Source organism: Stenotrophomonas rhizophila (assembly GCF_001704155.1).
Classification (GTDB): Bacteria; Pseudomonadota; Gammaproteobacteria; order Xanthomonadales; family Xanthomonadaceae; genus Stenotrophomonas; species Stenotrophomonas rhizophila_A.
This window is the reverse complement of sequence record NZ_CP016294.1, coordinates 3,339,555-3,454,897: the sequence shown is the minus strand read 5'-3', so window position 1 is coordinate 3,454,897 and position 115,343 is coordinate 3,339,555. Positions and strand designations below refer to the sequence as shown.

101 protein-coding genes, 1 tRNA gene and 1 pseudogene (1 of these 103 only partly in view) are annotated in these 115,343 nt (G+C 65.6%); 78 read left to right on the top strand and 25 right to left on the bottom strand.

The genetic code is table 11. From position 1 onward, the window contains the following. From BAY15_RS15380 to BAY15_RS15345, 8 genes are all read left to right on the top strand, one after another. Positions 1–777, top strand: the 3' portion of a protein-coding gene (locus BAY15_RS15380) for a nucleoside hydrolase (protein WP_068853880.1). It extends 162 nt beyond the left edge of the window; 777 of the gene's 939 nt are visible here — the last part of the coding sequence; the start codon falls outside the window, past its left edge; it ends in the stop codon at positions 775–777. Between the two features lie 113 nt (positions 778–890). After that, positions 891–1,157 carry a type B 50S ribosomal protein L31 gene (locus tag BAY15_RS15375; protein WP_068853879.1) on the top strand — a complete coding sequence of 89 codons (267 nt, stop codon included), beginning with the start codon at positions 891–893 and terminating at the stop codon, positions 1,155–1,157. Positions 1,158–1,481: 324 nt separating this feature from the next. After that, complete coding sequence (locus tag BAY15_RS15370; RefSeq protein ID WP_068853878.1) at positions 1,482–2,759, top strand: citrate synthase; 1,278 nt, start codon at positions 1,482–1,484, stop codon at positions 2,757–2,759. Between the two features lie 551 nt (positions 2,760–3,310). Then, positions 3,311–3,823, top strand: coding sequence for a CS1 type fimbrial major subunit (locus BAY15_RS15365; RefSeq protein ID WP_068853877.1), 513 nt, complete (start codon positions 3,311–3,313; stop codon positions 3,821–3,823). A 51-nt stretch (positions 3,824–3,874) separates the two neighbouring features. Next, complete coding sequence (locus tag BAY15_RS15360; RefSeq protein ID WP_068853876.1) at positions 3,875–6,475, top strand: CS1-pili formation C-terminal domain-containing protein; 2,601 nt, start codon at positions 3,875–3,877, stop codon at positions 6,473–6,475. After that, complete coding sequence (locus BAY15_RS19265) at positions 6,475–7,593, top strand: CfaE/CblD family pilus tip adhesin (protein WP_237334276.1); 1,119 nt, start codon at positions 6,475–6,477, stop codon at positions 7,591–7,593. The genes BAY15_RS15360 and BAY15_RS19265 overlap by 1 nt, the downstream gene beginning before the upstream one ends. 17 nt (positions 7,594–7,610) lie before the next feature. Further along, the gene (locus BAY15_RS15350) at positions 7,611–8,309 is read left to right on the top strand and encodes a fimbria/pilus periplasmic chaperone (protein ID WP_099047415.1); all 699 of its coding nucleotides are present in this window, start codon (positions 7,611–7,613) and stop codon (positions 8,307–8,309) included. A gap of 11 nt (positions 8,310–8,320) precedes the next feature. Further along, positions 8,321–9,970, top strand: coding sequence for a YadA-like family protein (locus BAY15_RS15345; RefSeq protein ID WP_083214203.1), 1,650 nt, complete (start codon positions 8,321–8,323; stop codon positions 9,968–9,970). Between the two features lie 18 nt (positions 9,971–9,988). On the opposite strand, the gene BAY15_RS15340 is transcribed toward BAY15_RS15345, so the two are convergent. Then, entirely contained in the window at positions 9,989–10,636 is a 648-nt protein-coding gene (locus BAY15_RS15340; RefSeq protein WP_068853874.1) for a hypothetical protein, read from the bottom strand. Positions 10,637–10,729: 93 nt separating this feature from the next. Continuing rightward, positions 10,730–13,150: a penicillin-binding protein 1A gene (locus BAY15_RS15335; RefSeq protein ID WP_068853873.1), complete on the bottom strand. Its 2,421-nt coding sequence runs from the start codon at positions 13,148–13,150 to the stop codon at positions 10,730–10,732. A 225-nt stretch (positions 13,151–13,375) separates the two neighbouring features. On the opposite strand from BAY15_RS15335, the gene BAY15_RS15330 reads away from it, so the two are divergent. From BAY15_RS15330 to tkt, 15 genes are all read left to right on the top strand, one after another. Beyond that, positions 13,376–14,434, top strand: coding sequence for a pilus assembly protein PilM (locus BAY15_RS15330; RefSeq protein ID WP_038686523.1), 1,059 nt, complete (start codon positions 13,376–13,378; stop codon positions 14,432–14,434). Continuing rightward, the gene (locus tag BAY15_RS15325) at positions 14,434–15,273 is read left to right on the top strand and encodes a PilN domain-containing protein (RefSeq protein ID WP_068853872.1); all 840 of its coding nucleotides are present in this window, start codon (positions 14,434–14,436) and stop codon (positions 15,271–15,273) included. The genes BAY15_RS15330 and BAY15_RS15325 overlap by 1 nt, the downstream gene beginning before the upstream one ends. Continuing rightward, positions 15,270–15,944 carry a type 4a pilus biogenesis protein PilO gene (locus tag BAY15_RS15320; RefSeq protein ID WP_068853871.1) on the top strand — a complete coding sequence of 225 codons (675 nt, stop codon included), beginning with the start codon at positions 15,270–15,272 and terminating at the stop codon, positions 15,942–15,944. The genes BAY15_RS15325 and BAY15_RS15320 overlap by 4 nt, the downstream gene beginning before the upstream one ends. A gap of 35 nt (positions 15,945–15,979) precedes the next feature. After that, complete coding sequence (locus BAY15_RS15315) at positions 15,980–16,477, top strand: pilus assembly protein PilP (protein ID WP_237334367.1); 498 nt, start codon at positions 15,980–15,982, stop codon at positions 16,475–16,477. Positions 16,478–16,497: 20 nt separating this feature from the next. Then, positions 16,498–18,480: a type IV pilus secretin PilQ gene (locus BAY15_RS15310; RefSeq protein ID WP_068853869.1), complete on the top strand. Its 1,983-nt coding sequence runs from the start codon at positions 16,498–16,500 to the stop codon at positions 18,478–18,480. A 180-nt stretch (positions 18,481–18,660) separates the two neighbouring features. Continuing rightward, positions 18,661–18,876 (top strand): YkgJ family cysteine cluster protein, encoded by a 216-nt coding sequence (locus tag BAY15_RS15305; protein WP_237334275.1) that lies wholly within the window; start codon positions 18,661–18,663, stop codon positions 18,874–18,876. Between the two features lie 92 nt (positions 18,877–18,968). Then, entirely contained in the window at positions 18,969–20,000 is a 1,032-nt protein-coding gene (locus BAY15_RS15300) for an AAA family ATPase (RefSeq protein ID WP_068854757.1), read from the top strand. 7 nt (positions 20,001–20,007) lie between these two features. Next, positions 20,008–20,934, top strand: coding sequence for a DUF58 domain-containing protein (locus BAY15_RS15295; protein WP_068853867.1), 927 nt, complete (start codon positions 20,008–20,010; stop codon positions 20,932–20,934). After that, positions 20,931–21,392 carry a DUF4381 family protein gene (locus BAY15_RS15290; RefSeq protein ID WP_068853866.1) on the top strand — a complete coding sequence of 154 codons (462 nt, stop codon included), beginning with the start codon at positions 20,931–20,933 and terminating at the stop codon, positions 21,390–21,392. Before BAY15_RS15295 ends, BAY15_RS15290 begins: the two co-directional genes overlap by 4 nt. Continuing rightward, a complete protein-coding gene (locus tag BAY15_RS15285) occupies positions 21,389–22,393 on the top strand; it encodes a vWA domain-containing protein (RefSeq protein ID WP_068853865.1) in 1,005 nt (334 codons plus the stop codon). The genes BAY15_RS15290 and BAY15_RS15285 overlap by 4 nt, the downstream gene beginning before the upstream one ends. Further along, a complete protein-coding gene (locus tag BAY15_RS15280; protein ID WP_068853864.1) occupies positions 22,390–24,111 on the top strand; it encodes a tetratricopeptide repeat protein in 1,722 nt (573 codons plus the stop codon). Before BAY15_RS15285 ends, BAY15_RS15280 begins: the two co-directional genes overlap by 4 nt. Then, positions 24,108–25,793, top strand: coding sequence for a BatD family protein (locus BAY15_RS15275; protein ID WP_068853863.1), 1,686 nt, complete (start codon positions 24,108–24,110; stop codon positions 25,791–25,793). Before BAY15_RS15280 ends, BAY15_RS15275 begins: the two co-directional genes overlap by 4 nt. A gap of 67 nt (positions 25,794–25,860) precedes the next feature. Beyond that, positions 25,861–27,186, top strand: coding sequence for a dicarboxylate/amino acid:cation symporter (locus BAY15_RS15270; RefSeq protein ID WP_083214202.1), 1,326 nt, complete (start codon positions 25,861–25,863; stop codon positions 27,184–27,186). A gap of 83 nt (positions 27,187–27,269) precedes the next feature. Further along, positions 27,270–27,689 (top strand): hypothetical protein, encoded by a 420-nt coding sequence (locus BAY15_RS15265; RefSeq protein ID WP_237334274.1) that lies wholly within the window; start codon positions 27,270–27,272, stop codon positions 27,687–27,689. Positions 27,690–27,845: 156 nt separating this feature from the next. Then, the gene (gene tkt / locus BAY15_RS15260; protein ID WP_068853861.1) at positions 27,846–29,855 is read left to right on the top strand and encodes a transketolase; all 2,010 of its coding nucleotides are present in this window, start codon (positions 27,846–27,848) and stop codon (positions 29,853–29,855) included. 72 nt (positions 29,856–29,927) lie between these two features. On the opposite strand, the gene BAY15_RS15255 is transcribed toward tkt, so the two are convergent. Beyond that, positions 29,928–31,877: an acetyl-CoA hydrolase/transferase C-terminal domain-containing protein gene (locus BAY15_RS15255; protein ID WP_068853860.1), complete on the bottom strand. Its 1,950-nt coding sequence runs from the start codon at positions 31,875–31,877 to the stop codon at positions 29,928–29,930. Positions 31,878–32,001: 124 nt separating this feature from the next. Here BAY15_RS15255 and BAY15_RS15250 point away from each other — a divergent pair, with 124 nt between their 5' ends. Genes BAY15_RS15250 through BAY15_RS15240 form a run of 3 tightly spaced genes read left to right on the top strand, consistent with a single transcriptional unit; the run spans position 32,002 to position 34,158 of the window. Beyond that, complete coding sequence (locus BAY15_RS15250; RefSeq protein ID WP_068854753.1) at positions 32,002–32,367, top strand: BlaI/MecI/CopY family transcriptional regulator; 366 nt, start codon at positions 32,002–32,004, stop codon at positions 32,365–32,367. After that, positions 32,360–33,598, top strand: a complete 1,239-nt coding sequence (locus BAY15_RS15245) for a M56 family metallopeptidase (protein WP_068853859.1) — start codon at positions 32,360–32,362, stop codon at positions 33,596–33,598. The genes BAY15_RS15250 and BAY15_RS15245 overlap by 8 nt, the downstream gene beginning before the upstream one ends. 38 nt (positions 33,599–33,636) lie before the next feature. Then, positions 33,637–34,158: an energy transducer TonB gene (locus tag BAY15_RS15240; protein ID WP_237334273.1), complete on the top strand. Its 522-nt coding sequence runs from the start codon at positions 33,637–33,639 to the stop codon at positions 34,156–34,158. A 20-nt stretch (positions 34,159–34,178) separates the two neighbouring features. On the opposite strand, the gene BAY15_RS15235 is transcribed toward BAY15_RS15240, so the two are convergent. The 4 genes from BAY15_RS15235 to BAY15_RS15215 form a co-directional block, all read right to left on the bottom strand. Continuing rightward, positions 34,179–34,979, bottom strand: coding sequence for an MBL fold metallo-hydrolase (locus BAY15_RS15235; RefSeq protein ID WP_068853857.1), 801 nt, complete (start codon positions 34,977–34,979; stop codon positions 34,179–34,181). A 9-nt stretch (positions 34,980–34,988) separates the two neighbouring features. After that, positions 34,989–35,804, bottom strand: coding sequence for a S1/P1 nuclease (locus tag BAY15_RS15230; RefSeq protein ID WP_068853856.1), 816 nt, complete (start codon positions 35,802–35,804; stop codon positions 34,989–34,991). Between the two features lie 118 nt (positions 35,805–35,922). Next, positions 35,923–37,785, bottom strand: a complete 1,863-nt coding sequence (locus BAY15_RS15225) for an ankyrin repeat domain-containing protein (protein ID WP_099047413.1) — start codon at positions 37,783–37,785, stop codon at positions 35,923–35,925. Between the two features lie 337 nt (positions 37,786–38,122). Next, positions 38,123–38,749, bottom strand: a complete 627-nt coding sequence (locus BAY15_RS15215; protein ID WP_068853853.1) for an OmpW/AlkL family protein — start codon at positions 38,747–38,749, stop codon at positions 38,123–38,125. 200 nt (positions 38,750–38,949) lie between these two features. Here BAY15_RS15215 and gap point away from each other — a divergent pair, with 200 nt between their 5' ends. The 8 genes from gap (at position 38,950) to BAY15_RS15175 (ending at position 50,540) form a co-directional block, all read left to right on the top strand. Continuing rightward, positions 38,950–39,954: a type I glyceraldehyde-3-phosphate dehydrogenase gene (gene gap / locus BAY15_RS15210; protein ID WP_068854751.1), complete on the top strand. Its 1,005-nt coding sequence runs from the start codon at positions 38,950–38,952 to the stop codon at positions 39,952–39,954. Between the two features lie 393 nt (positions 39,955–40,347). After that, positions 40,348–42,993 carry a DUF2339 domain-containing protein gene (locus tag BAY15_RS15205; protein ID WP_068853852.1) on the top strand — a complete coding sequence of 882 codons (2,646 nt, stop codon included), beginning with the start codon at positions 40,348–40,350 and terminating at the stop codon, positions 42,991–42,993. Further along, the gene (locus BAY15_RS15200; protein WP_068853851.1) at positions 42,990–44,351 is read left to right on the top strand and encodes a DUF3999 domain-containing protein; all 1,362 of its coding nucleotides are present in this window, start codon (positions 42,990–42,992) and stop codon (positions 44,349–44,351) included. The genes BAY15_RS15205 and BAY15_RS15200 overlap by 4 nt, the downstream gene beginning before the upstream one ends. A 92-nt stretch (positions 44,352–44,443) precedes the next feature. Then, entirely contained in the window at positions 44,444–45,619 is a 1,176-nt protein-coding gene (locus tag BAY15_RS15195; RefSeq protein WP_068853850.1) for a phosphoglycerate kinase, read from the top strand. Beyond that, positions 45,616–46,254: an HAD hydrolase-like protein gene (locus BAY15_RS15190; RefSeq protein WP_068853849.1), complete on the top strand. Its 639-nt coding sequence runs from the start codon at positions 45,616–45,618 to the stop codon at positions 46,252–46,254. Before BAY15_RS15195 ends, BAY15_RS15190 begins: the two co-directional genes overlap by 4 nt. A 180-nt stretch (positions 46,255–46,434) precedes the next feature. Then, positions 46,435–47,901, top strand: coding sequence for a pyruvate kinase (gene pyk / locus BAY15_RS15185; protein ID WP_068853848.1), 1,467 nt, complete (start codon positions 46,435–46,437; stop codon positions 47,899–47,901). A gap of 140 nt (positions 47,902–48,041) precedes the next feature. Then, complete coding sequence (locus BAY15_RS15180; protein ID WP_068853847.1) at positions 48,042–49,046, top strand: class I fructose-bisphosphate aldolase; 1,005 nt, start codon at positions 48,042–48,044, stop codon at positions 49,044–49,046. Positions 49,047–49,124: 78 nt separating this feature from the next. Then, entirely contained in the window at positions 49,125–50,540 is a 1,416-nt protein-coding gene (locus tag BAY15_RS15175) for a M1 family metallopeptidase (RefSeq protein ID WP_083214284.1), read from the top strand. Here the strand turns inward: BAY15_RS15175 and BAY15_RS15170 are convergent. Further along, positions 50,434–51,030: an O-acetyl-ADP-ribose deacetylase gene (locus BAY15_RS15170; RefSeq protein ID WP_068853846.1), complete on the bottom strand. Its 597-nt coding sequence runs from the start codon at positions 51,028–51,030 to the stop codon at positions 50,434–50,436. The two genes, BAY15_RS15175 and BAY15_RS15170, sit on opposite strands and share 107 nt — an antisense overlap. 230 nt (positions 51,031–51,260) lie before the next feature. Beyond that, positions 51,261–52,220, bottom strand: a complete 960-nt coding sequence (cysK, locus tag BAY15_RS15165) for a cysteine synthase A (RefSeq protein ID WP_068853845.1) — start codon at positions 52,218–52,220, stop codon at positions 51,261–51,263. A gap of 169 nt (positions 52,221–52,389) precedes the next feature. Between cysK and BAY15_RS15160 the strand changes: the two genes are divergently transcribed. The 10 genes and pseudogenes from BAY15_RS15160 (at position 52,390) to BAY15_RS15115 (ending at position 66,956) form a co-directional block, all read left to right on the top strand. Beyond that, complete coding sequence (locus tag BAY15_RS15160; RefSeq protein ID WP_068853844.1) at positions 52,390–53,373, top strand: LysR family transcriptional regulator; 984 nt, start codon at positions 52,390–52,392, stop codon at positions 53,371–53,373. Positions 53,374–53,634: 261 nt separating this feature from the next. Further along, positions 53,635–54,156 carry a DUF2946 family protein gene (locus BAY15_RS15155; RefSeq protein WP_068853843.1) on the top strand — a complete coding sequence of 174 codons (522 nt, stop codon included), beginning with the start codon at positions 53,635–53,637 and terminating at the stop codon, positions 54,154–54,156. Between the two features lie 74 nt (positions 54,157–54,230). Further along, on the top strand, positions 54,231–56,291 hold the full coding sequence (locus BAY15_RS15150) for a TonB-dependent copper receptor (RefSeq protein WP_068853842.1): 2,061 nt from the start codon (positions 54,231–54,233) through the stop codon (positions 56,289–56,291). A 411-nt stretch (positions 56,292–56,702) separates the two neighbouring features. Beyond that, complete coding sequence (locus tag BAY15_RS15145; RefSeq protein WP_083214201.1) at positions 56,703–57,881, top strand: efflux RND transporter periplasmic adaptor subunit; 1,179 nt, start codon at positions 56,703–56,705, stop codon at positions 57,879–57,881. Next, the gene (locus BAY15_RS15140; RefSeq protein WP_068853841.1) at positions 57,878–61,003 is read left to right on the top strand and encodes an efflux RND transporter permease subunit; all 3,126 of its coding nucleotides are present in this window, start codon (positions 57,878–57,880) and stop codon (positions 61,001–61,003) included. Before BAY15_RS15145 ends, BAY15_RS15140 begins: the two co-directional genes overlap by 4 nt. Next, positions 60,996–61,528, top strand: a pseudogene (locus BAY15_RS15135) (GNAT family N-acetyltransferase). The gene BAY15_RS15140 and the pseudogene BAY15_RS15135 overlap by 8 nt, the downstream one beginning before the upstream one ends. A gap of 96 nt (positions 61,529–61,624) precedes the next feature. Continuing rightward, complete coding sequence (locus BAY15_RS15130) at positions 61,625–63,142, top strand: alanine/glycine:cation symporter family protein (RefSeq protein WP_068853840.1); 1,518 nt, start codon at positions 61,625–61,627, stop codon at positions 63,140–63,142. Continuing rightward, positions 63,135–63,968 (top strand): TrmH family RNA methyltransferase, encoded by an 834-nt coding sequence (locus tag BAY15_RS15125; protein ID WP_068853839.1) that lies wholly within the window; start codon positions 63,135–63,137, stop codon positions 63,966–63,968. Before BAY15_RS15130 ends, BAY15_RS15125 begins: the two co-directional genes overlap by 8 nt. A 556-nt stretch (positions 63,969–64,524) precedes the next feature. Further along, a complete protein-coding gene (locus BAY15_RS15120; protein ID WP_068853838.1) occupies positions 64,525–65,517 on the top strand; it encodes a hypothetical protein in 993 nt (330 codons plus the stop codon). After that, positions 65,517–66,956: an alanine/glycine:cation symporter family protein gene (locus BAY15_RS15115; RefSeq protein WP_068853837.1), complete on the top strand. Its 1,440-nt coding sequence runs from the start codon at positions 65,517–65,519 to the stop codon at positions 66,954–66,956. Before BAY15_RS15120 ends, BAY15_RS15115 begins: the two co-directional genes overlap by 1 nt. A gap of 48 nt (positions 66,957–67,004) precedes the next feature. On the opposite strand, the gene BAY15_RS15110 is transcribed toward BAY15_RS15115, so the two are convergent. The 4 genes from BAY15_RS15110 to BAY15_RS15095 all read right to left on the bottom strand — a co-directional run bounded on the left by BAY15_RS15110 (position 67,005) and on the right by BAY15_RS15095 (position 70,103). Further along, positions 67,005–68,426 (bottom strand): M28 family peptidase, encoded by a 1,422-nt coding sequence (locus BAY15_RS15110; RefSeq protein WP_068853836.1) that lies wholly within the window; start codon positions 68,424–68,426, stop codon positions 67,005–67,007. A gap of 143 nt (positions 68,427–68,569) precedes the next feature. Continuing rightward, positions 68,570–68,974: a large-conductance mechanosensitive channel protein MscL gene (gene mscL, locus BAY15_RS15105; RefSeq protein ID WP_068853835.1), complete on the bottom strand. Its 405-nt coding sequence runs from the start codon at positions 68,972–68,974 to the stop codon at positions 68,570–68,572. A gap of 58 nt (positions 68,975–69,032) precedes the next feature. After that, positions 69,033–69,740, bottom strand: a complete 708-nt coding sequence (locus BAY15_RS15100; protein WP_068853834.1) for a fumarylacetoacetate hydrolase family protein — start codon at positions 69,738–69,740, stop codon at positions 69,033–69,035. 87 nt (positions 69,741–69,827) lie between these two features. Continuing rightward, positions 69,828–70,103 (bottom strand): hypothetical protein, encoded by a 276-nt coding sequence (locus BAY15_RS15095; RefSeq protein ID WP_068853833.1) that lies wholly within the window; start codon positions 70,101–70,103, stop codon positions 69,828–69,830. Positions 70,104–70,280: 177 nt separating this feature from the next. On the opposite strand from BAY15_RS15095, the gene BAY15_RS15090 reads away from it, so the two are divergent. Next, entirely contained in the window at positions 70,281–70,637 is a 357-nt protein-coding gene (locus BAY15_RS15090) for a Rieske (2Fe-2S) protein (protein WP_068853832.1), read from the top strand. Here BAY15_RS15090 and BAY15_RS15085 read toward each other — a convergent pair. The 4 genes from BAY15_RS15085 to thiS form a co-directional block, all read right to left on the bottom strand. Then, positions 70,621–72,468 carry an SLC13 family permease gene (locus BAY15_RS15085; RefSeq protein WP_068853831.1) on the bottom strand — a complete coding sequence of 616 codons (1,848 nt, stop codon included), beginning with the start codon at positions 72,466–72,468 and terminating at the stop codon, positions 70,621–70,623. The two genes, BAY15_RS15090 and BAY15_RS15085, sit on opposite strands and share 17 nt — an antisense overlap. 27 nt (positions 72,469–72,495) lie before the next feature. Next, a complete protein-coding gene (trmB, locus tag BAY15_RS15080; protein ID WP_068853830.1) occupies positions 72,496–73,230 on the bottom strand; it encodes a tRNA (guanosine(46)-N7)-methyltransferase TrmB in 735 nt (244 codons plus the stop codon). Then, on the bottom strand, positions 73,230–74,024 hold the full coding sequence (locus tag BAY15_RS15075; protein ID WP_068853829.1) for a thiazole synthase: 795 nt from the start codon (positions 74,022–74,024) through the stop codon (positions 73,230–73,232). The genes trmB and BAY15_RS15075 overlap by 1 nt, the downstream gene beginning before the upstream one ends. 79 nt (positions 74,025–74,103) lie before the next feature. Beyond that, a complete protein-coding gene (gene thiS, locus BAY15_RS15070) occupies positions 74,104–74,313 on the bottom strand; it encodes a sulfur carrier protein ThiS (protein WP_068853828.1) in 210 nt (69 codons plus the stop codon). Between the two features lie 203 nt (positions 74,314–74,516). Here thiS and BAY15_RS15065 point away from each other — a divergent pair, with 203 nt between their 5' ends. From BAY15_RS15065 to BAY15_RS15055, 3 genes are all read left to right on the top strand, one after another. Continuing rightward, positions 74,517–76,346, top strand: a complete 1,830-nt coding sequence (locus tag BAY15_RS15065) for an autotransporter domain-containing esterase (RefSeq protein WP_068853827.1) — start codon at positions 74,517–74,519, stop codon at positions 76,344–76,346. 143 nt (positions 76,347–76,489) lie between these two features. Beyond that, positions 76,490–76,563, top strand: a tRNA-Gly gene (locus tag BAY15_RS15060). Positions 76,564–76,833: 270 nt separating this feature from the next. Continuing rightward, a complete protein-coding gene (locus tag BAY15_RS15055) occupies positions 76,834–77,187 on the top strand; it encodes a nuclear transport factor 2 family protein (RefSeq protein ID WP_068853826.1) in 354 nt (117 codons plus the stop codon). Between the two features lie 6 nt (positions 77,188–77,193). Here BAY15_RS15055 and BAY15_RS15050 read toward each other — a convergent pair whose 3' ends face one another. Then, on the bottom strand, positions 77,194–78,165 hold the full coding sequence (locus BAY15_RS15050; protein ID WP_068853825.1) for an RES family NAD+ phosphorylase: 972 nt from the start codon (positions 78,163–78,165) through the stop codon (positions 77,194–77,196). A 3-nt stretch (positions 78,166–78,168) separates the two neighbouring features. Next, a complete protein-coding gene (locus BAY15_RS15045) occupies positions 78,169–78,555 on the bottom strand; it encodes a hypothetical protein (RefSeq protein WP_208856107.1) in 387 nt (128 codons plus the stop codon). Positions 78,556–78,812: 257 nt separating this feature from the next. Here BAY15_RS15045 and rimK point away from each other — a divergent pair, with 257 nt between their 5' ends. The 6 genes from rimK to BAY15_RS15010 all read left to right on the top strand — a co-directional run bounded on the left by rimK (position 78,813) and on the right by BAY15_RS15010 (position 83,935). Continuing rightward, a complete protein-coding gene (gene rimK / locus BAY15_RS15040; RefSeq protein WP_068853823.1) occupies positions 78,813–79,718 on the top strand; it encodes a 30S ribosomal protein S6--L-glutamate ligase in 906 nt (301 codons plus the stop codon). Between the two features lie 232 nt (positions 79,719–79,950). Further along, positions 79,951–80,424: a hypothetical protein gene (locus BAY15_RS15035; RefSeq protein ID WP_068853822.1), complete on the top strand. Its 474-nt coding sequence runs from the start codon at positions 79,951–79,953 to the stop codon at positions 80,422–80,424. An 8-nt stretch (positions 80,425–80,432) separates the two neighbouring features. Further along, on the top strand, positions 80,433–81,110 hold the full coding sequence (locus BAY15_RS15030) for a response regulator transcription factor (protein WP_017356179.1): 678 nt from the start codon (positions 80,433–80,435) through the stop codon (positions 81,108–81,110). Beyond that, positions 81,073–82,440 (top strand): sensor histidine kinase, encoded by a 1,368-nt coding sequence (locus tag BAY15_RS15025; protein ID WP_068853821.1) that lies wholly within the window; start codon positions 81,073–81,075, stop codon positions 82,438–82,440. The genes BAY15_RS15030 and BAY15_RS15025 overlap by 38 nt, the downstream gene beginning before the upstream one ends. Before the next feature lie 199 nt (positions 82,441–82,639). Continuing rightward, positions 82,640–83,125 carry a hypothetical protein gene (locus BAY15_RS15020; RefSeq protein ID WP_068853820.1) on the top strand — a complete coding sequence of 162 codons (486 nt, stop codon included), beginning with the start codon at positions 82,640–82,642 and terminating at the stop codon, positions 83,123–83,125. 468 nt (positions 83,126–83,593) lie between these two features. Beyond that, complete coding sequence (locus BAY15_RS15010; RefSeq protein WP_237334272.1) at positions 83,594–83,935, top strand: hypothetical protein; 342 nt, start codon at positions 83,594–83,596, stop codon at positions 83,933–83,935. On the opposite strand, the gene coaE is transcribed toward BAY15_RS15010, so the two are convergent. Genes coaE through BAY15_RS14995 form a run of 3 tightly spaced genes read right to left on the bottom strand, consistent with a single transcriptional unit; the run spans position 83,932 to position 86,683 of the window. After that, positions 83,932–84,549, bottom strand: coding sequence for a dephospho-CoA kinase (gene coaE, locus BAY15_RS15005; protein ID WP_068853818.1), 618 nt, complete (start codon positions 84,547–84,549; stop codon positions 83,932–83,934). The genes BAY15_RS15010 and coaE overlap by 4 nt on opposite strands. Positions 84,550–84,556: 7 nt before the next feature. Next, positions 84,557–85,420, bottom strand: a complete 864-nt coding sequence (locus BAY15_RS15000) for a prepilin peptidase (RefSeq protein WP_068853817.1) — start codon at positions 85,418–85,420, stop codon at positions 84,557–84,559. Positions 85,421–85,426: 6 nt separating this feature from the next. Further along, positions 85,427–86,683: a type II secretion system F family protein gene (locus BAY15_RS14995; protein WP_068853816.1), complete on the bottom strand. Its 1,257-nt coding sequence runs from the start codon at positions 86,681–86,683 to the stop codon at positions 85,427–85,429. A 356-nt stretch (positions 86,684–87,039) separates the two neighbouring features. Between BAY15_RS14995 and BAY15_RS14990 the strand changes: the two genes are divergently transcribed. The 21 genes from BAY15_RS14990 to BAY15_RS14905 all read left to right on the top strand — a co-directional run bounded on the left by BAY15_RS14990 (position 87,040) and on the right by BAY15_RS14905 (position 106,855). Then, entirely contained in the window at positions 87,040–87,447 is a 408-nt protein-coding gene (locus BAY15_RS14990) for a pilin (protein WP_068853815.1), read from the top strand. Between the two features lie 118 nt (positions 87,448–87,565). Then, positions 87,566–87,976, top strand: coding sequence for a pilin (locus BAY15_RS14985; RefSeq protein ID WP_068853814.1), 411 nt, complete (start codon positions 87,566–87,568; stop codon positions 87,974–87,976). Between the two features lie 56 nt (positions 87,977–88,032). Next, positions 88,033–89,766, top strand: coding sequence for a type IV-A pilus assembly ATPase PilB (gene pilB, locus BAY15_RS14980; protein ID WP_068853813.1), 1,734 nt, complete (start codon positions 88,033–88,035; stop codon positions 89,764–89,766). A 283-nt stretch (positions 89,767–90,049) separates the two neighbouring features. Further along, the gene (locus tag BAY15_RS14975; RefSeq protein ID WP_068853812.1) at positions 90,050–93,088 is read left to right on the top strand and encodes a hypothetical protein; all 3,039 of its coding nucleotides are present in this window, start codon (positions 90,050–90,052) and stop codon (positions 93,086–93,088) included. A 972-nt stretch (positions 93,089–94,060) separates the two neighbouring features. Further along, on the top strand, positions 94,061–94,591 hold the full coding sequence (locus tag BAY15_RS14965) for a hypothetical protein (RefSeq protein ID WP_157771765.1): 531 nt from the start codon (positions 94,061–94,063) through the stop codon (positions 94,589–94,591). Between the two features lie 483 nt (positions 94,592–95,074). After that, entirely contained in the window at positions 95,075–95,455 is a 381-nt protein-coding gene (locus BAY15_RS19260) for a hypothetical protein (RefSeq protein WP_157771764.1), read from the top strand. 21 nt (positions 95,456–95,476) lie between these two features. After that, on the top strand, positions 95,477–96,256 hold the full coding sequence (locus tag BAY15_RS14960) for a hypothetical protein (RefSeq protein ID WP_068853809.1): 780 nt from the start codon (positions 95,477–95,479) through the stop codon (positions 96,254–96,256). A gap of 93 nt (positions 96,257–96,349) precedes the next feature. After that, on the top strand, positions 96,350–97,054 hold the full coding sequence (locus tag BAY15_RS14955; protein WP_157771763.1) for a hypothetical protein: 705 nt from the start codon (positions 96,350–96,352) through the stop codon (positions 97,052–97,054). A 458-nt stretch (positions 97,055–97,512) separates the two neighbouring features. Then, entirely contained in the window at positions 97,513–97,887 is a 375-nt protein-coding gene (locus tag BAY15_RS14950) for a DUF6869 domain-containing protein (protein WP_157771762.1), read from the top strand. A gap of 973 nt (positions 97,888–98,860) precedes the next feature. Next, entirely contained in the window at positions 98,861–99,079 is a 219-nt protein-coding gene (locus BAY15_RS14945; RefSeq protein ID WP_157771761.1) for a hypothetical protein, read from the top strand. 111 nt (positions 99,080–99,190) lie between these two features. Next, a complete protein-coding gene (locus BAY15_RS19255; RefSeq protein WP_157771760.1) occupies positions 99,191–99,547 on the top strand; it encodes a hypothetical protein in 357 nt (118 codons plus the stop codon). 383 nt (positions 99,548–99,930) lie between these two features. Then, on the top strand, positions 99,931–100,149 hold the full coding sequence (locus BAY15_RS19250; RefSeq protein WP_157771759.1) for a hypothetical protein: 219 nt from the start codon (positions 99,931–99,933) through the stop codon (positions 100,147–100,149). Beyond that, on the top strand, positions 100,149–100,445 hold the full coding sequence (locus BAY15_RS14935) for a hypothetical protein (RefSeq protein ID WP_157771758.1): 297 nt from the start codon (positions 100,149–100,151) through the stop codon (positions 100,443–100,445). Before BAY15_RS19250 ends, BAY15_RS14935 begins: the two co-directional genes overlap by 1 nt. 963 nt (positions 100,446–101,408) lie before the next feature. After that, a complete protein-coding gene (locus BAY15_RS19245; protein WP_157771757.1) occupies positions 101,409–101,681 on the top strand; it encodes a hypothetical protein in 273 nt (90 codons plus the stop codon). A 645-nt stretch (positions 101,682–102,326) separates the two neighbouring features. Further along, complete coding sequence (locus BAY15_RS14930) at positions 102,327–102,689, top strand: hypothetical protein (protein WP_157771756.1); 363 nt, start codon at positions 102,327–102,329, stop codon at positions 102,687–102,689. 208 nt (positions 102,690–102,897) lie between these two features. Then, positions 102,898–103,380, top strand: coding sequence for a hypothetical protein (locus BAY15_RS14925; RefSeq protein ID WP_068853802.1), 483 nt, complete (start codon positions 102,898–102,900; stop codon positions 103,378–103,380). Positions 103,381–103,771: 391 nt separating this feature from the next. Beyond that, positions 103,772–104,248 carry a hypothetical protein gene (locus tag BAY15_RS14920; protein ID WP_157771755.1) on the top strand — a complete coding sequence of 159 codons (477 nt, stop codon included), beginning with the start codon at positions 103,772–103,774 and terminating at the stop codon, positions 104,246–104,248. A gap of 197 nt (positions 104,249–104,445) precedes the next feature. Next, entirely contained in the window at positions 104,446–104,853 is a 408-nt protein-coding gene (locus BAY15_RS14915; RefSeq protein WP_068853800.1) for a hypothetical protein, read from the top strand. Continuing rightward, a complete protein-coding gene (locus tag BAY15_RS14910; protein WP_157771754.1) occupies positions 104,846–105,175 on the top strand; it encodes a hypothetical protein in 330 nt (109 codons plus the stop codon). Before BAY15_RS14915 ends, BAY15_RS14910 begins: the two co-directional genes overlap by 8 nt. Positions 105,176–105,401: 226 nt before the next feature. Then, positions 105,402–105,629 carry a hypothetical protein gene (locus tag BAY15_RS18945; RefSeq protein WP_083214200.1) on the top strand — a complete coding sequence of 76 codons (228 nt, stop codon included), beginning with the start codon at positions 105,402–105,404 and terminating at the stop codon, positions 105,627–105,629. Between the two features lie 524 nt (positions 105,630–106,153). Beyond that, on the top strand, positions 106,154–106,855 hold the full coding sequence (locus BAY15_RS14905) for a hypothetical protein (protein WP_167693304.1): 702 nt from the start codon (positions 106,154–106,156) through the stop codon (positions 106,853–106,855). Between the two features lie 191 nt (positions 106,856–107,046). Here BAY15_RS14905 and BAY15_RS14900 read toward each other — a convergent pair whose 3' ends face one another. The 3 genes from BAY15_RS14900 to BAY15_RS14890 all read right to left on the bottom strand — a co-directional run bounded on the left by BAY15_RS14900 (position 107,047) and on the right by BAY15_RS14890 (position 111,243). Next, complete coding sequence (locus BAY15_RS14900; RefSeq protein ID WP_068853797.1) at positions 107,047–107,595, bottom strand: SymE family type I addiction module toxin; 549 nt, start codon at positions 107,593–107,595, stop codon at positions 107,047–107,049. A 584-nt stretch (positions 107,596–108,179) separates the two neighbouring features. Next, complete coding sequence (locus BAY15_RS14895; RefSeq protein WP_068853796.1) at positions 108,180–109,565, bottom strand: sigma-54-dependent transcriptional regulator; 1,386 nt, start codon at positions 109,563–109,565, stop codon at positions 108,180–108,182. A gap of 64 nt (positions 109,566–109,629) precedes the next feature. Beyond that, positions 109,630–111,243, bottom strand: a complete 1,614-nt coding sequence (locus tag BAY15_RS14890; protein WP_068853795.1) for a sensor histidine kinase — start codon at positions 111,241–111,243, stop codon at positions 109,630–109,632. A gap of 243 nt (positions 111,244–111,486) precedes the next feature. Between BAY15_RS14890 and sucC the strand changes: the two genes are divergently transcribed. The 3 genes from sucC to BAY15_RS14875 all read left to right on the top strand — a co-directional run bounded on the left by sucC (position 111,487) and on the right by BAY15_RS14875 (position 115,336). Beyond that, complete coding sequence (gene sucC / locus BAY15_RS14885) at positions 111,487–112,656, top strand: ADP-forming succinate--CoA ligase subunit beta (protein WP_068853794.1); 1,170 nt, start codon at positions 111,487–111,489, stop codon at positions 112,654–112,656. A gap of 21 nt (positions 112,657–112,677) precedes the next feature. Further along, a complete protein-coding gene (gene sucD, locus BAY15_RS14880; RefSeq protein ID WP_017356169.1) occupies positions 112,678–113,553 on the top strand; it encodes a succinate--CoA ligase subunit alpha in 876 nt (291 codons plus the stop codon). Positions 113,554–113,701: 148 nt separating this feature from the next. Beyond that, the gene (locus tag BAY15_RS14875) at positions 113,702–115,336 is read left to right on the top strand and encodes an NAD+ synthase (RefSeq protein ID WP_068853793.1); all 1,635 of its coding nucleotides are present in this window, start codon (positions 113,702–113,704) and stop codon (positions 115,334–115,336) included. Positions 115,337–115,343: the final 7 nt, after the last annotated feature.

Genomic DNA, 115,343 nt, shown 5'->3' with positions numbered 1-115,343 from the left:
TGTGAAGTGGCCGGGCGTGAAGACGTGCCGGTGTTCGCCGGTACCCCCGAACCGCTGGTGCACCCGTCGGTGGATGCGGCCCACGTTCATGGCGCCGACGGCTTCGGCGACGTCAACCTGCCGGCCGCCCAGCGCCAGGCCGAAGCCGAACACGCCGCGCTGGCCATCCTGCGCCTGTCGCATGAGTACGCCGGCGAGCTGTTCCTGGTCGCCCTCGGCCCGCTGACCAACCTGGCCCTGGCGCTCAAGCTCGACCCGACCCTGCCGCAGCGCGTGAAGCGCTTCCTGGTCATGGGCGGGGCGGTCACCTGCCACGGCAACATCACTCCGGCGGCCGAGTTCAACATCGCCTTCGATCCCGAAGCGGCGCACGTGGTGTTCACCGGTTTCCCGCACATCGAAGTGGCCGACTGGGAAGCCACCGTCGCCCACGGCCTGCTGCACAAGGATGTCGAGCAGTGGCTGGCCTTCGACAGCGACAAGGCACGCTTCTACGAGCTGATCTCGCGCCAGACCCGCCTGTGGTCCGAAGACAGCCGCGGCGAGCGCTGGTTCGCCGCCGACGCCCTGGCCATGGCCTGGGCGCTGCAGCCGGAAGGCGCGCTGCGGGTTGAATCGCGCCCGCTGAACATCGAACTGGCCGGCACCTTCAGCCGGGGTGCTACCATTGTCGACTGGAACCGCCAGACGGGGCAGCCGGACAACACCGAGCTGCTGATGGCCTACGACCAGGGGCGCTTTGAAGCCCAGGTCCGGAGTGCGCTCGGCGTCGCCTGACGCCGCAGTGGCGGTATCTTCACGCGGAACGTGGCCATGGGTTGCCCTAGGGAGCGGCCCCGGCTATAATGCCGCTCTTGCGTTTCCCTGACCTTATTTACGGTGTGTGCCCCATGAAGGACGATATCCATCCGAACTACCGTGACGTCGTGTTTCAGGACGTTACCTCCGATTTCAAGATCCTGACCCGTTCCACCATGGCGACGAAAGAAACCGTGAAGTGGGAAGACGGCAACGAGTACCCGCTCGTCAAGATCGAAATCTCCTCTGCTTCGCACCCGTTCTACACGGGCAAGCACAAGGTGATCGACACCAGCGGCCGTATCGACAAGTTCCAGAAGCGTTTTGGCAAGCCGGCTCCGGCTGCTGCTGCCGAATAAGCGTTTCGAAGCTGCTGCACGCAAACAACGGTCGCCTCGGCGGCCGTTGTTTTTTTATGCCTGGAGGAAAGCCTGCTGGCGGATGAACGACGGTTCATAAATTCCCCCGCCGCGCGGAACGCAGTGTCCATTCCAGCCCGCCTGGCGCTTGCCGGTGCTTGTGCGGCAAGGGCGAGCGGGGTGTGCGTCTACGACTTCCGTCCTAGGGCGTGGCAAATGTTGCTGTGCGATAATGACGTGATCCACAGCACAGGCTGTGGACTTACTTTCACGTGCCTGCCCCACGCGCTTGGGTGGGCGCCTTCCCCTTGAGGAGCGCACACAGTGTCCGATCTTGATCAGGTCACGCTGAATGCCGGCGACAAGTCGGTTGTTCTGCCTGTCATCAAACCCACGCTCGGCAACGATTGCGTCGATATTTCGAAGCTGACCAAGGAAACCGGTCTCTTCACCTACGACTCCGGCTTCACCGCCACCGCCAGCTGCAAGTCCGCCATCACCTACATCGACGGTGACAAGGGCGTGCTGCTGTATCGCGGCTACCCCATCGAGCAGCTGTCGGAAAAGTCCAGCTACGTCGAAGTGGCTTACCTGCTGATCAACGGCGAGCGTCCGAGCGCCGAGCAGCTGAAGGCCTTCACCGATGAGCTGGCTGCCGAAGCCAACGTCGATGCCTCGATCAATGCCCTGATCGCCAGCTTCGACAAGGATGCCCACCCGATGGCCATCCTGACCGCTGCCATCGCGCAGCTGTCGGCGAAGTACCACGCCTCGCTGGACCTGTCCGACGCCGAGCAGCGCCGCCAGTCCGCCGTCCGCCTGATCGCCAAGGTGCCAACCCTGTCGGCGCTGATCTACCGCCACGGCAAGGGCCTGCCGGCCAACACGCCGGACACCTCGCTGGATTACGTCAGCCGCTTCCTGAAGCAGACCTTCGAGTCGGCCGATGGCCAGTACGAGCTGAACCCGGACGTGGTCAAGGCGCTGGACCTGCTCTTCATCCTGCATGCCGACCACGAGCAGAACGCCTCCACCTCGACGGTGCGCCTGGTCGGTTCGACCGGTGCCAACCCGTATGCGTCGGTCGCCGCTGGCGTCACCGCGCTGTGGGGTCCGGCCCACGGCGGTGCCAACGAAGCCGTGTTGAAGATGCTGGAAGAAATCGGTTCGGCGGACAACGTTGAATCGGCCGTGCTCAAGGCCAAGGACAAGACCTCGGGCTTCCGCCTGATGGGCTTCGGCCACCGCGTGTACAAGAACTTCGACCCGCGCGCGAAGGTCATCGGCGAGATGACCGGCAAGGTGCTCAAGCAGCTGGGCGTGCAGGATCCGCTGCTGGACGTTGCCGTGAAGCTGGAACAGGCCGCGCTGCAGGACGACTACTTCGTCGCCCGCAAGCTGTACCCGAACGTCGATTTCTACAGCGGCATCATCTACAAGGCGCTGCAGATCCCGACCGAAATGTTCACCGTCATGTTCGCCCTGGGCCGCACCTCCGGCTGGGTCGCGCACTGGCTCGAACAGCAGGTTGACCCGGAAATGAAGATCGGCCGCCCGCGCCAGGTCTACACCGGTAGCGACGTGCGTGACTACCAGGGCTGATCAGCTCCCGTAGTGCATGAAAAGACGCCTCCGCAAGGGGGCGTTTTTTTATTGCTGTCGCCTGTGCATTTCCCTGGCCACCGACAGTTCGTCGGAGGGTCGGCGGGTACGGGGGTACGGGGGCTTTACGAAACATGGATGTTTCGTAAGAGCCCCCAAGGATGGGTTTACGGCGCCCCCCGTACCCCCGTACCCGCCGGCCCTGCACGCAGCATCGTGCAAACGACGGCTTTGGCTTTGGCTCTGGCTCTGGCTCTGGCTCTGGCTTCAGCTTTGCGCCTTTCGCTTTCAGCCTCCGGCAACACCACGCCGTGCGGCGGCGAGCATAAAGCAGCAATCCGCAACATGCGCACGCGCACGCGTCGGAATGCTTGCGTTGCTTCCGGTTCGCGCGCGCTGTCGCAGAACGTGCGCGTGCGTGGCGGGTTTAAGAATGGTTGCGTGGGGAGACGTCGCGCACAGAACTAACGTGATCGTGTCGCCGACACTGCACAGCGCAGCGTGGGTGATCGCCTCGAGCGAGGCGTTTTTCAATCATGGGAGAGAACCACATGTACCGCACCCTGAAGCAGGCCGCGTTGGGCCTGGCGATCTTTACCGCCGCACTGTCCGCCCACGCCGTTGAGGCGCACATCACCGTCTGGGCGAACGTCGACCCGACCCTGTCGCTGCTCCGGGCTGATGGCAGCGCGCTTCCCGCTGACGTCGAGATGCCGTACCGCGCCGGGCAGGGACTGAGCAGCTGGAGCGAACGCGTGCGCGTGTTCTCCAACGACACCAGCCTGGATGTCGATGTCCGCCTGGCCGAGCCGGCCGTGCTGATGCCCAAGGTGACCGCTGCCGGTGCGGTCGACATCCCGCTCTCGGTTACCTTGAACGGCCGCGAGCTTGGCCTGGCCCCGATCGCGTTCACCGCCGACCAGCTGTTCCAGGGCGCCATTCCCGGTGCCTCCATCGAAATGCCGCTGACCGTGGCCCAGGCCGCGCCCGGTCCCATCACCGCCGCCGGCCTCTACGACGGCCCGGTCAGCCTGGTCCTGGTGCAGAAGGCAAGCAGCCTCTAAGCCATTGCGCGGACGCCGGCCCTGCGGGGCCGGCGTTCCTGCGCCCCTGCCATGCGCATTCCTGCTCCCGCCCTTGTCCGGCTGGCGGTGGCGCTTGTCCTGGTGCTGGCCTGCGTGGCCGTCCAGGCAAGCCCGGTGCCGGCCGGTTTCGAAGATCTTGTCAGTGGCCAGCGCGAGCGCGTGGAAGTGCGCGCGTTCGGCCGTTCCGCCGGCCTCTGGCCGGCCTGGGTGACGCTGGAGCACGTCCAGCTGGAACAGCCCGCGCAGGTGTTGGCCGCGCTGGGCGTGACCACCTCCGCGCAGCAGGCACTGCTGCCGGCGCTGTCCCTGCCGCTGCCGCGCAACAGCCACCTGGCCTGCGTCCATGGCCAGCCACAGCCGGACTGCGGCTGGCGCCCCCCGTCCGAGGATCCGACCCACATGCATGCCATCTTTGACGAAGGCAACGGCGCGCTGCTGCTGTTTCCCGCATTGCGCTGGCTGCCGCGCGCGTCGCCCGGTGCCGACGGGCTGCATGCGCCCAGCGAGCACGCCGAAAATGCGTTGCTGCACCAGCAGACGCTCGCGCTCAGTGGCAGTGGCAGCCAGTACGCCCTCAACGCGCATGGCAGCGCCACGCTGGGCGTCCTGCGCGCCGGCCATGTCGGCGGCAACTGGAACTACGCGCGCCACGCCTGGCCCGGCCAGCGCGCCCGTACGCACTTCCAGTTCGACGACCTGTACTACCGGCATGACCTGGCCAGGCGCCACTACCTGCAGGTCGGGCGCATGGACCGGCGCAACCTTGCCAGCACCCAGGGCGGACAGTTCGGCTTCGGCATGTTGCCGCTCGACCGCTTCGACGGCGTCCGCGCCGGTACCACCCAGGCCTACGTCGATGCCGGCGCCGATATCGGCGCCGCGCCCCTGACCGTGCTGCTGTCGCGGCAGGCGCGCGTGGATGCCTACGACGGCGAGCGACTGCTGCAGACGTTCTACCTGCCCGCTGGCGTCACCGACCTCGATACCCGCCGGTTTCCACCGGGCAGCTATGACGTGACCCTGCGGATCCACGAAGACGGGCGCCTGCTGCGGACCGAGACACTGCCGTTTGCCCGCACCCAGGACTGGGGCGAACCGGGCGTGCAATGGTTTGTGCAGGGCGGGCGAAGCCGCGCGCGCGATGTCCGCCTGGACGCCGGCGACCGCGTCCTGCAGGCCGGCCTGCGCATGCCACTTGCCCGCCAGCTTGGCCTGAGCCTGGGCGTGGCACGCGTTGCCGAGGCCAGCCACGCCGAGCTGCGTACCGGAGTCCGCCATCGCCTGGGCAGGCACGACCTGCACGCCGAAGTCGGCGCCCTGGTCGGCAGCGACGGCAGGCGTGGCAGCCAGCAACAGCTCAGTGTGCGCAACACCGTTTCCTGGAACCTGTACCGGCAGCGCCTGCGCGGCAGCCGTTGTCGCGTGGACTGCGCTGATTCCCTCAGCGCATCGCTGACCGTTCCGTTGTCCGGCGGCAGTCTTTACCTGGGACACAGCCGCAGGCGCACGCTGGTACCCGGCGGCTGGCCCGGTGGCAGCGCCCGCAGCCTGCAGGCCGCCTACGGTCTTACCCGGCAGTGGCGCAGCGTCAGCATCGGCACCCGTCTCGGCGCTTGGCGTCAGACCGGGAGTTTCTCCGACCAGGGCCTGCAGCTCTCGGTCACGCTCTCGCGGTTGCAGCACGCCGCAGGCGCCAGCCAGCTGCGCCGCATCGGTGCCGAAGCACGGCGCACGCAGTCCGGTGATGCCGGTCAGCGCCTGCTGCTCGCGCAGTCCTGGCGCCGCGAACAGGACGCGACCGCGCGCGAGGTGGTCACCGAGGTCAGCGTGCAGGACGCCGCCGACGTCGATGCGCTGCTGGCGCTGCGCACCGCCACGCCGCTTGGCCAGACCAGTGCCGTGCTGTCGCACCACCGGCAGGCGCATGCCAGTGAGACCGGGTACAGCCTCAGCCATGGATCGGCGCTGGCGCTGTCGCCGCGCGGCCTGTTCTGGGGCGGCGCGCCCGGTGCCGACGCGGGCGTCGCCGTCAGCGTCGAGCATGCCGCTGCCAGCGGGTTCGACGGCGCGGCCGCCGAGGTGAAAGCCGGGGCCAGCCGCCGCCAGGTGCTGCGCTCCGGTCAACGCCGCCTGCTGCCGCTGAGCGGCTATCAGCGCCATCAGGTGGAGGTCCAGGATGCGCCCGGGCACGCACACGACGCCAGCGTGCGGGTGACCCATCCCGGCCCTGCCCAGCAGCCCTTCCTGTTGCCGGGCAGGGTGATCGCATTGCCGGTGGGCGTGGAAGCCACCTTCACCTATATCGGCAGCGCCGTGGACAGGGCCGGTGCCGCGCTGGCCGGTGCGCGCATCCTCAACGCCGCGGTTCCCCGGCTCGGGGCCGACGGCGGGTTCATCGCCGAATTCCCGCAGCGCGAAGCGGTCCTGTACCTGTTGCAGGCAGGTCGCCTGCTGCACTGCCCGCTGCAGGTGCGCGAGCAGCGCAGCGTGGTGCTGCTGGTAGGGCAGGTGGCGTGCACGCCCCTGGCGCGCGACGCGCTGCCCGCCCGCATCGCCCTTCAGCCGCGTGTGCAGCAGTTGCTGGAGGATGCAGCGCCGATCGCGCAGGAGGGGCGATGGAGCGGGCCCTGATGCGCGCCGTCATGCTGGTACCGGCCTTGTGGGTCGCCCAACCCGCGGCGGCGCAGCGGCCCCCGGTCACCACGCCGGCCGCAGGCACCACCGTGACCGCGCTGAGCCACGCCTTCGACCGTGCCGCGCCGCAGTCGCTGTCGTTATGGGCGCCACGCACCATGCTGGGGTTCGACGAGGTGGTGCACGGCCATGGCCGCCTGCATGTCACCTGCACCGATGACCCCGCGCGCGGGCGCTGCCCGCGCAGCGACACCGGCGAAGGACCGACCGGGCGCCAGCCGATCCTGCTGGAATTCCACGAACCGCGCAGCGGCCAGCGCCGCGACATCGGGGTCAGCGGATGGATGGAACGGGTCGAGTGGGAGCGCAGCTGCAGCGACGACTACTGGGACAAATCCGAGTACCCGCTGTGGACATCGGCAACCCGGGAGTGTCACGTCGCCCCGGCCGGCACCGCCGCGACGTTGCAGGTGGCGGCAACGGACATCGGCGCGCTGGTGGCCGGGCGCTGGCGGGCCGAGCTGCACCTGGACGTGCGCGGCGGCGTGGGCGGCGCGGTACTCGGCCGGCACGTATTCGTGCTGGAGGTCACGGTGACCGATACCGAGCGGGCGGCCATCCACCTGCCCGAGCACGGCGGCTCGGCCGCGCCGATGGACCTGCAGTTGCAGTTGCGGGCCGTACCACCGCCGGCCAGCGTCGGCGGCGAGGCCGTGCTGGACATGTGCCTGTACGACGGGCTGGGTTCCCACAGCAGCCAGCTGGTGCTGGTGGCGCGCGATCGCGGACCAGACGTGCCGGGGCGGCCACGCGATGCCTTTTCGGTGTGGCACCACGCAGGCGGCCGCGCGCCGCACGAGCGCATCGATTACCGCCTGCAACTGCTGCATGCGGGCACCACGATCGAGCTGCACCGCGAGGCGCACACGGTGCTGGCCGGCATCCACAGCGCCGAACTGCGGCCGGTGCTGCTGCCCGGCATGGACCAGCCCGTGCACTGCGTGCCGACCCCGCTCACCTTCATCACGCCCCGGGTGCCAGCGGCCGAAAAGCGCGACGGACGCTACCAGGGCGATCTCACGCTTGAAATGCGCCTGCCCACCCGACGCCCCTGACGCCGACCGAGACTTCCATGCGCCTGCATCGCCTTTCCCTGCTGCTGTTGCTGCTTCCCGCCCTGCCGGTGTCGGCCAGCCTGGACGTGCACCCCATGCGTGTCCATGTCGACGCGGGCAGCACCACCAGCATCCGCGTGCAGGCGCAGTCGCCGCGCACCCAGTACGTCAGGGCCACGGTCAAGCGCGTGGTTGCCCCCGCCACCGAAGACGAAAGCGAAGTGGATGAGCCGACCGGCGACGCCGCGGCGATCGCCGTGACGCCGGGCATGTTCGCGCTCGCCGGCGGCGGCACCCGGCTGGTGCGGGTGATCGCCCTGGCCCCGGTCAAGGAAGAAACCGCGTTCCGGGTGTACTTCGAAGGGGTGCGCGGAGACGACCCGGAGGCGCGCCCCGATGCCCTGGAGACCCCCGGTGCCACCCTTGGGGTCAGCCTGGTATGGGGCGTGCTGGTCAACGTGCTGCCTGCCGATGGACGGGTGGCGATGCAGGTTGCCGGGGGCCGCCTGCATAACCACGGCACGCTCCGGCTGGGCATCCGCCGGGTCGAGCACTGCGTTGCGGCCGCCTGCATCACCCACGACATCGAACGCAGCGTCTACCCCGGCGCCACGCTGGCGTTGCCCTTCGAGCCGGTGCCCGGCGCGCGGCTGCGCGTGGATTACCGGCTCAGCCGCGACGGCTACCGCGAACACCAGCAGATCCTGCTGCCTTGAGAGGAAACACCATGCATGTTCTCTACCGATCCTTGTTGTTGATGGTGCCTGGCACCGCGTTCGCGACCGCGTTGCCGCCGCCCGGCGAGGCGGCCCCGGCACCACGCGAAGACAGCACGTCCGAGGCGACGCACAGCGTGGCCTTCGCCAGCGGGCTCGGCGTCGGCGTGGGCGTGGCCGGCGTGTTCGGCCGCGACCAGGTCCGCGACCGCCTGGTGTACTGCGAAGCGCCCGCGGTGCCGCCGGCGGAGGTTCCGATCGCACCGCCGGGGTGGGCCGATGCGCTGTGGCAGGTCAATCACAACCATGAGCGGATCGCGCGCAACCGGCTGGACATCGACCTGCTGCGCGACGGCGTGCAGGGCGTCAGCGCCGACCTCAGCGATGTGGTGCGTTTCGACAAGGACGCCATCGTGCACCTGCGCGGTTCGCGCCTGGTGGCGCTGGGCGCCGGCGAGGTCAGCGCCAGCAGCGCCCACGCGGTCAACGGCGCGCAGCTGTTTGCCGCCGAAGCGCGGGTGGCTGCACTGGAATATGTGCAACGGTATTTCAAGGTCGGATCGGACGAACTGAGCCTGCCCGCGCATGCCGGGTTCCTGGCCACCGCGATGGGCGCCGATGCCCGCGCCGTTGCCAGCGGCTCCACCGCGTACGGCAGCTACGCCACGGCATTGGGCAGCAACTCGGTGGCGCTGGGCCGTGCGGCGATCGTCCTGGAAGGGGCCGCAGACGGTTTCGCGCTCGGCACGCGCTCGCGCGTGTTGGCCGAGAACGGCATGGCGCTCGGCGGCTCCACCCAGGTGTGGGCCGACGCCCATGACAGCGTGGCGCTGGGCTTTGGCTCGATCGTACAGCGTCCCTGGGAGGTCTCGGTGGGCGGGCAGGGCCTGCGCCGACGCATCACCAACGTCCTGCCGGGCATCGCCGCCGATGACGTGGTGTCGCTGCGGCAGCTGTCGGACATGGCCAGCGTGCTCGGTACCAGCATCAACGCCGAAGGCGGCGTGCGCGGCATGCGTTTCGCGGTGCAGGGCAAGTGGCACGGCACCGTGGCCGGAGCGCTGGATGCGCTGGATTACGCGGTAAGCGCGGCACACCGGGCGCTGGACGACATGGGCGAGCAGGTCGACGCGCTCGCGGCGCAGGACGGAGCCCGTCCGCCCTCCAGCGTGGCCGACGCCGCCGAGTCGACCGCGGCGTCGGCGGACACGGCCCACGCCGCAGGCCCGCAGGCCGCTGCCACCGGGACCGCCGTCGCGGCCGACGCGCATTCGGTCGAGCCGGCCGCTGCGACACCGCCGTCGGCAGCGGCACTGCCGCCGGTCGACACCCGCGCCGTGGACGACGCGGTGCAGCGCGCCAACGCGTACACCGATCAGGCCTTGGCCGGCATCGACCGCCGGTTCGACCGCCTCGACCAGCGCATGAACCGCATGGCGGCGATGAGCAGTGCGCAGGCCGCCATGGCCATGAACACTGCGGGCCTGCCCACCTGGAACCGGCTGGGCGCGGGCGTCGGCCATGCCGACGGCGAATCGGCCCTGGCGGTGGGTTACCAGCGCGTACTGGACCGTCGCGCCACCACCAGCGTCAGTCTCAGTGGCGCCTTCAGCCAGGGCGGCGAAAGCAGCGTGGCGATGGGCGTGGGCATCGGCTGGTAGATCCTGCGCGGCGCGTGCTCAGGGGCCGTCCAGATAGCCCCTGATCTCATCCTCGGCCAGCAGGCTGCGCAGCTGCGCGGCCGAGGCCCGTCGCATCGGTTTCTCGTCGATGCTCGACAGCGGCGGCTGGCGCAGCGCGTCGTAGGGCAGCACCGCCACGTCGAAGGTCAGCCCTTCGGCGGAGAACACCCACACCGGCACGTCCATCGTGCGTTCGCGGTCCAGGCGCAGGCGGCGCATTCGCGACTCGGCCGGGATGCGGTGTTCTTCCAGGAACCGCTGCACGGCATCGGCATCGTCGCTGTGCAGCTGCAGCTGCACCGGACTGTTGGCGTCGGCGGTGCCGTCCAGCACCGGTCCGCACAGGCGTGGTGCGAAGCCGTGCAGGAATTCCAGCGCACGCAGGCCGGCTTCGCGGCGTTGTCGCAGCTGCGTGCCATGCCCGGGGCCGGCGAACAGGCGCTGGTACTCGCGCAGGGCGTCTTCGATCTCGGTATTGCGCGGCAGCGAGGCATCGTCGTGGATGCCCAGTCGCCCGGCGGCTTTCAGCTTGGCCTGGTGGTAATCGCGGATTCCGCCTTCGGCCATCAACCGCGCCGCCTCGTGGGCAAGCCGGTGGCGGCGTTCGCGGGTCTGGCTCTCGGCATGCTGACGGGCCCGATGCATGAGCGATGCTCCCCTGTTACGACCTGCCCACGAATGTACACCGATCATGTGACATCGATGTGGTGCCGGCCATCGGCCGGCACCCTTGTGCCATCAAAAAATATCGAACGCCGCGTCGTCGGCCTGCGGGGTCTGGGTGTTGAAGTCGTACTCGGCCAGCTTCTCCATGTCCTCGACCTTGACCCACTCGGTAGCGCCATTGAGCGTCGCCTGGACCATCCCGGTCGGCGGCTCGTTCTGCGCGATCGGGGTGTCCTTCAGCGCCACCCGCATGTAGTCGATCCAGATCGGCAGCGCGGCGCGGCCGCCGTACTCGCGGTAGCCCAGCGAACGGAAATCGTCGCGGCCCACCCATACGGTGGTGGCGTACGGGCCGCCGAAGCCGGAGAACCACGCATCGCGGTGGTCATTGGTGGAGCCGGTCTTGCCGCCCACGTCCTCGCGACCGAGCACCTTGGCCGCCGTGCCGGTGCCGCGCTGGACCACGTCGCGCATCATCGAGACCAGCTGGTAGGCGGTGCGCGCGTCGATCGCACGCGGCGCGGTGCGCGCGTTCGGGTCTACCGGCACGGCCGGCTCCGCCGCCTGCTGCGGCTTGGCCGGGCCGGCCGGTGCAGGTGCGGCGGCGGCACCAAAGTTGAAGCCGTCCACGACCTGGCTCACCGGCGCCCCGCCACTGGTGCCCACGCATTCGCGGCAGGCCCGGGCCGGGTTTTCCTTGAACACCAGGTTGCCGTCGCGGTCGCTGACCTGGTCGATCAGCCAGGTGTCCACGCGCGAGCCGCCGTTGGCGAACACAGCATAGCCACGCGCCACCGACAGCGGGGTCAGCGAAGCGGTACCCAGCGACATCGACAGGTTCGGCGGCAGCTCGGCTTCGGCAAAGCCGAATTCGCTGATGTACTTGCGCGCGTACTCCACGCCCATGCCGTCCAGCAGGCGCACCGACACCAGGTTGCGCGACTGCACCAGCGCTTCGCGCAGGCGCATCGGGCCACGGAAGCCGCCGCCGTCGTTCTGCGGCTGCCAGGTCTTGCCGCGGCGGTCGCGGAACACCACCGGCGCATCGAGCACGATCGAGGCCGGGTTGAAGCCCTTGTCGAACGCGGCGGCGTAGATGAACGGCTTGAAGCTCGAACCGGGCTGGCGACGCGCCTGGGTGGCGCGGTTGAACTTGTTGCCGGAGAAGCTGAAACCGCCCACCAGGGCCTTCAGCGCACCGGTTTGAGCATCCAGCGAGACCAGCGCGGACTGGCCGCGCGGGATCTGGTCCAGCAACCACTCGCCTTCCTTCTCGCCAGCGCGCACGCGGACGATGTCACCGCGCTGGACCAGCTTGGCCGGGCTCTTGCCGGTCCACTTCGCTGCCGAGGCGGGCAGCACCACCTCGGTGCGGTTGGCCAGCACCACCGTGGCGCTGCCATCGGCGCCGGTGCCGGCCACGATGGCCGGCAACAGCCCGGACTGGCCATTGATACCGCGCAGGTGCGCGGCCAGTGCGGCCGCATCATCGCCCGCGCCCAGCGCCACCTGCTGCTCCACCCCGTGCCAGCCGTGGCGGTGGTCGTAGGCCAGCAGGCCGTCGCGCACGGCCAGGTTGGCGGCGGTCTGCATCTCGGCGTTGATGGTGGTGGTGACGTGGTAGCCCTTGTTGAGCACGTCGCCGCCGAACCGGGCGATCATCTCCTGGCGGACCAGTTCGGCCACGTAGGGGGCCTCGACCTGCAGCGGCGGCTCATGCGCGCTGGCGTGCATCGGCACCGCCTTGGCTGCGTCGGCCTCGGCCTGGCTGATGAAGCCCAGGTTGGCCATGCGCTGCAGCACGTAGTAGTCGCGGCGCTCGCGGGCGCGCTCGGGGTTGCTGATCGGGTTGCCGCTGGAGGGGAACTTGGGGATGCCGGCCAGCGAGGCCATCTCGTCCAGGCTCAGCTCGCCCAGCTTCTTGCCGTAGTAGAACTCGGCCGCCGCAGCCACGCCGTAGGCGCGGTTGCCGAAGAAGCTCTTGTTGAGATACAGCTCGAAGATCTCGTCCTTGCTCAGTTCCTGCTCGATCTTGCGCGCCAGCAGGATCTCGGCCAGCTTGCGGGTGTAGCTGTACTCGGAGCTGAGGAAGAACTGGCGGGCGACCTGTTGGGTGATGGTCGACCCACCCGGGACCCGCTTGTCGTTGGTGGTGGCCAGCAGCCAGACCGCGCGGCCGATGCCCTTGTAGTCCACGCCCCCGTGTTCATAGAAGCGGGCGTCCTCGGTAGCCAGGAAGGCCTGCTTCAGGCGCTCGGGGACCTCCTTCATGGTGATCGGGGTGCGACGGGACTCGCCGAACACTGCCATGAGCTTGCCGTCGGCCGCATAGACGTACATGGGCTCCTGCATCTCGATGTCGCGCAGGGTCTGGACGTCGGGAAGACGGGAGGAAATGGCGTAGTACAGGCCCCCGGCGACCGCGGCGCCGATCAGTGCCAGGACCAGGAAGGCGACCAGCAACCAGCGCAGCCAGCGGCGAAGGCGAGTCATCAGTGTCAGATTCCGATTGCGAATTTCGTGGCCGCAGAGTATAGATTACGCAAGGGAACGGCTGGGGTTGTTCCCGGGGAGAGCATTTCGGTCACCGTCAGGGGACGGGTGAAACGTGTCGTAAGTACACGTTTTGCACGTTGATGGTTGCGAATTGCAAAAAAAACGTTATTAATGCGCGGGCGCAAGTTTTGCGTCCAAGTGCCCGTCGGCAGGGGAGAAACCGTGGGGCTTATCCCAAAAAGCCAGTCGCCGCTTATTGGCGTCGACATCAGCTCGACTGCAGTAAAGCTCTTGCAGCTTTCCCGCAGTGGCAATCGTTTCCGCGTGGAACATTACGCTGTGGAACCACTACCGCCGAATGCGGTGGTGGAAAAGAACATCGTGGAAGTGGAGGCCGTGGGTGAGGCCATCCGCCGCGCGGTGAACCGTTCAGGCACCAAGGCCCGGCATGCCGCCGCAGCCGTGGCCGGCTCTGCGGTCATCACCAAGCTCATCCCGATGCCCGCTGACCTGGACGAGAACGACATGGAAGCCCAGGTCGAGCTCGAAGCGGTCAACTACATCCCGTACCCGATCGAGGAAGTGAACCTCGATTTCGAGGTGCTGGGTGCGATTCCCAACAACCCGGAAATGGTCCAGGTGCTGTTGGCGGCGTCGCGGTCGGAGAACGTGGAGCTGCGCCAATCGGCGCTGGAGCTCGGTGGCCTGACCGCCCGGGTGATGGACGTGGAGGCCTTCGCGGTCGAAAACGCCTTCGCGCTGGTGGCCAGTGAACTGCCAATCGCCAGCGATGGCGTGGTCGCGCTGGTCGACATCGGTGCCACCATGACCACCCTGAACGTGCTTCGTGGCGGGCGCAGCCTCTACAGCCGCGAACAGGTGTTCGGTGGCAAGCAGCTGACCGACGAGGTCATGCGCCGCTACGGCCTGACCTACGAGGAAGCGGGCCTGGCCAAGCGCCAGGGTGGGTTGCCGGAAAGCTACGAGATGGAAGTGCTCGAGCCGTTCAAGGAAGCCACGGTCCAGCAGATCAGCCGCCTGCTGCAGTTCTTCTATGCAGGCAGTGAGTTCAACCGGGTCGACCACATCGTGCTGGCCGGCGGTTGCGCGGCGCTGGCCGGTCTGCCGGAGATGGTGGAGGAACAGCTGGGCGTGGCCACCGTGGTGGCCAATCCGCTGGCGCAGATGACGCTGGGTCCGAAGGTGCAGGCGCATGCCCTGGCCCAGGACGCCCCGGCGCTGATGATTGCCACCGGTCTGGCGCTGAGGAGCTTCGACTGATGGCAAGAATCAATCTATTGCCCTGGCGCGCCGAGCGGCGCAAGCAACGCCAGCGCGAGTTCATGACCATGCTCGGCTTTGCGGCTATCGCAGGCGTGGTGCTGTCGGCGCTGATCTGGTTCTACTACGACCGCCAGCTCAGTGGCCAGGAGGACCGCAACGCGTTCCTCACGGCCGAGATCGCACGGGTCAAGGAGCAGAACAAGGAAATCGACCGCCTCGATCGCCAGAAGGACCGCCTGCTGGCGCGCAAGAAGGTGATCGAACAGCTGCAGGCCAAGCGCTCGCAGATGGTGCACCTGTTCGATGCGCTGGTCCGGACCATCCCTGATGGGCTGGTGCTGACCGCGTTGAAGCAGGAAGGCGACATCCTCACCCTGGAAGGGCGCACCCAGTCCAACGCCCGGGTCAGCGCCTACATGCGCAACCTGGAAAGCTCGGGCTGGATGACCAAGCCGGAACTGTCGGTGATCGAAGCCAGGAAGCCGGAAGAAGAGAAGGACAAGCCGATCGGCCCTGTCTCGGACATTTCCGCGCTGCCGTACGTGTTCGTGGTCAAGGTGACGCTGCCCGCGCAGAGCGAAGCGGTCGACGGTATCGCGCCGGATGGCACCGTGGAGGCACCGGGCACCGACCCGAATGCCGCGCCTGCCGCTGCCCCCGCCGTTGCCCCGCTCGCGCCGGCGCCCGCAGGAACTGGCGCACCGGCACCTGCGCCGGGCACTGCTCCGGCACCGGCCGCTGACCCGGCTGCACCGGCGCCTTCGGGCAGCCGTATCGTTCCCGCCCCGGCAACGCAACCGGCGGCGTCCAGCACGCCGCAGAAGGGGGCCGCATGAGCCAGAAGAAAGTCAACCTGAAGGACCTGGACTTCAACAACATCGGGAGCTGGCCACAGCAGGCGAAGATCGTCTTCTGCGCCCTGTTGACCGTGCTGATCGTCGTGCTCTCGTGGTTCCTGCTGATCAGTGGCAAGAGCGACGAACTGGCATCGCTGGAGCAGACCGAAGTCTCGCTGCGCGCCGATTTCGAGAAAGAGCAGGGCCGCGCGGTCAACCTGGAGCCGCTCAAGCAGCAGCTGGCCCAGATGGAGCAGGTGCTGCAGCAGATGCTGCGCCAGCTGCCCAGCAAGACCGAAATGCCGGACCTGATCATCGACATCTCGCAGACCGCGCTGTCCAGCGGCCTGGTCAACGAGCTGTTCCAGCCCGGTGAGGAAGTGCCCAAGGAGTTCTACGCCGAAAAGCCGATCGCCCTGCGCATGGTGGGCAGCTACCACCAGTTCGGTGCGTTCGTCAGCGGCGTGGCTTCGCTGCCGCGCGTGGTCATCCTGACCATGCACGACATCAACCTCAAGCCCAAGGACCCCAAGACCGGCATCACCGCGCGCAGCGGCGCGCTGGAACTGTCGGGCACGGTCAAGACCTACCGTTACCTGGACGACGTGGAAATGGAAGCGCAGGAGAAAGCGGCCGCACAGGCAGCAGGCCCGAACGGAGGCAAGCCATGAACCTGGCCAGCACCGCACGGGTATGTGGCCTGCTGATGCTGGTCCTGTTGGCGGGCTGCGCACGCAGCATCTCCAGCACGCCCGGTGACGCGCCCAACCTGGAAAAGTGGGTCGCCGACGTGCGCGCCCGCCCGGCACCGCCGCTCGAACCGCTGCCTGTCATGCAGCAGTTCGAGACCTTTGAGTACTCCGCGCAGGGGATGCGTGATCCGTTCACCGACGCCTGGGCCAACCCCCAGGCCGGCGGCTCGGGCCTGCGCCCGGATCCGAACCGCCGCAAGGAGCCGCTGGAAGCCTTCCCGCTGGACTCCCTGGACATGGTCGGTTCAATCGGCAAGGGCAGCGCACTGGTCGCGCTGGTGATGGCGCCGGACAAGGTCACCTATCGGGTGCGTCCGGCCGTCTACATGGGGCAGAGCGACGGCCGCGTGACCGGGGTCTTCGAAGACCGGATCGAACTGATTGAACTGGTGCCGGATGGCGCGGGCGGCTGGCTGGAACGGCCTGCATCGCTTGCGCTTGAAGATCAATGAATGATTATGGGGATAGCACGATGACCTTTTCCAACGCCATGCTGCAGCGTCCCGACCGGCGCCCGAAGCTGATCCACCTGTGCGCGCTGGGAGTCGCGCTCATGGTGGCCAATGGCACCCTGATGGCGGCCACGCCGGCCGCTGCAGCCACGACCCAGGGGGTCGGCCCCGCGCCGGCCGCCGCACCGGCCTCGCTGGCGGTGTCCAAGATCGATTTCAAGCGCGGTGAAGACGGCAGCGGCCGGCTGATCCTGCAGTTCGATGGAAAGGGCGCCAACCCGGACCTGCGCAGCCAGGGCAACAGCGTCGTGATCGACGTGGGCAACGCGACCCTGCCGGCGAACCTGCAGAAGTCGATCAACGTGGTCGACTTCGCCACGCCGGTGCAGCGCATCGATCCCAAGCCGTATGGCGGTGGCACCCAGCTGGTGCTGGACACCAACACGGCCTTCGAGTCGCTGGCCTACCAGACCGGCAACGAGTACGTGGTCGAGATCAGCGCCCGCAAGAGCGCCCCGGCCACCGGTGCGATCAACGCCACCACGGTGACCCAGGCGGCCACCGCGGTCGCGCAGCGTGGCTACAGCGGCAAGCCGGTGACCTTCAACTTCCAGGACGTGCCGGTGCGCACCGTGCTGCAGTTGATCGCCGAGGAGTCCAACCTGAACATCGTTGCTTCCGACACCGTCGAAGGCAACGTCACCCTGCGCCTGGTCAACGTGCCGTGGGACCAGGCACTGGACATCGTGCTGCGGGCCAAGGGCCTGGACAAGCGTCGTGACGGTGGCGTGGTGTGGGTGGCCCCGCAGCCGGAGCTGGCCAAGTTCGAGCAGGAGAAGGAAGACGCACGCATCGCGATCGAGAACCGCCAGGACCTGATCACCGATTACGTCCAGATCAACTACCACAACGCCGCGCAGATCTTCAAAGCGCTGACCGAAGCCAAGGGTATCGGCGGCAGCGGTGGTGGCGGTGGCAGCGGTGGCGGTTCCGGCGGCAGCTCGCAGGAAGACAGCGGCTTCCTGTCCTCGCGTGGCCGTCTGGTGGCCGACGAGCGCACCAACACGCTGATGATCAGCGACATCCCGAAGAAGGTCGCGCGCATGCGCGAGCTGATCAACGTGATCGACCGCCCGGTTGACCAGGTGCTGATCGAAAGCCGCATCGTGATCGCCACCGATACCTTCGCGCGTGAACTGGGTGCCAAGTTCGGCATCACCGGCAGCCGCGACAACGTGTACTTCAGTGGCAACACCAGCACCAACCACGAAAACGTCACCAGCGACGGCGAGAACGCGACCGAGTACCAGGAAGCGCTCAACGAGTGGGCTGCCGGTGGCGGTACCGGTCCGATCCCGGTGCGTCCGCCCCGTACCATCAACACCGGTGGCCTGAACTGGAACCTGCCGGTGGCCGCGGCCAGCAACCCGGGTTCGCTGGCACTGTCGATCCTCAACGCCGGCTACCTGCTGGACGTGGAGCTGTCGGCGATGCAGCAGGAATCGCGTGGTGAAGTGATCTCCAACCCGCGCGTGGTCACCACCAACCAGCGCGAAGCGGTGATCAAGCAGGGTAAGGAAATCGGCTACGTCACCATCACCGGCGGCACTGCCGGCCAGGCGGCCACGCCCAACGTGCAGTTCAAGGAAGTGCTGCTCGAGCTGAAGGTCACCCCGACCATCACCAACGACAACCGCGTGTTCCTGAACATGGCGGTCAAGAAGGATGAAGTCGAAAGCTACATCGTGCTGGAAGGCTACGGCCAGGTTCCCTCGATCAACCGCCGCGAAGTCAACACCGCCGTGCTGGTGGATGATGGCCAGACCGTGGTGATCGGTGGCGTGTACGAGTTCACCGACCGCAACAGCGTCAACAAGGTGCCGTTCCTGGGCGACGTGCCCTTCCTGGGCAACCTGTTCAAGAAGCGCAGCCGCAACAAGGACAAGGCCGAACTGCTGGTCTTCGTCACCCCGAAGGTGCTGCGCGTGGCCAAGACCAACTGAGCCGCTGATCCAGCACACGGTGGTAAGCAAGGATCCGGTGCCCGCAAGGGCGCCGGATTTTTTTTTTGGTGTTCGTTCCCCGGGAGCGGTTCAGGGCAGGGCAAGGGCGCCGCGCTATCCTGCCCCATGGCCCAGGCACACTGCTCCGGTTGCACCGCGCAATGCTGCCGGCTTACTGCCGTGCTGGCGCCGTCGGAGTGCGTCCCCTCGAACCTGACCACCGAGATTGCCGATGGCGTGCTGGCCATGGCCAAAAGCGCGGACGGCTGGTGCGTGGCGCTTGACCGGGAATCCATGTCCTGCGGCATCTATGCCGAACGGCCCATGGTCTGCAGGCGCTTTGAAATGGCCGGCCCCTATTGCAGCGCCATCTTCGACGGTGCAGGACGGGCGTAGCCGCGTTCAGGCAATCTTGATCCCGCTGCGTGGCCAGCCCTGCCATCATGTGCGCGGAACCTTACGCGTGTTGCGTGGGTCAGATGGACGCCATGAACCTGCCACCCCCCATGCCCGCAATCGACCCCACGCCCTTCGTCGACACCCCCGAACACGACCGCCTGCATGCCGGCTTCCGCGCGCTGCGGGACTCGCTCGCGGCCGAGATCGTCGGCCAGGACGCGCTGGTCGAGCGCCTGCTGACCGCACTGCTGGCCGATGGCCACCTGCTGGTGGAAGGCGCCCCCGGTCTGGCCAAGACCACCGCCATCCGCGCACTGGCTGCGCGCCTGGAGGCCGACTTCTCGCGGGTGCAGTTCACCCCGGACCTGCTGCCCGCCGACCTGACCGGCACCGAGATCTGGCGGCCGCAGGAAGGCCGCTTCGAATTCGTGCCCGGTCCGATCTTCCACCCCATCCTGCTGGCCGACGAGATCAACCGGGCCCCGGCCAAGGTGCAGTCGGCGCTGCTGGAGGCCATGGGCGAGCGCCAGGTCACCGTGGGCCGGCATACCTATCCGCTGCCGGCGCTGTTCCTGGTGATGGCCACCCAGAACCCGATCGAGCAGGAGGGCACCTTCCCGTTGCCCGAAGCCCAGCTGGACCGGTTCCTGATGCACGTGCGGATCGGCTATCCCGATTCCAACGCCGAAGCCGAGATCCTGCGCCTGGCCCGCGAGCGCGCACGTGATGCGCTCGGCACCGCGCCGGCGGCGCCGGCGCGCATGCCGCTGGTCGACGTGTTCGCCGCCCGTCGCGCGGTGCTGTCGCTGCACATGGCGCCGGCGCTGGAGCGTTACCTGATTGAACTGGTGCTGGCCACCCGCGACCCGGGCCGCTATGACCCGGCGCTGGGAAAGCGCATCGCCTGGGGTGCCAGCCCGCGCGGTTCGATCGCGCTGGAGCGCTGCGCGCGTGCACGCGCCTGGCTGGCCGGACGCGACTTCGTGACCCCCGAGGACGTGCGCAGCGTCGCGCCCGACGTGCTGCGCCACCGCGTGCTGCCCAGCTATGAAGCCACCGCCGAAGGCTGGGATGGCGAGCGGCTGGTGGCCGAGTTGCTGGCCCGCATCCCGGTGCCTTGAGATCCGCATGACTGCCCCGGATGACACTGCTGCCGATGCGCTGGCGGGCAACGGCGTGCAGCCGACCCTGGCCGAACTGGTTGCCTTGCGGCGCAGCGCGCACCGGCTGGAACCGGCGCGACGCGGGCGGCTGGCGCATGCGGGGCAGGCGCCCTCGCCGATGCGCGGGCGCGGCATGGAGTACGCGGAATCGCGCGAGTACGTCGCCGGCGATGACGCGCGGCACATCGACTGGCGGGTGACGGCCCGCACCGGGCGTGCGCATACCAAGCTGTTCCAGGCTGAACGCGAACGCCAGACATTGCTGGTGGCCGATACCGACCCGGTGCTGTACTTCGGCACCCGGGTGCGCTTCAAGTCGGTACAGGCCGCGCGGGTAGGTGCCGTGGCGGCGTGGCTGGCACAACGCCAGGGCGACCGCCTGTCCGCACTGCGCGGCAGCCGCAGCGAAGCACCGATCCCACCGGCCGGCGGTACGCGGGGCGTGCTCCGCGTACTCGATGCACTGACCCGCTGGTACGCCGCGCCCCTGCCCGACGACGCCGGCCTCGACCACGCACTGCAGCAGGCCGCGCGCGTGCTGCGCCCCGGCGCGCGCGTGGTGGTGCTGGCCGATCCGGCCCGCGCGGCCGCCATCGACGTTCCACGCTGGACCGCGCTGGCCATGCACCATGAAGTGCAGCTGATGCTGCTGGCCGATCCGCTGGAGCTGGCGCCGCCGGATGGCGTGCTGCCGTTCCTGTCGCAGGGCCGGCAGGTGGTGCTGGACCTGCACGATCGCGCCGTGCGCGAACACTGGCACGCCCGCTTCGTCGAACCGCTGGAAGCGCTGCAGCGCAGCCTCGGCGCCCGCCGCATCCAGGTGCACGTGGTCAGTACCGACGATGCCAGCGACTGCTGGTTGGGCCCGCTGCCGTCGGCGGTGGTTGCATGAGCGCGGCCACTTCGCTGCCGCTGCGCGATGTGCACCTGCCGCCCATCCCGTCCTGGTGGCCGCTGCCGTTGGGCTGGTGGCTGGTGCTGGCGGCGCTGGCGCTGGTCATGCTGTTGGCCTGGGCGTGGCGCGCGCATCGACGGCGCCAGCAGCGGCGCTGGCTGCGGCTCTTCGACACGACGGTCGATGCGGCGCAGCATGGCACTGCCCAGGTAGCCGCAATGGCTGAACTGCTGCGCCGCGCCGCGCGCCGCCGCCAACCGGGCGCGGAACTGCTGCAGGGCCAGGCCTGGCTGGAATTCCTGGATGCCCCCGGCAGCCGCGCCTTCTCCGACGGCGATGGACGCCTGCTGCTGGACGGGGGCTACCGTCGCAGCCTCGACGCTGCCGACGTGCAGCGCGTGCGCGACCTCGCGCGCGCACGCTTCCTTGAGCTGATCAGCAGGCGCGGCCGATGATCCCGGGCCTGTCTTCCGTGCTGCCGTGGCTGGGTGCCCTGGCCTGGCCGTGGGCATTGTTGGCATTGCCGCTGCCGTGGCTGATGCGCTGGTGGCCGCGCCGCAACGCAGCGGCGCCCGCGCTGCGCGTGCCGTATGCCGCCGGTGCGCTGGCCGAACTCGGCCAGGCCGGTGGCGTGGCCGGTTGGCGGATCGGGCGCCTGCTGCTGTGGCTGGCCTGGGCCTGCCTGTGCGTGGCCATGGCCCGGCCGCAGCAACTCGGCGAACCGGTCACCCCGCCGCAGCAGGGCCGGCAGATGATGCTCGCCGTGGACGTGTCAGGCAGCATGAGCGAACCGGACATGATGCTGGGCAACCAGGTCGTGCAGCGATTGTCCGCGGCCAAAGCAGTGCTGGCCGATTTCCTCGACCGCCGTGCCGGCGACCGGGTAGGGCTGCTCATCTTCGGCGAACGTGCCTACACCTTGACCCCGATCACCGCCGACCTCACCACCGTGCGCAACCAGCTCACGGACAGCGAAGTCGGCCTGGCCGGCCGCGACACTGCCATCGGCGATGCCATCGCACTGGCGGTCAAGCGCCTGCGCGAACAGCCCGAGGGCCAACGCGTGCTGATCCTGCTGACCGACGGCGTCAGCAACGCCGGCGTGCTGCAGCCGCTGCGCGCGGCCGAACTAGCCAAGGCCGAAGGCGTGCGCGTGTATCCGGTGGCCTTCGGCGGCGACGGTGGCATGAGCCTGTTCGGCGTGCAGATCGCCGCCGGCGACGACCCGGTGGACGAGGCCACGCTGCGCCGCATCGCCGAACTCACCGGCGGCCGTGCGTTCCGCGCGCGCAACACCGACGAACTGGCCGGCATCTATGCCGAGCTGGACCGGCTGGAGCCGATCACCGCCGCAGGCGCGGCGGTGCGCCCCTATATCGAGCGCTATGCGTGGCCGCTGGCGCTGGCCATGCTGCTGGGTGGGCTGGGCTGGCTGCTGCCGAGGCGCTGGGCATGAATACCCTCTTGAACCACGTGCATCTGGCGCGCCCGGCACTGCTCTGGGCGCTGGCCGCACTGCCGCTGATCGCGCTGCTCTGGACCTGGCGCCGCCGGCGCAGCAGCGTCTGGCGGCAGAACGTGGATGCGCACCTGCTGCCGCACCTGCTGGTGGCCGGCGGGCGCCGCGCCTGGAGCGGGCTGGCGCTGCTGTTGCTGGGCTGGACACTGGCGGTGGTGGCCCTGGCCGGACCGGGTTGGCGACAACTGCCGCAGCCGCTGTGGCAGGCACCGGCGCCGCTGGTGGTGGCGCTGGACCTTTCCTCGCGCACCACCGCCACCGACCTGCCGCCGTCGCGCCTGCTGCAGGCGCGGGCCAAGCTGGCCACGCTGCTGCGCGAGCGCAGCGGCGGGGAAGTGGCGTTGCTGGCCTACGCCGACGATGCGTTCACCGTTGCACCGTTGACCGGCGACGCCGCCAACGTGGCGCTGTACCTGGATGCGCTGGCCCCGGACGTGATGCCACGCGACGGCCAACGCGCCGACCGTGCGATTGAAGCGGCGGTGCTGTTGCTGCAGCAGTCCGGCGCCAAGGGCGGCGATATCCTGCTGCTGACCGACCGTGCCGATGACCCCGCACGTGCTGCCGCCGCTGCCGCCAAGGCGCAGAACATCCACGTCTCGGTACTCGGACTCGGCACTGCGGCCGGTGCGGCCTACCGCAGCGGCGATGGCCAGATCGCGCGCGCGCAGCTGGAGCCGGACACGCTGCGCGCGGTGGCCGATGCCGGCGGGGGTCGCTACGCGCCGGTGGCCGACGACGAGGGTGACCTGAAATCACTGGACGTGCTGACCCCGCGCGCCAGCGCAGGCGAGCAGCAACACCGCGAAGGCGAAGGCCTGGCCTGGCGCGATGAGGGCTTCTGGCTGCTGCCGCCGCTGATGCTGCTCTCGCTGTGGGCGTTCCGCCGCCGTGGCGTGGTGGCCGCGGCCCTGGTCTGCGTGATGCTGCCGCTGGCCATGCCCGCGCCCGCGCAGGCCGCCGAACGCAACTGGTGGCAGCGCGCCGACCAGCGCGACCAGCAGCGCGTGGCCGAGGGGGTGGAAGCCTACCGGCGCGGCGATTTCCAGACAGCACAACAGCAGTTCGAGGGCGTGAACGACGCCGAGGCCCGCTACAACCTCGGCAACGCGCTGGCCCGGCAGGGCCAGTACGACGCCGCAATTGCCGCCTACGACCAGGCGCTGGCCCTGCGCCCGGGCATGCCCGACGCGGTGGCCAACCGTGCCGCCGTGGATGCCGCGCGCAACCGCAAGCCGCCACCGGGTGGCGGACAGCAACCGCAGCAGCAACAGCAGAAGCAGAATCAGTCGCAGCAGTCCCAGCAGCAACAACAGCAACAGAAACAGGACGCTTCTGAGAAGGGGGAGCAGGGTCAGCCCAAGCCGGGGCAGGGCACGCCGCCGCAGGATCCGCAGGCGGGCAAGCCGGATCCGGCCGAACAGGCGCGGGCCGATGCGGCCCAGCGCGAGCGCATGCGCCAGGCGTTGGAGAAACAACAGGCCGACGCCGGCAAGACGCCGGCGCAGCGCCGCGAGGCGAACGAGACACCGCAGCAGCGCGAGCAGCGCCAGGCGGTCGAAGCGTGGATGCGGCGGGTGCCCGATGAACCGGGCAACCTGCTGCGGCAGAAATTCCAACTGGAAAGCGAACGCAGGAAACGGGACGGACAATGAGCGCAGCACCCCCCACGCAACGTTGGTGGCGCGCCTGCGCCTGGCTGCTGCTGGGCGTGAGCAGCCTGGCCCAGGCCCAGCCCCGCGCGTGGCTGGATCGCGATGCGATCAGCGACACCGACACGGTCACGCTCAATATCGAGACCGATGCCGGCGCACCGGATTACGCGCCGTTGCAGGCCGATTTCGAGCTCAGCGGCCAGACCAGCAGCCGCCAGGTGCAGTGGAGCCAGGGCGCGATGCAGTCGCGCTCCTTGTACGGCGTAGCGCTCAGCCCCCGGCGCAGTGGTGTGCTGACCATCCCCGCGCTCCAGGTGGGCGCGGCGCGGACCGCGCCATTGCAGTTGGCCGTGGCTGCCAGTGCCGCTGCCACCCCCGCCGTGCCCGGCAACGCCACTGCCTTCGTAGAAATGGAGGTCGATGACGCCAGCCCTTACGTGCAGCAGAGCGTGGGCGTGGTGGTGCGCCTGTACTACGCTTCGCAACTGCTGTCGGGCGAACTGGGCGTGGATGCGCCCGAAGGCGCCTCGATGCAGCGCGTCGGCGAGGATCGCAGCCTGGTCCGCGAGATCAACGGGCGGCGCTACAACCTGGTCGAGCGCCGCTACCTGCTCATTCCCGAACGCAGCGGGCCGCTGGTGCTGCCGGGCGCGCGCTTCAATGGCCGCAGCGCGGGCGGCTTCTTCGATGACCTGTTCGGTGGCGATGGTCGGCTGCGCGCCAACGCGCCCGATCGCACCCTGCAGGTGCAGGCACAACCCGACGCCGCCCCCCAGCCGTGGCTGCCGCTGCACGACCTGCGCCTGCGCTACACCGCCGCGCCCACCCGCGCCCGCGCCGGCGAGGCGGTCACGGTGGTGGTGGAGGCGGTGGCCGACGGCGCCACGCGTGCGCAGTTCCCCGAACTGCCGCCGCTGGATGCCGGTCCGGGCGCGCAGGTGTTCGCCGAGCCGCCGCAGTACGACGAAACCTTCAACGGCAGCACCCCGCGCCTGACCCTGACCCGCCGCTATTCGGTGGTGCCACGCCAGCCCGGCACCCTGGTGATTCCCGGCCCGCGCATGGCCTGGTGGGATGTGCGTGGCCGCCAGGCGCGCACCGCCACGCTGCCCGACCTCAGCCTGGCCGTGGCCGCCGGCGCCCCGGGTACGGTGCCGCCGCCGACCGCGCTGGATACCACCTCGGCCTTGCCCGGTACCACCGCCACGCCGTCCGACGCCGTCACCGTGGCGGCCGCAGCCAGCCGCCCCTGGGGCTGGATCGCGGCAGCGGCCGGCTTTGCAGTGCTGTGGCTGCTGACCCTGGCGTGGGCGTGGCGGCGCCGGCGCGTGGCAGCGCCCGGCGCATCCCACGCGGCGGTGGGGCCGGCTGCCTCCGCACAGGCCCCTTCGCGCGGCGAGCTGCGCCGCGCCCTGGACCACGAAGGGCTGGACGAGATCGTCGCGCTGCTGGGCAGGATGGGCGGCGTACACGGCCTGGATGCCGTGCTGGCGCGGCTGGCCGACCCGGCCCAACGGCAGGCCCTGAGCGACATGCAGGCCGCGCGCTGGAGCCGCGACGGGGGCGATGCGACCCAGGCGCGACAGGCGCTGCGCCGCGCCTTCCATGACGGACCGCACTGGCAGCCGCCGCAGGCCGCAGAAAATACTGGGCTGGCGCCGCTCTATCCTTCGGGACACTGAGCGGCCCCCGGGCCGGGTTGGCCGGCTTTGCTAAGCTCTTTCTCTAATTTTCAAGGAACACCGCTCCATGACTGAGGCCGCAACGACCCGGCAGAAGCTGCCATTGCATTGGAAAATGGGCATTGGCTTCGGGCTTGGCCTGCTGCTGGGGCTGATCGTGCACGCCGTCGGGCCGGGCATTCCCTGGCTGCCCGATGCCGCGCGCGCGGTGATGACCTACCTGACCACGCCGCTGTCGGGCCTGTTCCTCAACCTGATCTTCATGCTGATCGTGCCGCTGATCTTCTCGGCGCTGGTGATGGGCGTGTCGGAGATGGGCGACATCCGCTCGCTCGGCCGGATCGGCTGGAAGACCCTGGCCTACACCGTGCTGCTGTCGGGCATCGCGGTTGGCCTGGGCCTGGTGCTGGTGAACGTGCTCAAGCCGGGCGTGGGCGTGGACCCGGCCATGGCCCAGCAGCTGCTGCACGAGAATGTCGAGCGCAGCCGCGAGATCGTGGCCAACATCGGCGAACAGCCCAAGGGCATGGACATGCTGCTGTCGATCGTGCCCAGCAACGTGCTGGCCGCCGCCTCCAGCAACGGCGCGATCCTGTCGCTGATGTTCTTCGCGCTGATGTTCGGCATCGGCATGGTGCTGTCGCCGGATGAGAAGACCGCGCCACTGCGCAAGGTCATCGAAGGCGTGTTTGAAGTCTCGATGACCCTGATCAACCTGGTCATCCGCCTGGCGCCGTACGCGGTGGCCTGCTTCATGTTCAACCTGGCCGCGATCTTCGGCTTCGACCTGCTGATCCGCCTGGGCGCCTACGTCGGCGTGGTGGTGCTGGCACTGGCGCTGCACATGGTGGTGACCTACGGTGCGGCGGTGTGGCTGTCGGGGCGTTCGCCGCTGGCGTTCTTCCGCGATACCCAGGAGGCCACGGTGATGGCGTTCTCCACCGCCTCCAGCAACGCTACCCTGCCGACCGCGCTGCGCGTGGCCGACCAGATGGGGCTGCCGCAGAAGGTATCGCGCTTCGTGCTCACCGTGGGCGCTACCGCCAACCAGAACGGCACCGCGCTGTTCGAAGGCGTGACGGTGATCTTCCTGGCCCAGTTCTTCGGCGTGGACCTGAGCATCACCCAGCAGCTGATGGTGATGGTGGTCTGCATCCTGGGCGGCATCGGCACGGCCGGCGTGCCGTCCGGCTCGCTGCCCGTGGTGGCCATGATCTGCGCCATGGTCGGCGTGGACCCGATGGGCATCGGCCTGATCCTGGGCGTGAACCACTTCCTGGACATGTGCCGCACCGCGCTCAACGTCACTGGCGACCTGGCGCTGACCACCCTGGTAGCCAAGGGCGAAAGTGATGAAAGTCACATTTCCGGGACTGTCGCGCCGCGCGATTGAATGCGAGGTTGATGCCATGGATACTGGCCCGGCGCATGGAAGGCGCCGGGTCGGCGTCGTGCGGGGAAAGGAGAATCACATTCATGAAGAAGTATCTGGTGGTCGCCGTGCTCGGCCTGCTGGCGTTCGATGCCAGCGCGAAGTCGGAATGCCCGAACTACAAGCAGGAAGGCAGTTATTTCGCGGGCCGCAAGTTCACCAACTGGGACGTTGTCCCGGTGTCTGCGGACGTGGCGTTCAAGCGCATCAAGGTGGAAGGCGTGACCTCGGGCTTGACCCTGAAGTCGGAAGACAAGGAAGCAGGCCTGCTGATGTTCGAGCAGAACGCCAGCGGCTCCAACGGCCAGGTTACCCTGCCGTGGAACGTGGTGATCACCCCGCAGGGAGCGACGTCCTCCAAGGTCATGGTCACCAAGCTGACCCCGGGTGGCTACGCTACCGGTGAGAAGTTCCAGCGTGAATCGACCTGTGCGGTGATCAATTCGGCCACCGGCGAGGCCTGATCCACGACGTCCAGGCTGAAGCGCCCCGCCCAGCGGGGCGTTTTCGTTGGTGTACCGCAGCCGTCTTCACACACCCGGGCAGCCTGACCCGCCCGGTGGACTGTGGGACAATGGGTGGCCCGCAGCCAGCGGGAGCCTCCCGACCCCGACAGAACCATGACGCAGCCCACCCGCCGCCAGTTGGCCAACGCCATCCGCTTCCTTGCCGCTGATGCGGTCGAAACCGCCAAGTCCGGGCATCCCGGCATGCCGATGGGCATGGCAGATATCGCCGAAGTCCTCTGGAACGACTATCTCCGTCACAACCCGAACAATCCGAAGTGGTTCAACCGCGACCGCTTCGTGCTGTCCAACGGCCACGGCTCGATGCTGCAGTACGCGCTGTTGCACCTGAGCGGCTACGACCTGCCGATCGAACAGCTCAAGCAGTTCCGCCAGCTCGGCAGCAAGACCGCCGGCCATCCGGAACACCATGAAACCCCCGGGGTGGAAACCACCACCGGTCCGCTCGGCCAGGGCCTGGCCAACGCGGTTGGTTTCGCGCTGGCCGAAAAGCTGCTGGCCCAGCGCTACAACCGCCCCGAGCACGAGATCGTCGACCACCGCACCTGGGTGTTCCTGGGCGACGGCTGCCTGATGGAAGGCATTTCCCACGAAGCGGCCTCGCTGGCCGGCACCTGGGGCCTGGGCAAGCTGGTCTGCTTCTGGGACGACAACCACATCTCCATCGACGGCAACACCGCCGGCTGGTTCACCGACAACACCCCCGAGCGTTTCGAAGCCTATGGCTGGAACGTGGTGCGCGGCGTCGATGGCCACGACCCGGAAAGCATCAAGGCCGCCATCGACAGTGCGCTGGCGCAGTCCGACAAGCCGACCCTGATCTGCTGCCGCACCACCATTGGTTTCGGTTCGCCGGGCAAGGCCGGCAAGGAATCCAGCCACGGCGCACCGCTGGGCAAGGATGAGCTGGAAGCCACCCGCAAGCAGCTGGGCTGGAACTACGGCCCGTTCGAGATCCCCGAAGAGATCTACGCCGGCTGGCGTGCCGGTGGTACCGGCACCCTGCGCCAGGCCGAGTGGGACCAGCAGTTCGACAAGTACGCCGCGCAGTTCCCGGCCGAAGCCGAAGAGCTGACCCGCCGTTCGCAGGGCGAGCTGCCGGCCGATTTCGTCGCCAAGGCCGATGCCTACATCGCCCAGGTCCAGGCCGAAGGCCAGACCATCGCCTCGCGCAAGGCCTCGCAGCTGGCCATTGAAGCCTTCGCGCCTTTGCTGCCGGAGCTGGTGGGTGGTTCGGCCGATCTGGCGCACTCCAACCTGACCCTGTGGAAGGCCAGCAAGTCGGTCGCCACTGACGACCCGAACGCCAACTACGTGTACTACGGCGTGCGCGAGTTCGGCATGACCGCCATTGCGAATGGCCTGGCCCTGCATGGCGGCTTCATTCCGTTCGATGCCACCTTCCTGGTGTTCAGCGACTACGCCCGCAACGGCGTGCGCATGAGCGCGCTGATCCCGGCCCATGCCATCCACGTGTACACCCACGACTCGATTGGTCTCGGCGAAGACGGCCCGACCCACCAGCCGGTGGAGCACCTGGCCTCGCTGCGCTACATCCCGAACAACGATGTGTGGCGCCCGTGCGATGCGGTCGAATCGGCGGTCAGCTGGAAGGCGGCAATCACCCGCCAGGACGGCCCGAGCTGCCTGGTGTTCAGCCGCCAGAACCTGCCGCACCAGCCGCGCAGCACCGACCAGGTGGCACAGATCGCCCGTGGCGGTTACGTGCTGGCCGATGCCGAAGGCGGCGTGCCCGACGTGATCCTGATCGGTACCGGTTCGGAAGTGGGCCTGGCCGTGGCCGCCAAGGCCGAGCTCGACGCCGCCGGGATCAAGACCCGCGTGGTCTCGATGCCGTCCACCGATGTGTTCGAGCGCCAGGATGCGGCCTACCGTGAATCGGTGCTGCCCAACGCGGTGCGCAACCGCGTGGCGGTCGAAGCCGGCGTCACCGGTTTCTGGCGCCAGTACGTGGGCTTGGACGGTGCGGTGATCGGTATCGACACCTTCGGCGCATCGGCCCCGGCCGAAGCGCTGTACAAGCACTTCGGCATCACCACCGATGCGGTGGTGGCTGCTGCGAAGGCGCAGCTGGCCAGGTAAGGGCAAGCAACCGACGTAGTCCAGACGGCGCTTCCCGAAACGGAAGCGCCGTTTTCATTTGTCCGCGCTGCGTTACGCGGTGCGCGCCAAGCCCAACCGCACCAGGCGCGCTTCAACTTTCTCGCCGAACGTCTTCGGCGCATCCAATCCCATCCGCTGCAGGTACACCACGTCGCCATCGCCGGCCGGCTGGGTAAACGCAGCCAGCACCGTGCGCAGCTTCGCGCCCGGGGTCTGGGTGTTCTGCTTCAACCAGCCCAATGCCTTTACCAGGTGCTGCTCCACTTCGGTGAAATCGCTGCCCAGCGGGTAATCGGGCAGGGCGCCGGACTGCCGGAACGGCGCCAGCGATGCACTCACCGCGGCGGCCGTATTGCGTCGTGCCCAATGCTCCGGCGCGACAAAACCACCCGCCAGCTTCTTCGAGGCCTTCGCTGTCTGCAGCAGGTTGGCCTGGAACGCCGCATCGGTGATCGCCGCCATGCCGGTCACACAGTCCTCGTCGGTGAGGTTGCGCAGGTCGGCGATGCCATATTCGTTGATGTAGATATCGCGCAGGTGGCGCGGAATCGTGGTGTGCCCGTAGTTCCAGCGCACGTTCGACTGCAGCGTGCCCTTGTCCTCGCGGATCGCGCGGAACATCAGCGCGCTGCGTGCCTCGGGCAGCGCGTGCGCCATCGCCACGAAGTTGTACTGGCCGCCCACGCCGGAGACCACGCGCCCGTCTTCCAGCGCATCGGACACCGCCGCGCCCAGCGCGGTGGCCATCATGCAGGAATTGAAGAAACGCGCATGCCGGCGCTGCAGCCGTTCCAGCGCTTCGTTGCCGCCATACAGCTGGTTGATCTCGCTGATCCGTCGCATGCCGATCGCGCGGGATTCCGCTTCCGGCAAGTCGCGCAGCCACTGGTAGAACTCCGGCGAGCCCAGGTAGAACGCGCCATGCAGGTATTCGCCTTCCGCTTCCAGCGTGGCGTGGTCGATGGTCAGCGTGCTGCCGCTTTCAATCCGCTCCATCAGCGCCAGGTCATCGTGCACCTTGCGTCGAATCACCCCGGTCTGCACCAGGCGGCGGAAGCCTTCGTTGAGCATCTCACTGCAGCCGTACAGACCCACCTCGAACGGCTCCAGGCCGCCGCATTCGAGCACCGTCGGGTGGCTGGCCAACGTCGGGTCCAGCGCGTGCAGGATCTGCCGGTAGCGGGCGTTGTCGGTGTGGCGCAGCACCAGCGCGTGGCTGATCGCATCGGCCAGCGTGCCGATGCCGATCTGCAGCGTGCCACCATCGCGGACCAGTGCGCTGGCATACAGCCCGATGGCGTAGTCCGCATCGCTGACCGGCTGGCGCGGCAGCCCGAACAGGGCCGGATACGGCGCCGGCGGCGTGATCACCAGGTCGAAGAAGGACACATCCACCGTGGCCGAGCCGCCCAGGTAGGGCAGCTGCGGATCGATCTCGGCAATCAGCAGCGGGCGCGGCAGGCCGCGCGCCAGCATGGCGTCGATGGTGTCCTGGGTGATGTCGTTGTTGCACGACAGCGACAGGCGCCGGTCGTCGGGCCGCATCGCCACTTTCTGCACGATCGCGTGCGGCGCGCGCTGCGCCACCGCATCGGCGGCATGGGTGTAGTTGAGGCTGGTGTAGCCGCGCTGGGCCTGCGATGAGCCGAGCAGCGCGCCGGACTGCATGTAGAACTCCTCCACCTGCACGTGGTCGGGCAGGCGGTCGCGGACCATCGCATCGGCGTAGGCCAGGCGCGGGAAATCCTCGCCGAAATGGCGCGCCGCGAACGGTGCCATGAAACGCGCCTCCAGCCCGCCGCCTGGCTTGGGCGGGTTCAACGACAGCGCGGTGTAGATCTGCAGCGGTCGCGACGGGTCGTTCTCGATCCGCGCATACAGCGCGTTGAGCAGCCGGTGCGGCTTGCCCAGTGCCAGCGGTGCGCCGATGCGCAGCGGCCCGTCAACACGCTGCAACAGCCAATCGGTGGCAGCGTCCAGGTCGGTGAGATGCTCGGTCATTCGGCGTTCCTGCAAAGTCTTGAAAAGCATTACAGCACTTCCGGCTTGAACGGACCGCGACGCAGGGGCTTGACATGGACACGGATTACGCGCGTAATCGATCCGTCGATTACGGATGTAAATGATGAGCCAGATCAGCGAAGCCGAAGCCGTTGTCATGGAAGTGCTCTGGAACCGGCACCCACAGGGCGCCGACGAGGTGGTGGCGGCCCTGGCCGACCGCGACTGGGCAGAGCCCACCATCAAGACCCTGCTCAACCGCCTGCTTACCAAGGGCGCGATCAGCGCCAGCCGTGACGGCCGCCGCTATCTGTACTCGCCGGTGCTGCAGCGCCAGGTCTGGGTGGCCGAACAGAGCAGCGGCCTGCTGGACAAGCTGTTCGCCGGCCGGGTCGCGCCGTTGGTGGCCCATTTCAGCGAACGCGGCGAGTTGAGCGCGCAGGACATCGCCGAACTGAAGAAGCTGATCCAGGAGCTGGACCATGACTGAGCTGCTGCAGGGAATGCTGTTCGCAAGCACGTGGCTTGCGATCGGTGCGATGCTGCTGGCCGCGTTGCGCCCGCTGCTGCGCCGGCTGGGCGGCGCACCGCTGGTGTACCGCAGTTGGTGGCTGCTGCCGCTGGTGCTGCTGGCACCGCTGTTGCCACTGCCCGGCGCGCCACTCGTCGAGGCCACGCCGGTGCACGCGCTGGGGGCCGCGCTGCGTGCGCCGGTGCTGCCGGCCGACGCGGTGCCGTGGCCAACCCTGCTGGTCGCGCTGTGGGCGGCTGGCGCACTGTTTGCCGGCACCCTGCAATGGCGTGGCCAGCGTCGCTTCGAACGTGGCATGGGCGCTTTGCACCGGCGAAGCGATGGCAACTGGCAGGCCAGCGCCGATCCCGGCCTGCCGGCCCTGGTGGGCCTGTGGTCACCACGCGTGGTGGTCGGCCCGGATTTCGACCTGCGCTTCAGCGCAGCCGAACGCGCGCTGATCCTGCAGCATGAATGCCAGCATCGCCGGCATGGCGATCACTGGGCGAATGCCGCGCTGGCACTGCTGCGCTGCCTGTTCTGGTTCCATCCGTTGTTGCCGTGGGCCTCGCGCCGCTTCCTGCGCGACCAGGAGCTGGCCTGCGACGCACGCACGGTCGACCCGCATCCGGCCTCGCGCCGGCTCTACGCCAACGCGCTGCTGAAGGCGCAGTTGGTCCACCCGGTTGCGCCCATGGCCTGCCACTGGCGCAGCCAACCGATGTTGAAGGAGCGAATTGCCATGATGAAGGAACACAAGCGCAGCGCGTTGCCGCGGGTGACCGGCCAGGTACTGGTGGTGGGGCTGTGCATGGGGCTGGGCGCGGTCGCCTGGGCCAGCCAGGCCGGCAGCGGCGGCAGCCCGGCGATCAGTGCCGAACCGTTCCAGTTCGCGCAGGAAGATGCGGCCAAGGCAGGGCTGGAGCGCCCGGTGACGATCGACAAGATGCCGCCGCCGAGCTACCCCACCAGCGCGTTCGAGAACAACCAGAGCGGTGAAGTGGTGCTGCGGGTGGAGGTGGACGCGCAGGGCAGGGTCAGCGATGTGCGCGTGCTCAGTGCAACCAACCCGGGCGTGTTCGACGCCGCATCGATCGCTGCAGCCCGGCAGTGGACCTACCGTCCGGCGATGAAAGACGGCAAAGCGGTGGCGGGCGCGGTCCGCATTCCAGTGAACTTCGCCATGACTGAAACGGTGACCGGCCAGTGAGGTGGCCGCTGCCTGCGTCGGTTGCGCTCGTGGTGGGAGTGGCTGGCTGTGCCAGCCACGACCGCCTCACCACGGTGGATTCACGGGCCGAAACGGTCGGCCACCAGCGGCTGCGGGTTGACGCGACGGGAGGGTCAGGGCAGGTGGAGGCTTACACGCTCAAACCCAGCGAGGGCTACCGGATGCCACAACTGTATGCGGCGCCGGACCCGGTGCTGGGGGAGCGCGATCCGCGCCGGGAGTTGCCGCCCACCACGGTCTGCCTGCAGGTGGTGGTGAGCGCCGACGGCACGGTGGAACGCAGCGTGCCGGTGAGTGATCGCAGTGAGTGCATAGCCGGCGCTGCAGCCGAAAACCGGGTGCTGGTGGAAGCGGCACAGGAAGCGGTGGCGATGTGGCGCTACTCGCCTGCGGCGGTCTGCCACTTCGCGGCAGGCCGCGCGCCGGCCGACCGCAGCGACTGTCGCGATGCCGAGCGGGTGGAGCCGGTGGCGGTGAGCCTGTTCTACGCTTTCACGTTCGAGATCGTGCACGGCCAGCACACGGTGAAGACGCGGTAAAACCACGCGCTGCGCGGTTTTTACGCCCCGCCCTGGATGTTCGCCTTTACCGACGGGTGCATCAACTTTGGCTCGGCAAGCGTGGCGTCGCGCGCTTGCCGGGTCGCTACGAACGCCGCCTCGCTCACCCCGTCATGCAGGTGGATGTTATGTGCGCGCTGCTCGCCGATGGTGGTTTCATTGGCGACCTCGCGCCCGCCCGGGCCGTAGTCGTGGCAGATGAACACCCGGGTGGCATCGGGCAGGGCAAGCAGGCGCTGGATCGAGCGGTACAGCAGGGCGGCGTCACCCCCGGGGAAATCACAGCGCGCCGTCCCGCCATCGGGCATGAACAGCGAATCGCCGGTGAACAGGGCATCACCGATCCGGTACGCCACGCTGTCGCTGGTGTGCCCGGGCACCGCGATCACCTCGGCCGCGATCGCGCCGACATCGAAGCGTTCGCCGTCGGCGAACAGATGGTCGAACTGCGAGCCATCGGTGGGCACGTCCAGCCCATAGCGCGGAGCGAACGTGCGCTGCACCTCGACAATGCCGTCGCCCATCGCCAGCGTCGCCTGCGGCCACTGCTGCTTCAGCCAGCGCCCAGCGCTGACATGGTCGGCATGCGCATGCGTTTCCAGCAGCCAGCGCACCTCCAGCGCGAGTTCGCGCACATGCGCCAGCAGCGGCTGCAGCGCACCGGACCCGACCGCGTCGGTGTCCGGGTCGTAATCCAGCACCGGGTCGATCACCGCCGCCTTCCGGGTGGCCGGGTCATGCACCACGTAACTGAAGGTGTTGCTGTGCGGGTGGAAGAAACTGGCGACGTGCGGTGACATGGTGAAACCTCAGCGTTTACCCAACGTGTCGTTGAGCAGCACCGCCAGGCGTTCCCCGGCCAAGCGCAGTTCGGCTTCGGCGACCGGCAGGTACGTGGCGGTGTACTCGGGCGCCAGCGTACGCTGGGCCGGGTAAACGCCAGGTGCAATGGCGATGCGGCAGCTGGCCTCGGCCCACTGCACCGCATCGGTGCCGATCGCCGAGCGCTTGCCCACCTTGGGCGCCTTCAGCGCGGCCAAGCGCTGGGTATAGGCGTCATCGTCCAGCTTGAGCGTGTTCAGCATGCCGCTGTCCCACAGCGAATGCAGGTTGGTGCCGCGCCCGTTGAACTGCACCTGGAAGTCATTGCCGCCCTTGTCATGGCCGTAACCGGCATGCATGGGCTGGTGGATGTCGCCGACGAAATGCACGACGAACTTGAGTGCCTGCGCGCGTTCGGCATCGGGGCGGCTGCGATCGCCCAGGATGGCGGTCTGGGTCTTCAACGCTTCCACCACGCAGTTGCCATTGCGGCAGTTGCGCTCGACCTCGTAGTGGCAATCATCTTCGCCGATGTTGACGTAATGCCAGCCGGCCGAACGCTTGCCAAGGCCGGGATCCTTGGCGCGCAGTTCATCGGCCCACGGCGCAATGGAGGCCAGGGTGGCGCCCGGCTCGGTGGCCAGCAGCCGCGCCACTTCGGCGCGGGTCTGCGGGGTCAGGCGCGGTTCGGCAATGCGGGCGACCAGGCGGTGGCCCTGCGCGCCCCAGGCCAGGGCATCGGTGGAGACGAGGGTGAGTGCGGTCAGAAGCGCGGCGGACGTCAACAGGGAGGCGATTTTCATCGGCCCATTCTAACGATCCGCCCAGGCGCTGACCTTTTCCGGATCTGGCCGACTGGCGATGCCGACGGCGCAGCGGGATGGCCCCGGCGGAATCCGGGATTCTACCGGGGCCGTTGCGCTACAGCGCAACTGGGCGCGAGAACACGTAGGAGGGGTCGAAGACCTTCCGGCTGTGCCTGGAAGGTAGAGCATTACCCGTGCGCGGCTCATTGGCGGCCTCGCCATGCTGTGCCATCAGCGCTGGGGCGGGCGAGGTATCGGACGCAGGGCGCTGCCGCGGTTGCTGCAGCCAGCTGCGCAGCAGCGTCGTCACCGGTGCGAGCCGCTCTTTGTCAGCGCGGGGAAGCGTTGCCGTCGCCGCCTCGAAGCTGTCCGTCACCGCCCTCACGAACTGCGGGTCGGCGTTTTCCTCGAGCAGCACCGCCACCGCCTTGACGTGTCCGCCCTGCATGGCAAATGCCAGCGGGGACTGCTCTGCGTTGGAGTCGTTGGGCGGGTAGGCGATTCCGGGTGGGACATGTTCCAGCAACAGCCTCAGCATCGCGGCGTGCCCCTTCTCGGCGGCAAACTGCAGCATGAGGTAGCTTTTGTCGCGCGGCCGAACACCCTGCTCAAGCAGGTAGCGCGCGATGTCCAATGCGTTGAACGCGACCGCAGTCCCCAATGCCTGCCGGAAGTCGAACGGCTCCGTCGCATCGCATGCGCGCGCGTTCTTCCTTTCCAACAACTGCCAGTGGGCATGCAGCTGCCGGAACCTGTCCACATTGCCGTCCTCGGCCTGCGATACGAATGCGCGCAGGGTAGGCCTCGCCCCCGCCCGCAGCAGTACCTCGGTGCACTCCCAGTACCCATGTTCCACGGCGAGTTCGAGCGCTGTGGCTCCGTGCACTTCGGACGTCATGTCGACGTCGATCTTTCCAGCACTGGCGCGCAGCAGTGTTTCAAGGCGCTTTGAATGATTGGAGATCACCGCGCAGTGCGCGGCACCATAGCTGCCGGCGTCAGGGTTGGACTTCTCGAGCAGTTTCTTGATGGTGGTGTCGCTCGTCGGCTTCATCACCCGCCGCAGTAGGGACGTGCTGGCGTCGACGAGACAGGCGCGCTCCAGTGCGTTGAAGGGCGCCGATTGCCGCGTCCGGTTGGATTTCTCCTGCTGTTCGATCTGGTGCGCCAGCTTGACGTTGAGCGATTGCACCTGGGCGCTGCCCCACCGGCGCAGGTTGGCAAGCAGGCTGTTGCTCGCCGCCGGCATGGCACTGCTTTGGCCCAGCGTCTTGAAGGTGGGAACGTTGCGCGGCAACAGGGTCCTTTCGTTGGGCATTATCTTCGCAAGGGAGCGCGGTGGCAGGGCAATGACCCGTTGGACGGCCTCCCTGCCCAGTTCAACCAACGCACTGGTCATGGTGCGCTGCGCCGCAGGAACAATCGCCAGCGCCTGCTCGGCCCGCACCGGTGGAGTGTCGGGTGGCAGGTCGACCACAGGCGCGGTGCAGGCCGGCTCTGCCTGGGGGACGGTCGAAGCGGCAACGTCCAGCACCACGACCGCGTTCGGCGTTGCCTGGCCTTGGCTGTGCAGGGCCGACTCAAGCTTGGCGATCTGCGCCTGGTACTGCGAACGCGCGTCACCCTCTGGCAGGCGGGCGTGCTCGTCTTTCAGGACCGCCAGGATGGCGCGGGTGCTTTCCAGCTCCAGCGCGGAGAGATCACCGGGTTCCAGGTGGTCGTCGCCGCCGCAGGCGAACTGGCTGTCCTCATCCGACGATTCGGACACCTCCTGGAAGTCGATCCTGCCCTGCGGCAGCGCCGGAGTCTGCGCTGTGCTCACGCTGGGCGTTGCCACGTTCAGAATGGACCAGAGCGTGCCCATGGCCGGCGTCCTGTTGATCTGGCCTGCGATCACGTTGAGGCCTTCGCTCAGGCTGGGAAGCGGTCGGCGCGGGGCGGCGGCATTGGCGGGAAGTTGCGAGGGAATGCGGGTCATGTCGGTCCTTCAGCAGCGGCTGGAGAGAGGCGGGATGGGGGGTGCCGGTAGGCTGGCCATGCATGCTTGGCTGCGCCTGCCCGCTCTCCGATGAATTGTTGCCGGACACGTCACTACGATTGACTACGCCAATTGACGCGAGCAGCGTGTGTGGTCTTGCTCAATCGATCCATGTCGCTGCACGCACCGCAGCGCGTTCCTCGATTCAGTCCATTGATCGAATCGATCGTTCTAATTGACGTGGTGATGAACAGTGCTGCAACAAGGCAAAAAAAATCCCCGGCCAAGGCCGGGGAAATGCGTTGCTGCGAGGTTGGGGGCGGCGCTGACCGGTGGGTCAGAACTTGAACACGTAGGACACGCCGTAGGCCAGCGGGTCGATCTTGACGGTGCCCAGCTTGGTGCCATCCAGCTTGACGTCGCTGTCGATGTCGATCCAGCGCACGTCGACGCGCAGGGCGCCCTTGTCGGCGATGGCGAAGTCGACGCCGGCGTGTGCGGCCAGGCCCCACGAGTCTTCCAGCTTGAGGCTGCTGCCGGCCAGGGCGCCGCCGGTTTCTTCGCTGAAGAAGGTGGTGTAGTTCAGGCCGGCGCCGAGGAACGGGGACACCTTGCCCTTGCCGTTGAAGTGGTACTGCAGGGACACCACCGGCGGCAGGTGCTTGGTGCTGCCAACGCGGCCCAGGCCGTCGATGTTGATGTCGTGCTTGAACGGCAGGGCGGCCAGAAGCTCGATGCCCAGGTTGTCGGCGATGAAGTACTCGCCGGTGATGGTGGGCTTGATGTCGTTGTCGACGTCGACCTTGAGGCCGCCGGCCAGGGTGCCGTTGTTGGACTTGGGGGCCACCTGGTGCACGCCGGCGGCCAGGGTCCAGTCGCCCTTGGACTGGGCCATGGCGGGGCTGGCGGCCAGGGCGAGGGCGGCGGCGAGGCTGGCGGGCAGGAGGAGGGAGGGGGTGCGCATGGTGCGTTCTCGTGGCGGGGTGGAATGGGGCCAGTTTTCCCGTCCGGGCCTTGGCGCGCCTTGATCCGGATCAATCCACGATTTTTACGGGTGTAACCGCTTCCCATCACGATGCCGGGGGCCGGGGTGGGTCGGGCTTTGATAGAATGGCGGCCCTTTCCATCGGCGCCGCTCTGTCGCGGCTGCAGGAGCTTGTGAACATGGCAATCAAGGTTGGCATCAACGGTTTCGGTCGCATCGGGCGCAACGTGCTGCGTTCGGCGGTGCTGAATTTCGGTAATGACATCGAAATCGTGGCCATCAACGATCTGCTGGAGCCGGATTACCTGGCGTACATGCTGAAGTACGACTCGGTGCATGGCCGCTTCAAGGCAGACGTGGAAGTGTCGGGCAGCGACCTGCTGGTCAACGGCAAGAAGATCCGCCTGACCCAGGAACGTGATCCGGCCAACCTGAAGTGGGACGAGGTCGGCGTGGACGTGGTGATCGAGTCCACGGGCCTGTTCCTGACCAAGGAAACGGCGCAGAAGCACATCGATGCGGGCGCGAAGAAGGTGATCCTGTCGGCACCGTCGAAGGACGACACGCCGATGTTCGTGTTCGGTGTGAACGACAAGACCTATGCGGGCGAGGCGATCATCTCCAACGCGTCGTGCACCACCAACTGCCTGGCGCCGCTGGCCAAGGTGATCAACGACAAGTGGGGCATCAAGCGTGGCCTGATGACCACGGTGCACGCGGCGACGGCCACCCAGAAGACTGTGGACGGCCCGTCGAACAAGGACTGGCGCGGTGGCCGCGGTATTCTGGAAAACATCATTCCGTCCTCGACCGGTGCGGCCAAGGCCGTGGGCGTGGTCATTCCGGAGCTGAACAAGAAGCTCACCGGCATGAGCTTCCGCGTGCCGACCTCGGACGTGTCGGTGGTCGATCTGACCGTCGAGCTGGAAAAGGAAGCGACCTACGCCGAGATCTGCGCGGAAGTGAAGGCGCAGAGCGAAGGCGCGCTGAAGGGCATCCTGGGCTACACCGAAGACAAGGTCGTGGCGACCGATTTCCGCGGTGAAACCCACACGTCGGTGTTCGATGCCGACGCCGGCATCGCCCTGGACAGCACGTTCGTGAAGCTGGTGTCCTGGTACGACAACGAGTGGGGCTATTCGAACAAGTGCCTGGAAATGGCCAAGGTCGTCGCCGCGAAGTAATCGCTACGTACGGATCTGAAAGAACGGCGGACTTCGGTTCGCCGTTTTTTTTGGTCGGTACTCGTTGATGGCGCGTGTCGCCGGCCTTCGTCCGGCTGCTGATGATTCTGGGCGAACAGCCTTCGTTTGCCAGATCCTTGGAGGGGGCCGCCGGGTGCGGGGGTACGGGACGCGCCGTGAACCCATCCATGGGGGCTTGGCAAAAACATCCATGTTTTTGACAGTCCCGTACCCCCGCACCCGGCGACCCCTGGCCGGTGGGTCGGTGGCCACGGGAAAGCGGTAGGTACCCCTCTGAGCGGTCTTCCCCCCGATTCAGTTAGCATGATCCCGCTGCCGCTGGCGCCATGCTTGTCTTGATGGGCCGCGGCGTTCCCTTGAGGATGACGCGGAATGGAAGCTTTGATTGTCCTGGCGGTACTGGTGCTGTTGGCCGTGCCGGTGTTGCTGATCGTGGCATTGGTGATGATTTCCGGGCTGCGCCGCAGGGTGGCTGCCTTGGAGCAGGCACGTAGCGACAGTGCCCAACCGGTGGCCCAGCCGGCGGTGAGTGCAGCATGGGAAGAGCGCCCTTATGCGCCGACCCCGGTGGCTGCCCCTGAGGTGCCGCTGACCGACCCAGAGCCCGTGCCCGAGCCGTTTGCTGCGGCTGCGCGGGTTGCGCCGCCGCCGCTGCCCTCCGCTGCTGTCTCCGAACCCGAACCCTTCGTGCCGCCGCCGCCGCGTGGGCCGGACCTGGGCGAGCGGATCGTGGGGACGATCAAGCGCTGGTTCACCGAGGGCAACGTGCCGGTCAAGATCGGCATGCTGGTGCTGCTGGCGGGTGTGGCGGCACTGCTGAAGTATGCGAGCGACCAGGGTTGGCTCAATGCGCCGATCGAGCTGCGGCTGGCGGCGATTGCAGCCGGGGCGCTGGCGGGGCTGGTGTTCGGCTGGGTGCAGCGCGAGCGCCGGCGGATGTTCGCGCTGGCCCTGCAGGGCGGGGCGATTGGCATCCTGCTGCTGACGATCTTCGCGGCGTTCAAGCGCTATGACCTGATCGATCCGGGTATCGCGTTCGCGCTGAGCATCGTGCTGATTGCGGGCATGGGGGTGCTGGCGGTGGTGCAGAACTCTCGCACGCTGGCAGTGCTGGGTATCCTGGCCGGGTTCATGGCGCCGATCTGGCTGTCCACCGGCAGCGGCAACCATGTGGCGCTGTTCTCGTACTACGCGGTGCTCAATGCGGCCATCCTCGCCATTGCGTGGTGGCGGCCGTGGCGCGCGCTCAACCTGCTGGGTTTTGCCTTTACGTTTGGCATCGGCACCACGTGGGGGGTGCTGCAGTACAACGCGGACAAGTTCGCCAGTACCGAGCCGTTCCTGCTGCTGTTCTTTGCGTTCTACCTGGTCATTCCCATCCTGTACGCGCGCCGCCAGCCGGCGGAGAAGCGCGACCTGGTCGATGGAAGCCTGGTGTTTGGCACGCCGCTGATCGCATTCTCGCTGCAGGCGGGCATGCTGCATGATGACCGGCTGCTGCTGGCGCTGTGCGCGCTGGGGGTGGCGGCGTTGTACGCGGGCCTGGCGTGGGCGTTGATCCGGCGGCCGCGCTATGCGGCGCTGGGTCAGTCGCATGCGGTGCTGGCGGTGGGCTTTGCCACGCTGGCGGTGCCGTTGGCGTTGTCGGCACGTGCCACGGCCAGTGTGTTCGCGCTGGAAGGCGCGGCGCTGGTGTGGCTGGGCCTGCGCCAGCAGCGCCTGCTGCCGCAGATCGCCGGCGCGCTGCTGCAGCTGGGTGCTGCGTTCGGCTTCGTGGTGGGGGCCGATTACTGGTTCAACGACGCCACGGCCATCGCCAACCCGACCTTCATGAGCGGGTTGCTGCTGGCGCTGGCCGGGTTTGCGTCGGCCTTCAGCTACCGCCGTGCCGGCCGCGACGCGCCGGCCATCGTGTACTACCTGTGGGGCCTGCTGTGGTGGCTGGGTGGCGCCAGCCATGAGATCACCCGCTTCGTTGCGTTCGACAGCCGCCCGGATGCATTGCTGGTCGTGGTGGCCGTCACCGCATGGATCGCGGCGGAGGTGCACCGGCGCATGCCGGCGCGCGCGCTGGTGTTGACCACGCTGGCCATGCTGCTGTGCGCGTTCCCGCTGGCGCTGTGGCAGGTGGACATCCACCGCCAGCCCTTCGCCGGATATGGCGCGATGGCGTGGGCGGTGTTCGCGGCGCTGGGAGTGCGCAGCCTGTGGTGCCTGCGCGGCGGCCAGGACCGGGCGGCGGTGGCGGCGCAGTTCATCTGGTGGCTGCTGTGGCCGACGGTGCTGTCGCTGGCTGCATCATGGCTGGCCGACCGCTTCGAGCTGGCCCAGGGCTGGGCGCTGGCGGCGACGCTGCTGCCGTGGCTGGCGGTGGTGTTCATCGCACTGCAGCGCTGGCGCTGGTTGACGGTGCCGTTGGGCGAGCGCTTCAACGTGGCGCGCCCTGCGCTGCAGTGCACGTTGTTTGCGGTGCTGGGGCTGGCGTGGATCGGCTTCCTGTTTGCCCCGGGCGCGGCGTGGCCGCTGCCGTGGGTGCCCGTGTTCAACCCGCTGGAGCTGGCGCAGCTGGCCGTGCTGGCGTTGCTGGCGCGGTGGCTGTGGCGCGGCGATGCGCCCGCAGTGCTGCAGGCACGCCGCGTGCCGCTGCTGGCGCTGGCCGGTTTCGTTGCGCTGACCAGCATCACCCTGCATGCCGTGCACCATTGGGGCGGGGTGTCGTGGAACGGGCGGCTGTGGTCGTCCACGCTGGCACAGACCAGTTTGACGGTGGTGTGGAGTGTGCTCGGCGTGATCAGCTGGGTGTGGGGTTCGCGCCGCGGGCAGCGCGCCCTGTGGCTGGTGGGTGCGGTGCTGATGGGCGTGGTGCTGGCCAAGCTGGTGCTGATCGACCGGCAGCACCTGGGCAACCTGCTTGGTATTTCTTCCTTCATCGCCTACGGCCTGCTGTGCACGGTCGTGGGTTATCTGGCGCCGGCTCCGCCGCGGGCGCCGGACCCCATCGTGGAGCCGCAGCCGTGACCTTTCTTCATCGTGTAATCGCCATCGTGTCGCTCGCCGTGGCCACGCCCGCGCTGGCGGCCGATGCGCGCCAGGACTTCCGCGAGCAGTGGCCGCTGCAGCTGTCTGCCGCGCAGGCCGGTGCCTACCGGCTGATGCTGGGCGAGGCGCAGTACCGCAGCGCGGTGTCGCCCCAGTTGGCCGATGTGCAGGTGTTCAATGCGCAGGGTCAGGCCCTGCCGTCGGCGCTGTTCTCGGCCGACCAACCCCTGGCGCAGGCGGCCGAATGGCAGGCGCTGCCCTGGTTCCCGCTGCCGGCGCAGGGCGGTAGCGGCGGCGACGATCTGCAACTGCTGACCGAACGCAACACCGATGGCAGCGTGCGCCGCGTGGAAGCCCGCCTCGGCCGCAGCGTGGGCAACGCATCGCCGGGTGGCTGGCTGGTCGACGCCAGCGCGCTGCGCACCGGCGTGCAGGCCCTGCGCCTGGATTGGGAGGCGCCGCAGGCGCTGCAGGTGAGCGTGCGCGTGGACGCCAGCGACGACCTGCGCGACTGGCAGCGCGTGGCCGACGACGTGCCGCTGGTGGATCTGCAGCACGACGGCCGCCGGCTGCAGCAGCGCCGTATCGAGATCGGCCGCGAAGCGAAGTACTTCCGCATCGTGCCCACCGGCGGCGATGCGCTGCCGGTGCTGTCGGCGGTGCAGGCCGAACGCGTGGCCACGGCGCAGGCGATCGCGTGGCAGTGGCGCGCGCTGGGCGGTGCCGCAGGCAAGCCGGGGGAGTTCGAATACACCCTTGATGGCCGCTTCCCGATCGCGCAGGTGGACATCGCCACGCCGGACAACAGCGTGGTGCAGTGGACCCTGCTCAGCCGCGACGATGCCAACCAGCCCTGGCAGGTCCGCGCAGGGCCGTGGGTGGCCTACCAGCTGCAGGACACCGACGCGCGCCGGCAGTCGCAGACCCAGTCGCTGGCCGTGCCCACGCGGGACCGCTTCTGGAAGCTCACCGCCGCGCAGGGCACGGCGGCGATGCCGGCGCCCACCTTGAAGCTGGGCTACCAGCCCGAGGCGCTGGTGTTCCTGAGCCAGGGCGAGCCGCCCTACAGCGTGGCCGCCGGCAGCGCGCGCGCGGCGCGTACCGATGCCCCGGTGGGCACGGTCATCGCACGCCTGCGCGAGCAGCAGGGCGCGCAGTGGCAACCGGCGCTGGCCACGGTGCAGGGCGCCGCGCAGCCGCTCGGCGGCGACGCGGCCGTGCAGCCGGTACGCGACTGGAAGCGCTGGCTGCTGTGGGGCCTGCTGGTGCTGGGCGTGCTCATCGTCGGCGGGTTCGCGGCCAGCCTGCTGCGACAGGCTGGCCGCGCCAGGGAGTGACGACCAACGGTCGTCACCTACCGGGGCCGTTACAATGGGCGTCTGCGCCGTGCGCGGCGCCCTTTCCTTTTCCGCCAAAGAGTTGCTGCCCCATGTCCATCGTTCGCATGACCGACCTCGACCTTTCCGGCAAGCGCGTGCTGATCCGCCAGGACCTGAACGTGCCGATCGAAAACGGCCGCATCACCTCCGAGCAGCGCATCACTGCATCGCTGCCGACGTTGAAGCTGGCGCTGGAAAAGGGCGCGGCGGTGATGGTCACCTCGCACCTGGGCCGACCCCAGGAAGGCGTCTGGAGCGAAGCCGAGTCGCTGGCCCCGGTGGCGCTGCGCCTGTCGCAGCTGCTGGGCGTGAACGTGCCGCTGGTGCGCGATTGGGTCGACGGCGTGGACGTGGCGCCGGGGTCGATCGTGCTGCTGGAAAACTGCCGCATGAACGTGGGCGAGGGCAAGGATGACGAAGCCCTGTCGCGCAAGTACGCCGCGCTGTGCGATGTGTTCGTGATGGACGCCTTCGGCACGGCGCACCGCGCCCAGGCCTCCACCCACGGCGTGATCCGCTTCGCCCCGGTCGCCGCCGGTGGCCCGCTGCTGATGGCCGAGCTGGACGCGCTGGCCAAGGCGCTGCTGGCTCCGGCGCAGCCGCTGCTGGCGATCGTGGCCGGCAGCAAGGTCAGCACCAAGCTGGAACTGCTGGCCAACCTGGTCGGCAAGGTCGACCAGCTGATCGTGGGGGGCGGCATCGCCAACACCTTCATCGCCGCGGCCGGCTATCCGGTGGGCAAGTCGCTGTACGAGCCGGACCTGCTGGAGACCGCGAAGAAGATCGTGGCCGATGCCAAGGCACGTGGCGCCGATATTCCGCTGCCGACCGACGTGGTGGTGGCCAAGCAGTTCCTCCCGGATGCCGAAGCCACCGTCAAGGCGGTGGCTGACGTGGCCGAAGACGACCTGATCCTGGATATCGGCCCGCAGACCGCCCAGCACTACGCCGGGCTGATCGCCAAGGCCGGCACCGTGGTCTGGAACGGCCCGGTCGGTGTGTTCGAATTCGACGCCTTCAGCCACGGCACCCAGGCGCTGGCCCAGGCCATCGCCAGCTCGCCGGCGTTCTCCATCGCCGGTGGCGGCGACACCCTGGCTGCCGTCGACAAGTACGACATCGCCGACCAGGTCAGCTACATCTCCACCGGCGGTGGCGCCTTCCTCGAGTTCCTCGAAGGCAAGACCCTGCCGGCGGTGGCCGCGCTCGAAGCCCGCGGGGCATGACCTCAACGCTCTTCTTCGATCTCGACGGGACGCTGATCGACTCCGCAGCGGGCATCACCCAATGCGTAGCGCATGCGCTCACCCGGATGGGGCGCCCGGTGCCGCCGCAGGAAGAACTGCGGCGCTGGATCGGCCCGTCGCTGCGCACCAGCTTCGCGCCGTTGTTCGACGATCCGGCCCAGGTGGAGCAGGCGGTGACGTACTACCGCGAACGCTTCGATGTGGTCGGCTGGCGTGAGCACGAGGTCTACCCGCGCATCGGCCAGGTCGTCCAGGCGCTGTACGCCCGCGGCCACCGGCTGGCGATCGTCACGGCCAAGAACGAGCCGCATGCGCGGCGCATCGTCGAGCACCTGCCGTTTGGCGCGTGCTTCGAGGATGTCATCGGCGCCACCCCGGACGGCAGCCGCAGTGAAAAGCCCCAGCTGGTGGCCGAAGCGCTGCGGCGGCTGATGCTGCCGGCGGCACAGTGCTGGATGATCGGTGACCGGCGCATGGATATCGAAGGCGCGCGCCATCACGGCATGCGCAACATCGGCGTGCTGTGGGGCTTTGGCGGTGCCGAAGAACTGCAGGCCGCCGGCGCGCTACACCTGGCGGCGACGCCGGATGCGCTGCTGTCGCTGATCGATTGAGCCACGCGGCGGCGCTCCGTACGCCGCCGCATGTCGTGACCCGGTCCGGTACTGTCCTGAGCGGTCCGGATGGACTGTCTGCAGGACATCGGCGAAACCCAGACGCGACAATGCTGTAAACGTATTCATGGGACGTGAAGGGTGTGCTAATTTCAATCCTTTCCCGGGAGCCCTTTAACCATGATTGAGCGTCAGCGCCGTACGAAGATCCTTGCCACCCTCGGACCGGCAACCGACCCGCCGGGCGTGCTGGAGGATCTGTTCCGCGCCGGCGTGAACGTGGTCCGCCTCAACTTCAGCCACGGTGATCCGTCCGGCCAGGCCAAGCGCGCCGCCGACGTGCGCGCCGCCGCGCAGCGCGTGGGCGTGGAAGTGGGCATCCTGGCCGACCTGCCGGGCCCGAAGATCCGCATCGAGCGTTTCACCGAAGGCAAGATCCACCTCAAGGCGGGCGACCGCTTCGACCTGGTCGCCTCGGCCAATGCGCCGGCCGGCGACACCACCCAGGTGGGCGTGAGCTACCTGGGCCTGCCGCAGGACGTGGTGGCCGGTGACGTGCTGCTGCTCGACGACGGCCTGATGCAGCTGCAGGTGGTCGAAGTGCAGGGCGAGCGCATCGTCAACACCGTGCTCAACGATGGCGTGCTGTCCGACCGCAAGGGCCTGAACAAGCAGGGCGGTGGCCTTTCGCTGGGCGCGCTGACCGAACGCGACAAGGAGCTGATCGGCATCGTGGCCAAGATCGGCGTGGATTTCATCGCCGTGTCCTTCTGCCGCAACGCGCAGGACATGAACGATGCCCGCGCCATCGCCGAATCGCACGGCTGCTACGCCGCGCTGGTCTCCAAGATCGAGCGCACCGAAGCCATCGAGAACCTCGAAGAAATCGTCGACGCCAGCGATGTGGTGATGGTGGCGCGCGGTGACCTGGGCGTGGAAATCGGCGATGCCGAACTGCCGGGCCTGCAGAAGAAGATCATCAAGGCCTCGCTGGCCCAGAACAAGGTGGTGATCACCGCCACCCAGATGCTGCAGTCGATGGTCGAAAGCCCGATCCCGACCCGCGCCGAAGTGCTGGACGTGGCCAACTCGGTCATCGACGGTACCGATGCGGTGATGCTGTCGGCCGAAACCGCCGCCGGCGCCTACCCGGTGAAAGCCGTGGAAGCCATGGCGCGCATCTGCCTGGGTGCCGAACGCCAGTTCCAGACCGAAACCGATTTCGGCGCCTCGCCGCGCAACCTGGAGCGTGCCGACCAGGCCATCGCGATGGCCACCATGTTCCTGTCCCAGCACGTGGGCGTGCGCGCGATCGTGGCGATGACCGAATCCGGTGGCACCGCCCGTTACCTGTCGCGCTTCCGCGCCTCGGCCCCCGTGTTCGCGGTGACCCGCCACGACGGTGCCCGCCGCCAGATGGCGCTGATGCGCGATGTGTTCCCGATCAACTTCGACAGCCGCGGCTTCACCCCGCGCGAAGCCGCACGCGGCAGCATCCGCCTGCTGGTGGAAGCCAACCAGCTGCAGGCCGGCGACCGCGTGGTGTTCACCAGCGGCGAGCACATGGAAACCCATGGCGCCACCAACACTCTGCGCCTGCTGGAAGTAGGTGAAGACGGCCGCGCCAGCGGCTTGGGCGACCTGTAAGGAACGCCGGACGCTGGGTCGCACGCCGACCCAGCGGTCCACCCGTTCACATTGAAAGCGCTTCCATCCCCCATGAACGGCCAGTTCACGGGAGGGGACCGCTATAATCGTGTTTTTCCCGCACCCGCCACAGGAAATACATGAGCATCGAACAGCTGGCCGAAACCGCCCAGGCCATGGTCGCCCCGGGCAAGGGCGTCATCGCCATCGACGAATCCACCGGTACCATCGCCAAGCGCTTCGCCAGCGTGGGCATCGAGAACACCGAAGAGAACCGTCGTGCCTACCGCGAGCTGCTGCTGACCACGCCGAAGCTCAACGAGCACATTTCCGGCGCGATCCTGTACGACGAAACCATCCGCCAGTCCACCAAGGACGGCGTGCCGTTCGCCAAGTACATGGCCGACAACGGCATGATCCCGGGCATCAAGGTCGACAAGGGCGCCCACCCGCTGGCCGGCTGCCCGGGCGAGCTGGTCACCGAAGGCCTCGACGGCCTGCGTGAGCGCCTGCAGGAGTACTACAAGCTGGGTGCGCGTTTCGCCAAGTGGCGTGCGGTGATCAACATCGGCGAAAGCATTCCGTCGGGTACCTGCATCGAGTCCAACGCCCATGCGCTGGCCCGTTATGCCGCGCTGTGCCAGGAATGCGGCCTGGTGCCGATGGTGGAGCCGGAAGTGATCATGGACGGCGACCACGACATCGAAACCTGCTACGAAGTCACCGAAGCCACCCTGCGTTCGCTGTTCGACGCGCTGTACCAGCAGAACGTGCTGCTGGAAGGCACCATCCTGAAGGCCTCGATGGTCATCTCCGGCAAGGGCTGCGAAGAGCAGGCCGACGTCGAGGAAGTGGCTGAATCGACCGTCATGTGCCTCAAGAGCACCGTGCCGGCGATCCTGCCGGGCGTGGTGTTCCTGTCCGGCGGCCAGGGTGACGAGCAGTCCACCGCGCACCTCAACGCCATGAACCAGATGGGCAACCTGCCGTGGCCGCTGAGCTTCTCCTACGGCCGCGCCATGCAGCAGGCCGCGCTGAAGCTGTGGGCCAAGGACACCAAGGCCAACGTCGCCAAGGCACAGCAGACCGTGTACGACCGCGCGAAGGAAAACGGCCAGGCTGCACTGGGCAAGTGGAACGGCTGATTTTCGCCAACCGCATGTGATAGAAAAAGACGCCGGCTGCATGCCGGCGTTTTTTTTTACCCAAGGGATTCCATGACCATGCGCGCAGGATGGCTGCTGTTGTTGCTTTTGTCGGCGTCCAACGCGGCCCATGCCGCGCGCGGTTTCGATGTGTTGGACTATGACGTCGCGCTGGTGCCCGACATCGCCGCCGGCCAGGTCGTTGGCAGGCAGGTTGTGCTGTTGCGCTCGGAGACGGCTGGCCTGGCGCAGATACAGCTCGACAGCGGCGAGCTCAAGATCAACTCGGTCGGCATGAGCGGGCGGCCGCTGCGCTTCCAACAGCAGCAGGCAACCGTCACCATCTTTTTTGACGCACCGCTCAAACGCGACGAACAGGCGGTGCTGCAGATCACCTATAGCGGCACGCCGGCGTACGGCCTCGAATTCGCCCCCGGGCGCAGCGAGGTCTACACCATCTTCTCCACCAGCCAGTGGATGCCCTCGGTGGATGCACCCGATGAGCGCGCCACGCTGTCCCTGTCGGTGACGTTGCCCAACGATCTGCTTGCCACCGGCAGCGGTCGCACGCTGCCCGCACGTACGCTCGCCGACGGCCGCATCGAACACCGCTGGCGGCTGGATACGCCGATGCCCGGCTACGTGTACGGGTTTGCCGCAGGCCGCTACCAGCAGGCGCGCGCACGACAGGGCGACACCGCGCTGCGCTTCCTGTCCGCCGAACGCTCGCCCGGGCAGCTGCAGGCGATCTTCGCGCGCACCGGTGACATGCTGGATTTCTTTGCCGCGCGTGCAGGCCTGCCTTATCGCGGCGACTACGAACAGGCGCTGGTGGCCGACACCATCGGCCAGGAAATGGCCGGGCTGTCGCTGATGTCAGAGGCGTACGGGCAGGAAGTGCTGGACGACCCGGACCACGTCGCCCTGATCGCCCACGAAGCCGCCCACCAGTGGTGGGGCAACCGGGTGACGTGCATCGGCTGGGAGCACTTCTGGCTCAACGAAGGTTTCGCCAATTTCATGACCGCCGCCTACCTGCAGCAGGCGCAGGGCGAAGCGGCGTACCAGGCGCAGGTGCAGCGCTGGCGCACGCGGGTGGAGGCGCTGCGTGCCAAAGGCGCCGACCACGCGCTGGTGTATGGGAGCTGGAAGGCGCCTACCGGTGATGACCGCGCCGTGGTGTACCAGAAGGGGGCTTACGTACTGCACCTGCTGCGCGAGGCGTTGGGTGAAGAAGCGTTCTGGCGTGGCATCCGCGAGTACACCCGCGCACATGATGGAAAGAGCGTGGAGACCGCGGATTTCCAGCAGGCGATGGAACACGCAGCAGGGCGTTCACTGCGGCTGTTCTTCAACGAATGGGTATATGCGCCAACGCCCGTCCGGCCTACGGTGCTGCAGCTGGAAGCTCCATCCCAGCAGCCAGCGGCGGCAACGGCCCTGCCACCTCCACCGGTTGCCCCAGCGCCGCAAGCGCCTGCTGGTACACCTTGAAGGTCGCGGCGTTATAGGCCACCAGGATGATCCGCTGCGGTTCGCGGTGCGAACGCTGCCACGTCAATGTCTCGGTGGCCGCGATATGCGCGGCCTGGTGCAGCGGGTAGCCGAACACGCCGCAGCTGATCGCCGGGAACGCGATCGACGTCAGGCCCAGTTTCTCGGCCAGCTGCAGCGATTTCCAGTAGCAGTTGGCCAGCAGCGCCGGCTCATCGCGCAGACCGTCCTGCCACACCGGGCCCACCGTGTGCAGCACGTGCTTCGCCGGCAGGTTGTAGCCGGCCGTGGCGCGCACCTCACCGGTCGGGCAGCGCATGCCCGGGCGGATCTCCGGCAACGCCGCACACTCGGCCAGCAGCTGCGGGCCGGCCGCGCGATGGATCGCCCCATCCACGCCACCCCCGCCAAGCAGGGACTCGTTGGCCGCATTGACGATCGCATCCACCGCCAGGGTCGTGATGTCGCCCTGCCACACTTCGATCTTCATGCGTGCCGCTCCTTCTATACCGGGTCCATACAACGGGATGACTGCCGCCACACACGCTAGCGGCCAGGGCATCTAGGCTGCGTCATCGTCGTCTCAGGCAGTGCGACCCGGCGGGCACCGCCCAACATCGCTACCTTGCGGCGGGCTGGCTTCACGGCAGATGAAGGTCGCGTTGGAAACGAAAACGCCCACCGCAGCGGTGGGCGTCACGTTCAGCCAAAGCAACCGGTTCAGGGGGTGCCGGCCAGCCACTCGTCGTCGGAGCCTTCGTTGATGTCGGCAAACAGCGGCGTGGAGAAGTAGCGCTCGCCGGTATCGGGCAACATCGCCAGCAGCACGCTCCCAGGCTCAGCCTTGGCCGCCACATCCAGCGCGCTGGCCACCGTGGCACCGGCCGAGATGCCGACGAAGATGCCTTCCTCGGCCGCCAGCCGGCGAGACGTTTCAATCGCGCGGGCGTCGTCGATGCTCAGCAGTTCGTCGTAGACCTCGCGGTTGAGCACGTCCGGCACGAAGTCCGGGGTCCAGCCCTGGATCTTGTGCGGCTTCCACTCCGCCCCGCCCAGCAGCGCGGCGCCTTCCGGTTCGGTGGCGATGATGCGCGTTTCCGGGCGGGCCACCTTCAGCACCTCGCCCACCCCGGTGAGGGTGCCGCCGGTGCCCCAGCCGGTCACGAAGTAGTCCAGACGCTTGCCGGCGAAATCGCGCAGGATCTCGGCCGCCGTGGTGTTGCGGTGGTAGGCCGGGTTGGCCGGGTTGGTGAACTGGCTGGCCAGGAACCAGCCGTGTTCCTCGGCCAGCTCGCGGGCGCGCTTGACCATGCCCGAACCGCGCTCGGCGGCCGGGGTCAGGATCACCTTGGCGCCATAGGCGCGCATCAGCTTGCGGCGCTCGATCGAGAAGGTCTCCACCATCGTGGCAACGAACTTGTAGCCGCGTGCGGCGGCCACCATGGCCAGCGCCACGCCGGTGTTGCCGGAGGTGGCCTCCACGATGGTGTCGCCGGGCTTGAGCACCCCGCGGGCTTCGGCGTCCAGGATGATCGCAAGCGCCAGGCGGTCTTTCACCGAGCCGCCGGGATTGAACGATTCCACCTTCGCGTACAGGGTGACGTGGTCGGGGGCAATGCGGTTCAGGCGCACCACCGGGGTATTGCCGATGGTGTCCAGGATCGAGTTGTACAGGGCCATGGGAATGCTCCACGGAAGAGGGATGACGGGTTCCGCCAGACCGTAGCGCCGGCATATGAGCGCGCGAAATGACCTGATTACCTTCATAAACAACATTTGGTTATAAGCTGGTGACGGCAACTGCCTTACAGTCGGCTTGACCCCCTTCCTTCCTGCTGCGCGCACGCCCATGACGCTGACCCAACTCCGTTACCTGGTCGCCATCGCCGACGCCGAGCTCAACATCACGCTGGCGGCCTCCCGGGTGCATGCCACCCAGCCCGGGCTGTCCAAGCAGCTCAAGCAGCTGGAAGATGAACTGGGCTTCCTGCTGTTCGTGCGCAAGGGCCGCAGCCTGGAAGCGGTGACCCCTGCCGGCGTGGAAGTGATCGGCCGCGCCCGCGCGGTGCTGTCCGAAGCCAACAACATCCGCACCTACGCCGCCAATCAACGCCGCGAGAGCCAAGGCCAGCTGATCCTGACCACCACCCACACCCAGGCCCGCTTCGTGCTGCCGCCGGCGGTGGCGCGCATCAAGCAGGCCTACCCGCAGGTAAGCGTGCACCTGCAGCAGGCCGCCGAAAGCGACGCGCTGGATCTGCTCAGCCAGGGCGATGCGGATATCGCCATCATCAGCACCGCCGGTGCCGAACCCACCGCCGGCATCGCCATTCCGCTGTACCGCTGGCGCCGGCTGGTGCTGGTACCGCGCGGCCATCCGCTCGACCGCCCCGGTGCCGCCCCGGACCTGCAGGCGCTGTCGACCCAGCCGCTGATCAGCTACGAATCCTCCACCCGCGGCAGCTCCTCGCTGCAGCGTGCCTTCGCTGCCTCCGGGCTGACCCCGGACATCGCGCTGACCGCGCTGGATGCGGACCTGATCAAGACCTACGTGCGCACCGGCCTGGGCGTGGGCCTGCTGGCCGAAATGGCGGTCAATGCCGGCGATGAAGACCTGCGCTCGTGGCCGGCGCCGGCGCCGATCGACGAATGCATCGCCTGGGCGGTGCTGCCGCGCGACCGCGTGCTGCGCGACTACGCGCTGGAACTGGTGCACGTGCTGGCCCCGCAGATCGACACCCGTGACCTGCGCCGGGTCATCGACGGCAACCAGGAGGCCGACTGGCCGTTGCCGCCGACGTGGGAATCGCTGACCCAGACCATTACGGTCTAGGGGCTTCGGTTTCGGTTGGGTTGAACGCCGGTGGGAAGGTGGCCGCCGCCGTTGTGTCGGCTTCGGGTGCTTGGGCCGCGCTGCGCGCGGTGTCCGGCCAACGGCCGGGGCTACGAATTCATACGGGCCCAAAAGGATCGGGATCAATCAACCAACGGCGCCGCAAACCCTCGGTAGCGCCGGCCGTTGGCCGGCCCTCTGCGACGGTTGGTCGCACGGAAGGCCGGGGTCCACGCGGACCGAGGGCGCTACCATGGCGGGGTGAACCGCCGTCGTCGCCCGTTTGCCGTCCTGCTGCAGCTCGCCTTCGTGGCGACGCTGCTGATGGCGTTGGCGCCACTGGTCAGCCGCTGGCAGCAGGCCCAGGGCCCGTCGGTGATGCTGATGCCCGGCGGCATGGCGCACGTGATGCCCAGCGGCGCAGCCGAGATTGACCCCACGCCGGATTCCGGCATGTCGCATCACGACATGCACGCGATGGTGGCAAGCGACAGCGCGACGCATGCCATGGCGATGCACGACATGCCCATGCACGACATGTCTGGCCATGCCGCCGCACCGGCTGACCCTGCACCTGGCCCCCCCATCGACCCGCATGCCGGCCATGGCGAGGCCTGCGAATACTGCATGATGGCCTCGCGCCTGATGCCGTGGCTGGCAGTGCTGATCGTCCTGCTGCCGGCGCTGCCAGTCATCGCGCCACCGGTGCTGCGCACCGTCGCCGCGCCGCGCAGCCTGCGCTGGCCTGCCCACGCCGCGCGTGGTCCCCCGCTTCACGCCTGAAACCGCCCTTTCATTTTCCTGCTGCGCGACGCCGTGATGGCGCCGCGCGCCTGTGCGTTTTCCGGAGTTCCAGCATGAAGCTTTCCTCCCGCAGCGCGGGCGCACTGACGCGCCTGTCTGTTTCCCTGTCGCTTGCCCTGGCCGCGCTGCCGCTGCAGGCCGCCGAGCGCGACGACGCGCGCACGCTCGACACCCTGGTGGTCACCGCCAGTGCGCCCTCGTCGCCGCTGCACTGGGTCACCGACCCGCGCCTGCCGCGCCAGCCGGTACCGGCCAGCGACGGTGCCGATTACCTCAAGACCGTGCCCGGCTTCGCCGCCATCCGCAATGGCGGCACCAATGGCGACCCGGTGCTGCGCGGCATGTTCGGTTCGCGCCTGAACATCGTCAGCAACGAAGGCAACCTGATCGGTGCCTGCCCCTCGCGCATGGACAACCCGCTGTCCTACATCGCCCCGGAAACCTTCGACCGGCTGACCATCATCAAAGGCCCGCAGAGCGTGCGCTGGGGTGCCGGCGCTTCAGCGGGCACGGTGCGGTTCGAACGCGATACCCCGCGTTTCGACGCCCCGGGCATCGACCTGGACGCCAGCGCGCTGGTCGGCTCGCGCAACCGCAACGACCAGGTGCTGGACCTCACCGCCGGTGCCTCGCAGGGCTACGTGCGCGTCAACGGCAACCGCTCCGAAGCCGATGACTACAAGGACGGCAATGGCGAGGTGGTGCCGTCCAGGTGGCGCAAGTGGAACAGCGATGTCGCCGTCGGCTGGACCCCGGATGCCGACACCGTGCTGGAGCTCTCCGCCGGCACCGGCGATGCCATCGCGCGCTACGCCGGGCGTGGCATGGATGGCGCCGCGTTCAAGCGCACCAGCTACGCCGCCCGCTTCGAGCGCGACAACCTGCCCGGCGCGTGGGACAAACTGCAGGCCAACGTCTACTACAACGACGCCGACCACGTCATGGACAACTACACCCTGCGCGAGCCGAACCCGGCCAGCAGCATGCCGATGCCCATGGCCTCGAATGTCGATCGCCGCACCACCGGCGGGCGCATCGCCTCCGAATGGCGCTGGCAGGACATCGCCATCGTCGCCGGCGTGGACGCGCTCGACAGCCGCCACCGCAGCCGCAACGGCATGGGCCGCAACACCTACCGGCTCACGCCATGGTCGACCGACGCACGCCAGAAGAACCAGGGCGTGTTCACCGAGATCACCCTGGGCGAAGCCACCGCGCAACGTTGGGTCAGCGGGCTGCGCATCGATCGCGCGGAAGTCACCGACGAGCGCGCCACCACCGGCATGATGGCGATGCCGAACCCGACCGCCGGGCAGCGCCGCCGCGAAGACCTGGGCAGTGGTTTCCTGCGTTTCGAACGGGACATCGGCAGCGCGCTGACCACCTACGCCGGTATCGGCCACAGCGAGCGCATGCCCGATTACTGGGAGCTGTTCTCGCCTGACATGGGACCGGCCGGCAGCATCAACGCTTTCAGCGCGGTGCAGCCGGAAAAAACCACCCAGCTCGACATCGGCCTGCAGTACCGGGATGAGCGGATGAACGCATGGGTCTCGGCGTATGCCGGGCGCCTCCAGGACTACATCCTGTTCACCTACCGCGACGGCGGCATGATGGGCAGCACCACCCAGGCCAGCAACATCGATGCGCGGATTGCCGGTGCCGAAGCGGGCGCCGAGTTCGCGCTCGGGCAGGGCTGGAAACTCGGCGGCACGCTCGCCTACGCATGGGGCGAAAACCGCACCGATGGCGGCGCACTGCCGCAGATGCCGCCGCTGGAAGCACGCCTGAGCGCAGGCTGGGAAGGCGCGCGCTGGAGTGCAGGTGCACTCGCCCGCGCAGTGACCCGCCAGCACCGCGTGGCGCCGGGGCAGGGCAACGTGGTCGCGCGTGACCTGGGCCCAAGCGCAGGCTTCGCCACGCTCGCGCTCAACGCCGGCTACCGGATCAGCGACGCCCTGCAGCTCAGCGCAGGCGTGGACAACCTGTTCGACCGCGTCTACAGCGAGCACCTCAACCTCGCCGGCAGCGCCGATTTCGGCTTCCCCGCCGATCCGGTGCGCATCAACGAACCCGGCCGCACGGTCTGGATGAAGGTGAACTACCGGTATTGAGGCAACGACCAAGCGCGTTGGTCGGCGCTTCCGCACGGTGGTGTGCACTTCAATGGCCGCATGCATGAAACCGTCGGGAGGTGGGCGGGTACCCCCATCCGGGACTGTCAAAAACATGGATGTTTTTGCCAAGCCCCCATGGATGGGTTCACGGCGTGTCCCGGATGGGGGTACCCGCCCGCCTCGGCGCGGATGAATTGAAACGCCGGCTCTTCGCGATCAACCAGGCTCCGGGCGCGACGCAATCCGACATGCGCTGACACACGCCGTTACATGCCCCGAAGGCCCCAGCACGAAAGGGGTTGCGCGTGTCACCGGGTGATGTGAAGGTGCCGGTAAACGCTTGGCACATATGCCTGACGCGGGCGGTGGCTACACTTGCCGGTCGTGGAACATCAAGGGCTGTACTTCATGTCGGGACGCATCACCGCACGCATCATTGCCGGCCTCGGCCTGGCCATCCTGGCCGGGTGTGGCAGCAAGGACCAAGCCGCTCGCCGGCAGGCCGAAGTCGTGCCGGTGACCACCCAGGTCGTGCAGACCTCCGCCTGGAGCGACACCCTGCAGGCACTCGGCACCGCCAAGGCCCGCGAGTCGGTGACCATCACCGCCAAAGTCAGCGAAATCATCGACACCGTGCACTTCGACAGCGGCCAGCAGGTCTCCGCCGGCACCCCCCTGGTGACCCTGCGCGGCCAGGCCCAGGAAGCCGCCCTGCTGCAGGCCCAGGCCACCTTTGCCGAAGCCGACCAGCTGTACAAGCGCCAGCGTGAACTGGCGGCCCAGCAGCTCGTCGCCAGTGCCACCCTCGACACCCAGCGCGCCATCCGCGATGCCGCCGAAGCCCGCGTGCGCGAAATGCAGTCCGACATCGGCGACCGCCGCGTGCGTGCCCCGTTTGCCGGCGTGCTCGGCATCCGCCAGGTCAGCGAAGGGTCGCTCGTCACCCCCACCACCGTCATCGCCACCCTCGACGACATCGAACGCATGCACGTCGATTTCCAGGTGCCCGAAGCCGAACTGGCCTCGCTGGCCAAGGGCGACAAGGTCAGCGCCACCAGCGTGGCCTACCCGGGCCGCACCTTCGAAGGCGACGTGGCCACCATCGATACCCGCGTCGATCCCGGCACCCGCGCCGTCACCGTGCGCGCCGACTTCATCAACGCCGACCACGCCCTGCGCCCGGGCATGCTGCTCGACGTGCGCATGTTCCGTCCCGAACGCCAGGCGTTGGTCATTCCCGAAATCGCCGTGGTCCAGGTCGGCCGCGATTCGTTCGTCTTCCGCGTCAAACCCGACCACGTGGTCGAGCGCGTCGACGTGGTCAGCGGCGCGCGCCGCTCCGGCGTCGTTGAAATCCGTGAAGGGCTCAAGGCAGGCGACCGCATCGTCGTCGACGGCACCGGCAAGCTGCGTCCCGGCCTGAAGGTCAACGACACCGCCGCACCGGCCGCCGCGCCGGCCCCTGCGCCCGCCACCCCGGCCGCCAGCCCGGCCGCGGAGAAGGCCACCGATCCGGCCCCCGCTGGCACCACCCGCGCCCCGACCGGCGCGACCGCTGCCGCAGCGCCCGTGGGCAGCGCCGGATGAAACTCTCCAACATCTCCATCCAGCGGCCGGTGTTTGCCGTGGTGATGAGCCTGCTGCTGGTCGTGCTGGGCATCATGTCGTTCACCCGCCTGACCCTGCGCGAGCTGCCCGCGATCGACCCGCCGATCGTTTCGGTCTCCGTCGATTACACCGGTGCCTCGGCGGCCGTCATCGAAAGCCGCATCACCCAGGTGCTGGAAGACGCCCTGGCCGGCATCGAAGGCATCGACACCATCAACGCGCGCAGCTCCAACGGCCGCGCCCAGGTCAGCATCGAATTCACCTCCAACCGCGATATCGAAGCGGCCGCCAATGACGTGCGCGACGCCGTCAGCCGCGTCGCCGACCGCATGCCCGAAGAGGCGCGCCCGCCGGAAATCGCCAAGGTCGAGAGCGACGCCGACCCGATCATCTGGTTCAACATGACCTCTTCCAGCATGAACACGCTGGAGCTGAGCGACTACGCCGACCGCTACGTGGTCGACCGCTTCTCCAGCCTGGATGGCGTGGCCCAGGTCCGCATCGGCGGGCGCCAGCGCTATGCCATGCGCATCTGGCTCGACCGCGACCAGCTCGCCGCGCGCGGCCTGACCGTGGGCGACGTGGAAACCGCACTGCGCAACGAGAACGTCGAGCTGCCGGCCGGCCGCATCGAATCGGCCGACCGCGATTTCACCCTGCGCGTGGAGCGCAACTACGTAAAGCCGGAAGACTTCGCCACCATCCCGCTCGGCAAGGGCGCTGATGGCTACGTGGTGCGCATGGGCGACGTCGCAAAGATCGAACTGGCCTCGTCCGAACGCCGCGCCTACTACCGCAGCAACGGCGAGCCCGGCATCGGCTTGGGCATCGTCAAGACCTCCACCGCCAACTCGCTGGACGTGGCCCGCACCGCGCGCGCCGAAGCCGAGCGCGTCGGCCAGACCCTGCCCGAAGGCACCCACATCTTCGTGGCCTTCGACAACACCACCTTCATCGAAGCGGCGGTGGACCGCGTCTACGCCACGCTGGTCGAAGCCATGCTGCTGGTGCTGGTGGTGATCTGGCTGTTCCTCGGCAGCTTCCGCGCCGCGTTGATTCCCGCCGTGACCGTGCCGGTGTGCCTGGTGGCCGCCTTCATCGCCCTGTATGCGTTCGGCTTCTCGATCAACCTGTTGACCCTGCTCGCACTGGTGCTGTGTATCGGCCTGGTGGTGGACGATGCCATCGTCGTGGTCGAGAACGTGCAGCGCCGCATCGACCTGGGCGAGCCACCGCTGGTGGCATCCAAGCGTGGTACCGCGCAGGTGGCCTTCGCAGTCATCGCCACCACCGCCGTGCTGGTTGCCGTGTTCCTGCCGGTCGGTTTCCTCGAAGGCAACACCGGCCGCCTGTTCCGCGAACTGGCCGTGGCCCTGGCCGCCGCCGTGGCGCTGTCGGCGTTCGTGTCGCTCACCCTTACCCCGATGATGGCCTCCAAGCTGCTCAAGCCGCACACCGGCCAGCCGCCCAAGGGCCTGCACGGTTTCATCAACCGCAACCTCGACCGCGTCTCGGCATCCTACGGGCGCGTGCTCGACGCCCACGTCGGCAAGATCTGGATCTACGTCGTGGTGATGCTGCTGTCGCTCGCCGCCAGCGCACTGCTGCTCAAGCTGCTGCCGTCCGAACTGGCCCCGGCCGAAGACCGCGGTTCGTTCCAGATCATGATCGACGGCCCCGAGGGCGCCGGCTACGACTACACCGTGGGTCAGGTGCAGGAAGTGGAGAAGGTCGTGGCCGGGTACGTCGGCGCGGACAAGCCCATCGTGCGCGCCAACCCGCGCGTGCCCGGCGGCTTCGGGGCCAGTGAGGAAATGCACACCGGCCGCATCAGCGTGTTCCTGCAGCCGTGGCGCGAACGTTCCACCGCCACCCCCGACGTGGCCGCCGAACTGCAGAAGGACCTCGACGGCATCCGCGGCGTGCGCGTGCGCACCCAGGTCGGCGGCGGGCTGGTCCGCAGCCAGGGCCAGCCGTTCCAGATCGTGCTTGGGGGCCCCGAATACGCTGAAATCGCGCAGTGGCGCGACCGCATGCTCGAACGCATGGCCGACAACCCCGGCCTGGTCGGCCCGGATTCGGATTACAAGGAAACCCGGCCGCAGATGCGGGTGAACATCGACCGCCAGCGTGCGGCCGACCTGGGCGTCTCGGTCACCGCCATTGGGTCGGCGCTGGAGACCATGATGGGTTCGCGCCGCGTCACCACCTTTGTCGACAACGGCGAAGAGTACGACGTGCTGGTCCAGGCCGGCCGCGAAGGCCGTGCCTCGCCCGACGACCTGGCCGCCATCCGCGTGCGCGCCACCAATGGCGAACTGGTGCCGCTGTCCAACCTGGTCACGCTCAGCGAAGTGGCCGAAGCGGGCAATCTCAACCGCTTCAACCGCCTGCGCGCAATCACCATCACCGCCGGGCTGGCCCCGGGTTACCCGCTCGGCGAGGCCATCGCCTGGGCGCAGCAGACCGCACGCGAAGAACTGCCGCAGCACGCGCAGATCGACTGGAAGGGAGAATCGCGCGAATACCAGAACGCTGGCAGCGCGGTGCTGCTCACCTTCGCCATGGCGCTGCTGGTGGTGTACCTGGTGCTGGCCGCGCAGTTCGAAAGCTTCATCCACCCGCTGGTGATCATGCTCACCGTGCCGCTGGGCGTGCTCGGCGCCCTGCTGGGCCTGTACGTGAGCGGGGGCACCATCAACCTGTTCAGCCAGATCGGCATCGTGATGCTGGTCGGCCTGGCGGCGAAGAACGGCATCCTGATCGTCGAATTCGCCAACCAGCTGCGCGACGAAGGGCGTGACGTGCACCGCGCCATCGTCGAATCGGCCATGGTGCGCCTGCGTCCGATCCTGATGACCTCCATCGCCACCGTGGTCGGTGCCATCCCGCTGGTGGTCGCCGGCGGCCCGGGTTCGGCAAGCCGCGGAACGATCGGCATCGTCGTGATCTTCGGCGTCACCGTCTCTACCTTCCTGTCGTTGTTCGTGGTCCCGGCGTTCTATTCGCTGCTGGCGCCGTACACGCGCTCGCCCGAAGCCGTGGCCCGCGAGCTGGAAAAGCAGGAAGCCGACACCCCGTCGGTCGGTGGCCATGCCTGACCGCCCGCTGCGGCTGGAAGGCGACGGATTCGTGCTGCGCCCCTGGCGCAGCGACGATCTGGAGGCCCTGCTGCGGCACGCCAACGACGAGGCGGTCTCGCGCGGGCTGCGTGATCGCTTCCCGTTCCCGTACACCCGGGAAGACGGCGAGGCCTTCCTCGGCGGCCGGATCCTCGCCCCGGAGACGCTCAACCTGGCCATCGAGATCGACGGCGCGGCCTGCGGCAGCATCGGCGCCCAACCGGGCGTCGCCGAACGTGGGCACACCGCCGAACTGGGCTACTGGTTGGGTCGCGCATACTGGGGGCAGGGCTGGATGACCCGCGTGGTGGGCCTGTTCGCCCCTGGGTGATGGACGAGCTGCGCCTGTTCAGGCTGCAGGCCGAAGTGCTGGATTTCAACGAAGGATCGGCCCGCGTGCTGCTCGGCAACGGGTTCCAGGAAGAAGGAACGGCCCGCTGCGCCGTGTTCAAGCGCGGCCGGCTGCACGACCTGCGGCGGTTTGCCAGGGTCCGCACCCCGTAAATCGGCCCTATCGGGCTGGCGCTCGATGATGGAGAATCGACCGGTCCCTTCCAGCCGACGGGACGTCCTTCATTTTCCGCCGACTGGAGAGAGCGCGTGGAAGCAGTAGTTGAATTCATCAATGGCATCATCTGGAGCAAGGCATTGATCTTCCTGTGCCTGGCGGCCGGCCTGTTCTTCAGCGTGCGCACCCGCTTCATGCAGCTGCGTGGCTTCTTCGAAATGTGCCGGCTCACCGTGCAGGGCGAAAAGTCCGACGCCGGCGTGTCCTCGTTCCAGGCGTTGGCCATGTCCATGGCCGGCCGCATGGGCATCGGCAACATCGCCGGCGTGGCCACCGCCATCGCCTTCGGTGGCCCCGGTGCGATCTTCTGGATGTGGGTGATGGGCTTCCTTGGGGCGTCCACCTCGTATGTCGAGTGCACCCTGGCGCAGATCTACAAGACCAAGGATGCCGACGGCCGCTACCGGGGTGGCCCGGCGTACTACATCGAAAAGGCCATGGGCCTGAAGTGGTACGCGATGGCCTTCGCCATGGCCACGATCGTTGCTGCCGGTTTCCTGATGCCGGGCGTGCAGGCCAATGCGATCGCCGACAGCATCATCAATTCCTGCCGTGGCGGCGCCCTGTGCGGACCGCTGGATGGCCAGTTCATGGGCATGGAATCGGTGCAGGCGTTCAAGCTCGGCATCGGCATCGTGGTCGCCCTGCTGCTGGGCGTGGTGATCTTCGGCGGCGTCAAGCGCATCGCCAATTTCGCAGAAGTGGTGGTGCCGTTCATGGCCGCCGGCTTCATCCTGATGGCCATCGTCATCATGATCCTCAACTATGAGCGCGTGCCGGACATGTTCCGTACCGTGTTCAGCAGCGCCTTCGGCGCCCACGCCGCGTTCGGCGCGATGATGGGCCTGGCGGTGGAGTGGGGCGTCAAGCGCGGCATCTACGCCAACGAAGCCGGCCAGGGTACCGGCCCGCACGCGGCCGCGGCCTCGGAGGTTTCGCACCCGGCCAAGCAGGGCTACGTGCAGGCGTTCGCCATCTACTTCGACACCATGATGGTGTGCACCGCCACCGCCTTCCTGATCCTGGCGGCCGGCACCTACAACGTGTACTCGCCCACGCCGGGCGCCGAGCCGGTGTTCGCCGGCCTGGCCGGTGTGGCCGAAGGCGCGGGCTACGCACAGGCTGCGGTGGAAACCGTGCTGCCGGGCTGGGGCTCGGGCTTCGTGGCCATCGCGATCTTCTTCTTCGCCTTCACCACCATCATGGCCTATTACTACATGGCCGAAACCAACCTCAGCTACCTCAACCACAACCGCAAGCGCCCGCTCACCGTGCTGGCGCTGCGCCTGGGCATCATCGGCATGGTGGTGTTCGGCGCCTTCCACAACGCCAAGATGGCGTGGGCGCTGGGCGACATCGGCGTGGGCCTGATGGCGTGGTTGAACATCGTCGCGATCCTCATCGTGCAGAAGCCGGCCCTGATCGCCCTGCGCGATTACGAGCGCCAGAAGAAGCTCGGCCTGGATCCGACCTTCGACCCCGATGCCCTGGGCATCAAGAACGCCGATTTCTGGCGTCACCGCAAGCTGGAGCAGTCCCGTAGTGAATGATCCCTGGAAAAACGCCCGTCGCCCGTCCTCGCGACCGCCGCGGGCCACCCCGCTGCCGCCGCGCGAAGGCGGCACCCCGCCACCGCCGGGGCGCGGCAACGATGAGCTGCGCCTGTACGGCTGGAATGCCGTGCAGGCGCTGTTCGAGCGCCGCCCGCAGGCGCTGCGCAAGCTGTACCTGGCCGAGGCGCTGATCCCGCGGCTGCAGCCGCTGTTGAAGTGGTGCGTGGCCAACCGCGTCGGCTATCGCGTGGTGGAAGAGGGTGACCTCAACAAGCTCGCCGCCACCACCCACCACGAAGGCGTGGTGGCCGACGTGCTGCGCGCCCCGATGCTGGAACTGGGCGAGTGGCTGGCCGGCCTGCCGGCCGACAAGCCGGCGCTGGCGCTGTGGCTGGATGGCGTGGGCAACCCGCACAACTTCGGCGCCATCCTGCGTTCGGCGGCGCACTTCGGCGTGGCCGGGCTGCTGCTGCCGCCCGATTCCACGCTGGCGTTGTCCGGTGCGGCGGCGCGTGTTGCTGAAGGCGGCGCCGAAGCGGTGCCGCTGGTGCGCCTGCCCGCACTGCCGCAGGCAATGGAAGCACTTCGTGCCGGCGGCTTCGGTCTGGCCGCCACGCTGGTGGAAGGCGGCGCGGATCTGTTCAAGGCCACCTTGCCGGCGCGGCTGGTGTATGTGATGGGCGCCGAAGGCGAGGGCATGGACCGTGCGTTGGCACAGACCTGCGACCTGCAGGTATCCATTCCCGGCAGTGGTGCGGTGGAAAGCCTCAACGTGGCATCGGCCACCGCCGTGTTGCTGTCGCACTGGTATGCACAGCGGTAACTTCGGGTAACGCTTGCGCGCTGCCCTGCGTGATGTGATCGACTTCTCCAAAGGAGTCGTGCCTACGGTGGATTCGGATTTTTCGCATGGTGCGCTGCGTTCTTGCTGCGTCACAGTGCAACGCGGCGCCGTACTGTGTAGGTGAGGAGAGACACCCACCCAGTGCGGCGCCGTTGTCCGGATCACGGTCTGTTCCGTGGCGCTCACCGCGTGGGGTGTGACGAATCCCGGTAGCCCGGCCGCTTGGCCGGGCTTTTTTTATGTGCTTTCGCGGTGCGCGGGGGCGGAACGCGACATTCCGGGCCTGCGCAAGGGGGCTTGCAACGTGTGCGCGCAGTGACGCTTCGGGCCGCGCGTGATGGAAATCCGGAAGCGCGTTTCCTGCCGGGCATCCGCTGAAAAACGCCGTTGGCGTGATAGGCATTTTCGTGCGTGCGCCCGCGCACAGAACGCAAATTTCGCGTGATTTACCGATTTTTCCGAGATGACTTCCTGTGCAGATTGCCGGTGCGGCGGATTGGCCTGCCGCATCACTCTGTCACCAAGGAGGCATTCCATGACATTCGATGCGCTGCGTTCCCTGCGCCCGATTTCCTTCGCCCTGATCGCCGGCCTGCTGCCTGCTGCCGCCCAGGCTGCCGAGCACTCGCTGGACGGCGTCAATTTCATGGGGCCGCTGATCACCCCCAATCCGGCCGGCATGCCCAAAGGCAATCTCTTCATCGAGCCGTACCTGATCCGCATCGACAGCGACCGCTACTTCGACGGCGACGGCCGCCGGCATGACAGCGACGGCCGCAGCGCCGCCTGGCTGACCGTGGTGCCGATCGCCTACGGCCTGGGTCAGCGCGTGACCGCGCAGGTCAACCTCAGCGCCTCGCGCGCAGAGACCGGCAGCGACCGCAGCCGCGGCTTCCGCGCCGGCGATACCACCGCCATGGTGCAGTACCTGCTGCAGGCGCCGAACGAAGACGGCACCCGCCCGGCCATTTCGGTGTCGCTGAGCCAGCGCTACGCCACCGGCAGCTATGACCGCATTGATGGCAACCCGCTCAACGCCCAGGGCGACGGCGTGCAGCGCACCACCTTCGGGCTCGGCATGCAGCAGGTGGTGTGGCTGCCCAACGGTCGCCCGCTGCGCTGGCGTGGCCAGCTCAGCGCCAGCCCGGCACCGGCGCGCGTGGCGATCAACGACCACAGCGTGTACGGCACCCCGGATGGCTTCCGCGGCAACATCGCGCCGGGTTCGCTGATCGGCCTTTCCGCGGCCGGTGAGTACAGCTTCAACTCGAAGTGGGTGGGCGTATTCGAGTTCGCCGTCAGCCGCCAGAGCGACCGTCACCTGAGCGGCTACGCACCCGCTGCCGACGGCACCATGCTGCGCATCGATGAACGTCGCCCCGGCAGCCGCAACGTCACCCTTGCACCGGCGGTGCAGTACCACTTCAGTCCCAGCGTCGGGCTGATTGCCGGGGTGGAGTTCACGGTTGCGGGCCGCAATACCGGCAGCTACATCAACCCGCAGGTCGCCCTGGGCATGTTCTTCTGATGGGCCTCGATGAGATCGTCGCCCACCTGCTGGGCATCGTCTGGAGTCCGGCGCTGGTCGGGCTGTGCCTGCTGGTGGGCCTGTACTTCAGCGTGCGCACGCGCTTCATCCAGCTGCGCGGGCTGCCGGAGATGCTCAAGCTGATGTTCCAGGGGCGCAGTTCGGCGGCGGGCGTGTCCTCGTTCCAGGCATTGAGCCTGTCGCTGTCCAGCCGCGTCGGCGTGGGCAACATCGCCGGCGTGGCGATGGGCATTGCCTACGGCGGGCCGGGTGCGATTTTCTGGATGTGGATCGTCGCCTTCCTAGGTGCCTCCAGCGCCTTCGTCGAATCCACCCTGGCGCAGATCTACAAGCAGCGCGACAGCAACGGCATGTACCGGGGTGGTCCGGCGTACTACATCGAAAAGGGCCTGGGCAAACGCTGGTACGCGGTGCTGTTCGCGCTTAGCACGGTGATCGGCTGCGGGCTGCTGCTGCCCGGTACGCAGTCCAACGCGATGGTCAGCGCGTTGGACGAGGCATGGGGCGCGCCGGGCTGGGTCACCGCGGCCGGCATCGGCACGGTGGTCGCGATGGTGATCTTCGGCGGCGTGCGGCGCATCGCACAGGTGGCCCAGGTCATCGTGCCGTTCACGGCGCTGGGCTATCTGGTGGTGGCGGCCGTGGTGATGGCCCTGAATCTGGATGCGGTGCCGGAGATGTTCAGCATCATCCTGCGCAGTGCATTCGGCCAGGACGCCGCGTTCGGCGCCATGATCGGCACGGCCATCCAGTGGGGCGTGCGCCGTGGCGTGATGTCCAACGAAGCCGGCATGGGCAGCGGTGCGCATCCCGCTGCCGCAGCGGAAGTCTCGCACCCGGTGAAGCAGGGGCTGGTACAGGCCTGTTCGGTGTACATCGACACCATGGTGGTGTGCAGCGCCACCGCCTTCCTGATCCTGTCTGCCGGCACCTACAACGTCCATGATCCGGCCGCCCCGGCGCAGTGGATCGTGGCCAACGTACCGGGGCTGGAAGCGGGGCCGCGGTTCGTGCAGCAGGCGGTGGAATCGGCGTTGCCGGGCTTCGGGCGTTCGTTCATCGCCCTGGCGATCCTGCCGTTCGCCTTCACCACCATCCTGGCGCTGTACTACACGGCCGAAACCAACGTGGTCTACCTGCTGCGCAACCGCACCTCGCCGTGGGTGATGGCGTTGTTCCGGCTGGGCTTCCTGGGCGCCATGCTGTATTCGGCGTTGAACAGCGCTACGGTAGCGTGGTCGCTGGGCGATATCGGCGTGGGCCTGATGACCTGGCTCAACATCATCGCGCTGCTGCTGTTGCAGAAACCGGCCTTGGCCGCACTGCGCGATTACGAGGCCTCACGCGGTGCCGGAAAGGACCCGGTGTACCGCCCCGACAACATCACGCTGCCGGCCAGCACGGTGTGGTTGCGGTAACCCGAACGGAAACCGGCGGCAGACACCGCCGGTTTCCACATCATCCGCTTATTCGTTGGGCGGGGTGGTCGCCTTGGCTTCACTGCCGAAATTGCCATCGGCTTCGGCCGCCAGGTAGGCGAACACCGTGTACGCCGCCACGTTCTGCGCCAGCGCCGCCGGTTCGATCTTGTCCAGCGTGTCGTCGGCGGTGTGGTGCAGGTTGAAGTAGTCGGTTCCGTCCTGCGCCAGCCACGCCCATGCGCCGCCCTTGGCGGCAAGCGGGCCGATATCGGGGCCCGGGCCACCCTTGTCCGGGGCGTATTCGATGCCCAGCGGCTTGAGCACGTCGGCAATCTGGGCGGTCGCCTCGCGCGAGCCTTCCGGGTTCGGCGAACCGGTGTTGAACGCATAGATGCGGCCGGCACCGAAGTCGCTCTCGGCGGCCAGCTGGTGCAGCACGATGTCTTTGGCATGCGCTTCGGCGTAGGCCTTGCCGCCGTACAGACCCTGTTCCTCGTTGGCGAACGCCACCACGCGGATGCTGCGTTTGGGCGCCTGCTTGAGCTGGCCGATCAGGTGGCCGGCGGCCATGGTCAGCGCCACGCCGGCGCCATCGTCGATCGCGCCGGTGCCCAGGTCCCAGGAATCGAGGTGGCCACCAATGACCACCACTTCCTTGGGCAGGCTGCGCCCGGTGATCTCACCGATCACGTTGTACGAGGTGGCGGTGCCATCCCAGCCGCAATCCAGGCTGAGCTTGAGCTTCGTCGGTCCCAGCGCGACCAGCCGCGCCAGCTGGTTGGCGTCGGGCACCGACAGCGCCGCCGACGGCACCGGGGTCAGGCCGTCGTCGAAGCGGGTGATGCCGGTATGCGGCACGCGGTGCGAATCGGTACCGGCCGAACGCATCACAAAGCCCACCGCACCCTTGCGGATCGCCTCGGACGGGCCTTTGCTGCGCACCGCGCCGCCCTTGCCGTAGTCGCGGCCATCGCGGTAGGCGGTCATCTGGTAATCCACGAAGGCGATCTTGCCCTTGAGCGAGCCTTCCGGCGCGGCCTGCAGCGCGGCCAGGTCAGCGAAGCGCACCACCTCGGCCTCGACCGTACCGCCCGGGCTGCCGCCCAGCGCGGTGATGCTCAGCGGCTGTGCATGCTTGCCCACCACCTGCGCGTGTTCACTGCGGCGTTCCCACTTGGGGAAGGTCACCGGCTCTTTCCACACCTTGTCAAAGCCCAGTGCCTTGAACTTGGCTTCGGCCCAGGCCACCGCGCGGGCGTCGGCCTCGCTGCCGGCAATGCGCGGGCCGATCTCGGTCGTCAGCGATTCGACCACCTTCCAGCCGGTGTCGTCCTTCAGGGCCTGCTCGCGCAGTTCAGCAGCGGTAGCCAGCGATTTCGGCGGCAGGGTGGTGGTGCCCGTCGCCGCGAACGCCGGGGCGGCCAGCAGGGCGAGGGAAGATGCGATGGCAAGGACGCGGCGACGCATGGGACGGACTCCGGGGGAACAGGGCGGAAGCCCCCGAGCTTAGCAGCCTGCCCGCGCCGCACATGGGCGGGAGGTCATGGTTGGGCGGATGCTGTTTTCCACCGGTGGGCAGGGCGACGACCAACGGTCGTCGCCTACGCCCTTTACTGCTTCAAATTGTCCCGGATCTCCCGCAGCAGCAGGATCTCTTCCTTCGGCGCAGCCGGTGCCGCTTCCTTCTTGCGCGCCAGGGGATTGATCACCTTGACCACCATGAAGATCGCGAACGCCACGATCAGGAACTGCACCAGCGTATTGAGGAAATCGCCGTAGCCGATCACCACGGCGGGGATCTCCGTGCCATCGGCGGCCACGCGTGCCGGCGCCAGCGTCCACGCCAGTTCGGAGAAGTCCACCCGGCCAATGGCCCAGCCCAGCGGCGGCATGATGATCTTGTCCACCAGCGCGGTGACGATCTTGCCGAACGCAGCACCGATGACCACACCGACCGCCAGGTCGATGACGTTGCCACGCATGGCAAATTCCTTGAACTCAGTCAGCATTCCCATCGGGTTCTCCTGTAGCGGGGATAGCAAAGGTCGCCGCAGCGTAACGCGGCGCGTGTCGTCATCCGGCGATGACGCCGTGCCGTTCGGCCACGTTTTCCAGGCGGGCGCTGAAACGATCGCCCGGCTTCAGTGCGGCCACGCCGGCCGGCGTACCCATGAACACCAGGTCGCCCGCGCGCAGTGCCCACAGCTTGGACAGCTCGTGCAGGATCTCCGGCACGTTCCAGATCATCTGGTCCAGCAGTGACTGCTGGCGCACTTCGCCGTTGATTTCCAGCGACAGGTTGAGCGCGGCAAGATCGCCCACCTCACCGGCCGGCACCAGTTCGCTGACCGGCGCGGAATGATCGAACCCCTTGGCCGAATCCCACGGGTGGCCCTTGGCCTTGGCCGCCGCCTGCAGGTCGCGGCGGGTCAGGTCCAGGCCTACGCCGTAGCCGAACACCAGCGCCTCGGCCTGGTCGAGCGGGAGCTCGCCGGCAGGCGCGTCACGACCGATCGCCACCACCAGTTCCACTTCGTGGTGCAGATCCTGGGTGGAAGGCGGGTAGGGGATCACATCGTCATGGCCAACCACGATCGCATCGGCCGGCTTGCTGAAGAACATCGGCCGGCCGCGGTCATCGGCGGCGGGCACGGCAGCGCCCATTTCCTTGGCGTGGTCGGCGAAATTGCGGCCGACACAGTAGATGCGGCGCACCGGAAACGTACCGCCACCGGCGACCGGAATGCGGGGTTGTTCGGGGGCCGGGATTACATCAGACATGCGCGCGTCCTGTGGGAAGGGGTCGCACGAGTGTATTCCGCCACGTCGCAGATCGTGTAGTGCCGACTGTTAGTCGGCAGACCGGACTCAACGCGACAGCGGCAACGCCTGCTTGCGCACCACGCGGTACTCGCCTTCCACCACCTGCGGATCGGCCGCACGCGCGGCCTGCCTGCGCGAAGCCAGCAGCTTCCACGCCACGCCGGCGATGATCATCGCCGCGCCCACGAACACACCCACGAACACCAGGGCGGCCAGGATCGCCAGACCCAACAGACCGACCGCAACGCGCACCAACGGATGGCGCGGCTTGCGCGGCGCAAACAGGGAGCGGAACTGGTTGAACTGGAAGCGGTTGTACATGGCGGTTCTTTGGCTGAAGTCAGCGAGATGTCAGTATCCCGGCAGTCTTTTGTCATTGAGTGAAAAACTCGTTAAACGGGGCCTGCGTTTATTTGAAATCAATGACTTGTGTTCATCGCAGAGCCAGCCAGATGAGGGCGTGAGACAATCGCGTACCGTGCCCTGGATCCTGTTTCCATGTCTGTTTCCGATGCCTCCGCCACTGCCCTGATCGCGCTGGAACGTATTGTCGACGGGGGATTTGCCGAGGTGGAGGGATGCATCGACGGCGACCACGAGTCGCTGGTGCTGTACCGCGAGGGCGACGATGTGCGCGGCTGGCTCAACATCTGCCCCCACGCCGGGCGCCGGCTGGATTGGGCGCCGGGCCAGTTCCTAAAGAGCAAGGCCGGCGAGCTGGTCTGCGCCGCCCACGGCGCATCGTTCTCGCTGGTGAACGGCAGTTGCGTGGCCGGCCCCTGCAAGGGCGACCGCTTGCGCGCCGTGCCGCTGCACGTGCGCGATGGCCAGGTGTTCCTCAGAACATCAGGTTGATCATCGCCACCACCACAATGGTGTAGATCAACGACAACGGCGCGCCCACCCGCCACAACTCACCGGCCGTGTAGTTGGCCGGCCCGGTGATCATCGAAATCACCGGGTTTGAAGCGGTCATCAGATTGTTGGATGCCGACAGCGCCACGATCAGCGCGAACGCGGTCGGGCTGCCACCGGCCGCCAGCGCCAGGTTCACCGCAATGGGCACCATCACGATGGTCGCGCCTACATGGCTGATCACCAGCGAAAACACCGTGGTCAAAAGCGCCAGCGCGATCTCCAGTACCCACACCGGAATGCCGGTAGGCAGGCGGTCGATGGTGTGCCCGGCCACCCAGGCCGCCGCGCCGCTGCTGTCCATCGCCCAGCCGAGCGGAATCAGCCCGGCCATCATGAACACCGTCTTCCAGTTGATCGAGGCATACGCCTCGTCCATGCGCAGCACGCCGGTGAGCAGCATGCCGGCCACGCCGGTCATCAGGGTCAATGCCACCGGCAGCTTCGACGTCAGCGCGATCAGGATCGTGATGGCGAAGATCGACATGGCGATCTTGAACTTGTGCGGGCGCTGTTCGCCCTTCGGGTAATCGGTGACCACCACGAAGTCGCGGCTCTTGGCGGCCTGGGCCAGGTCGGTCCAGATGCTGTGGAACACCAGCATGTCGCCGGCGCGCAGGGGCACGTTGCGCACGTCCTCGCGGATCACCTGCTTGTCGCGGTTGATCGCCAGCAGGCTGATGCCGCGCTGCTTGCGCAGGCGCAGGTCCGAGGCGCTCTTGCCGATCACCTCGGAGGTGGGCGGAATCACCGCCTCGGAAATGCCCGCGCGGCTGGGGTTGAACAGGTCGCCCAGGTGCTTCAGCCGCGAGGACATGCGCAGGAACTGGTTCTGGGCGAAATCGCCTACCTGCTGGCGGCTACCCATCACGCCCAGCACGCTGCCCACCCAGATCCGCATTTCCGCCGGCGGTGCCAGCCGGGTGTCGTTGCCGGTCTTGAGCGCCAGCATCAGCGGCGCATCGTGCAGGTTCTCGGCCTCGCCCAGGGTCATGCCCACCAGCGGGCTTTCGGCGCTGACCACCAGCTCGAACACATCGCCCTCGATCCCGTAGGTCTTGGCGAAGTAGCTTTCCGTGCGGGCCGGGGTGACGCCATCGTTGGCCAGCGTCTCTTCTTCCACCAGCTTGCGGTCGCCGAAGTAGCGGAAGTACAGCAGGGACGCGGCCAGCAGCGCCAGGCCGATCGGCAGCGGCGCGAACATGCGCAGCGGTTCGATCGTGGCCAGGCCCGAAGGAAGATTGTTGTTGGCCGAGGCCAGCAGATCGTTGAGCAGGATCAGCGGCGAATTGCCGACCATGGTCAGCGCGCCGCCCATCACGATCGCCGCGGCAATCGGCAGCAGCAGGCGCTGCAGGGTCAACCCGGTGCGCGCCACCAGCCGCGAGGCCACCGGCAGGTACAGTGCCATCACCGATGGGTTCTGCATGAACGACGAATTCAACCCGGCAATGGCCGTGGTCATCATCAGCAAGCGGGTTTCAACGCCATGCCCGCGCCGCAGCAGCCACGCCGCCAGTCTGTTCAGCGCCCCGGTGCGGTCCAGGCCGGCACCGAGGATGGTGGTGGCGATGATGCTCATCACCGCGTTACCCGAGAAGCCGCCGAAGATTTCCTCCGGCGCGATCAGGCCCGTCACGCCCAGCACCACCAGCACCACCAGCGCCACCACGTCGGCGCGGATGCGCTCGAACAGGAACATCGCCATCGTGAAGCCGACCAGCCCCAGGACGAGCTTCATGTCGGTGGTCAGCGTCAGCGTGGTGTCCATGGGGTAACGCGGTTCCTTGGATAGGGATCAGGTACGGTCGTACAACAGGTCCCACACCCCGTGACCCAGCTTCTGGCCGCGGGTTTCGAAGTGCGTCTGCGGCCGCCACTCCGGCCGCTCCACCTGCCCGCGTGGACCGGCGCGGTTGACCAGCCCCGGGGTGGCGTCCAGCACCTCCCACATCTGCTCGGCATAGTCTTCCCAGTCGGTGGCGCAGTGCAGCCGGCCACCCACGCGCAGCTTGCGCACCAGCAGTTCCGCAAACCCCGGCTGGATCAGGCGGCGCTTGTTGTGGCGCTTCTTGTGCCACGGGTCCGGGAAATAGATGCGCACTTCATCCAGCGCGCCATCGGCGATTTCCTTTTCCAGCACCTCCACCGCATCGTGGTGGTACAGGCGCACGTGGTCGGCGTTGTCGTCGGCCAGTGCGTTGAGCAGGCGGCCCACGCCGGGGGCGTGCACTTCCAGCCCGATGTAGTCGCGGCTGGGATCCTGCTGCGCGGCAAAGCGCAGCGCGGCGCCGTTGCCGAACCCGATCTCAAGCACCTTGCGCGCATCGCGGCCGAAGGTGGCATCCAGGTCGCGCGGCTCGCCGGTGAAGTCCAGGCCAAAGCGCGGCCAGCGGTCGTCGAACGCGCGCTGCTGGGCGGGGGTGAAGCGGCCTTGGCGCAGCACGAAGCTGCGCACCTCGCGGCGGCCTTCGGTGACGGTGAAGGGTTTGGGCGGCGCCTTGGCGCCCGCGCTGTCGAAGGGATTGGTCATCAGCCGATCAACCCGTCCACCGGCGAAGACGCGCTCGCATAGCGCTTGCGCGGAATGCGCCCGGCCAGGAACGCCTCGCGCCCGGCTTCAACCGCCTTGCGCATCGCGCTGGCCATCAGCACCGGGTTTCGTGCACCGGCGATGGCGGTGTTCATCAGCACGCCGTCGCAGCCGAGCTCCATCGCAATGGCCGCATCCGACGCAGTGCCCACGCCGGCATCCACGATGATCGGCACCTTGGCGCTTTCGATGATTTCCAGCAGGTTGTACCTGTTCTGGATGCCCAGCCCCGAGCCGATCGGTGCGGCCAGCGGCATCACCGCCACGCAGCCGATCTCTTCCAGCCGCTTGGCCAGGATCGGGTCATCGGAGGTGTAGACCATCACCTCGAAGCCGTCCTTGACCAGCGTTTCGGCGGCCTTGAGGGTCTGCACCACGTCCGGGTACAGCGTCTTCTGGTCGCCCAGCACTTCCAGCTTGGTCAGGTTGTGGCCATCGAGCAGTTCGCGCGCCAGCCGGCAGGTACGCACCGCGTCTTCGGCGGTGTAGCAGCCGGCGGTGTTGGGCAGGATGGTGTAGCGGTCCGGCGGCAGCACGTCCAGCAGGTTCGGTTCGCCCGGGTTCTGCCCGATGTTCGTGCGGCGGATCGCCACGGTGACGATCTGGGCCCCGGCCGCCTCGGTGGCGATGCGGGTTTCGTCCAGGTCCTTGAACTTGCCGGTCCCGGTCAGCAGCCGGGAAGCGTAGGTCTTGCCGGCGATCACCAGCGAATCGGGGGAAGAATGAGCAGTCATAAGCGAATTATCACACAGCCCACTGCCGCACAGACCCGGTAGCGCCGGCCGTTGGCCGGCCCACGCGGACCGTGAATCGTCACCCGCCGCCCAACGCGTGCACGATCTCGACCACGTCGCCGTCCTCGAGCACGTGGGTCGCGTGCAGGCTGCGGGTAACGATTTCGGCATTCACCTCCACCGCCACCCGGCGCTCGGTGAGGTGTTCGGCCTGAAGCAGGTCCAGCACGGTGGCACTTTGCGGAAGCTGGCGGGGTTCGCCGTTGAGCGTGATGTTGACGAAGTTCATGGCGCGATTGTCCCCCAAAGTCGTCACTTCTGCGTACCCTTGCGCCCCCACCGATGCCCGTCCCGGCCCGTGGTGTCTGACGTCTGCGTTCCCCTGGCCCGGGCCATGCCGCAGCGCAGCGTGATGTCGCCGGGGTGCAGTGGAACCATGGCACCGTGCGCCGCCGTACGTCGGCCGTCATCACCCAAAAAGGAGTTTTTTTCATGCTGCTCAGCAAGCGTCCCCTGCGTTCCCTGATGGCCGTGGCCATCGCCCTGGCCGCCGTGCCGGCGATGGCGCAGTCGCCCTATTCGAAGACCATCTTCATCGGCGACAGCCTGACCGACCAGGGCTACTTCCGCCCGCTGCTGCCGGCCTCCGTGCAGCCGGTCACCGGGCAGTTCACCACCAACCCGGGCTGGGTATGGGCGCAGTACGTGGCCGACTACTACGGCACCAACGCCACCGCCCACGGCAACGGCCAGAATGGCGACAACTACGCCATCGGCGGCGCCCGCGTCGGCGTGGACACCACCCAGACCCTGGCCCCGGGCACCCCGGCCATTCCGGTCTACTCGCTCAAGACCCAGACCGCGCAGTACCTGGCCGCCAATGGCGGCAAGGCCGACGCCAACGCGCTGTACACCGTATGGGGCGGCGCCAACGACCTGTTCGCCATCCAGGCCGGCGCACCGCTGCAGGCCACCCTCGGCGCGGCCGTGACCGACCAGGTCGGCATCGTGGGTACCCTCAAGGGCGCCGGCGCGCAGTACATCGTCGTGCCGACCCTGCCCGACATCGGCCTGACCCCGGCCGCACGCGCCGGTGGCGCGCTGGGCATGGCGCAGGGCACCGCGCTGGCCAAGGCCTACAACGATGCGCTGTTCGGTGGCCTGAAGGCTGCCGGCCTGCAGGTCATCCCGGTGGATACCTTCCACATCCTGCAGGAAATCGTCGCCAGCCCGGCCACCTACGGCTTCATCAACGTCACCAGCCCGGCCTGCACCACGGCCTCGTCGCTGACCTGCAACCCGACTGCCTACGCCAACCCGAACGCGGCCAACAACTACGTGTTCGCCGACGGCGTGCACCCCACCACCGCCACCCACCAGATGCTGGGTGAGTACACCCTGTCGATCCTGGAAGCCCCGCGCAACCAGCAGATCCTGACCCACTCGGCGCAGACCGTGGGCCGTGCGCGCGCCGACCAGGTCAGCGGGCACCTCGACGGCCGTCCGGCCGATGGCCTGAGCTGGTGGGGTGGCCTGCGCGGCGACATGCAGCGCTACGACCACGCTGACCTGTACGACGGCCTGGCCCCGGCCGGTCTGTTTGGTATCGACTGGGCCCACGACGGCATGGTGGTCGGCGGCTTCGCCGGCTATGGCCGCATGGATGCCGACTTCGGCAACAGCAAGGGCGATTTCACCCAGTCCGACACCACCCTGGGCCTGTTCGCGGGTTGGTACGGCGAGAAGACCTGGGTCACCGGCCAGATCAGCTACAGCTGGCTGGACTATGACGTGACCCGCCGCGTGCAGCTGGGCCCGGCCGAGCGCACCCACACCGGTTCGCCGGAAGGCAGCAACCTCACCGCCGCCCTGAACGCCGGTTACGAATTCGGCACCGAAGGTGGCTTCCGCCACGGCCCGGTGGCCGCGGTGATCTGGCAGCAGGTCAAGCTGGATGGCTACGTGGAATCCAACCCGAGCGCCACCGCGCTGGGCTACGGCAACCAGGACACCGACTCCACCGTGGGCCGCGTGGGCTGGCAGGCCCGCTTCGACGGCGGCAGCGTCAAGCCGTACGTGCAGGTCACCTACGACCACGAGTTCGAAGACGGCAAGCAGGCCAGCGCCTGGCTGCAGACCATGCCGGACGTGGGCATGTACAAGGTGCCGGGCCTGGAGTTCGACAAGAACTACGCCACCGCCGTGCTCGGCGCGCGCATGAGCATGTTCGGCCTGAACAGCAATGTCGGCATGAGCACCACTGCGGCACAGAAGCGGGCACGCGACATCAGCCTGTTCGCTACGGTCAGCGGCAGCTTCTAAGCCTGAAGCCGGCGGTGCACGGCCAAATTCGCCGTGCACCCACCCGGTGGGGCACGACCGTTGGTCGTGCCGAAAGCAACGGGCGGCCGCAAACCGCCCGTTGCCTTTTAACCCCCCGGGCAACTAAACTTCCCCGGCACCAAGCGGGTGTAGCTCAATGGTAGAGCTGTAGCTTCCCAAGCTACTGACGAGGGTTCGATTCCCTTCACCCGCTCCATCGGTTGCTGCGCAGCCCGATGGAGCTCGGCGTTCGTTCCGCCAGATCCCCGCGCCTGTATCTGATCGCTGCGACTGCGGCGTATCGGCGCCATGTCGGTAGGGTCGTATCCCAATCGACTGCCGGCAACGCTGATCGGCGCGGCGAACGCATGACCCTGATCGAAGAGCGTGCTCGCTTACGCTTCGCTCTCATTCCCCTTGCGCCTTGTTAACCTGATCGCTGGGACCATGCTCCGTCGGCGCTTTTCTCCACTGGTGGAGTACTCGTATGCATGGTTCCAACAAGTCTGTTCTCCTGCAGGCCAACGAGGCCATCACCGCGGGCGACAACGAAGGGTTCCTTTCCCACTGCACGGACGACATCCGCTGGACGACAGTGGGCGAGGGTACGCTGGAGGGCAAGGAGGCGGTGCGTCAGTGGATGCAGAGCGCCTACGCCACGCCGCCGCGCTTCACGGTCGACCGCCTCGTTGCCGAGGACGACACGGTCGTCGCGCTGGGCACGATCATCGGCGAAGGTGATGACGGTGAGCCAATCGCGGTGGCCTACAGCGACGTCTGGCGGTTCCGCGACCGGAAGATGGTGGAGCTCAACGCCTTTGCGATCCAGCTACCGCGCTGATCTGGCTTACGGAGCGCGGTCGGCCTGGCGGACGTGCTCCCACCCGCACAGCGCGTCGGCGCTCGACAGGTCAAGTCGGTTGTGCATCACGGCGGGCGGGTAGCCATCCGCCAGTTCGATGAAAGTGCGCTCGCTGCAGATGTTGCTGGTCAGCACCGCGATGCAGGTCGAGCCGGGCTGCTTGCTGGAGCGATAGAGTATTCCTTCGTATCCCGCCCACTTCAGGAGCAGGCCGAAGCGCTGGCTGGGCGACGGAAGACCGAACTGTGCGGGCCACGCTCTCCAGTTCATATCCTGAAGAGTCGCCTGCAGCTTCGCGGGCGTTCGTATCAGCAGATCGGACGGCCTTCCCATCTTCAGCGATCTGGCCAGCTTCTCAAGCTCGGGAGGGACAGCGAACTTCGCCAATACCTTGGCGACTGGTTTCAGGTTTTCGATGTTGCGTATGTCGAACACCCGTTCGATGTGCCCGTTCAACCGAACTGATGCATCGCTTTGGCGCAGGCTCATCTCCGCTGGGGTCAGGCCTGTCGCCTCCATTTTTTTCGATGCCATCTGGTAGCACTCGCGGAACGCGGTCTCGTGCGAGTCGCCGATGTAGAGCGCCGGGAAGACGGCTGCGGCACCCGACTCATCACAGTCATTTCCAATGCTGAATCGTCCACCGATAGACCTGACGCTGCCGGCAGCGGAGAGGGGCTCATTCGCATACCGGTACTGCACCATGCGCACCCAGTTATTGAAATCATGCGGCGGTGCTGGTTTGGCGTTCAGTGCCTCGATCAGCTGATCCCGGCGCCGTGTGCGTTCCGGTTCCAGGCCGTGGTAAAGCTCATCATGCAGCGCATCCAGCTCCCGGGAACGTTTTTTCCACACCTCCAGATCAGACTCGGAAAATCTGTCGAGGACGTGGATGCTGGCCGGGAAGTCGTCAGGAACACCGCGAACGGGAACCGGCTGTTGGCGCCTGCGTGGCATGCGTTACCTGACCTTGTCCTCTTGGATGGCGGTGACGATGAATCGGCGCAGCCGGTCATGCCTTCCCAGCCGGACCATGTCCCTTGGGGCAACGTCGCCCAGCAATGGGTTTTTGGTGCGGAACCACAGTGCGGTCTTGGCGGCGTCGCCCTGGAAAATGTCCGCCACCATGTTCGCGATTGCGCCGATTTCCTCCAGCCGCTCCTTGACCGCCTTGGGGACGTTCTCATCCCAACGGACAGATGCGCTGGATACCGACGCAATCTTGGACACCGCATTCCGATCCAGTTGCATGAACTCGGCGACCTTCTTTGGTTCGAACTGGTCGCCGTTGCCGAAGTGCAGGGAGTCCCCTTGGGGGACGCTGAGGAAGAGGGGGGCTGTTTGCATGAGATAAGGGGAGGATGCGGGATGGGCCGAGTATTGCACAGCAATGAGCCGCTCGCACCAACTTTAGACCACTATGGAACCAATTGTAAAACAATAAAATAGCAAATAAAAACAGCATGTTATAGCGTTAGTGCCTATAGATGTGCATGGGATTCTGCGGTTCATTCTCGTTGACGCTTTTGGTAGATCCCCTGCATCTGTAGTCACCGGCGGCACGCTATGCTTCGCGTCCTATCCGATCCCCCACCAAAGCCGCGATGAAACTGGCCATCCTTTCCCGCAACAGCAAGCTCTACTCCACGCGGCGGCTGGTGGACGCGGCGCGTTCGCGCGGGCATACCGTGCGGGTGCTCGACCCGTTGCGCTGTTACATGCGCATTGCCGCCGACGGTTTCACCATGCATTACAAGGGCCGGCCCATTACCGGGGTGGATGCCGTGATTCCGCGCATCGGCGCCTCGGTGACCCGCTACGGCACCGCCGTGCTGCGCCAGTTTGAAATGATGGGGGCGGTTACCCCCAACCCGTCCGATGCCATCCTGCGTGCCCGCGACAAGCTGCGCGCGCACCAGATCCTGGCGTCCAAGGGCATCGACATGCCGGTCACGGTGTTTGGCGACAATCCCGATGACACCGTGGACCTGCTCTCGATGCTGGGCCCGCCCCCGCACGTGGTGAAGCTCAATGAAGGCACGCAGGGCCGCGGGGTGATCCTGACCGAAAAGGCCAGCGCCTCGCGCGGCATCGTCGAGGCCCTGCGCGGGCTGTACGCCAATTTCCTGATGCAGGAGTTCATCGGCGAGGCTCAGGGCGCCGATCTGCGCTGCCTGGTGGTGGGCGACCACGTGGTGGCCGCCATGCAGCGCCAGGCTCCCGAAGGCGACTTCCGCTCCAACCTGCATGCCGGGGGCAGCGCCCGCGTGGCCAAGGCCACCCGGGCCGAGCAGCAGGTGGCGGTGCGCTCGGCCCGTGCGCTGGGGCTGGGGGTGGCCGGGGTGGACCTGATCCGCTCCAGCCGGGGCCCACTGGTGCTGGAGGTCAACTCCACTCCCGGCCTGGAAGGGATCGAGGGGATCAGCCAGGACGACCTGGCCGGGCGCATCATCGAGCACGTAGCTGGGCAGGTGGCTGCTGCGAAAAAGCCAGCAAAATCAAAGGTATGAATTTTTATTGAAGCCGCCTGGCCGGTTTTAACACCGGTTTAATCGCCCCCGGCGTAGGCTTCAACGAACCGCAGCTCTGCCCTCCTCAGCAGATAACGGTAATCGGGAATGACTTCAGGCCCAGGCGGGATCCGTCTGGGCCTTTTTCTTCCCGTGCCATCGCTCACTTGCTGAGGTGAAGGCGTGGGGGCTACATTCGGCGTTCCGTTCAGTTGACTAAGGATTGGTTGAAATGAAGCGAGTGATTCTGGCCGCCGGGACCGCGGCCCTCCTGCTGGCAATGGGCACCACCCAGGCAGCGCCGCAGGCCGAAGTGTTTGCCCGTGGCAAGCCGCTGGCAGAGCAGATGCAGCGCATCGACGTCGAAATGAACGATGGTGAGACCTACTCGGAGCTCACCCTTGAAGACCGCAGCCGGGTCCGCGCGGCCTTGGGCCGCATGCGTGGCGTGCTGGACCAGTACCCTGACCAGGCCACCATCACGGATGTCGCCAAGACCGAGCTCTACAACGACCAACAACTTGTGAACACCGTTTTGACGAAAGCGCGCGAAGATAGTCGCCAGATCTGCACCCGCGAAAAGTCGACCGGCTCACACCGTGCAACTACGCAGTGCAGGACCGTGGCCCAGCGCGAGCGGGACAAGACGTCTGCCCAGCACCAGCTTGGCACCGTGCAGCGTGTGGGCCACAACGTCATCCCTTAAGAGGTCACATGCGAATTCTTGTAATTGAAGACAACAGCGACATCGCCGCCAACCTGGGCGACTACCTCGAAGACCGCGGCCACACCGTGGACTTCGCCGCCGACGGCGTGACCGGCCTGCACCTGGCGGTCGTGCACGAGTTCGACGCGATCGTGCTGGATCTCAATCTGCCGGGCATGGATGGGATCGAGGTCTGCCGCAAGCTTCGCAATGAAGCGCGCAAGCAGACCCCGGTGCTCATGCTGACCGCACGGGATTCGCTGGACAACAAGCTGGCCGGGTTCGACTCCGGTGCCGACGACTACCTGATCAAGCCGTTCGCGCTGCAGGAAGTGGAAGTGCGTCTGAACGCCCTGTCGCGCCGCGGCAAGGGCGTGCAGACCCGGGTACTGGAAACCGGCGACCTGGAATACAACCTCGATACCCTCGAGGTTCGCCGCCAGGGCAAGCTGCTGCAGCTCAACCCTACCGCGCTGAAGATCCTGCAGGCGCTCATGGAAGCGGCCCCGGCCGTGGTGACCCGCCAGGAGCTGGAAACCCGCGTGTGGGGCGAAGAGCTGCCCGATTCGGATTCGCTGCGCGTGCACATCCACGGCCTGCGCGCCGTGGTGGACAAGCCGTTCGAGGTGCCGTTGATCCAGACCCGCCATGGCATCGGATACCGCATCGCCGCCCCGGAAGCCTGATCCGGTGACGGGCAGGGGGGAGCGCCGCCGGGGCCCGTACCGGCGCCGGCTGCGCAGCCGCATCATCGTCTCATTCGTGCTGTTGGGCTTCTGCCTGACAGCACTGTTTGCCTTCGCCACCAACCTGGCCCGCGCGCGCGTGGAGAACCAGCTGGTCGAAGACGTGATGAACCGCAACATCAACGAGTATGCGCGCCGCTACTTCGCTGATCCCTCGCGCAACCCCGACCTTCCCGTGCAGCAGATGCGCGCGCGCATCGTGGGGCCGGACAAGTTCGAAGCGCTGCGGCAGGAAGAGCCGGACTGGTACGAATTCCGCGATGGCATCCACGGCCTGAGCGGCGTGGACGAGCGGGGCAACCCCTTCTCCTACAAGCTGGCGGTACGCAAGACCCCCGACGCCTGGTTCTTCCTTGCCTACGACATGACCGAAAGCCTGCGCGGCGCAGAGCAGTTGAACCGCGCGCTGTTCTTCTCGGTGCTGGTGTTCAGCGCGTTGTCGTTGGTGCTGGGCTGGTGGTCGGCCTCGAAGGTGATGAAGCCGGTATCCGACCTGGCCGCGCGCCTGCGTGCCTACCGGGGCGGTACCAGCGACCCCACGCCGTTGGCGCCACGGTTCCCCGACGACGAAGTCGGGCAGCTGGCGCAGGCGCTGGATGACTATTCGGCCCGGCTGACCGAAGTGGTGCAGCGCGACCGCGAATTCAACGCCGACGTCAGCCACGAGCTGCGCACCCCGCTAGCCGTGATCCGGGGTGCCACCGAGCTGCTGCTGACCCGGCCGGACCTCGACCCCAAGGTGCTGCAGCGCCTGCAGCGCATCCAGCGTGCCGAACAGCAGTGCACCGACCTGATTGGCGCGCTGCTGCTGCTCTCGCGCAACGAGCGCGGGCAGGGCAGCAGCAACGTGGCGCGGGTGGCCGAGCAGCTGCTCGATTCGCACCGCGCCCAGCTGGGCGGCAAGCCGCTGGAGCTGGTACTGGAAGGCGACCGCGAACTGGTCATCGATGCCCCGGAATCGGCGCTGTCGGTGGCACTGGGCAACCTGATCGGCAACGCCGTGAAGTATTCGCAGGAAGGCTCGGTGCGGGTGCTGGTCACCGGCAACCGGGTGGAAGTAATCGACAGCGGCCCGGGCCTGAGCGCCGAAGACGCGGCCAAGCTGTTCCAACGCGGCTATAGAGGCACCCACGCCGGCCACTCGCAGGGCGGCGGTATCGGCTTGTCGATCGTGAGCCGCCTGTGCGATCTGTACGGCTGGCAGGTCAACGTGCGGCCAGGCGAAACCCGGGGTGTGGTAGCCACGCTGACGTTCGCACCGGCGGGCTGACCTACACCTGTGCTGCCAACTGGCACGGGACCGCCGACTGGGACCGCTCCGCCAATTGTCGCCGCCTGGCGCCGCTCCGCGGTAGAGCCACGCCCTGCGTGGCTGCTCTTCGCCTGACACCGCGCCAGCCACGCAGGGCGTGGCTCTACCGTGTGTGCCGTCTGCTAAAGTGCTACAGGCTCACCTTACAAGGACGTGGATGATCGTGATCCGTTTCGAACGAATTCGTGAGGACGAGGACCTAGGTTGGCTGGTTGATGAATACTTCGATTACATCCACCATGTAGCTGATCGCATGCCGCCGGAGCTCCGCGATTTCGCTGTCCGGAGCGAGCACTACCAGTTGCAGGGAAAGTACAGCCTGCACGATTCTCGAATGCGCTCATTCGCCATTCGCAAAGAGCCCACAGAAGGAGAGGGCGTATCAAACGCCACCTCGGTGGATGTCATCTTTCTCGACCAGCTCTTCGAACATGAGTTTTCCCTCCACTACGGCGGGGTGTCGTCGTTCGTAGTGACCGAGGGTGATCTGCCGACACGCCGTGCGACGGATGTGCTCATGCATGAGGTCAGCGTGCTTTCCAAGTGCAATTTCAGGCATGTGGTCAGATTCGACGGTGGCGGAGGTTATACCGTCGAGTTCTCGTCGTTCAATCGAAAGCTGGATCTCACGGTCGGCAACTGATGAGGGAAGGGGGCATGTTTGTCAGGTGCTTCGGAACGTTCGTGGGCCTTGCATCTGCTGCCTACGGTTGGGCGGTTGCGTCTGGAATGACGATTGGCCCAGCTATCTGCCGGGCGGATTGCCAAATGAACGCCTCGCTGAGGCAGCTGATCGGTGATGACGCTGCGAACCTTCTGTTAGGCGGTTCGTGGATGGTTGCCGGTGTTGTATTCATCGCGTTCATTAACCTTCGGCGAGGCGCCAAGCAGTCGAAGGCGACCTGCCGGAAGCAGGGTAGGTCGCGCCTGTGAGCTGTTTCATCCTGCCTGGGTGCAAGTCAGGGATGCGGCGACCCGGTTTCTGGCTGCCGCCGAAGCTGAGCGGCCTCAGGTAGGGGGGGTGAGTTCGGGGGGGCGTTCCATGAGGCGACAAAGGGCCCGTGCCATCGTTGATGCCTCACCACTCACGCCGGCGGGCATCCGAAGGGTGGTGCTGTCCGTCTTTCCACGCAGGCATGATTACGGTGACTTTGATCTCGCTGATCTCGTCACGGAGCTGGCGGAGTTTGGTATCACCACGGTCAAACCTCTCCGTCTTCTCATGAAGAAGCACAGGAGGCAGATACTTATCGATGAAAGGGTAAAGATGCCTCGCGCGGAGACGCTTTATCTGGCAAGTGAGTACAACCCGGCGGGGGTGGATGTTCACTCGAACACATCCTGGTACGCGGTACCGGGGTTGGTCAGGCAGGCAATGGAAAAGGAATTCGGTTGGGACGCCGTAATCGGCATTCAGGAAGTGCGGCCGCAAGACCACGCTGGCCAGCCCTAAGGTCTGCTGCTTGGCCTGCTCCGGTAGAGCGCATCCAGCCGCTCCACTTCCGCCTGCAGATGGTCCGGGTGCCCATCATTGACCACCACGTCATCCGCCAGCGCCAGGCGTTCCTCCCGGCTGGCCTGCGCCGCAATCATCCGGTCGGCCAGATCGGCCGTGGTGCCATCGCGCTGCATCAGCCGCGCATGCTGTACCGCCACCGGCGCATCCACCACCAGAATTCGGTCCAGCCATGGGTACTGCTGGCGGCCGCCAGCTTCGGCCAGCAGCGGGATGGCCGCAATCGCATAGGGACTTCCAGCCTGCTCACAGGTCTGCCGCAGCAGCTCGCGAATGGCAGGGTGGGTAATAGCTTCCAGCGCCTGCCGTTCCTGTGCGGAGCTGAAGATCCGCTCGCGCAACGCAGCGCGGTCAAGCTGTCCATCGGCCAGCAGGATTCCGGAACCAAAGTGCGCCACGATCCGGGCCAGGCCGTCGCTTCCAGCCGCCACCACGGCACGGGCGGCCACGTCGGCATCTGCGATAGTGATGCCCAGCGCCTCGAAGCGCCGGGTTACCTCGGTCTTGCCGGCGGCCACGCCGCCAGTCAATCCAATCACGAACTGGCTCATCGCTGCCTCAGCGCAGGCCGGACACCCGCAGATACGCGTTGATCAACGGCTCGCCCCACATGAACACGATCCAGCCCGCCAGGGCCAGGTAGGGCCCGAACGGAATCGGCGTGGCTCGGTCGCGGCCGCGCGAGTACAGCCAGATCGAACCGATGATCGCCCCAAGCACCGACGAGAGCAGGATGATCGGCAGGATGCCCTTCAACCCACACCAGGCGCCCAGCGCGGCCAGCAGCTTGAAATCGCCGTGACCAATGCCTTCCTTGCCGGTGATCTGCTTGAACAGCCACCACACCGACCACAGCAGCAGGTAGCCGGCTATCGCGCCCAGCAGGGCAGGCTTGGCCGGCATGTACAGGTTGTCGATGCTGCCTATCAGCCCCAGCCACATCAGCGGCAGGGTGAGCTGGTCAGGCAACAACTGGGTGCGCAGGTCGATACCGGACAAGGCCACCAGGAAGCAGCTCAGCACGATGGCGCCAAAGCCCTGCCAGCCAAAGCCGAACTGCCAGACGCTGGCCACCACCAGCAGGCCGGTCAACAGCTCGACCAGCGGGTACTGGATGGAGATCGGCGCATGGCAGTGGCGGCACTTGCCGCCCAGGACCAACCAGCTGAACAGCGGGATGTTCTCGTACCAGGACAGCTTGTGCTTGCAGTGCGGGCAGTGCGACGGCTCGACCACGATCCCGGGCGGGGGTGGTTCGTAGATGTCCGGAAGCTCGAGCACCTCGCGGGCGTCGCGCTTCCACTGCCACTCCAGCCGCTTGGGCAGGCGCAGGATCACCACATTGAGGAAGCTGCCAATCAGCAACCCCAGTGCGGCCGCGGCCGGATAGCCGAGGCCGGGATGCTGGTCGAGAAATGCCATGTGCCGTTAGACCACCGAAGCCAGTTTGAAGATGGGCAGGTACATGCCGATGACCATGCCACCGACAATAGTACCAATGAACACCATGATCAGTGGCTCCAGCAGGCTGCTCAGGGCGTCCACGGCATTGTTCACTTCCTGCTCGTAGTACTCGGCCACCTTGAAGAGCATTGTGTCCAGTGCGCCTGCTTCCTCACCAATGGCGGTCATCTGGACCACCATGTGCGGGAAGAGGTTGATCTGCTTCATCGCCATATTGACGGGATAGCCGACCGACACATCGTCACGCATGCGCAGCACGCCCTCCTCGTAGACCTTGTTGCCGGTGGCGCCAGCGACAATTCCCAAGGCCTCCACCAGTGGCACGCCTGCCCTGAAGGTCACAGCCGTCGTGCGAGCAAATCGCGCGATCGAGCTGTTATGCATGATCTGGCCGATGACGGGCACCTTGAGAATCGTCCGGTCCATCGCATGTTGCATAGAAGGCGATCGCTTGTAGGCGAAAATGAAGCCGCCAATGACGCCGCCGGCGATAAGCAGCATCAGCCACCACCACGCAACCATGAACCGGGAAAGATTCACAATCATCTGGGTGAACGCAGGAAGCTCTGCCCCAAAGCTGGCGAAGACGTCTTCGAACTGGGGGACGACCCAGACAAGCAGGATGCCGCTGACCAGAATGGCCACGGCCATCACCATGGCAGGGTAAAAGAGCGCCTTCTTGATCTTGCCCTTGAGTGTCTCGATGTTCTCTTTATAAGTGGCAACCGTGTCCAGTACCGTTTCGAGAACACCCGCCCCTTCGCCAGCGCGAACCAGGTTGCGGTAGAGCTCATCGAACTGGACTGGGTGCTTGCTTACCGCTTCATAGAGGGACGAGCCCCCCTCGATGTCTGCGCGGACGGTGTCCACCATCTTCTTCATGCGCGGGTTCTTGTGCCCGCTACCGATGATCTCCAGCGCGGAAACGATCGGGACGCCGGACTTCATCATGGTCGCCATCTGGCGGCTGAAGAAGGCAATGTCCTTGGCGCTGATGGTCTTGCCGGCGGCGCCGAACAGCGGTTTGGGCTTGGGCTTGACCACGTTGGGCGTAATGCCCTGCCGGCGCAGCTCGGCCCTGAGCAGATTTGCGTTCTTGGCGGGCTGTTCGCCCTTCATCTTCACGCCCCGCTTGTCGGTCCCCTCCCAGACAAACGGCTGCAACTCCATGGTGCTACGCGCCACGGGCTCTTTCTTGACAGCACTACGGCTCACAGACATACAGGCTCCCCAGCCGCGCCATCCCCAGGCGGGCTTCTGCGCCGAATGGTAGCTGGTTCCGGGCCGTCATGGCATCCCTCCATGACGGCAATCCGTGACCGGGGTCCAGGACCGGGGTCGTCAGAAGGTGACGTAACGCGTCACAATGCCGGCTTGGTCTCAAATTACCGTGAGGGGGGTTCCAATCCTGAAGATTGCTGCCATCATTGCGCCGGGGAATGCTGGGGAGCATTGCTGAGAAGTTGGCACGCAACCTGCTTTCAACCACCCGCACGGGCGATTGCCATGCTCAGCCGGTCGACCGGCCAGGCGCGACCCAGTGTTCATTTTTCAAACCACCTCTAGGGGATGTACTCATGAAGAAGCAGCAGGGCTTTACCCTCATCGAACTGATGATCGTTGTCGCGATCATCGCCATCCTGGCCGCCATTGCCATCCCGGCTTACCAGGACTACGTGGTCCGCTCACAGGGCGCCTCGGCTCTGGCCGAAATCACCCCGGCCAAGGTCGGTTTCGAGCAGGCTGTCAACGAAGGCAAGACCCCGTCGACTGCCGCCGCTGACGCTGGCTTCGTTGGCGTGGGCCCGTCCACCTCGTACTGCACCGTGACCGTCGGCGCTGACAACATCCAGTGCGTCACCAAGGGCGGCAACGCCACCAAGTTCAACGGCAAGAAGGTCATTTGGACCCGTACCGCCGACACCGGTCTGTGGGCTTGCACCTCGGACCTGGACGCCAAGTACAAGCCGGGCAAGTGCACCTAATAGGTCGCCTATCGCTTGAAGAAGAGGCCTCCGCTTAAGCGGGGGCCTTTTTTTTTACCCCGATGGACTTGGCACGAATTCTGCTTTCCTTGCTGATTAACGATAGGGGAGCGTTTCAATGCAGAGGTCCAAAGGCTTCACGCTGATCGAGTTGATGATCGTGGTGGCGATCATCGCAGTGCTCGCCGCGATCGCCATTCCCGCCTACCAGGGCTATGTCGCCAAGACCCAGGTCACGGCCGCGCTGGCCGAGATCGCGCCCGGCAAGAACGGGGTTGAGTCGGCGCTGGCGACGGGCAACGCTTCCCTGGTCGACGCCGCCTACGTCGGCCTCGCCACCCCTACCAGTCATTGCTCGACCGTGGTCGCGTCCCTGGCTGCTGATGGTTCGGCGCAGATCAGCTGCGTCGTGATGGGAAATCCACAAGTGGTGGGTGCCAGCCTGAGCTTGAATCGGGACGCGGGCGGCCGGTGGAGCTGCGAAGCGCCCAGCCTCGCCGAGCGTATCCGCCCCCGCAACTGCAATTGATTTCCCATTGTCTGGGTTAAGCTGTAACCCCCGGAGCAATCAGCCGTGACGCCCCTATGAATGCAGTAGTGACCGCCAATCTCGTCGGCATCACCGGTATCGCCCGTCGTCTCGTGCAGGACGGTGCGCTGGATGAGGCTGCAGCGCGCGATGCGATGGCCAAAGCGGCCGCAGCGAAGCAGCCGTTGCCGCAGTACTTCGCCGAAAAGAAGTTGGTAACGCCGGCGCAGCTGGCCGCAGCCAATGCGCTCGAATTTGGCATGCCGCTGCTGGACGTCTCGGTATTCGACAGTGCGCAGAGCGCCATCAGCCTGGTCAGCGAAGAGCTGCTGCGCAAACATCATGTGCTGCCGCTGTTCAAGCGCGGTGGCAAGCTGTTCGTGGGTACCAGTGATCCGACTCACTCGCTTGACGAGATCAAGTTCCACACCAATCTGGTGGTCGAGCCGATTCTGGTAGACGAGGAGCAGATCCGCCGCACACTGGAACAGTGGCAGTCCAAGCATGACACCCTGGGCGGTTCCCTCGGCGGCGGCGACGACGACGGCATGGCCGACCTGGATGTATCGGGCGGCGATGATGAGGGTGGAGCTGGGGCAGATTCCGGTCACGACGCCAAGGGGGACGACACCCCGGTCGTGAAGTTCGTCAACAAGGTGCTGGTCGATGCCATCCGCAAGGGCGCATCGGACATCCACTTCGAACCGTATGAAGACGACTACCGCGTGCGGTTCCGCATCGACGGGCTGCTCAAGAACGTGGCCAAGGCGCCGGTGAAGCTGAACCAGCGCATTGCTGCACGCCTGAAGGTAATGTCGCAGCTGGATATTGCCGAAAAGCGCGTGCCGCAAGATGGGCGCATAAAGCTCAACCTCTCCAAGTCCAAGCAGATCGACTTCCGCGTCAGCACCTTGCCGACCCTGTTCGGCGAAAAGGTGGTGCTTCGTATCCTCGACGGCAGTGCCGCCAAGCTGGGCATTGACAAGCTCGGCTACGAGCCCGAGCAGCAGAAGCTCTTCCTGGAAGCGATTCATAAGCCATATGGCATGGTGCTGGTCACTGGTCCCACAGGCTCGGGTAAGACGGTATCGCTCTACACCGCGCTGGGTATCCTCAACGACGAAACCCGCAACATCTCCACGGCGGAGGATCCGGTAGAAATCCGGCTGCCTGGAGTGAACCAGGTCCAGCAGAACGTCAAGCGCGGCATGACCTTCGCCGCCGCTCTCCGATCCTTCCTGCGACAGGATCCAGATATCATCATGGTCGGCGAAATCCGCGATCTGGAAACGGCCGAGATCGCCGTCAAGGCAGCGCAGACCGGCCACATGGTGCTCTCCACCCTGCATACCAACGATGGTCCGCAGACCATCGCGCGCCTGATGAACATGGGTATTGCACCGTTCAACATCACCAGTTCGGTCACGCTTGTGATTGCTCAGCGTCTTGCGCGCCGACTGTGCAACAGCTGCAAGCGGCCGGTGGATCTGCCGCCGAACGCCTTGCTGGCCGAGGGCTTCACCCAGGCCCAGCTGGACGCCGGCATCACCCTGTATGAGCCGGTTGGTTGCGAAGAGTGCACCGAAGGCTACAAGGGTCGTACCGGTATTTACCAGGTCATGCCGATGAGTGAGGAAATTTCGGTCATCGTGCTGGGCGGTGGCAACGCGATCCAGATCGCTGAAGCTGCCCAACGTGCCGGTATCAAGGACCTGCGTCAATCTGCGCTGATCAAGGCGGGCGCGGGCACCACCAGCCTGGCCGAGATCAATCGCGTCACCAAGGACTAAGCTCCTTCGTTTCGCCAGAAACGCATAGGTAGGGCCGGGCTCTGCCCGGCAGGAAACCAAGACGGGGGTGGGATGCCCGCCCCCGTCCGCTGCACACGTTTGGTGCCCAATCCCTGATCCTGCCGCGATCACCTGCTACCATCCACAAGCAACATTGCCCGGCGGGGAGCTGGGCCCAACCTTCGATTGCCAACCGCTGCTGCCGCTTCAATGCGGCGCCGTGCTTGGCGACATACTTCAATGCAGGTCGTTTGGCCTTGTGATAGGCAATGGGGATGCACGCATGACGTTGGTTAAGAGCAGGGCCGGAACGTGGCTGTTGTGGATATTCGTGCTGTCCGGCTTCTCCGGCCTGATCTACCAGTCCATCTGGACGCAGTATCTGGGCTTGTTCCTGGGTCATTCCTCCTACGCGCAATCGCTGGTGCTCATTCTGTTCATGGGCGGCATGGCGATCGGTGCATGGCTGGTCAGCCGATGGAGCAGCAGAATTCGTCGGCCGCTTCTCGCCTATGCGCTCATTGAGGTCGTCATTGGCCTGCTCGGATTGAGCTTCGACGGCATCTATCAGGGTGTGACCGGCTGGGCCTACGCACAAGTGCTGCCTATGCTGCCGTCAGGGCAGCTGCAGAACGTTCGCTGGTTGCTGGCGGCGGCGATGGTGCTGCCGCAATGCATCCTGCTTGGTGCGACCTTCCCGCTGATGAGTGCTGGCTACATCCGCCTGCAGACCCACGCGGAGGGCCGGGTGCTGGCAGGCTTGTATTTCTCCAACAGTCTCGGCGCGGCCATTGGTGCGTTGGCCTCGACGTATGTAATGCTGCCCGCGATCGGCATGCCGGGCACGGTGTTCTCGGCAGGGCTCATCAATATCCTGGTCGCGGTGATGGTGTATCCGCTTAGCAAGCAGGAGCGACCACTAGCGCCGGATTCCGCCCTCGTGCCTGCAACGACTGCGCGCACAACCGGCACGGTTGCCTCCAGGCCGTTGCTCATTCTGCTCGTGGCCGGTCTCACTGGGGCAGCATCCTTCGTCTATGAAATCACCTGGATCCGGATGCTCTCGCTGGCACTGGGAACCACGATCCATTCGTTTGAATTGATGTTGGCGGCCTTCATTCTGGGCATCGCGCTGGGTGGGCTCTGGCTGAAAAACCGTGCAGATCGGCTGATCGCACCGCTCGCGACTGCCGGTTGGATCCAGGTGTGGATGGGTATCGCCGCATTGGCGTCCATGTTCGTCTATGCCAACGCGTTCGAGTGGGTCGGCTGGCTGATGATGGTCATCGTGCACAGTGCGGAGGGATATGGCCTATTCAACGTGGCCAGTGCAGGTATCGCGCTGCTCGTCATGTTCCCCGCAGCCTTCTTTGCCGGTATGACGCTGCCTCTGCTCACGCTGGCACTGCTGCGGCAGGGCCATGGCGAAAAATCGATCGGCCAGGCCTACGCATTCAATACGTTGGGCGCAATCATTGGCGTACTCGCCGCGGTGCATCTGCTGATGCCCGTGCTGGGCCTGAAGTACGCGCTGCTGAGCGCTGCCGTGCTCGACATCGGTCTGGGTCTGGTGCTGCTGGCTCGTTATGCGCCGGCCTCGACCCGTTGGCGGCTGCCACCGATGGTGCCGGCGGCGGCGGTTTCTGCTGCTGCGGTACTGGCTGCCAGTTGGCTGGTTACCTTCGATCCGGCCGTTCTGAATTCATCGGTGTATCGCTTCGGTTCCACGTCATTGGGCGCGGACACCAAGACGGTGTTCTTCAAGGATGGGAAGACCGCGACTGTTGCCGTCATCGAACGGAATGAAGAGGACGGACCCGTGCGGATGATCTCCACCAACGGCAAGGTGGATGCCGGCCTGGCGCTGCAAGCCGATCAGGCGCCGACGTCCGATGAGTCGACCATGGTGTTGCTCGCCGCGATCCCGTTGTCCATGCGTGAGCACTACGACCGCATCGGTGTAATCGGGTTTGGCTCGGGCATGACCACGCATACGCTCATGGGGCACGCAAAAGTAGGCGCGGTGGATACGGTGGAAATCGAGCCGGCAATGGTCGAGGGTGCCCGCCACTTCGGCGACCGGGTTTCGAGGGCGTACAGCGACCCGCGCTCGCACGTGATCATTGACGATGCCAAGGCGTACTTTGCCTCGGTGCCCAAGAAGTACGACCTGATCATCTCCGAGCCTTCCAATCCGTGGGTCGGTGGCACCGCATCCTTGTTCAGTACCGAGTTCTATCAGTACATCCCGAAGCAGCTCAATCAGGATGGCTTGTTCGTTCAATGGCTGCAGCTGTATGAAATCACCCCTGAGCTGGTCAACTCGGTGCTCTCGGCCATGCTGGTCAACTTCAAGGATGCGAAGGCGTATCTGGCCAACGAGGGCGATCTGATTCTGGTGGCTTCACCGCACGGAGAGGTCCCTGATCTCTCCGCGGACATTTTTCGCCAGCCGTTGGTGGCTGCCGATCTTGCTCGTATCGGCGTGACCGACCTGCGTGCTTTGCAGGACACCAAAGTGTTGAATCGCCGTGGTCTGGAAGGCTATCTGGCGCTCTATCCGCACCAGATGAACTCCGACATGTTCCCGGTGTTGAAGCTCCAGGCGCCGGTGGCTCGGTTCCAGCGTACCCAAGTGGCAGACTTCGATGCAATGGGCTCGGCTCCGTGGCCGTTGGTCCGCAGCCTCGGTGGCCCGATGCCGGCAAGCGAGCGTTCGTTTGGCACTAACCGTCTATCGCTCGCGTCGGTTCGGCAGGCTGAGGCCGCTCAGGAGGTATTTGCTGCATTGGTGGAGGGGAGCAAGGCGCCGCCCTCAGCAATGTCCGAGTTCGACGCATTGCAAGTGGACGCACTGCGCGGGCTGGCGGCTGCCTGTGAACTGGACAGCCGACCGGAGCGGACGGCCACAATGATTTTCTCGCTGGCGACGGAAACCGTAGTGTTCCTGGACTCCGCGCGGCTTGATCGCATCTGGGGCAAGCCGACGTGGCTGCGTTGCCCTTCGAATGATGCCACCGTCCAGGCCGCCCTTGGCCTGGTAGCGGCCGCCTCGGAAGATCGGCATCGCGACGTAGTCGAGTTGGGCCTGGAGCTGTTGGACGGCGATCATGGTGCAGCACTGCTGCAGGATGGCGTCTCTGGCTACTACATCATGGGCGCGATGCAGTACGCAGCACTGTCAGAGGGCGATCCTGCCGTCGCTCAGCAGTTGATGCAGCGCTATTGGTCGCGCTTGGACCGGAAGGCGCAGGGAAATGCTTCGCTGCGGTTGATGACGCTGCTGGCGACCCGTGCTGAACACGGAGGGCGTAGCCCGTAGCGCGGCCATTGGCACCATGGTCCCGGCTTTTCCACAAATCGAGACGTGGCGCTCATTTCCATAAGCGCCATTCGACAAGACTAATGCGTCAAACGTCAGTGGGCGCTCATTCCTGCGCCCGCAGTTGCCCATCCACAGGGAGGTGGTTGTGCCCGCGCGCGTCCCGAAGAGTATTCTCTTGCTGCTAGTGCTTTCGCTGCTTCCAGTCGTTGCATCTGCAGCGCAACAGCCACTGGCCGAAACAAAGTTCTGCTTCGAGGGCAAGTGTTTCCCAACGCTCAGCCAAGCCGAAGCCGAGCTTCGTTCCAAGGCGGGTACATATGGCCCCCTCTGGACCAAGGCCCGCGTATCTCGATACATGGACTCGGTGCTGATGCACCAGTATGTGGTGAAGGATCAAGAGGCGGAAACCATGTACAAGCCCGGGTACCGGGCGAGTGGAAATGGCGTAGAGAAGTCAACTGCGCGGCACGGATGGATCCATATGATCGTGCGGGAACGGAAATTCTCTAGTCTGTTGGGGGTGCCACCACGCATGATTGGAACATAAGCGCAAGGTGCGTCTGCGATGGCGCAAGCTTCAGCCTTGACGAGTTTCAGGTCGATTTGACCCCGGTTGTCTATCTTCGAAGGCCCGATCAGTACAGCTCACCGGGCCATGCGATGGAGGTGAGGCTCAAAGAGCTGGATCATGTGGGTGACATCAACGCCTGGAGTGCTGGTGAGAAAGCTAGCGCAGAGTCCTATGAGCGATTTTTGAGGCTTCAGGCGTATCAGAGCCAAGCCGAGTGTAAATCGAACAATAGAGACGCTATGGAGTCTTTTGTGCGTACCGGCTTTTATCCAGCGATGATGGGTTCAATTTACCGGTGGGATTCAAGTCGAAAGCATGACGTGACGGAATGGTGACTTACTTCTCACTTTTTGCGCGGGCTGAGGCGATGGGTGTTGATTGAACTGGAGAGATCTTTGATGATCCGATACCTGCTGGTGATCTGTGTGTCCCTCGTTTGTGCATTCTCGATTCCGATTGGGAGGGTGGGCGCTTCTCCGTCTTGCCAATGCCCGCCGATGGAGCTCGAATTTAAGCATTCGGAAGGCTCGCCCGAGCTGCGTACAAGCGTTTTAACACTTCGGAACCTCGGCGATGTGACTGTGTACTTCCCGCTATGGGAGCCGAATTCCGCCTCTCGCGTGCCCCTCCTGCATTGGGGCGCGTACCAAATCTACACCCGCAACTCGAACTACACCCGCGAATTAAATATGCGGGGATGGGTGCCTATCCTTGAAGCGGGCTCGTTACCTCCATGGGGAGGGGCTCTGGTCGTCAATCCAGGTGCCACCGTCGACTTGCATATTGGGATCGAGCGCGTCCTTCAGGAGAATGACATTCCGGAAGCCATGGTCATGGTGGAGCTGATTTCGATTGCCACAATGTGCCAGGTGAGGTCGACTGCGATAAGCGTGCAGGATCTCGCGAAGCTACTTCCACCTAGTCAATAGGCCAGCGTCCATGAAGTTTTGGAAGATCAATACTTTAACTTGGATTCGGCTGGTCGATGAACCCCTGAAGCTGTGCGGTTGGACGGGGGCACGGATCACGTGTGGCGCTGCACTACGCACCGCGTGATTTCTCAGCAGTTTCCGCCAGGATCGCTGCAGGTACATCAAGGGCTGAGTTGCAACATGTTCGAGACCTCAATCGTTGGGAGCTTCTTTCGAAGGGCGCGCGGCAGCGCTTGAGCAGGAGTTGAAGGGAGTGGCGTACTCCACTGAAAGGGAGTGCTCAGACGCAAATGGAGGCAGGCTTCAGTCAATAGTGGAAGCCGGAGCGTACGACGCTTTTTCTGCGTCTAAGCGCAGGTGGGATGACAGTGGTCGACATTCGAGGGGTGTGCCATGAGGCTGAGCGGGAGTGTCCTGCTGTTGGCTGTGCTGTTAGTCCAAGGTTGTGCCGCTGAACTTCGTCGTAACGCAGCGTGCCCTTTGCTGGACATCGACTTCGTCGGCGTCAAGGATCGGGGCTCGTTGCAGGCTCGAGGAGAGTTCACGATACGTAGCTCAGGTGCGCGTTCCAGCGATATCCCTCTTGGAGACCCTGGCCGCTCCTTGGTTGATGATTACTACGTACGTGTGCTTCGACGAGATTCGGCGACCTCGGAATGGCGGGAGGATGATCCCGATCTCGGGCATTCGAGGGCGCCAGCGGGTGCGCTGGAGCTTGAGCCCGCAGGCTCTACGGCGTTCTATGTGAAGAAATGGTTGTTTTCAGATCAACCTTCACTGCCGGAGGGTGAGTTCGCAATTCTGTTCTACAACAAGGACTTCACTTGCCGCTCAATTTCGGCCCCCTTTACGATTCATTGATGTGGCGGAGGTGGTCGTAGGGTGGCGACCTACGCGGGGCGCTTCTTGGCAAGTCACGAGGATATTAAACTGCTCCAGATCTCTGATGAAACAGATGACGTCATCTTCCTGCTAGCAACCGACTGGTTCTCAACCTGGATGTTCTCCTTGGGTCAATGGAGGGGCGGGCAGGCTTCATTAGCGCTGACGAAGGACGTCGCCAGACGTGCTGCCTCGGACATTCTTTCGGGATCCACTGACTACTACTTGGTGGATCTGTCGCCCACCAGAAAGGCGGCGACCTTTGATCGGTTCATGAAGGAGCTGAGGCCGTGCTTGGATGAAATGGCATTGCGGGATATCCGTAGGCTGGTGGATTCAATCACCGGTCATTCGCTGCTATCTCGTGACCAGAGATGGGCGCTCAAGGCAGCTTTGATTCGTGCGATGGCCCTCGGTCTCGGGGCTGACGCCCGCGCTGCGCTGGGCGAGGGAGTGGTGGCCGTGGTGATCAACATGTTGGAACTGCTTGGTGCCGGCGAGATTCCATTCCAGCCTGAAAGCAGATGGGACGTGGAGCTCGACAGCAAATTTGGTGGTCTTCCTGGAAGGCTCGAAGACCTCGCAAGCGCTGCCTACGCCCCCAGCGTGCTCTTGCAGGAAGTGGCAGTTGCCACTCGTCGTCTGCATTACGGCCAGCCTGACGTGGCGCGGCTGGCTGAATGGTGGGCAGGTGCTGCTCAGCATCTCTGCATGTATGTCGAGCCGCGCTCCCTTGCCATCCATCTGGACGAGCTTGGTGGCTTGGCTGGAGAATCGTAGACCACTCGCCTCCGGTCGATGGCTTCGGATGTGGCGTGTAGTATCTGGATTGCTCATATAGGGATTTCTGGTTTGTTACTGCGGGAGGCTGGTGTGAGTGACGTGACGGGTCAGGAGATGTTTAATGATGTCGAGTTCCATGATGGCGTCATCAATTCAGTCTCCCTATCAATCGTTGAGCGAACATGCGAGATCGATTTAAGCCTTGGTGACTACAAGGTGGGTAGGGCGAGGTCAGCGTGCTTGCTCGCCTGTACGGGCACAGAGGACTTCTTCGGGCGATTTGGTTTTGAGGAGTTGGCTGACAACGCCTCTTCCGGGAACATCCAGGATGGCCGCGTTGACACCTCACGCGGAAGTCTTCGGCTCTACCTGGCGGGAGGGCTCGTAGAGGCGGCCGGTCGTGATGTGCGGTTGGCTGCACTGCCTCGGCCAATGGACGCAGCCGAAACGTCGCGCGCTCGGGCTGGCCGCGGCGGGTTCAAGAAGATTGAGGACGTAGAGTTCGATTTCTCATATCTGGAATCGATCCATTTCTCGCCTGCTGCCGGTATTTGCTCCATGAATCTGCTCATGCGCAAGGGAGGCATCACCTCAGACCCCCAGCCCGTGACGATCGCATTCAGTGGTGTGACGTCTTGCCTGGCCAAGCTGGATGTCGCCTCGCTGGCGGGCGAACACCGGTTTGGCAATGTTCGAAGCTGCATAGTTCACCGTAAGCAGAACATGATCAGGATGTACGTCAGCGATGGCTTCATTGAAGTAGTCGCGACGCGCGTCTCGATTGTTCAGCGATGACAGCCCGGGAAGTCTTGCCGTGATGCTGTTGTTTAGTACGCCCATGGTCGTAGTTTGTTGTTCGTCGCTAAATGAATCAAGGGCTTCCTGTCGTCTGTGGCACGGCCCTTCCTCGCGCTCGAAGGAATCACCATGACCAACGCGTTGTGATGGATGGCAGTAGTACCCGCCGCCCTTGTCAGTTTCGTGGCTTTATTCATGTTGCTGGCGTCGCTGCGCGGACTGTTGCTGCGCTTCTGTCCGGGCGGTGATCTGGGAACGGAGTGGACCTCGGATACGAACTTCATCCCGGAAAGACGTCATGGGCGGGGCACCAGCAACAGTTCCGATCTTGGCAGGTGAATCTTCGCGGGTACCTTGAGGTGGCAGACGCGATGAACTGCAAAGGTTATCCTTCCGACGCTTGGGAGTGGGCAACGAAGCCACTCCCGACTCAGCGTGCACCGAGGTAGTTTTTGATGGAATTTTTGGACCGCCATGCTTTGGCAAGTGCTTGGGTTGCCTTGCAGAGCGCCACCGATGGCTCCGCTCTACAAAGCGATTCCCAATGGTCTGCCATTCAGCTCAATATGATGTGTATTGAGGATCCAGAACAGGCATGGGGATCGGTTGTCGAGATATTTGAATTGAGCTCCGATCCGTGGGTGCTGGAAAATCTGGGGGCTGGTCCCGTGGAAACGCTGTTGGGCTTGCATGGCCAATTTGCATTGAACGCTATTGAGTCGTACATGTCCGAGAAGAAGGCCTTTTTGGGTGTCTTGACCCATGTGTGGCGCGATGCACTGTCGCCGGAAGTCGCACAAGGGCTGACGTCTCTAACCAAGAGACGGTGAGCGCGCGAACTCAGTTCTGTTGAACTTGCGATGGAAAAGGTTGTGCGTTGAGCAAAGGTCAGCGACATTCAGCGGCAATGCGCTTCCGCGGGCAACGTGGAGGTGTAGTGTTTGGGTTGGTGCATCGCGTTGGTGTGGAAACTGCTTGGTGATGCGGAGGTAGTCTTGCCCTCTTTGGATTTGCCTCGAATCGCGCACGATTCATCGTCTCAATCCCGCAGGGTTTGGGTCTACAGTAGGAATGCGATCAGAGTGTTGGGCGATGCTTTTGCTGCGCTTCTGTCCGAACGGTGATTTAGGAACGGAGTGGACCTCGGATCTATCGCTTCCCAGTCCGGCAGTGAGCATGCCAACGTGCTATGCGGCATGGTTTCCTGATGTCGAGATGGGACTGTTGGTGTTCGCGTTCACGGTTGCGGTGGGCGCGGCCGGATGCGCAGCGGCATGGGTGGCGCCCTTCAGGAAATTGGCATGTGGATTGTCTGCAGCCGGACTGGCCATCCTGAACATGTATCTGCTTTGCCGCTTCTCATGACAACGTTCCGTGTCCATGCTCAGGAATAGAGGGTGATTGGTCCAGTGAAGATGTTCTCAGACGATTGGTTCAAGGCGGAATGGAGGAAGCTTGGATACCACTACGAGCGGGATGATGAGGCGAAGGAATGGAACATTGTTGGATCCAAAGCCGGACTTCGCTCGCTCGTGACTGAGCTGCGTGACTACGCCTCTCATCAAGAGAATGACTGGGTTTCCTGCCACCGCAGTCTAGGGCCGTACGACTACCTGGAGATTGGTACATGGAGCTCCGCCGTAATCGATGATCATTGGATTGCAGGTGCTTTGAGCGACCTGCTCGGTTTGGCCGCCCACATTGGGGATTGGGTTGATGCCTCGCAGATTGAGGCGAGTCTATCTGTAAGGTCATTCTTCAGCCCGGGCTCTCCTTATGACCTTTGCCTGAGGATGGAGGCAGATGACTTCGATCCTGCATCGCTGGATAGGGCTTTGTATGGGCGGCTGGGCGGGGTCAGCGGATTTAGCCGTGTTTGAGTTGCAGGTCGAGCTACAAGCCTTGCGAGGTTCGGCAGAACTGCCGCAGACGCTGTGCCAGATCCAGATGCAGATCTACGTTCTGGTCGCCAGCGAGGAAACATTCGGTGAAGTCCTGAAATACACCGATCGCGTGAGCTGATCTCTGGCGCGGACAAGGTCACAGGCTGGAAGGTGGTAACAAGCTTGTTGGATCTCGAAATCCAGAGATCATCGCGTATCCGATTACTTCGGCTCCAACCAGGATGTCCAGATGTCGATCAGGCAACGAATCACTTCATGGTTAATCGCGATTTCTATTTCAGCTGGCGTGCTCGTAGTTGGCTGCTTGAAGCCTGAGATCGCGTGCGGAACAGTTGTCAAGCCGAAGAATGCAACGGATTTCGAGCTGCAGCTTATAGCTATTGCGCGGGCTGAGTCCGAAAAAGTCTGCACCCAAGTGGAGGGTGCGAGGTGCGATTTCTCGGTCTATAGGACGAAATCTGGCTGGACTGTTCAAGCGTCCCCGAGCTTCCCTTATGAAGGTAGATGCATCACCCGCATTGGCGGTGAGAGATACTATGCCTTTGATGAGGTTGGGAAGCTGGTCGATGTCATCAACGGTTTTTAGCCGCGTCCGGTCTTTGGCGCGGTCGGTAATGGGGCATGAGATCCTTGGGGCAGATGATGAAATTCAGATTTGATTTTTCCCTGTTCTACTCTCCCACTCAACCGTATGGCTGCGTTACGGGGTATCTTGAAGTGCCCTCCGCCCCCGTGTTGGGGGAGCTGGTCCAGATGTTTGGAGAGGGAGAGGATGGGGTTCAATTGGCGCTGAGAGTGGACGCGGTACTGGAGGCTGATCCAGATCAGCCCAGCCCAGAACTTTGATGTTGGAGGACCATGTCGCCGACGGATTCGCCGAAGCCGAGTTGCTTGCACGCTGTTTGGAACAAGTACACAAGTTCTTTGTCGACGTCTACTAGGTTGCGGACGCGCGGACAACAGGGTCAGATGCTGCATGACCGCAGCTTGTATGATCATGCCTTTTCCAAAGGAGACCATGGTAGTACGGGAAGTATCACCACATGGCTGGGACACGCTGCCGACCTCAAGGGGCTGCCCGCTAATATTGCTGACATGATTGTGCTTGGAGAGATGGCGGGTTGCGGCATGATCCTTGAAGAAGAAATGGCGATTGGTCTGATTGTTCCGGATCCTTGGGGGCGTTGATGAGATTCCATGTCGATATGTCGCTGTACTCCTCACCGACGGAGCCATACGGAAACGTGACGGGGTTTGTTGAGCTTGATTCGCTCCCGTATGTCGGACAGATGTTTCAGCTCATCGGGAGTAGTGAGACCGGCTCGGCGCTGTCTCTTCGCATTGAAGCTGTGAGGGATGCTGGTGAAGAAGAGGCTTCTGGTTCTATAGCGCTGGAGGATTACGTCGTTGAAGGGCCAGAGCTGGCGGAGCGTCTCGGTGAAAGGTTGGATAAGGAGACTGGGTTCCACGTCTACGTGTACTAAAGGGTGGCGCAAGCACGTATGGTCGTCGACTAAAAAGGGGAAATGTAGGCATCAAGAGCCCGTCGCTACCTCACTTCCTGATGTCTCCGCTGCAGCTCCAGCCACATTGTCTGCGAGATACCGCAGAACGGGCCCGGGCGCTGGGCTAGATTCAGATCCACATCGTGGTCACCGGCCAGGAAGCATTCGGGCACTGGAGTGGGGCTGCCGCGCTCCCTCGGGAAACTCCACCCGCGTGATGACCAGTTAGCCGACAGTCGCCTCGATACCTACGCTTACGCCGATCTTGAAGCCTGCGCTTTCCAGCCAGTGGCCGTGTACCGCTAAGCTGGATGCGGTGCCGCCGCCGACAGTGTCCGTCCACCCATAGGTGTGGGCGCGAGCGGTGTAGTGGTGTGGCCGTTCCGCCGTGCTCTGGAAGTCGTATGCTTCCCTCGGGCGTAGGTGCTAATTCGAAGTCTGGGACACGCCGGGGGGTGGTGCGGCCCAGCTTGGCGACGGGCTTCTCCAAGGCCGTGGAGGTGCATCGCCGCGCTTCTTCGATGTAATCGATCAAGGTCACGATCAGTTGGCCCAGGGCTGCTTCGATGCTTACGCTTGCGCCGACCTTGAGCTTGGCGGCAAGGCCGTTCTCTGGAAGAAGCGGTGACCTTGCCTTCAGCGTGAGAGGGCGTGATCATCAGGCTCCCGAGGAGCAGGGCAGTGAAGTACGAAGACTGAACTGAGGTGCTGATCCACGATCGGGTGGATCTGGGCGGGGGGGCATGACCGGGTCGGTTGTCACGGTAATTGATAACTGGAGACCCTGATTACCTAAAGGAGCATTGGGGTCACCTTGCACAAGGCGCCTTGGTGAAATCGTCGGAGATGGGCTTGGTGCATTAATGGGTGTCGAAGCCGGAAGGCTTTAGTCCAGAGTAGGTGCCTATTGAGCCGGTTGCTAATTGACCTTGGAGTGGCTTTATGAGGTACGTCAACGAAGCGAGGAGCATTCGGGCTGGAGACTCCGTACTTGTTGAGGGCGGTGTAAAAGGCGTTGTGGTTTGCGATTTCGACCACTGGAACTGTTTGAGTGGTTATGAAAGCTGGCTAAGCAAAGTCGAAGTGGTCGGCGGTACATCCTTGTCGAGCGGGGTTCTAGTCGAAGCCTCCGAGATCGGTATGGTCCATTACGCCGAACCAGATGATGAAATTGTGTTTCTTGCCAGCATTGACGCTGACCACCACCCGCGTTGAAGTGATGGAACCTATGGAACGGAGTAAGTGTTGGTGTTTGATGTTTGGCGCGTGTATCGCGATGGCCAGCGCTGCCTGTTCAAAGCCCCAAATAGACTGTGGAGGCGGGGTGTACCCAAAGGCGGCAACCGATTCCGAATTGCACCTTGTGAGCATTGCAGAGGTTGAAGCAGCGGAATTTTGTAGCCAGGCCGACTCTGGCTGTGACTTTTCCGTCTACAAGACGAGGGCGGGCGCCACGGTCAAGGCCAGGCGGATGGTTGCTCACGATGGGCGGTGCGTGAACTTCATCGGAGATGAAAGGTTTTACAGTTTCGATAAATCAGGGAGGCTTGAGGGTTTAATTAAAGGGCTCTAGCGGAATCTTCCAGGTCGCAGCTCCGTAGTCGCCGAGCGGTAGGGCGCGGTCATGTAGTGAGCGTTGACAGTCCTTGCCAATGATGTCGGTCAAAGCAATTGATTATCGGAAAGTGCGACGCTGGCTTGGGATGGCAATGGTGGAAGCGCCCGATTACCATCCTCCTAGCTGAGCTTATTAAGCAAGCTGGAGAATCCTTCACGCCCGTCTCGGCCTTGATGATGCGTAAGCCGAGAGGTCTGGAAATGCTTGCTCGGTCCACTCCGAGTGAGAACAGGAGAATGACGATGGAAGGCGTATCTGAGGAGGATCTTGAGGATTCAATGAAGAGTTGCCTCTTCTACTTCGCAGACTCGGCCAGAATCGTTGCGGCTGGCCCCGACCTAGCATTGCAGCAGTCCGAAGGTCATTTCGCTGCCGCGTGGGAGCTCAGGCAGGAGCTTTTGGCTGGAGAGTCACTGCTGCACTGGAGTGGAGTGTCGGAGACGCTGAGACAGAGAATTGCACGTCTGGTGGGAGCTGCGGCTGCCCTGCCGGAAGCCGCGTTTGCAGGGAATGATGCAAGTGAACTCTTTCATCCGTCTTGGGAGCAGGTCAGGGACGCCGCGAGCCGATTTCTCGTCGCCAGAGAGATCGAGCAGGCTGGATGAAGAGGGTGCGGCGATGGTTGGGGCTCATGCCCGGGTTCCCGAGTGCGGAAATGGCCTTGCTACTATTGGTGTTTGCAGAGGGGGGTGCAGTCGGAGATCCAGCCGAAGCGGATGGTGGATGAGTACTCAAATCAGAAGCTCGGCGCGAGTTCGACCTGTCACATCCTATGTCGCTGCAGGTTCCCAAGGAGTGATGAGATAATCCCGCATGGCTAATCTTCCAACTGCAGTAACGACCGAGTACGACCGCCTCGTCAGCGCGGATGACTGGGATGGCGTGAGGGTCCTGCTCGCGCCTCTTGTGGAGTCAGGTCTTGCTGAGGCGCTTTACCTATCGGCCATGTCGAGTCAGCCGGGCGAGGGTGAAGAGGAATTCCACGCACGTCATGTCGATTCTGTAAGAGTGGCGGCGGAATCGGGATACGCGCCTGCACTATTCATGCAAGGCATGTATCACTTGTTTGGTGACATGGCGCCATTGGACAAGGAGTCGGCTGCAGAGAATTTTGCGGCCGCAGCTCGTCAAGGCTACCCACCCGCTCAGTATGAGTACGGACTCTCGTTGGTACATGGGGTCGGCGTTCCCGCCGATATCTTGAAAGGGATGAGCCTGGTTCACGCTGCCGCTGCTGCTGGGAATGAGGCTGCCCAGGAGTTTGTTCGAGCCGAGGGCGGAAGTGCCAGGTTATAGATAGGGGCCCGGGTGGGAGCGGCAGTGCGACGGCGGTGCGGTTTTGTTGGGGTGTTGGCGACAGCGGGGGGGGGGGCTGGCGTCACGTGGACACGCATGGCGTATCGCTACGCGGGTTTTCGCCTGTTGCGACACGCCAAGTATGTCCATCGCGATGCCAGGCGCAGGCGGAGCGTCGCGAAACTTGAGGCGTTCCCAACGGCAGGCCGTGGGGCCGTCCAGCGGAGGAGGACGGCATGCCTTTAGTCCCGCAGTGACTCGCCCCACGCCCACACCGCGGCCCGATCGGCTTCCTCGCTCTGGAAGTCGTATGCTTCCCTCGGGCGTGCGTGCCAATTCGAAGTCTGGGATACGCGGGAATGGGCAGATAGGCTTCTGAAGGGATGCGGAGATGAAAGACGTAACGGGTCAGATGCAGAGATTCAAGGAAGCAAGCCGGCATATCTGGAATTCCTACCTGATGCCTGGCGAAGGTGTCCTAGACATGGCGGTGGAGGATTCTTTCCTCCAGATCGAGCGAGAGCTGCTGCGCAGCATCGTGCTCGAGGGGAGTGCCGCTGCAGATCAATACGGGCACTCCGCCATTGGTGGCCTTATCGTGAAGCCAAAGCCCCTGCACCGGGAAGTGCCTGTCCAGTTTGCACGTGCCGGGTTAGATGGAAATAACTACTGGAGCGAGGACGAGCGGGTTGCAGCTGCCGATATTCCCAAGCTTGAGTTCGTAGACTTCTTCGACTGGACGCACTACGGGTACATTGACTACGCCATTGTTCGCGCAGCCGAGTCTGGCTCTGGGCGGCGGGTGCTGATCCAGGCCTTGTACTGTGATTTCTGGTGGGACGGCATGGACGGCGGGTCTCAACCTTGACAGGTTCGAGCGCGGCCTTGGATGGGAAATGAGAACGCGACCTGCCGGTTGCAGGCCAATGGAAGCTTTAGGGGGGTTAGCAGGCTATGTACAGATTGTCCGTCGCGCTTTGGATTGCCGCGTTCCTTTCTGGCTCGGTGTCGAGCGATTCGGCTTATGCAGCCCCAGGTTGCGAGTGTCCGCCCATGCAGCTACGAATGCTTCGGGTCGAAAGCGCGACGGAGGGGCGTGAAGGGGTATTCAGGTTGACCAATCAGGGAAGTGTTCCGGTGTACTACGCGCTCTCTGAGCCTATAGAGACTGCGCGCTTGCCATATCTACACCCGAACGCCTTTTACTTCTCCGTGCTGCGCTCCGCCCTGGAAGGTTGGGAGCCGATCATTACGCTGGGTAGTACCGACCAGTGGAGGGGCGTTCTGGCCGTTTTCCCCAACGAGAGTTTGGATGTCAGTGTTCCCATGGACGCGGCCTTCCTCGAACAATTTGACCCGGATGCTACGCTTAGTCTGAAAATGAGTAGTATTGCAACGCGCTGCGAGGTTGATTCCGAATCGGTGCGCGTAGGCGACCTGGCCGGTTGGATTGGTGGCGATGATCATGGATAAGTTCGTTTTTTATCTCTTCTACATCGCCGTGGCCATCGTCATCAGTCGAACGTGCGCGGTGATTCTTGCGCGTCGAGTTGCGGAGAAGACCGCGGGCGAGGAAGTTCTCGCCAAGTTGCCCCTATTGGCGTCCAGAGACATCGGTGATATGCAGGACACCTTCTACGGGTGCGTGCTGGCGATCAGAACTGGTTCCTTGCGCAGGCCGGCGACAATCGCTGCGCTTGTGCAGATGTGCCTGTGGGGCGTAGTCGTTGCCCTGCTGTTGATGATGGCCGTCTTGGGTATTATTGAGATTGTGCAACACGGACAGGGGCAGTGATCGTGTATCCGGATGTGAAAAAATCAAGTCCGGGGAATGAATGGAAGGGATTACTCGCGTTCTTGCGGGCGTTGTGCTCAATCTATGAGCGCGGGAAAGTTCAGGATCCTGACGCTGGCAGGTAGCCCCGACCTTGAGCTCGGCGACGAGACCGTTCTCTGGAAGAAGCGTTGCCCTTGCCTTCCAACGTGAGGGGGCGTGATCATCAAGCTCCCGAGGAGTAGCAGTGAAGTACGAAGACGGAACTGAGGTGCTGCTTCATGATCGGGTGGATCTGGGCGGGGGGATGACCGGATCGGTTGTCGCGGTGTTTGATAACGGGAGATACACGCCTGATTACCCAAAGGAGCTTTGGGGTCACCTTGCGCAAGGTGCCCTGGTGAAATCATCGGAGATGGGCTTGGTGCATTTTCCGGTTCCCAGTGTTGATTTCACGCTAATTCGGCGTGGTTGATGCGCCTTGCGGTCTGGACGGGAAGAGGCCTCATGGGGAGCAATGATGCAGCGGTTCGTGCGTGTGTCCGGTACGGTGCTGGGGTCCTGTGGAGCGCGTACAGTGCCGCTGTGGTGACTGGAATGGCTGTTTGGCCGCTGCTGCAGCGCTACCTAAAATCTGACCTTAGCTCCGGGGAGTAATGCAACTGCGATGATCGCTGTGCACGAATCGTTGCGGAAATCAGACAGGCAATGCATGAAATGAACCGGCGAAGCGAAGAGATGCTTGTGGAAAAGTGCAATATGTACAATCTCGCCAGATTCGCCCCAAATCCTGCGTAAGGGCCAGGGTGCCTCGGGTATTGGGGCGGGCGCGGTGAACAGATCAAGGGATGGCAGAATCGATTGAGAAACAAGATCTCTGAAGCGATCAGTAAAAACTGCTATCTTCCATTTGGGGCAATGAGAGCTGCTTATCGAGGGTTGCCCTCGATGCCGCGGGGGTACTGAATGACGGCGCGAGAACAAAGCTTGGATTACGTGGTGTTTCTGCTGTCCACAGACTGGTTCTGCTGCTGGCTGGGTCGCCTCGGTATCTGGGATGAGAGCGGGCCTGTGCTTGCAGAGATAAAGGCTGCCGCTAGAGGTGCAACGAAGCGAATCTTCGGCGCGAACTCCAACTATTTTTACCTCGACCTGTCAGCGGAGAGAAGGGAGGGGACGTTTAACCAGTTTCTTGGCCTTGCCCGATCGGTACTTCGGGGCGCGGATGCTGAGAAGCTTAACTGGCTGGTTGGTCAGATGCTTGGCTGTGGGGATCTTTCCAGTGACGATCGTTGGGCGTTAATGACGTTTATCCAGAGAGAGGTCGGGTCTGGGTTCGAGGCGGATCCGTCTGGTGTCTTGGATGCCGGGTTACGTTTCTCGCTGGTGGCGCAGGTAGAGAGACTGACGATGCTTGATTCGTGCCGTGCCATCGAAAGCGAATGGGATGAGTCGCTCAGGGAGAAGTTCGATGACTTGCCCGATGCCTTGGGGGACCACGCAGCGGTGGGATTCATTTCGGCGGTTCTATGGGAATGCTTAAGGTCGGAGGCGTCCGCATCCGCTCGCAGCCAGGAGGTCAGAGCCAACATCGCTGACTGGCTGTGCCGTGGGGTAGAGATGCTTGGAATGCGGATCAATGCTAATGCGGTTCGGTCTGACCTCCTTTCCGCGGGCGCAACCGAACACTGGATTCGGTAGGGGCATGGGGAGCAGGGCAGCTGGATCCTGAGAACCTCAGGGGGGAGCGCATACATGTGAAGGAGGTGTCGCACTTGGTAGTAGGGCAACACCTATCGCTGGAGCAATACGTCAAGGGAGGGGCGTGTACTGCGCGGCGTCACTTTAGTCGCTTCAGCCACGCAGGGCGTGGCTCTACGGCTGCGACGCGGTCAGCGCATTGATCGGTGCTTGTGCTGAAGGTCAAGCCACAAACCCTGCGAGGTGCGGCAGAAGGGGCCGAGACGTTGGGCTAGATCGATGTCCACGTCCTGGTCGCCGGCGAGAAAGCACTCAGCGAAGTCCTGCGATACGCCGATGGCGTGGGCAAAGTCCAAGGTGGAGGCGCCCATCGGGGCGAGGATGAGTTCGCGCACCAGCCAGCCGGGGTGCTCGACGATGATTCGGCTGTCCGGGGTGGTGCGGCCCAGCTTGGCGACATGTCTCTCGAAGGCGGTGGAAGTGCTTCGGCGCGCTTCTTCGGGGAACTCGATCAGGGTCACCATCAGCTGGCCCTGGGTTGCTTCAATGCTCACGCTTGCGCCGACTTTGAAGCCGGCGTTCTCCAGCCAACGGCCGTGTATCGATAGGCATGGGACTGTGCCGCCGTCGAAGGTGTCCATCCAGGCGTAGGTGTGTGCGCGCACAGTGTAGTGGCGCGGTCGGTCGGCCGTGGGCAGCAGCAGTTCTGGGAAGAGGTGAGTGTTGCGTGGCGAGCGCATGGGAGCCTCCAAGGGGAAATCTCCCTTGCCGGTAGGGCAAGGGAGCCGGGAGGTTCAAATCCGCGTGGATGCATGCGGCGTGGAGTATTTCCCCGGTTGAGGGGTCTTGTATTAGCCACCCTCCCGACATGGGACGTCCATAATTTTGCATCCACTCGGAGATTTGAAGCTCCGTCCCCACCATGCGCCGTGGTGAGGTCGGTAGCCAATCGATTCTGTCTGTTGGTTTTGCCGGGTTTGATAGGCGATGCCAACAGGTTGTCGCTAGCGGCCCGGGTGGGGGCGGTAGTGCGACGGCGGTGCGGTTTTGTTGGGGTGTTGGCGACAGGGTGTCTGGTGTTACGTGGGACACGCATGGCGTGTCGCTACGCGGGTTTGTGCCTGTTGCGACATGCCGGGCGTGTCCAGCGAGATTCTGGCGTGGAGGTAATCGGTAGTGACACGCCATGCGTGTCCATCGCGGTGTCCGGCGACACGTTACGCGTGGACCGCTCGGGTGCCCGGCGTCGTTCTGCATTGCAGCCACGCAGGGCGTGGCTCTACGGTTTCATTGCCGCAACGTTGAATTCAACCCGATTCCGGGTTTAGTCCATTCCCAGCTTTTTCAGCTTGTACCTCAACGCGCGGAAGGTGATGCCCAACTGCGCGGCTGTCCGCGTCTTGTTCCAGCGGTTCTCTTCCAGCGCCTTCTGGATCGCGGTGCGTTCCATCTGCTCGATATACGAAGGCAGCGCGCCGCTCCCCGCCGGCAGATCCACCACCGCTTCCTCATGCGCCGCCACCGGCGCCCCACCATGCCGCGGCACACCCTGCTGCGGCAACCGAAGATCGCTCGCCCCGATGGTGTCACCCTCGGCCAGCGCCAACGCGCGCTCCAGGATGTTCTCCAGTTCGCGCACGTTGCCCGGGAAGTGATACGTGCCCATCGCCTCCAACGCCGACGGCGCCAGCAGCGGAGTGGGCCGCCCATGCGTGCGGGCCAACCGGGCCAGGATCGAAGCTGCCAACTGCGGCAGATCACTACGGCGCTCGCGCAGCGGCGGCACGCGCAGTTCGATCACATTGATGCGGTAATACAGATCGTGGCGGAACCGCCCATCTTCCACCAAGTCGCCCAGATCCTTGTGGGTGGCAGAAAGAATGCGCACATCCACCGGCACTTCGGTGGCCGCGCCCACCGGGCGGATCGATTTCTCCTGGATCGCACGCAGCAGCTTCACCTGCATCTGCAGCGGCAGTTCGGCCACTTCATCCAGGAACAGGGTGCCGCCATGCGCGGCCTGGAACAGGCCCGGCTTGTCGGCATGGGCGCCGCTGAAGCTGCCCTTCTTGTGCCCGAAGAATTCGCTTTCCATCAGCTCCGATGGAATGGCGCCGCAGTTTACCGGCACGAACGGGCCGGCCGCACGTGCGCTCTGGCCGTGGATGGTGCGGGCCACCAGTTCCTTGCCCACGCCCGATTCGCCCAGGATGTACACCGGCGCCTGGCTGCGGGCGACCTTGGTGATGGTGGCGCGCAGGCCATCCATCGCCGCCGATTCGCCCAGCAGGCGTGCGGTGGTGTCGCTGGTCAGCGGCGGCGGGGCGGGGCGTTCGGTGTTGTTGAGTTCCAGCGCGTGCTTGACCAGCCCGCGCAGCACCGAGATGTCCACCGGCTTGCTGACGAAATCGAACGCGCCGGCCTTCAACGCTTCCACCGCCAGGTCCATGCTGCCGAACGCGGTGATCATCGCCACCGGGGTGCGCGGGTAGTGCTGGGCGATTTCAGTGACCAGCTCGATGCCGTTGCCGTCGGGCAGCCGCATGTCGGTGATGCACAGGTCGTAGGGGTTGCTGGCCAGCAGCTCGCGCGCTTCGGCGAGGTTGGCCGCGGTGCTGATGCGCAGGCCCATGCGGCCCAGGGTCAGTACCAGCAGTTCGCGGATGTCGCGTTCGTCGTCGACGACGAGGGCGCTGCGGTTTTCGTTCATATGGGGGAAAGATAGCCGAGTGCGGTTGAAAACGACAAACTATTGACGCCTGCAGGGTAGCGCGTCATTGCGGCCGCATGGTGTGCGGCCCGGGCAGTACCAACCGGAAGCAGGCGCCGCCGGCAGGTACCGAGACGTACTCCAGGCTTGCCTGGTTGCCCTTGCACAGCTCACGGGCGATATACAGGCCCAGCCCGGTGCCGTGTTCGGAGGTGGTGTAGAACGGGCGGAACAGCTGGCTGGCAACCGATTCGGGAATGCCCGGGCCCCGGTCCATCACGTCGATCACCGCATTGCGGTCCTGGCGGGCCACACGCAGGCGTACGCGGGCCGGGTCCTGGCCGGTGCGGCCATACTTCAAGGCGTTGTGCACCAGCACGGTGAGGATCTGGTGCAGGTGGCGCGGGTCCACCAGCCCATGCACGGAAGACTCGCTGATGATCGGCTCGATGCTGTCGGTTTCCAGCGTGAGGCTCTGCTTGTACTCCAGCACGAAGCGGCGCACGAAGGCGGCCAGGTCCAGGTTCTCCGGGTTGGCCCGCTCGCGCCGGGCCAGGCCCAGCACGCTTTCCACGATGCCGTTGGTGCGCTGGCACTGCTGGTGGATGATCTGCAGCAGGCGGCGGTCGGTATCGCCAATGGCGGTGGATTCCTCCAGCAGCTGGGCGGCGTAGTTGATGGCTGCCAGCGGATTGCGGATCTCATGGGCCAGGCTGGCCGAGAACCGGCCCATGGCCGAGAGGGTGAGCGATTCGGCGCGGCGCGAGACCACGGTGGAATCGTCCAGGAACACCAGGGTCAGGTCGCTGCCGGCCAGCAGGCGGGCAAAGCGCGGCTGCACTTCGGGCTGGTCGGGCGACAGCTGCAGGGGGGTTTCTTCGTTGGTCCAGCCATTTCGCCAGCGCTGCAGGCGGCGGCTCAGGTCGGGCGCGGCGCTGCCCAGTTCCAGCAGGCCGCTGCCGCTGTTGCCGTCGTTGTCGCCGATCAGGGTGGCGGCCGCCTCATTGGCCAGGGTGATGCGGTTGGCGCCATCGACCACCAGCACGCCGGTGCGCATGCGGCGGATGATCAGTTCGTTGATCTCGAACAGGTTGGCGACTTCGGCGCCGCGCTGGTTGGCCAACTGCTGGTTGCGGCGGGCGCGGTTGCCCACCTGGTAGCTGACGAAGGCCAGGGCCAGGAAGCTGGTGATGAACATGGCCAGTTCGGCCAGGGTGCGGTTGGGCTCGCCGTTCTCGAGCAGATTCCAGACGTATTCGCCGGCGGTGGCGGCGCTGGCGGTTAGGGCCAGGCTCAGGCCCAGCGACAACGGCAGCAGGGTGGCCGCAGCGGCGATGTTGAACAGCAGGGCCATGGACAGGCCGGCGCTGGCGCCGGGCAGGGCGTGGGCCAGTAGGACGGTGGCGACGATGTCGATGAGCACGCTGCCCACCACGATCGGGCGCAGCCAGCGGTCGTTGCGGCCGGCCACCAGGATCAGCAGCGACAGCGCCAGGTAGCTGCCGCTGACCACCGCAGCCAGCTGCGGGTGGGTGGATTCGCCCACCAATGCACTCAACGGGCTGAACAGCAGGGCGGCGATGACCGCTGCGATCAGGACCCGGTAGAGGGCGAAAAAGTACAGCTCCCGCTTCGGCATGGACTCGATGCGGTCGATCAATGAAGCACTGGGTGACACGCCGGAACTCCCCTTCTGGCTGGGCCCAGTATAGGCATAGGTTTGGGCCCCGAGCCGCGCATTTTGACCATTCCCGACCCACCCCCGGCGGGGCGGCCCGGGCGCAACTGCCTGAATGAAGGTGGAAATCTCCCCCTCTTCACGCCCGGGCCCCGGTTTCTTTGCGCCGCGCCGCCGGGTCGTCCACAATAGTGGGCCCGCCGCGGTCCGTGCGTGCGGTCGTTCCTATTCCCACGGTGACGCATGAATTTCCACGAATACCAGTCAAAACAGCTGCTTGCCGAGTACGGCATTCCCGTCCCGGCCGGCAAGGTCGCGGCAACCCCCGATGAAGCCGTCGCAGCTGCCAACTCCCTGGGCCAGGGCCCCTGGATGGTGAAGGCGCAGATCCATGCGGGCGGTCGCGGCAAGGCTGGCGGCGTCAAGTTCTGCAAGACCACCGATGACGTCAAGGCCGCTGCGGCCAAGATGCTCGGCACCAAGATGGCCACCTACCAGACCGCTGGCGTTGAACTGCCGGTCAACCTGGTGCTGGTGACCACCGCCGGTGAGATCGTCAAGGAGCTGTACCTGTCGGTGCTGGTTGACCGTGGCACCAAGACCATCACCTACATCGCTTCTTCGGAAGGCGGCGTGGAGATCGAGCAGGTCGCTGCTGAAACCCCGGAGCTGATCCACTCGCTCAACGTTGATTTCGTTGAAGGCGTGCAGGGTTACCACGGCCGCGATTTCGGCTTCAAGCTCGGCCTGACCGCCAAGCAGGCCGGCCAGTTCGCCAGCATCATGGTGAACCTGTACAAGCTGTTCAACGAAAAGGACCTGGCACTGGTTGAAATCAACCCGCTGGCCATCCTGGACGACGGCAACCTGTACGCGCTGGACGGCAAGTTCGACAGCGACGACAACGCCGCGTTCCGTCAGAAGGCCTTGGTCGCCATGCGCGACAAGACCCAGGAAGACGAAACCGAAGTGACCGCTTCGGAGCTGGACATCAACTACGTCACCATGGACGGCAACATCGGCTGCATGGTCAACGGCGCCGGCCTGGCCATGGCCACCATGGACGTCATCAAGCTCAACGGCGGCGAGCCGGCGAACTTCCTGGACGTGGGCGGCGGTGCGAACAAGCAGCGCGTCATTGAAGCGTTCAAGCTGATCCTGTCTTCGGACAAGGTCGAAGGCATCTTCGTCAACATCTTCGGCGGCATCGTCCGCTGCGACATGATTGCCGAAGGCATCATCGCCGCTGTGAAGGAAGTGGGCGTCAAGGTTCCGGTCGTGGTGCGCCTGGAAGGCACCAACGTGGAAGAAGGCAAGCAGCTGCTGCGTGACAGCGGCATGGCCATCATCCCGGCCGACAACATCAACGACGGTGCCAAGAAGGTCGTTGAAGCTGTCAAGAACGCCGCCTGATCCGACACCGAAGGAATAACAATGTCTGTTTTGATCAATAAGAACACCAAGGTGATCGTGCAGGGCTTCACCGGCCAGCAGGGTACCTTCCACGCCACTCAGATGATCGAGTACGGCACCCAGGTTGTTGGCGGCGTGACCCCGGGCAAGGGCGGCACGACCCACATCGACCTGCCGGTCTTCAACACCGTTGCCGACGCCGTGCAGAGCACCGGCGCCAACGCTTCGGTTATCTACGTGCCGCCGCCGTACGCGGCTGACGCGATCCTGGAAGCTGCGGCTGCCGGCATCAAGGTCATCGTGTGCATCACCGAAGGCATTCCGGTGCTGGACATGCTGCGCGTGAAGAACGTGCTGACCCGTTCGCATCCGGACACCGTGCTGATCGGGCCGAACTGCCCCGGCGTGATCACCCCGGGCGAGTGCAAGATCGGCATCATGCCGGGCCACATCCACAAGCCGGGCAAGATCGGCATCGTGTCGCGTTCGGGCACCCTGACCTATGAAGCGGTCAAGCAGACCACGGAAGTGGGCCTGGGCCAGTCGACCTGCATCGGTATCGGTGGCGACCCGATCAACGGCCTGAACTTCGTTGACTGCCTCAAGCTGTTCAACGAAGACCCGCAGACCGAAGGCATCATCATGGTCGGCGAAATCGGCGGCGACGCCGAGGAAGCCGGTGCGGAGTACATCAAGAACCACGTGAAGAAGCCGGTCGTCGGCTTCATCGCGGGCGCTTCGGCTCCGGCCGGCAAGCGCATGGGCCACGCCGGTGCGATCGCATCGGGCGGCAAGGGCACCGCTGAAGGCAAGTTCGCCGCCATGGAAGCTGCCGGTGTGGTCACCGTCCGCTCGCCGGGCGACCTGGGCGCTGCCATCGCCAAGCTGGTGAAATAAGCGCGCCAGCCGCAACGCGGCTGACAACGCGTAGCGCCGACTGTTAGTCGGCAAAAGAAAAGCCGCCCCAAGGGGCGGCTTTTCTGCTTTTGCAGTCCGCCGAACCACCAGCGCTACAATGGGCCATCGCAACCACAGGCTTCACCCCATGACGTCGATCCGCATCGCGATGGCCCAGTTCGATTTTCCGGTGGGCGCGGTCGCGCAGAACACCGACAACATCATCGCGATGATCGCCGAGGCGCGCGATGAGTTCGGCGCCGAACTGGTGGTGTTCCCGGAGCTGGCCATCAGTGGCTACCCGCCCGAAGACCTGCTGCTGCGCCCGCGTTTCCTCTACGACTGCCAGGTGGCCATGGGCCGAATCGCCGAATCCACCCATGGCATCACTGCGGTGGTTGGCTGGCCCGAGGCCACCGGGGCAGTGGTCTACAACGCCGCCAGCGTGCTGCGCGACGGCGAGGTGCTGCACACCTACCGCAAGCGCGAACTGCCCAACTATGCGGTGTTCGATGAACGCCGTTACTTCGATATCGACCCGGACGGCGGCAGCTGCGTGTTCGAGCTGAAGGGCGTGCCGGTGGGCGTGCTGGTCTGCGAGGACCTGTGGTTCCCCGAACCCCTGGCCGATACCGTGCGCAACGGTGCCGAGCTGGTGGTGATCCCCAATGCGTCCCCATACGAACGCGGCAAGCACGCCCAGCGCGACGCGCTGCTGGCCGAGCGCACCCGCGAAACCGGGGCGGCGCTGCTGTACGTCAACATGGTCGGCGGGCAGGACGCGCTCACCTTCGATGGCGCCTCGGTCGTGGCCGATGGCGATGGCACCGTGCACCCGGCCGCAGCGGCCTTCACCGACCAGTGGCTGGTGGTGGACTACGACGCCGAAAGCCGCCGCTTCCTGCCGCGCGAGTGGATGGACGACGGCGACGAGAGCATGGATGCGCTGGCCTGGCGCGCGGTGACCCGCGGCATCCGCGATTACTGCGGCAAGAACGGCTTCAAGAAGGTGTGGTTGGGGCTGTCCGGCGGCATCGATTCGGCGCTGGTGCTGGCGATGGCGGTGGACGCGCTGGGCGCGGACAACGTCACTGCGGTACGGCTGCCCTCGCGCTATACCGCCGACATGTCCAACGACCTGGCCGCCGAGCAGTGCCGCGCGCTGGGCGTGAAGCTCGAAGCGGTATCGATCGAGCCGGTGTTCGAAGGCCTGATGACCGCGCTCGGCCCGATGTTCGAGGGCCAGCCCGCGGATGTGACCGAGGAGAACCTGCAGTCGCGCGCGCGCGGGGTGATCCTGATGGCGCTGTCCAACAAGTTCGGCGGGCTGCTGCTCACCACCGGCAACAAGAGCGAATACGCGGTCGGCTACGCCACCATCTACGGCGACATGTGCGGTGGCTACGCGCCGCTGAAGGACCTGTACAAGACCGAGGTATTCGGCCTGTCCAAGTGGCGCAACACCGTGGGCGGCGCGCCGGTGATCCCGCCGGCAGTGATCGCCCGGCCGCCGTCGGCCGAACTTCGTGCCAACCAGACCGACCAGGATTCGCTGCCGGCCTACGACGTGCTGGACGGCATCCTGTACCGCTACGTGGACCAGGAGCAGTCGCGCGAGGAGATCGTGGCCGCCGGTTACGCCGCCGAGGTGGTGGACCGCGTGCTGCGGCTGGTACGCACCAGCGAGTGGAAGCGCCACCAGGCCGCACCCGGCCCGAAGGTGTCGCGCCGCGCATTCGGCCGCGAACGCCGCTACCCGATCAGCAACGGCTACAAGGGCTGAGCGAACG

Coding starts and splice junctions, on each gene's coding strand:
- BAY15_RS15065 (WP_068853827.1), top strand. CDS start 74,517: ATGCTGCTCAGCAAGCGTCCCCTGCGTTCCCTGATGGCCGTGGCCATC.
- BAY15_RS14995 (WP_068853816.1), bottom strand. CDS start 86,683: ATGTCTGTGAGCCGTAGTGCTGTCAAGAAAGAGCCCGTGGCGCGTAGC.
- BAY15_RS19255 (WP_157771760.1), top strand. CDS start 99,191: ATGTCGATCAGGCAACGAATCACTTCATGGTTAATCGCGATTTCTATT.
- sucC (WP_068853794.1), top strand. CDS start 111,487: ATGAATTTCCACGAATACCAGTCAAAACAGCTGCTTGCCGAGTACGGC.
- BAY15_RS15300 (WP_068854757.1), top strand. CDS start 18,969: ATGAACCTGCCACCCCCCATGCCCGCAATCGACCCCACGCCCTTCGTC.
- BAY15_RS14900 (WP_068853797.1), bottom strand. CDS start 107,595: ATGCGCTCGCCACGCAACACTCACCTCTTCCCAGAACTGCTGCTGCCC.
- BAY15_RS15150 (WP_068853842.1), top strand. CDS start 54,231: ATGAAGCTTTCCTCCCGCAGCGCGGGCGCACTGACGCGCCTGTCTGTT.
- BAY15_RS14925 (WP_068853802.1), top strand. CDS start 102,898: ATGGCTAATCTTCCAACTGCAGTAACGACCGAGTACGACCGCCTCGTC.
- pyk (WP_068853848.1), top strand. CDS start 46,435: ATGATTGAGCGTCAGCGCCGTACGAAGATCCTTGCCACCCTCGGACCG.
- trmB (WP_068853830.1), bottom strand. CDS start 73,230: ATGACCAATCCCTTCGACAGCGCGGGCGCCAAGGCGCCGCCCAAACCC.
- BAY15_RS15045 (WP_208856107.1), bottom strand. CDS start 78,555: ATGCAAACAGCCCCCCTCTTCCTCAGCGTCCCCCAAGGGGACTCCCTG.
- BAY15_RS15275 (WP_068853863.1), top strand. CDS start 24,108: ATGAGCGCAGCACCCCCCACGCAACGTTGGTGGCGCGCCTGCGCCTGG.
- BAY15_RS15230 (WP_068853856.1), bottom strand. CDS start 35,804: ATGAAAATCGCCTCCCTGTTGACGTCCGCCGCGCTTCTGACCGCACTC.
- BAY15_RS14930 (WP_157771756.1), top strand. CDS start 102,327: ATGGAAGGCGTATCTGAGGAGGATCTTGAGGATTCAATGAAGAGTTGC.
- BAY15_RS15055 (WP_068853826.1), top strand. CDS start 76,834: ATGCATGGTTCCAACAAGTCTGTTCTCCTGCAGGCCAACGAGGCCATC.
- BAY15_RS15375 (WP_068853879.1), top strand. CDS start 891: ATGAAGGACGATATCCATCCGAACTACCGTGACGTCGTGTTTCAGGAC.
- rimK (WP_068853823.1), top strand. CDS start 78,813: ATGAAACTGGCCATCCTTTCCCGCAACAGCAAGCTCTACTCCACGCGG.
- BAY15_RS19245 (WP_157771757.1), top strand. CDS start 101,409: ATGAGGTACGTCAACGAAGCGAGGAGCATTCGGGCTGGAGACTCCGTA.
- thiS (WP_068853828.1), bottom strand. CDS start 74,313: ATGAACTTCGTCAACATCACGCTCAACGGCGAACCCCGCCAGCTTCCG.
- BAY15_RS15365 (WP_068853877.1), top strand. CDS start 3,311: ATGTACCGCACCCTGAAGCAGGCCGCGTTGGGCCTGGCGATCTTTACC.
- BAY15_RS15175 (WP_083214284.1), top strand. CDS start 49,125: ATGCGCGCAGGATGGCTGCTGTTGTTGCTTTTGTCGGCGTCCAACGCG.
- BAY15_RS15270 (WP_083214202.1), top strand. CDS start 25,861: ATGACTGAGGCCGCAACGACCCGGCAGAAGCTGCCATTGCATTGGAAA.
- BAY15_RS15285 (WP_068853865.1), top strand. CDS start 21,389: ATGATCCCGGGCCTGTCTTCCGTGCTGCCGTGGCTGGGTGCCCTGGCC.
- gap (WP_068854751.1), top strand. CDS start 38,950: ATGGCAATCAAGGTTGGCATCAACGGTTTCGGTCGCATCGGGCGCAAC.
- BAY15_RS14920 (WP_157771755.1), top strand. CDS start 103,772: ATGAAAGACGTAACGGGTCAGATGCAGAGATTCAAGGAAGCAAGCCGG.
- BAY15_RS19250 (WP_157771759.1), top strand. CDS start 99,931: ATGCTGCATGACCGCAGCTTGTATGATCATGCCTTTTCCAAAGGAGAC.
- BAY15_RS15360 (WP_068853876.1), top strand. CDS start 3,875: ATGCGCATTCCTGCTCCCGCCCTTGTCCGGCTGGCGGTGGCGCTTGTC.
- BAY15_RS15110 (WP_068853836.1), bottom strand. CDS start 68,426: ATGCGTCGCCGCGTCCTTGCCATCGCATCTTCCCTCGCCCTGCTGGCC.
- BAY15_RS15140 (WP_068853841.1), top strand. CDS start 57,878: ATGAAACTCTCCAACATCTCCATCCAGCGGCCGGTGTTTGCCGTGGTG.
- BAY15_RS15215 (WP_068853853.1), bottom strand. CDS start 38,749: ATGCGCACCCCCTCCCTCCTCCTGCCCGCCAGCCTCGCCGCCGCCCTC.
- BAY15_RS15225 (WP_099047413.1), bottom strand. CDS start 37,785: ATGACCCGCATTCCCTCGCAACTTCCCGCCAATGCCGCCGCCCCGCGC.
- BAY15_RS14950 (WP_157771762.1), top strand. CDS start 97,513: ATGGAATTTTTGGACCGCCATGCTTTGGCAAGTGCTTGGGTTGCCTTG.
- BAY15_RS15295 (WP_068853867.1), top strand. CDS start 20,008: ATGACTGCCCCGGATGACACTGCTGCCGATGCGCTGGCGGGCAACGGC.
- BAY15_RS14945 (WP_157771761.1), top strand. CDS start 98,861: ATGACTTCGATCCTGCATCGCTGGATAGGGCTTTGTATGGGCGGCTGG.
- BAY15_RS15290 (WP_068853866.1), top strand. CDS start 20,931: ATGAGCGCGGCCACTTCGCTGCCGCTGCGCGATGTGCACCTGCCGCCC.
- BAY15_RS15030 (WP_017356179.1), top strand. CDS start 80,433: ATGCGAATTCTTGTAATTGAAGACAACAGCGACATCGCCGCCAACCTG.
- BAY15_RS14990 (WP_068853815.1), top strand. CDS start 87,040: ATGAAGAAGCAGCAGGGCTTTACCCTCATCGAACTGATGATCGTTGTC.
- BAY15_RS14965 (WP_157771765.1), top strand. CDS start 94,061: ATGATCCGATACCTGCTGGTGATCTGTGTGTCCCTCGTTTGTGCATTC.
- BAY15_RS14985 (WP_068853814.1), top strand. CDS start 87,566: ATGCAGAGGTCCAAAGGCTTCACGCTGATCGAGTTGATGATCGTGGTG.
- sucD (WP_017356169.1), top strand. CDS start 112,678: ATGTCTGTTTTGATCAATAAGAACACCAAGGTGATCGTGCAGGGCTTC.
- BAY15_RS15195 (WP_068853850.1), top strand. CDS start 44,444: ATGTCCATCGTTCGCATGACCGACCTCGACCTTTCCGGCAAGCGCGTG.
- pilB (WP_068853813.1), top strand. CDS start 88,033: ATGAATGCAGTAGTGACCGCCAATCTCGTCGGCATCACCGGTATCGCC.
- BAY15_RS14875 (WP_068853793.1), top strand. CDS start 113,702: ATGACGTCGATCCGCATCGCGATGGCCCAGTTCGATTTTCCGGTGGGC.
- BAY15_RS15310 (WP_068853869.1), top strand. CDS start 16,498: ATGACCTTTTCCAACGCCATGCTGCAGCGTCCCGACCGGCGCCCGAAG.
- cysK (WP_068853845.1), bottom strand. CDS start 52,220: ATGGCCCTGTACAACTCGATCCTGGACACCATCGGCAATACCCCGGTG.
- BAY15_RS15315 (WP_237334367.1), top strand. CDS start 15,980: ATGCTGGTCCTGTTGGCGGGCTGCGCACGCAGCATCTCCAGCACGCCC.
- BAY15_RS15050 (WP_068853825.1), bottom strand. CDS start 78,165: ATGCCACGCAGGCGCCAACAGCCGGTTCCCGTTCGCGGTGTTCCTGAC.
- BAY15_RS15145 (WP_083214201.1), top strand. CDS start 56,703: ATGTCGGGACGCATCACCGCACGCATCATTGCCGGCCTCGGCCTGGCC.
- BAY15_RS15345 (WP_083214203.1), top strand. CDS start 8,321: ATGCATGTTCTCTACCGATCCTTGTTGTTGATGGTGCCTGGCACCGCG.
- BAY15_RS15265 (WP_237334274.1), top strand. CDS start 27,270: ATGAAGAAGTATCTGGTGGTCGCCGTGCTCGGCCTGCTGGCGTTCGAT.
- BAY15_RS15340 (WP_068853874.1), bottom strand. CDS start 10,636: ATGCATCGGGCCCGTCAGCATGCCGAGAGCCAGACCCGCGAACGCCGC.
- BAY15_RS15100 (WP_068853834.1), bottom strand. CDS start 69,740: ATGTCTGATGTAATCCCGGCCCCCGAACAACCCCGCATTCCGGTCGCC.
- BAY15_RS15245 (WP_068853859.1), top strand. CDS start 32,360: ATGACTGAGCTGCTGCAGGGAATGCTGTTCGCAAGCACGTGGCTTGCG.
- BAY15_RS15235 (WP_068853857.1), bottom strand. CDS start 34,979: ATGTCACCGCACGTCGCCAGTTTCTTCCACCCGCACAGCAACACCTTC.
- BAY15_RS15250 (WP_068854753.1), top strand. CDS start 32,002: ATGAGCCAGATCAGCGAAGCCGAAGCCGTTGTCATGGAAGTGCTCTGG.
- BAY15_RS15190 (WP_068853849.1), top strand. CDS start 45,616: ATGACCTCAACGCTCTTCTTCGATCTCGACGGGACGCTGATCGACTCC.
- BAY15_RS15025 (WP_068853821.1), top strand. CDS start 81,073: ATGGCATCGGATACCGCATCGCCGCCCCGGAAGCCTGATCCGGTGACG.
- tkt (WP_068853861.1), top strand. CDS start 27,846: ATGACGCAGCCCACCCGCCGCCAGTTGGCCAACGCCATCCGCTTCCTT.
- mscL (WP_068853835.1), bottom strand. CDS start 68,974: ATGGGAATGCTGACTGAGTTCAAGGAATTTGCCATGCGTGGCAACGTC.
- BAY15_RS15320 (WP_068853871.1), top strand. CDS start 15,270: ATGAGCCAGAAGAAAGTCAACCTGAAGGACCTGGACTTCAACAACATC.
- BAY15_RS14910 (WP_157771754.1), top strand. CDS start 104,846: ATGGATAAGTTCGTTTTTTATCTCTTCTACATCGCCGTGGCCATCGTC.
- BAY15_RS19265 (WP_237334276.1), top strand. CDS start 6,475: ATGCGCGCCGTCATGCTGGTACCGGCCTTGTGGGTCGCCCAACCCGCG.
- BAY15_RS15325 (WP_068853872.1), top strand. CDS start 14,434: ATGGCAAGAATCAATCTATTGCCCTGGCGCGCCGAGCGGCGCAAGCAA.
- BAY15_RS15075 (WP_068853829.1), bottom strand. CDS start 74,024: ATGACTGCTCATTCTTCCCCCGATTCGCTGGTGATCGCCGGCAAGACC.
- BAY15_RS15085 (WP_068853831.1), bottom strand. CDS start 72,468: ATGGACACCACGCTGACGCTGACCACCGACATGAAGCTCGTCCTGGGG.
- BAY15_RS15090 (WP_068853832.1), top strand. CDS start 70,281: ATGTCTGTTTCCGATGCCTCCGCCACTGCCCTGATCGCGCTGGAACGT.
- BAY15_RS15335 (WP_068853873.1), bottom strand. CDS start 13,150: ATGACTCGCCTTCGCCGCTGGCTGCGCTGGTTGCTGGTCGCCTTCCTG.
- BAY15_RS15180 (WP_068853847.1), top strand. CDS start 48,042: ATGAGCATCGAACAGCTGGCCGAAACCGCCCAGGCCATGGTCGCCCCG.
- BAY15_RS15255 (WP_068853860.1), bottom strand. CDS start 31,877: ATGACCGAGCATCTCACCGACCTGGACGCTGCCACCGATTGGCTGTTG.
- BAY15_RS14975 (WP_068853812.1), top strand. CDS start 90,050: ATGACGTTGGTTAAGAGCAGGGCCGGAACGTGGCTGTTGTGGATATTC.
- BAY15_RS15000 (WP_068853817.1), bottom strand. CDS start 85,420: ATGGCATTTCTCGACCAGCATCCCGGCCTCGGCTATCCGGCCGCGGCC.
- BAY15_RS14895 (WP_068853796.1), bottom strand. CDS start 109,565: ATGAACGAAAACCGCAGCGCCCTCGTCGTCGACGACGAACGCGACATC.
- coaE (WP_068853818.1), bottom strand. CDS start 84,549: ATGAGCCAGTTCGTGATTGGATTGACTGGCGGCGTGGCCGCCGGCAAG.
- BAY15_RS15160 (WP_068853844.1), top strand. CDS start 52,390: ATGACGCTGACCCAACTCCGTTACCTGGTCGCCATCGCCGACGCCGAG.
- BAY15_RS15120 (WP_068853838.1), top strand. CDS start 64,525: ATGACATTCGATGCGCTGCGTTCCCTGCGCCCGATTTCCTTCGCCCTG.
- BAY15_RS15170 (WP_068853846.1), bottom strand. CDS start 51,030: ATGAAGATCGAAGTGTGGCAGGGCGACATCACGACCCTGGCGGTGGAT.
- BAY15_RS15280 (WP_068853864.1), top strand. CDS start 22,390: ATGAATACCCTCTTGAACCACGTGCATCTGGCGCGCCCGGCACTGCTC.
- BAY15_RS14915 (WP_068853800.1), top strand. CDS start 104,446: ATGCTTCGGGTCGAAAGCGCGACGGAGGGGCGTGAAGGGGTATTCAGG.
- BAY15_RS15115 (WP_068853837.1), top strand. CDS start 65,517: ATGGGCCTCGATGAGATCGTCGCCCACCTGCTGGGCATCGTCTGGAGT.
- BAY15_RS15095 (WP_068853833.1), bottom strand. CDS start 70,103: ATGTACAACCGCTTCCAGTTCAACCAGTTCCGCTCCCTGTTTGCGCCG.
- BAY15_RS15205 (WP_068853852.1), top strand. CDS start 40,348: ATGGAAGCTTTGATTGTCCTGGCGGTACTGGTGCTGTTGGCCGTGCCG.
- BAY15_RS14935 (WP_157771758.1), top strand. CDS start 100,149: ATGAGATTCCATGTCGATATGTCGCTGTACTCCTCACCGACGGAGCCA.
- BAY15_RS15020 (WP_068853820.1), top strand. CDS start 82,640: ATGATCGTGATCCGTTTCGAACGAATTCGTGAGGACGAGGACCTAGGT.
- BAY15_RS15035 (WP_068853822.1), top strand. CDS start 79,951: ATGAAGCGAGTGATTCTGGCCGCCGGGACCGCGGCCCTCCTGCTGGCA.
- BAY15_RS15350 (WP_099047415.1), top strand. CDS start 7,611: ATGCGCCTGCATCGCCTTTCCCTGCTGCTGTTGCTGCTTCCCGCCCTG.